Origin of the sequence: Streptomyces sp. NPDC002088 (genome assembly GCF_040296605.1) — a bacterium.
Classification (GTDB): domain Bacteria; phylum Actinomycetota; class Actinomycetes; order Streptomycetales; family Streptomycetaceae; genus Streptomyces.
The window spans coordinates 112,675-228,017 of sequence record NZ_JBEOXO010000010.1; the positions used below are offsets into that span (position 1 = coordinate 112,675).

Genomic DNA, 115,343 nt, shown 5'->3' on the forward strand with positions numbered 1-115,343 from the left:
CGACGCGCGTCTGCGCCGGCACCGCCAGGGAGACGACGGCGCTGCGCCGCCAGCCCTTGCGGTCGAGCCACTTCAGGAAGCCCTTCCAGGGCAGGTCGTCGTACGCCACCGTCAGCGTGCCGCCCTGCTGGGTCACGACCAGGGGCGGCCCCACGACCTCGGAGACCTCCAGGCGGGCGGAACCTTCGTCCGTCCCCACGACGTTCACCGTTCCGTTGACGATGCGCACGTGCAGCTCGCTGACAGGCTCGTCGAAGGTGAGCTTCCTCGGCTCTGCGACGGACCACTCGGACATGATGCGGACCTCCAGGACAGGACACGAACGACACGAACACACGAACGACAGGGCGCAGTCGAGCGACAGGACGCAGTCGAGAAGACACGCCATATCGCGTCTTCCAAGAAACACGATATATCGCGGATATTGAAAGTCAAGACACCCGTTCCGGCGATCATCAATGACTCAACGCTGACGAATTGCCCTAGCGTGTGATCATGCCGACGGAAGAGTTCCGGGCGGGCCCCCGACCAGGCCGCGCCGCCCCGGGCGCCCTGCTGCTCTGCCGGGCGGACCCCGCTTCCGTTGCCCCGGCCGCCCCCCTGCTGCGCGACCGCATGCTGCTCGCCGGGGCCGGCGGGGAGTGGAGCGTCCTCGTCCCCGAGGGCAAGCCGTGGCAGCACGGCGATGAACCGGTCGACCGCGTCGTCACCGGCTGGGCCACCGCCCTCGCCGTCGGCGCCCCCTGGCCCGTACTGGCGCTGTGGTGGGACGCCGACCGGGCCGGCTGCATCCTCGCGTCCGGCTTCCGCCGCCCCGTTGGCTACGTCTGGCTCGCGGGCGGCACCCCGGCAGGAGAGGACGAGGCCATGCGCACCTTCGCCGCCCGCCTGAACCTCGACCCGGTCCTCGACATGCAGTCCCTGGACGCCCTGACCCGACCCGACTCCGCGGCCGACGCCCGGGCCCGGCTGCGCGGCCTGCTGGCGGTCCTCGCGCGCGTGGGAGTCGCCCTGCCGGCCGGTCTCACCCCCGGCGAGCCCGCCGACCGCCTCCGCGAGGCCGCCCGGGGCCTCCCTGACGCCCGGCGGATCGGGTGGCCGGGCTGGCGCGAGACGGCCCGCGCGGAACTCCACACGGTGGAAAGCAGGGTCGAGAGCAGCCCCCTGGGCCCCTGGCTCCCCGGGTCCGCCAGCCCCAAGGCCCGCGTCCTCGCCCTCGCCCAGATAACGGCGGGCCTCCCGCTCACGGCCTGGGGCCTGCGGCGCCGCAGCGGCGGCTGGGTGGTGGCGGGGTTGTTGCTCCTGGGCCACGGTGCGCTGGGGCTGCTGTACGACGTGGGCAGACCACGCGACTGATGGCCATCAAGAACTGACGGCATCAAAAGGAGGGCGCTGAAAAGGCGCCCTCGTGGAACGGCCGCGAACGACCTACGGCCGCGAACGACCTACTCGTCGTCCTCGTCGTCGTCCAGCCGAGCCAGCCACGTCGCCAGCCGCTCCACCGGCACCTCGAAGTCCGGGTTGAGGTCGACGAACGTACGCAGCTGCTCGGCGAGCCACTCGAAAGTGACTTCCTCCTCGCCGCGCCGCTTCTCCAGTTCCTCGATGCCTCGGTCGGTGAAGTACATGGTGCGCTCCTGGCCTGGGGAATCTCCCGTCCAGGGTATGTGCAAGTGCCCACCCCCTCGATTTCGCTTCGCTTCGCTCAAGCCCTGCACGGCACCTGCCTCAGCGGGCACAATGGCAATACGCGGTCCAGCATGCTTTGGGTGCAAGGAAGTTGCCTGCGATACGGCGGTACGGGGGAGCCATGGAGCGCAAGATCCAGGAGATCGAGCTGCCGGGAGGGCAAAAGGTTCTGGCCCGGGTCGGTGTGCTCAAGCCGGACGAGATCCCCGAGGGTCTGGACGACGACTTCGCGTATGAGGACGTTGGGGCGCTCGATCACCTTGGCGCGCGGGTCGACCAGCTGAACGAACTGGTCACCGGTGTCGGCGCGGCCGTGCTCCGCGCGGCGCGCGCCGCCCGCCCCGACGAAGTCAGCGCCACCTTCGGGGTCGAATTGGCGGTCAAGCCGGGTAAGGCGGTGGCCGTACTCGCGGACGGCGAGGCCAAGGCGGCGATCTCGATCACACTCACCTGGCGGCCGGAGGACGGTGCACCCGGGAACGGCAGCCAGGAGGGTGGCGCTGTCAGCGGCACGGACACCGGACAAACATGACTGAGGACAGACTCGACGAGCTGACGCGCGGTGCCACCGTACGGCTTGGTCCTGATGACAAGACCGACACGCTGTGGGGCAGCGGCTTCTTCGTCGCACCTGGCTGGGTACTCAGCTGTGCCCACGTCCTGTGCCTCGGCTCCGACGCCGAGCGCATCGGCACCTTCCGGGTACGCGGCGAACACGGCGACGCCCGAGCATGCCTCGGCTACCGACTCGGCTGGGGTACTGAACCTGAACGGGACCTAGTACTTGTGCGCCTCCTCGACGAGGTGCCCCACCCATGCGTACGGCTCAGTGACCGCTACGATCTGCCACACAACATCACTGTGTACGGCTGGCGTGCACCCGGTGGCGACACGCCCCGTGCATGGAGCGGCCGCTCCGTGGCCAATGGCCCCGACGGGGATTACGGCGTCACCCTGGCCCCGAACCTGCTGATACCGCATGGTGCCTCCGGCGGTCCGGTGCTCGACCGGGATCACGGCGTGGTTGCCGGGGTGGTCAAGGCACGCAGCAAGAACATGGGTGGCGGCCTCGCCATCTCGATCACGGCCCTGCGGGGGTTCGGCCGGGCGGTGCCCGTCGATGACGAGGACGGCCTTGGCCCCGACCCGTACCGGGCGTTGATCCGGCTGCACGACCGGTGGCATTACCGGCGGCACGATGCGCGTGTGACCCGGCGCAGGAGCTGGGTTGCCGCTCAGCAGCAGCTGGCCGACACGAACATACGGAAATGGAGCCCGCTCGATGGGGCCACGGCCTGCGCGCTACTGGCCGAGCTACCGCCGCCCGACGCGCCGGACACACTCAGGGCTGTGATCGAACAGGTCCTGGACGACGAGCCCCACTGGCCAAGCGCACCCTCGCCACGCGACTGGAGGGACGGACACGGCTGGCTCTACGACCGAGGCGAGCGCGCCGACATCGCCTTTCTGCACTATCTGCTGCTCGTGGCCCAGTGGTGCGCCCCGGAACAGCCTGAATCGGTCGGGAGGTTGGAGAACTGGCTGCAGGAGCGACTTGAGGACCTGCCGGGACCCGATCGGGGCTTGCTCAAAGCCAGGCTCGCTGCCGCATCCAGCAGAGCACTCCCGGCAGCTGAACCGGGCACGTCAAGGTGGGCTCGTGAGCGAACGCCGCCCCACGCCACTCAGGAGGGCAACAGCCCCGTTGTGACAGTGGAGGTGGAGCCTGACGCCTTCAGGCCCGCAGACCGCTTCCACTGGCGGATCTGGGCCTGGCCCGGCGGAGCCGAGACCGTACGGGCCTGGGCCGAGGAGGACAGAGCCGAAGGGGTATCGCTGGAAGAACTGCCCTACCGGCTTAGCACGCCGCTCAACGACGCGTTCGGTCAGCTCGACTCGGACGGGCGGCACGCCAGGCTCGAACTCGCCCTTCCCGTCGAACACTTCGACGTGGACGTGGACCTGTGGCGATCCCACCTGAACGCCCGTGCCCGCGGCTTCAGACCGCACCCGGCCGAGCGGCCCTTCGGTGTCCACAGGCAGGTTGTGCTCCGCTGTCTCCACCGTGGCGGCGAGCCGGCCGCGGAAGCCTGGCAGAAGCGTTGGCGCTCTGTCACCGAGGGCGGCCTGGAGGCACTGCCGCTGACTTCACCCGCGTACGCGAAGAGCACGCTGGAGGCGGCGCCCGCAGCCGCCGTGCCCGTACTGTGCCGCACCGCGACGGAGAGTACCGAGGCACTCAAGGAGATCATCAGCGCTGGATTCGGTCTGGCCTTGTGGACCCGCGGAGCCCAGCACACCTACGGCTGCGGGAGGGGCTGCGTCGACCTGGCCCAGCGCACCGCGAAGCTGCTGCGCCGCGCGGATCGCGCCACCGCGCTTCCGGAGGAACTGCGTCGACTGCGCGAACGCATCAGTGAGTACGACGCCGAAGCCGAGTGGGCCGAACCGCTGGCTCTGCTCTACGACGACCCCCACCGCCCGATACCGCTGTGCGACGCCCCGCTGGACTCGCCCTGACCCAGCTGGCCGATGTTTCGCCCGCACTGCCCAAGGAGGGTCCGTGACCACCCCCGACTGGTACGTCTTCCAGGGCTCCGGCGAGCCCCATGAAGGCATCGCGCGGCTGCCCGCCCCACCGCCCTGGCGCGACTTCGACGGAGGCCCCGCCCTCACCGAAACCCCGCCCCTGGGCACTGAGTCGACCCGCCGCCTCGGCATCCGTGGCAGCCGGGCCCTCGCTTGGCGCCCCGAGGAATTGGAGCTGATCAACGCCGCGCTGTACCTGCGCCGTCCGCTCCTCGTCACCGGCGACCCCGGCTCCGGCAAATCCACACTGGCCCACGCCATCGCCCACGAGCTCGGCCTCGGCCGCGTACTGCACTGGCCGATCGTCAGCCGTACGACCCTGCGCGACGGCCTCTACACGTACGACGCGATTGCTCGGCTCCAGGACATCCAGATGGCCAAGGAGCTGGGGGAGCGGCGCAGTACGGACATCGGTGGCTATCTGCGGCTCGGCCCTCTGGGTACAGCCCTGCTTCCGTACGAGCGGCCGCGCGTCCTCCTCGTCGATGAGCTCGACAAGAGCGATATCGACCTGCCGAACGATCTCCTGAACGCCTTGGAGGAAGGCGAGTTCGGCGTTCCGGAGCTGCAGCGGATTGCCCGTACGCAGAGCAGTGCGGAGGTGCTCACGGACGACGGTGACCGAGCCTGGGTCGTCGCGGGCAAAGTGCGTTGCAAGGCATTCCCGGTCGTCGTGATGACCAGCAATGGCGAACGTGACTTCTCGGCCCCGCTGTTGCGCCGCTGCATCCACCTGGATTTGCCCTCGCCCCAGAACGACGAGTGGGGTGCAGGCCGACTCGACGCCATGGTGCGGGCCCACTTCGGCGACGACGACGCAGAGTACAACGAATCGCTCATCCAGTACTTCCTGCAGAGCAGGCCCGGCTCGCTGCGCGCCGCCGACCAGCTGCTCAACGCCATCTACCTGACCCAGGAAGCGGTACGCGACAGCCAGCCCGACCGGCAGCGGCTGGCCGAACTGCTGATGCGTCCGCTCGATCATGGCGAACACGGGCCCCGCTGATGACCGCAGGGCCCCTGTCCGCCGACCCCAGCCTGCTCGGTGAACTGGCCGCACGGTTAGGAAGGCTGGGCGTCGAGTTGTCCGCCCGCGAACTGGCGGAGGCGTTGTGGCTGGCGCGCTACGTGGCTCCGTCCGGGACGGTAGGAACGCGCGAGGAGCCAACCCGAGCCGTCGAAAACTCTGAAGAGTCCACGTCTCCGTTCAAGCGGCGCAGGGACCCTGAGTCGCAAGCGCGGACGGAACCCGTCCCGGCGGCCGACCGGCCGACCCGGCTGTATCCCGAGGCTTCGCGGCCCGAGTCACCGGATGCCGATGCGCCGCGTGACGACGCTCCCAGACGTGTTCACGTCCCCATCGCCACAGCCCTGCCCCGCCCGCTTGAGCTCCAACGGGCCCTGCGCCCCCTCCAGCGTTACCACCCACCGGTCCGCGCCGCGGCGCACGATGTCGACGAACAGGCTACGGCCGAACGCGCCGCCGATACAGGCCTGTTGATGCCCGTTCTGCGCCCGGTCGTACGGCGCGCAGCACGCCTCCGACTCCTCATGGATGTCTCCACCTCAACCTTCTTATGGGACAAAACCCTTGAGGAGCTGAGCCACGTCTGCGCCGGAACGGGAGCTTTCCGCGAAGTTCTCGTGCACTACGTCCACGAGGGCACGGAAGGCCCCGATGGATCACTCCTCATCGGCGCCTCCCGCAAACGAGACCGAACGCTGCGCGCTGTCGAGCAGGTCCGCGATCCTACTGGCCACCAGCTGACGCTCGTGCTCAGCGACTGCGCGGGACCGCAATGGAGCGACGGCCGTATGCAGCGCCTGCTGTGCGACTGGGCGCAGGCCGCGCCCGTCGCCGTCGTACAGCCGCTGCCACAGCGCATGTGGCGGCGTACCCATCTTCCCGCCGTCTCCGGGACCCTGCGGCGGCGCGAAGGGCTGGGAGCCCGGCTGGAGTGCACGTTTCCGGGTGGTGAACTCCCACACAGGGCATTGCCGGTGCCAGTGCTCGGGCTCACCCCGACCGCGTTCGGGGCGTGGGCGCGGCTGGTGTCGGGCAGCACAGGGCTGGCGCTGCCGGCGGCGGTCGGGTGGGTGCGCGCGGACCATCCGGCCGCGGCAGCCCGCTCTTCTTCGGATACCCCAGACCCCGAAGAACTGGTTCGATCATTCCGCGGGACGGCGTCGAACGGCGCCGTACAACTGGCCGTGTCCCTGTCTGCCGTGCCGCTCACGGTCCCTGTGATGCAGCTGGTCCAGCGCGCGATGCTGCCGGAAACCGGTCCGTCCGTACTGGCGGAGGTGCTGCTGAGCGGACTGCTCCGGCGTGGCCCGGAGGAAGGGTGGTACGAATTCCGGACGGGCGTCCGGGAGGTGCTGCTGCGCCTGCTGCCCAAGGGTGACGCGCTGCTCGTGCTGAAGCACTGCGGGGACTACGTGGACAGGCACTTCGGGCGTCGGGCGCGGAACTTCCCGGCCCTGGCGTTGGCGGAGCTGACGGGGGGCAAGGCCCGGAGGGGCTTGGAAGCCGGGGTTCCGCGGGCGTTTGCCGAGGTTTCGAAGCTGGTGGCTCGGCGGTACGGGGCAACAGGGATGCAGCGGACAACGGCGGCCGAGGGCCGCCGCGCGACGGCTCAAGGAGCCGACGTCGTGGCGACCGGCCCGGCCGATCCCCACACGGTCGTCCGTCCGGACTCCACGCATGCCGCTTCAAACATCACGATCGTCTTCCCCGGGTACCACCGGTCCTGGGCGGTGTGGATTGCATACTGCCTGGAGCGTCAGGGTCAGCGGTGCACGCTGCACCGGTGGGACCCGCCGCGGAACGTTTCGCTGGAGGACTCGCTCGGCGACCTGTTGCTGGCCAGCGGTCGTATCCTGTTGGTCCTCAACGACTGGTTCTTCGAACTCGGCCCCCGTCTCGCCGGAGAGTGGAACGACGCACTGCGAGGCTTCATCGCCGCGCACGCGGACCGCTTCGCCGCGGTCAACCTGACCAACCGGACGCTGCTGCCGGCGACCGCGGTGCTGGAACCGGCCAGCCTGTGGGGATTGAACGAGGAGGCAGCTGAGGAACGTCTGCTGAGTCGCCTCGGGCTGGAGCGCCGACGCAGGCCGCGGAGGCTGCCCGCCCGGGTTCGCTACCCCGAGACCCGATGCGAGATCTGGGGCGAGGTGCCGCGCCGCAACCCGCGCTTCACGGGTCGGGACGACCTGCTCTACGAGATCCACCGACGTCTCGCGGACGCCGAGCGCGGAGCCTCCGCCTGCACCCTGCTCGGCATGTCCGGCATCGGCAAGACCCAGCTCGCCACCGAGTACGCACACCGGTTCAGCACCGACTACGACCTCGTGTGGTGGGTCAACTCCGACGACCGCAACATCCAGCGCGACCGGTTGGGTGAACTCACCGGTGAACTCGGCCTGAACACCGGCAGCGAGCCCGGTGAGCGCATCCGCGCCGTGCGGGACGCGCTGCGGCGCGGAGAACCGTACTCCAACTGGTTAGTGGTCTTCGACGGCTGGGACAACTTGGAGGGAGTCCACGCGCTGCTCCCGCAGGGCCCCGGCCACGTACTCGTGACCTCCCGGAACCGGCTCTGGAGCGAGCACACCGACATCCTGGAGGTGCCCGCCTTCCTGCGCTCCGAGTCCATCGGCTACCTGATGCGCCGCGCACCCCACATCACCGCCGAGGAAGCCGACCAGGTCGCCGCCGAGTTCGGCGACGTACCGCTGCCTCTGGTGCAGGCCGCATCCTGGCTGGGCGAATCCGGTATGGATGTGCCCGAGTATCTGGGGATGGTGCACGAGGGCAGGCTCTCCACCATCGAGCAACCGGCCACCGGCGACGGCTTCCCGCAGTCCTCCATGACCTCCTGGTCGATACTGCTCAACCGGCTCCGCCGCGCGCAACCCCAGACCACCGACGTCCTCAGCCTTTGTGTGTCCTTCGCTCCCGGACATATCCCGCTCGGTCTCATCCGCGCCTATCCGCAGGCCGACCTCCCGGAGGAGCTGCGGTGGATGACCAGGGACCTGCCGGCATGGACCCGCGCCCTGGACACACTAGTCAACTATTCGGTGCTCACCCGTGAGAGCCGCGGCTCCGTCGGCGTCGAGACGGGCCTCCATCAGGAGTCGGTGCACATGCACCGGCTCGTCCACGACATCGTCTCCAAGCTGACCAGCGAGGAAAGCCGCGCCAACCACCGCAAGGCCGTCCGTACCCTGCTCGCGGAGGCCGACCCCGGCACCCCGGCGGACAGCAGGAACTGGCCCCGTTACGCCGAGTTGCTCCCTCACCTGGAGCCGTCCGGAGCGCTGGACAGCGCTCGGGGTCTTATCCGGGACCTGGTCCTGAACTGCCTGCGATATTCCTTCCTCAGCGGGGAGTACCGGGCCGGGCGGGAACTGGCCCAACGGGTTCGCGACCACTGGTCGGAGACCATGGACCCGTTGACCCAGCCCATGCTCGACCTGGCCGACATGGAGAGCGCCATCCTCCGTGCGGACGGCAGGTTCCACGAAGCGTACGAACGGGACCGTGGCGTCCTGGAGAGGCTGGAGGCCGCTCCGCAGCGCCACGCGCTCGGCGAGCTGACCGCCAAGGGCGGCACGGCCAGCGGCCTGCGTTACCTCGGGCGGTACGAGGAAGCGTACGAGCTGCAGCGGGAGGTCCTCGACAGCGCCGGCAGCCTGCTCGGCCCGGACGCGATCCCCACGCTGGTCGCCCAGCACGACACCGGTGTCGGCCTGGGACTCCTCGGCAGGTACGCGGAAGCGTACGAACTCGGCCTGGAGACCCTGGGTCGTCGGGAAAGGGTCCTCGGCGCCCGGCACATCCACACGCTCGACTCGGGCAACGCCGTCAGCCACAGCCTGCGACTCCTCGGCCGATACCGTGATGCGCTGGCCCGGCAGGAGCCGGTCGTCCGACTGCACGTCCAAGTGCTCGGCCCGCAACACCCGCAGACTCTTGCCGCACGAGTCCAGCTGGTCATGTCCAGTTGCTCTGAGGGCGGCCAGGCCCCGGACGTCGGGACCGCGATGGCCAGTCTCCTGGAACAGCTGGAGCAACTGCACGGCCGCGAGCACTACCGTACGTTGTCCTTCCTCACGAATTACGGCAACTACCTGCGGGAACACGGCAACCTCGGCCAAGCCCGCGACCTGATCGTCGAGGCCGAAGCCGGCTTGCGTGCCCTCCTCGGCCCCGCCCACCCTGTCGCAACCGGCATGCTGTCCAACACCGGCCTCATCATGCAGTCCGTGGGCGAACGTGCCGAGGCCATGGCGATGTTCGAGGCCGCGTTCGCCGGTCTCACCGCTACAGTCGGGCCTGATCACCCCTGGGCCCTGGGCTGTGCTCTCAACGCGGCGAGCGGTCGAAACGTCAACGGCCGTATCGCCGATGCCGTCGAGTTGAGCCGGGACACGCTGCGCCGAGCCCGGTACTCACTGGGCGACGAGCATCCGCTCACCCTGTCCGCCCAGGTGGCACTCGCCGCCGACCTCCGCGCCGCCCGCGAACGGGAGGAGGCCGGGAAGCTGGAGGAGGACGGTCTGGTCGGCCTGACCCGCACCCTGGGCGCCCAGCACCCGCACACCGTCTCGGCCCGTCAACGCAGCCGCCCCTACTGGGACTTCGAGCCCTACCTGGGATGAGACAGACAACTGAAGGGCCCGGCCCCGAGTCAGTGGAACTCGGGGCCGGGCCCTTGCAGTTGACGTACGTCCGAGACCTACGCCTCGAACACCTCCCGCACCAGCTGCTCCTGCTCCGCCTGGTGCCGCTTCGCCGACCCCACCGCCGGGGACGACGAGTGCGGGCGCGAGATGCGGCGCAGGCGCTCGCCGTGCGGGACGTCCGCGCCGACGGCCAGGTCCAGGTGGTCGATCAGGTTCAGGGCGATGAACGGCCAGGCGCCCTGGTTGGCCGGCTCCTCCTGGGCCCAGAGGTACTTCTCGGCGTTCGGGTACTTGGCGATCTCGGCCTGGAGCTCGGCACCCGGCAGCGGGTACAGACGCTCGAGGCGGATGATCGCCGTCTCGGCGGCCGCCGGGTCCGACGCGCCGCGCTTGCGACGCTCGGCCTCGAGGTCGTAGTAGACCTTGCCGGCGCAGAAGACGACCTTCTTCACGGCGGCCGGGTCGGCCGTCGCGTCGCCGATGACCGGGCGGAACTGCCCGCTCGTGAACTCCTCCGCCTTCGAGGCCGCGGCCTTCAGGCGCAGCATCGACTTCGGGGTGAAGACGACCAGCGGCTTGTGGTGCGGGTTGTGCACCTGCCACCGCAGGAGGTGGAAGTAGTTCGACGGGAGCGTGGGCATCGCGACCGTCATGTTGTTCTGGGCGCAGAGCTGGAGGAACCGCTCGACGCGGGCCGAGGAGTGGTCCGGGCCCTGGCCCTCGTAGCCGTGGGGGAGGAGCAGGGTGACCCCGCTGGTCTGGCCCCACTTCTGCTCCGACGACGAGATGTACTCGTCGACGATCGTCTGGGCGCCGTTGACGAAGTCGCCGAACTGGGCCTCCCACATCACGAGCGCGTCGGGGCGGGCCAGCGAGTAGCCGTACTCGAAGCCCATCGCCGCGTACTCGGAGAGGAGGGAGTTGTAGACGTTCAGGCGGGCCTGGTCCTCGGAGAGGTACAGCAGCGGCGTGAAGTCCTCGCCCGTCGCGCGGTCGATGATCACCGCGTGGCGCTGGCCGAACGTACCGCGCTGCGAGTCCTGGCCGGCCAGACGGACCGGGACGCCCTCCAGGAGGAGGGAGCCGACGGCGAGGGTCTCGCCCATGCCCCAGTCGATCGTGCCGTCCTCGACCATGGTCGCCCGGCGCTGCAGCTGCGGCAGCAGACGCGGGTGGACGGTGACGTGGTCGGGGATGTTGACCTGGGACTCGGCGATCCGCTTGACGACCTCCGTGGACACCGCGGTGTTCACGGCGACCGGGAACTCGGCCTGCGGGTCGGACGGCGCGACGGCGGTCGGCTGGGAGGTGGCCTCGCGGACCTCCGTGAAGACCTTCTCCAGCTGGCCCTGGTAGTCCTGGAGCGCCTGCTCGGCCTCTTCCAGGGTGATGTCGCCGCGACCGATGAGGGACTCGGTGTAGAGCTTGCGCACCGAGCGCTTCTTGTCGATCAGGTCGTACATCAGCGGCTGGGTGAAGGCCGGGTTGTCCGACTCGTTGTGACCGCGGCGGCGGTAGCACAGGAGGTCGATCACGACGTCCTTGTTGAACGCCTGGCGGAACTCGAAGGCCAGCCGCGCGACGCGGACCACGGCCTCCGGGTCGTCGCCGTTCACGTGGAAGATCGGGGCCTCGATCATGCGGGCCACGTCCGTCGCGTACATGGAGGAACGCGAGGACTCGGGGGCCGCGGTGAAGCCGACCTGGTTGTTGATGACGATGTGGACCGTGCCGCCGGTGCGGTAGCCGCGCAGCTGCGACATGTTCAGGGTCTCGGCCACCACGCCCTGGCCCGCGAAGGCCGCGTCGCCGTGGATCGCCACCGGCAGGACGGTGAAGTCCGTGCCGCCCTTGTTGATGATGTCCTGCTTGGCGCGGGCGATGCCCTCGATGACCGGGTCGACCGTCTCCAGGTGGGACGGGTTGGCGGCCAGCGAGACCTTGATCTGCTCGCCGTCCAGGCCCGTGAAGGTGCCGTCGGCGCCCAGGTGGTACTTCACGTCGCCGGAGCCGTGCATCGACTTCGGGTCGAGGTTGCCCTCGAACTCGCGGAAGATCTGCGCGTACGACTTGCCGACGATGTTCGCCAGGACGTTCAGCCGGCCGCGGTGGGCCATGCCGACGACGACCTCGTCGAGGCGGGACTCCGCCGCGCTGTCGAGGACCGCGTCCAGCAGCGGGATGACGGACTCGCCGCCCTCCAGGGAGAAGCGCTTCTGGCCGACGTACTTCGTCTGCAGGAAGGTCTCGAAGGCCTCCGCCGCGTTCAGGCGGCGCAGGATGCGCAGCTGCTCCTCGCGCTCCGGCTTGGAGTGCGGGCGCTCCACGCGGTCCTGGATCCACTTGCGCTGCTTCGGGTCCTGGATGTGCATGAACTCGATGCCGGTGGTGCGGCAGTACGAGTCGCGCAGCACGCCGAGGATGTCGCGCAGCTTCATCAGGGACTTGCCCGAGAAGCCGCCGACCGCGAACTCGCGCTCCAGGTCCCACAGGGTGAGCCCGTGCTCGTTGATGTCCAGGTCGGGGTGCTTGCGCTGCTTGTACTCCAGCGGGTCGGTGTCGGCCATGACGTGGCCGCGGACCCGGTAGGAGTGGATCAGCTCGAAGACGCGGGCGGCCTTGGTGACGTCGTCGTCGTGGCTGGCGTCGATGTCCTTGAGCCAGCGGACCGGCTCGTAGGGGATGCGCAGCGCCTCGAAGATGTCGTCGTAGAAGCCGTTCTCGCCGAGGAGGAAGTTCGCGACGACGCGGAGGAACTCGCCCGAGGCCGCGCCCTGGATCACCCGGTGGTCGTAGGTCGACGTGAGCGTCATGACCTTCGCGATGCCGAGCTTGTTCAGGGTGTCCTGGGAGGTGCCCTGGAACTCCGCCGGGTAGTCCATGGAGCCGACGCCCATGATGACCGACTGGCCGGGCATCAGACGCGGGACCGAGTGGACGGTGCCGAGGCCGCCGGGGTTGGTCAGGGAGACCGTCACGCCGGTGAAGTCGTCCATCGTCAGCTTGCCGTCGCGGGCGCGGCGGACGATGTCCTCGTAGGCCTGCCAGAACTCGAAGAAGTTCAGCGTCTCGGCCTTCTTGATGCCGGCGACGACGAGCTGGCGGTCGCCGTTCGGCTTCACCAGGTCGATGGCCAGGCCGAAGTTGACGTGCGGCGGCTTGACGAGGGTGGGCTTCCCGTCCTTCTCCGCGAAGTGCCAGTTCATCGACGGCATGGCCTTGATGGCCTGCACCATCGCGAAGCCGATCAGGTGCGTGAAGGAGATCTTCCCGCCCCGGGCGCGCTTCAGGTGGTTGTTGATGACGATGCGGTTGTCGAACAGCAGCTTCACCGGGACCGCGCGCACGGACGTGGCCGTGGGCAGCTCCAGGGAGGCGTTCATGTTCTTGGCGACCGCGGCGGCGGGGCCGCGCAGCGTCACGAACTCGGGACCCTCCGCAGTCTGGGCGGCCGGCTCGGCCTTCGCCTTGGCGGCCGGAGCCGCGGCGGCGGGCTTCACGGCAGCCGGAGCCGGAGCTGCGGCCGGAGCCGCGGCAGGCGCCGGAGCGGCGGCAGCGGGCTTCGCGGCAGCAGCCGGGGCCGGGGCCGGGACCGGCGCGGCAGCGGCCGGGGCGGCCTGAGCCGGAGCGGCCGCGGGCTTCGCGGGAGCGGCCGGGGCCGGAGTGGTGGCCCCTGCGGCCCCCGCGGCCGCAGTGCCCGCCGGAGCCGAGGGGGTAGCCGCCCCCGGCTTGTAGTCGGCGAAGAAGTCCCACCAGGCGCGGTCTACCGAATTCGGGTCCTGGAGGTACTGCTGATAGATCTCGTCGACGAGCCACTCATTGGGGCCGAACGCCGCAGCGGGGTTCTTGCCCGCTTGGTCTGCGTCGGTCGAGATGCTCGATGCGTTACTGGGGGACTGTGGCGACACGGCGGCAACCGCCCTCTTCCGCTTCACAAGGTGATGGACAGCGGAAATAAAGGCTACGCCCCCATGACCGTGAAGGTCAGGTCGGGCCGCTTGATCGTCGCGCAAGTCACACTGGAAAGCGTGTTTCGGGGGTGGAAATGGCGGGAAACAAGCGTGGTTCCGCTGTGAAACGGGTGCACGGATAGGGCCCTGCACGTCGATGACGTGGGCCTCGGCCTGGTCACACGTGTCCGTCAGCGCGGACGCTCGTGGATCTTGTGGCTCCGGTTCGAACTTTACGTCAACTTGGCACGGAGGACTCTCCCGGAAGTGTGACGATGATCTTGCATCCACGGTCGGATTCGGCCACACCGATCCGGCCGCCGTGCAGATCCACCGCCCACCGGGCGATCGCCAGGCCCAGCCCCGTACCGCCGTCGCTGCCCGGCCCGTGCGGCCGGTTGACGGCTCCCCGGTTGAACCGCTCGAAGACGCGGTGCCACTCCGACCTGGGAATGCCGGGTCCCTCGTCCAGGACCTCCAGCTCCAGCGACTCCGGCAGCGTCCCGCGCCGCGCCCTGACCGTCACACGGCCGTGCGGCGGGCTGTGCTTGACCGCGTTGTCGATGAGGTTGGCGACGACCTGGTGGATGCGCTCGGGGTCCGCGTGCGCGGTCAGCTCCGGTGGGGACACGTCCAGGTGCAGATGGACGTCCGTACGGGTGTGGCTGCCGGAGCCCGAGGCGATGCCCGCGCGCGCGGAGGCGACCATGTTGGCCTCCTTCAGCACGCCGGACAGGTACGGCCACACCTCGAAACGTCTCAGGCGCAGCGGTACGACACCGTTGTCGAGCCGGGACAGGTCCAGCAGCGTCTCCACCAGCCGCCCGAGCCGCTCCGTCTGCTTCAGAGCGGTGCGCATCGTCTCGGTGTCCGCCACCGCGATCCCGTCCACGACGTTCTCCAGCACCGCGCGCAGGCCCGCGATGGGCGTGCGCAGCTCGTGCGAGACGTTGGCCACCAGCTCCTTGCGCTGGAGATCCTGCGCCTCCAGCTCGTCGGCCATGACGTTGATCGTCTGCGCCAGGTCGCCGAGCTCGTCCCGGCGGTTCTCGCGCACCCGGCGGGTGTAGTCGCCGTGCGAGATGGACCGGGCGACCGTGTTCATCTCGCCCAGCGGCGCGGTGAGCGAGTGCGCCACGAACTGCGTGATGAGCAGTGTGGCGATCATCGAGAAGACCGTGATGAAGCGCAGCTCCGTCTTGGTGTGCACCGCGATCATCGACAGCCCGGTGGTGATCAGCACCGAGATGACGACCAGCGCACCGAGCTTCGTCTTGATCGAGAACGGGCGTACGCCGCCCCAGGGCTCCCCGGGGCTCCTCCGTGCGGCCGACCGCCCGTCGCTCATGGCGTCGGGGTCTCCAGCGCGTAGCCCACACCGTGCACGGTGCGAATCCGCTCGGCGCCGATCTTCCGCCGCAGCGCCTTGATGTGGCTGTCGACGGTACGGGTGCCCGAGGCGTCCGCCCAGTCCCACACCTCCGCCAGCAGCTGCTCACGGGAGAGCACCGCACGCGGGGTGTTCGCCAGGCACACCAGCAGGTCGAACTCGGTGGGCGTCAGGTGGACGTCCTCGCTGCGCACCCGCACCCGGCGCTGCGCGTGGTCGATCTCCAGCTCGCCGAGGCGCAGGATGCCGCTGCGCGGCGTCGAGGCGGCCACGACGGCACGCTCGACCCGGCGCAACAGCACGTGCACGCGCGCGGCCAGCTCACGCATCGAGAACGGCTTGGTCATGTAGTCGTCGGCGCCGACGCCGAGCCCGACCAGCATGTCGGTCTCGTCGTCACGCGCGGTCAGCATCAGCACCGGCACCGGCCGCTGGGCCTGCACGCGTCGGCAGACCTCCAGACCGTCGAAGCCGGGCAGCATGATGTCGAGGATCAGCAGATCGGGCTGCCAAGCCTCGGCGGTGTCGACGGCCGCCGGACCGTCGCCCGCGGTTTGCACGAGGAATCCCTCGGCGCGCAGTCGGGCCGCAATGGCGTCGACGATCGTCGGGTCGTCCTCGACCACCAGGACCCGCCGCTGAGCGCCCGGAGTCGCTGTCGCCGTGCCGTTGTGGGAGGTGTGTGTCTGCTCCATCGCCCGCCCCTGAGTGTGCTTTCCGGAATCAGTGGGGTGATTCCTCGGTCTGCGCATGCTTGCGATTGACGCTTGAATGATCCGCGTCGGGAAGCAGCGTACGGGGAGTCACCACGGCTTTGCTATCCAGGTCGGACGGCGAGGTGGACGACGTCCGGAACGCCCCGGGCAACGGGGATCTCTTCGGTACGCACCCGCTTGAACCCGGCATTCCACAAGGTTCCCTCGAATTCCGGAGACGGTTGCGCCGACCACACCGCGAGCACCCCGCCCGGCCTCAACACCCTTGCACAGCTTGCCAGTCCGGCCGGCGAGTACAGGCCTTCGTTGCCCTCTGTGACGGTCCAGCCCGGCCCGTTGTCGATGTCGAGACACAGCGCGTCGAAAGTGGCGGATGTCTCATTGACGTACTCGATCAGGTCCGCTGCGACGATCTTGGTGCGCGGGTCGGCGAGCGCCTCGCCGGACAACGCGGTCAGGGGGCCTTTCCGGTGCCAGTCGATGACGGCGCGCTCGCGCTCCACGACCGTGATCCGGCCCCAGCGGTCGTTCGCTGCGGCGTGGGCGAGCGAGAAGCCGACGCCCAGGCCGCCGATCAGCACGGCCGGCCCGGAGCGGTCGTCGAGGGCGCCGAGCGCCGCGTCGACGAGCAGCCGCTCCGAGCGGCCGTCCGAGGTGTCCATCAGGAAGCAGCCGTTGGCGATGATCTGCAACAGCTCGCCGTGGCGGCGCAGCACGACCTCGCCGTACGGGCCCTCACGACGGTCCAGGACTTCGGGGATGTCGTATGACGTGGGCATCCGTCCATCCTGGCACTTCGCTGACGGATTGTTGACGGAAATACTCCTGATTACTCCTGCCCCGCCGACCCGGCTCGGTGCAGATCGACGCCGTGGCCGTACGGGAAGACCGGATCCTCCGTGTCGTTGGGCACGTCGGGGCGGGATGCCGCCACCGCCGCCATCGACCGCGGCAGTTCGAACGGCAGCCGCCCCTCGGCCCGGGCCCGGCCGAAGGCGACGTCGAGCAGGGCCGCGTCCGAGGCGCCGTAGTCGGCCACCAGCGCGGCCGCCTGCTCGGCGATCTCGGGGAGCACGGCGGGTCGTTCGAGGTTGACGCAGACCAGTGTGGGCACGGCCTGGAGCAGCCGCAGGATCTCCTTGAGCTCGTCGTCGGGGAAGGCGAGCGAACCGGCGTGGAAGAACGACTCGAAGGTGCCGGACCGCTGTTCGTACGGGGTCCGCAGGCGCAGCACGGCGACGTCCGCGTCGGCCGGGTCGGCGACGACGTTGCCGTACGCGGCGGCCTCCCGCTCACTGACGCCCTGGACGTACAGGTTCGGGCGCCCGGCGAGCGGCAGCAGGTCGTGATTGGTCAGGACCGTGAGCGAGCGGCGCTGGGCGGCCTCGCCGAGCGCGGTGAACTCGGGCGCGCCGACGGTCTCCTCGGCCCGGTCCGGGTCGGCGTAGGGGTTCTCGAACAGCCCGAGCACGAACTTCTCGCGCAGCAGGCGCCGTACGGAGACATCGACGCGTTCCTCGGAGATCCGGCCGGAGCGCACGAGCTCCACGATCACCTCGGGGCACTGCTCGCCGCCGAACTGGTCCGTGCCCGCGTCCAGCGCCTTCGCCGCGCGCTCGGCGACGGTGAGGTGCTCGACGCCCCAGGCGCGGGCCTCGGCGGGCTCGCCCATGATCTCGGCGTCGGTGAGCAGCCCCCAGTCGGTGCAGATGATGCCGTCGAAGCCGAGGCGTTCGCGCAGCAGGCCGGTCAGGACGTCCTTGTTGAAGCCGAAGCCGACCTCCTCCCAGTCGGTGCCGACGGGCTGGCCGTAGTACGGCATGATCTGCGAGCACCCGGCGTCGATGGCCGCCTTGAAGGGCGCCAGGTGGTAGTCGCGCATCCCGCCCGGGTACACCTGCTCCTTGCCGTGCGGGAAGTGCGGGTCCTCGCCGTCCTTCTGCGGGCCGCCGCCGGGGAAGTGCTTGACCATGGCGGCCACCGAGTCCGGGCCGAGGCCGGGGCCCTGCAGGCCGCGTACGTACGCCGCCGCCAGCTCGCCGCCGGCCTGCGCACTGGAGCCGAACGTGCCCGACTGCCGGGACCAGCGCGGCTCCGTGGCCAGGTCGATCTGCGGGTGCAGGGCGACCCGGAAGCCGACCGCCAGGTACTCGCGGCGCACGGTGTCCGCGAACCGCTCCACCAGCTCCGCGTCCCCGATCGCGGCCAGCCCCAGCGGCTCGGGCCAGGCCGAGAAAGCACCGGAGTTGAAGGAGGCGCCCGGGTTGTCGGTGAAGGCGTGGCGCGGGTCGGTGGACAGGGTGACGGGGATGCCCAGGCGGGTGTCCGCCGCCAGCTCCTGCATCCGGTTGGCCCACCGGGCCATGGCGCGGGGGCTGCCCTGGCCGAGCAGGTTGAAATGGGTCAGCTGCCGGTCCCGGACCAGCTCGGTGGTGCCGTACCGGAGGAAGGGGCCCTCCTCGGCGACGGTGCCGTCCGGGTTCATCGTCAGCATCGTGTGAAAGAGCTGGCCCGCCTTCTCCTCCAGCGTCATACGGGAGAGAAGGTCCTCGACGCGTTCGTCGACGGGACGGCTGGGATCGCGGTACGCGGGGGTCGTCATCCTCGAATGCCTTGCGTGCGTAGGGGCTTACTTGACCGAGCGGATGAACTGGACGGCGAGTGCGCCCAGTACGGCGGCGATCGCACCGAAGAGGAACAGCGCGCCGTAGTTGCCGCCGCCGCCGATCGCGAGGAGCGCCGGGGCGACGATGGGGACGAGGGACTGGGGGAGGGCGTTGCCGATGTTCAGCACGCCCATGTCCTTGGCGGACTCCTCCGGGTTGGGCAGCACCGCGGCGGCCAGCGCCATGTCGACGGAGAGGTAGAGGCCCTCGCCGACACCGAAGACGACCAGGGCGGCGACGTATGCCCCGAAAGAGTGCGCGGAGGCGATCATCGCCAGGCTGACCGCCATGACCAGCGAGGAGCCCAGCACGTAGGGCTTGCGGCGGCCGGAGCGGTCGGAGAGCTGGCCGCCCAGGATCGAACCGGCCGCGGTCGCGACGACCATGGCGAGGGTGCCGACGAGGACCTTGCCGGTGACCGTGTCGTCGTCGTAGCCGAGGCGGTCCATCAGGAAGTAGACCTGGTAGCTGGTGACGCAGGAGGCGCCGGTGAAGACCAGGAAGCGGCCGGCGAAGTTCCAGGCGAAGTCGGGGTGCCTGCGCGGGTCGACCCAGAAGCTGCGCAGGAACTCCTTGAAGCTGTACGGCTGGAAGGCGCCGGCGCGGGCCGGGCGGTCCTTGATGACGACGGCGAGGCAGACGACGGCGGCCAGGCCGATCGCGCCGGGCACGAGGAAGGCGAGGGCCATCGAGCCGCTGAACGCCTGGGCCAGCGCCGAGCCCGCGATCATCGACAGCGAGGTCGTGATGCCGATCAGGCCGGAGACGCGGGCCTGCTGCTGTGGCGGGATCAGGTCGGGGATGCAGGAGGTCAGCGCGGCCAGGGCGGCGTTGATGCCGAGCTGGGCGAGGGCCCAGCCGAGCATCAGGACCGGCACGTTGCCGCCGAGGGCGACGACCATCAGGCCGGCGAGACCGGCCGTCATGCCGCCGACCAGCCAGGGGCGACGGCGGCCGAAGCGGCTGGTGGTGCGGTCGGAGAGGGCGCCGAAGACGGGGTTGCCGAGCATCGCCAACAGCGCGCCGACGGACAGCACCTGGCCGAGGGCGGTCCCGCGGTCCGCCTCGGGGACGATCTGGCTGACCCGCAGGGCGAGGGTCACCATGACGGGGGTGAGGACGGCGAGATAGGCGCCGAACTGGGCGAAGGCGAGGGCGAGGACGAGCTTGGCGGGGGCGGCCTGCCGAGGGTGCTCGGGCGACGGAGCGGTCGTCGCGTCGAGCGGGGCGTCGTGGCTCAGAGCCATGCGGCACTCCTGGGGGACGGGGGCGGCTTCCTTGCCGCACCGGCCCGCTCAGGGAAGCAGTAAAACCGAGTGGGTACTAGGTTTTGATCAGGTGGCCAGAATCACGCTGCACATGGCTTGAAGCGGAGGGGCTGGTGGCACGTGTAACCACGGGTCGCAGGTCGGTTATCGTGACCGGCATGGAGAGCAGCAGACCGGCAAAGGGGTCGGGCGGTCCGGGCCGCGGGACGTACGCGGTCGGCGACGAACGGCGCCTGCGCATCCTGGACGCCGCCGTCGAGCACTTCGCCCAGTGGGGCTTCCATGCCTCCTCCCTGGCGCGCATCGCCAAGGACGTCGGCATCACTCAGGGTGGACTGCTGCACCACTTCCGCAGCAAGGAGGACCTGCTCGTGCAGGTCCTGGAGCGCACCGAGCACTACGACAAGGAGAAGTTCCTCCACGAGGAGTTCACCTCGGCCGCCGACTGCTATGCCGGCCTGCTCCGGCTCACCGAGTACAACGCCGCCCGCCTCGGCCGCACCCGGATGTTCAACGTCCTCGCCGCCGAGGCCGGAGACCCCGGGCACCCGGCCCACGCGTACTTCGTCCGGCGCTACCGCGAACTCGTGGAGCACATGTCCGGATCGCTTCAACATGCCGTGGACAGTGGGGAGTTGAAGGCCGGTACGGACGTGGCCGGGGTGGCCGAGGAGACGGCCGCGGTCATGGACGGCCTCCAGATCCAGTGGGTCCTCGATCCCAGGGGCTTCGACATGCCCGCCCGCTTCCGCGTCTACGCCGACCGGCTGCTGCGCTCGATCACGACGGAGGGGACCGGACTGCCCGCGGACGCGTGAGAAGCGCCGGATGCGAGAACAGCCTCGGAGGTTGCTGTGCATCGGCCCTCGCGCGGCGCCGGCCTCGCACCGGTCCAGGACAGGCCCTGAGCCGGCGGCCCTAAGCCTTCCTGGCTGCCGCCAGCTTCTCCGCCAGCCCGGGGACGCCCAGCCGGCGTTCTTCCTCCGCGCTCGCCCCGTACAGCCTGTTGGTGAGCTGGTAGGGGTCGGCGCGCAGGTCGTAGTACTCGCGGAAGAGGACCTCGCCGGTGCCCTTCGGGCGGCCGCCGTCGTCGAGGCGGGTGCGGTAGTACTCGGTGTACTGCTCCGACTTGCCGATGTACGACGCCCAGGTGTGGATCGGTGTCTTGTCCTGCTGGTTCCACCACCACTCGGCGAGCAGGTGGTCGCGGTCGTTGCCGGGGTCGAGGAGGGAGTGGCCGTCGTGCGGGGTGTCGGCGGTGGTGCCGGCGGCGGCCAGGAGGGTGGGGGCGATGTCGATGTGGCCGGTGAGGCGGTCGTCGGTCCGCGCCCGGCTCGCCCCGCCGAGTCCGGCCGCCGGCCAGGACAGGTAGAAAGGGACCTCCAGGCTCGGACGGTACGGCACCGACTTGCGCAGCCAGCCGTGGTCGCCCCAGCACAGGCCGTGGTCGCTGGTGAACAGCACGAGTGTGTTGTCGAGCTGGCCGAGCTCGCGCAGCTTGTCGTGGAAGTCGCGCATCGCGTCGTCCACGGAGAGCAGTGTGCGCAGTTGGCGGGTGCGCAGCGCCTTGCCTTCGGCGAGGGTGTGGCGTGCTCTGCGCACGTACGGCGGCTTGTCGGCCTTGTCTGTTGTGCCGGTCTCCGTGACGGAGGGCCTGCCCTGCCACTCCGGTACGCGGGTGTCGGCGTACTTCTTCTCCGGGATGTTCACCTCGTGCGCGGAACGTGTGGCGACGTAGGCGAACCAGGGCCGGGTGTCGGTGCGGGACCGCTCGATGAAGGCGAGGGCGCGGTCCTTGATGACGGTGGTGTTGTAGCCGGGGATGGTCCGGACCGTGCCGTTGTCGTTGTAGTGGCCGTTGTTGTAGGCGACCGGTTCCTGGAGCAGCCACTCGTCGAAGTGGGGCGGGTTGTCGGCGGGGTGCCAGTAGTTGAGGTACTTGCCGAACAGGCCCGTGCGGTAGCCGGTCTCGTGCAGCCGCCGCTGGACGGTGGTGCGCTGGTCGAGGTGGTTCGGGTGGCGGGTGTCGAGGACGCCGTGGTTGTGGGCGTACCGGCCGGACATGATCGAGGCGCGGGACGGGGCGCACAGCGGGGTGTTGGCGTGCGCCCGAGCGAAGGTGACGCCCTGGCCGCCGAGCCAGTCGACGGTCCGGCGCAGCGCCCACTCCGTCTCTTTGGGCTGGTCGTCGGTGAGGACCAGCAGGATGTTGGGGCGGTGGTCGGAGCGGGCGCGGGGGCTGGGGCTGGTGCTGGGGCTGGTGCTGGGGCTCGCAGTGGCCGCGGGGACGCGGCGGGCGGCCGGTGCCTGCCGGGTCGGGGACGGGCTGTCGGCGGCCGCTGCCGTGCCGCTGTCGTCGGCGTGCGTCGCCCGGACGGCCACGGGAACCGCCACCGCGGCCGCGACCGCCGTGGCCCCGACGACGAGCGCCCGCCGGCTCGGCCCCCTGCGATGCTGCTGGTCGTCGCTCACTTCGTCCCCCATGGCCCCGTTGCGTACCCGTTCGCGTGACATGCCCGCTGTGAATCTGCTGGCATTGTGCGTGAGTTGCCTGTGAATGGCATTGCGGGCGTGTAGCGATGTCCTTGCGGGGGCGTGGAGACGGGCGCGCCACGGAACGGGGGAGGCTGACGTGACGGACGAGGTCCGGCAGATCGAACGGGCCGTCGTGGCCACCGGGCGCCTGGTCGCCGGTGTGACCGACGGCCAGTGGGTGAACGGCACACCGTGCGCGGAGTGGGACGCGAGAGCCGTCCTCAACCACACCGTGGGCGGCATGCGCATCTTCGCCGCCGAACTCGACGGCACCGACCCCGGCGCCGAGCACGAGTCGGACTGGCTGGGCACCGACCCGGCCGGCGCGTACGCCACCGCGGCCGGACTCGATCTCGCGGCCTGGCGGAGACCCGGTGCCCTGGACACCGTCGTCCACATCTCCCTCGGCGCCCTGCCGGGCCCCCTCGCGGCGATGGTTCACCTCACCGAGGTCTGCGTCCACGGCGTCGACCTCGCTGTCGCGACGGGGCAACGGGATCTGGTGGACGAGGAGTTGTGCGAGGAACTGCTGTCGACGATGCGGGGCATGGCCGGCTTCGACGCGTTCCGCGTACCCGGCGTGTTCGGCCCGGCGGTGCCGCCCCCGCCGGGCGCGGCACCGCACGGCCTGCTGCTGGCCTACCTCGGCCGGTCGGTGTCCTGACTCTGCTGGTCCGTGTCCTGACGCTGCCGGTCGCCGGGCGGTGACCACACGTACGGAGTCGTCGTGGTCACCGCCCGGAAGCCCAGCCGCCGCAGGATGGGCGCGCTGTCGTCGGAGGCGTCCACGTGCAGGTAACGGACACCGCGGGCGGCGGCGAGTTCGGCACGGGCGGCCACCAGGGCACGGTAGATGCCCTTGCCGCGCCACTCGGCGAGCGTCGAGCCGCCCATCAGCGCGGCGAACTCGGTGCCGGGGCGGAAGATCAGCCAGGCCGCGGAGACCACCTCGCCCTCCGCCTCGGCGACGAGGACCGCGATCTCGTCCGGGGTGCGCGCGACGCGCCGGATGAGGTCGTCGGCGATCTCGCTCAGGTCCAGGCCCCAGATGGCTGTCTCCAGGGCCGCTGTACGGTGCATGTCGGCATCGGCGGTGACCTGCCGCAACGTGACGCCGTCCGGCGGCGCGGGCGTTTCGACGGCCAGTTCCGCCACGGGACAGACGAGCACCGTCTCCTGCGTCTCGGGCTCGAAGCCCGCCGCGCGCAGGCGGTCCGTGAGGTCGGGCGGGGCGTCATGCCCGCGGACCTTCCACTCCACGGCCTTCCCGCGCGCCGCGAAGAAGTCCCGCTGCCGGATGATCAGTTCGTCGAGCTCCCGGCCATGCAGGCCGCCGAGGTCACGCGGGCCGGTGACGAAGCCGCGGTAGCCGAGGTCCATACGGAGCAGCGGGCCGTCGTACTCGTGCGCGACTCCGGGGGGCGGGGTGCGGCGCATCTGGGCGTCGTAGGCGTCGAGCAGGGTCTGCGTGTCCGTCATGGGGAGACGGTACGGGCAGTACGAGGCGGGGACACGCCCTTTCATGAGCCAGGTCCGGCGCCGACGCCGATGCCGACGCCGCGTCCACGACATCCTCGTCACCGAACCCGACCGTCGTGATCGCTCAGAGCGAACGTCGACCTGGGAACAATCAAGGACTGCCGTGCATTGAGTCGGCATAACTCAACTTGACTGCCTAGGGAGAGATCATGGCTTCGACGTCCACACCGCTCACCCTGCCTGTGCTGCCGCTCGACGACGAGGTCGTGCTGCCCGGAATGGTGGTGCCGCTGGACCTGAACGACGCCGACGTACGCGCCGCGGTGGAGGCCGCCCAGGCCGCCGCGCGGTCGGAGCCCGGGAAGCCCAGGGTTCTGCTGGTGCCGCGCATCGACGGTGCGTACCCGGGGACGGGTGTGCTCGGCACGATCGAGCAGGTCGGCCGGCTGGCCGACGGCGACCCGGGCGCGCTGATCCGCGGCCGCGGGCGGGTGAGGATCGGTGCCGGGACGACCGGGCCGGGCGCCGCCCTGTGGGTCGAGGGGACGCGTATCGACGAGAGCGTGCCGGAGCCGCTGCCCGGTCACGTCGGCGAGCTGGTCAAGGAGTACAAGGCCCTCGCCACCGCCTGGCTGCGCAAGCGCGGCGCCTGGCAGGTCGTGGACCGTGTGCAGGCCATCGACGACGTCTCCGCGCTCGCCGACAACTCCGGCTACTCGCCTTTCCTGACCACCGAGCAGAAGGTGGAGCTCCTCGAGACCACCGACCCGGTGGCGCGCCTCAAGCTCGCCACCCAGCAGCTGCGCGACCACCTCGCCGAGCAGGACGTGGCCGAGACGATCGCCAAGGACGTCCAGGAGGGCGTCGACAAGCAGCAGCGGGAGTTCCTGCTGCGACGCCAGCTGGAGGCCGTGCGCAAGGAGCTGCGCGAGCTGAACGGCGAGAAGGACGGCGAGGAGTCCGACGACTACCGCGCCCGTGTCGAGGCCGCCGGCCTTCCCGAGAAGGTCCGTGAGGCCGCCCTCAAGGAGGTCGACAAGCTGGAGCGGTCGAGCGATCAGTCGCCCGAGGGATCGTGGATCCGCACCTGGCTCGACACCGTCCTCGAACTGCCGTGGAACGAACGGACCGAGGACCAGTACGACATCCAGGGCGCCAAGGCGGTCCTGGACGCCGAGCACGCCGGTCTGGAGGACGTGAAGGAGCGGATCACCGAGTACCTGGCGGTGCGCAAGCGCCGTACCGACCGGGGCCTCGGTGTCATCGGCGGCCGCCGCGGCGGTGCCGTGCTGGCGCTCGTCGGCCCGCCCGGCGTCGGCAAGACCTCGCTCGGCGAGTCCGTCGCGCACGCGATGGGGCGGAAGTTCGTGCGGGTCGCCCTCGGTGGCGTCCGCGACGAGGCCGAGATCCGCGGGCACCGGCGTACGTACGTCGGCGCGCTGCCCGGTCGTATCGTCCGCGCGATCAAGGAGGCCGGGTCCATGAACCCGGTGGTCCTGCTCGACGAGATCGACAAGGTGGGCTCCGACTTCCGCGGCGACCCGGCCGCGGCCCTGCTGGAGGTCCTCGACCCGGCGCAGAACCACACCTTCCGCGACCACTACCTGGAGGTCGAACTCGACCTGTCCGACGTGGTGTTCCTCGCCACCGCCAACGTGCTCGAAGCCATCCCGGAGGCCCTGCTCGACCGTATGGAGCTGGTCCGCCTGGACGGCTACACCGAGGACGAGAAGGTCGTCATCGCCCGTGACCACCTCCTCCCGCGCCAGCTGGAGCGGGCGGGGCTCGGCAAGGACGAGGTGACCCTGGACGAGAGCGCGCTGCGCAAGCTCGCCGGCGAGTACACGCGTGAGGCGGGTGTCCGTACCCTCGAGCGGTCCATCGCGCGGCTGCTGCGCAAGGTCGCGGCCCAGCACGAACTGGGCGAGCGGAAGCTGCCGTTCACGATCACGGACGGCGACCTGCGCGCTCTGATCGGCCGGCCGCACCACGTGCCCGAGTCCGCGCAGGACCCGGCCGAGCGCCGTACGGCCGTCCCTGGTGTCGCCACCGGGCTCGCGGTCACCGGCGCGGGCGGTGACGTCCTGTTCGTCGAGGCGTCGCTGGCCGACCCCGAGACGGGCGCGGCGGGTCTGACCCTCACCGGTCAGCTGGGTGACGTGATGAAGGAGTCGGCGCAGATCGCGCTGAGCTTCCTGCGGTCGCACGGCGCCGAGCTCGAACTGCCGGTCGCCGACCTGAAGGACCGGGGCGTGCACATCCACTTCCCGGCGGGCGCGGTCCCCAAGGACGGCCCGAGCGCCGGCATCACGATGACGACGGCACTCGCGTCGCTCCTGTCCGGCCGCCTGGTCCGTACGGACGTGGCGATGACCGGCGAGGTCTCGCTGACCGGCCGGGTGCTGCCGATCGGTGGCGTGAAGCAGAAGCTGCTCGCCGCGCACCGGGCGGGTGTCACCACGGTGATCATCCCCAAGCGCAACGAGCCCGACCTGGACGACGTCCCGGCGGAGGTGCTGGAGAAGCTGGACGTGCACCCGGTGACGGATGTGCGCCAGGTGCTCGAACTGGCCTTGGCCCCCGCCTCCGCGGACGTGGAGGTTCCGGTCGCGGCGTGACGGACGCGTCCGGATGACGAAGGCCCGGGTCCCCTTGGGGGCCCGGGCCTTCCGCGGCCGCCGGCACCGGGCAGCGGATGCTGTGGCTGGACGGCACGACCGGCTGCACGAACCTCGTGAAGCGGGACAGGCCCGCGGGCAAGTGCTGATCCGATCCGAGGGCTGATCCGAGATCTGGTCCGAGATCTGATCCGACCTTCCGAACGCAACGGCCGGGCTCCCGTGGGAGAGGCCCGGCCGTTGTCCCGTGCGGGCTCAGCCGTTGGCCAGTGCGACCACCCGGTCCAGGGCCCCGTTGAACTTGTCGTGGTCCCCGACCGTCGCTCCTGACGACGTGTACTGCCACATCGTGTAGTACGACCAGCCGGCCGGCAGCGTCCCCACTTCGGATGCGTACCGGGCGATCCACAGCGGGTTGGTGGACGCGAAGCCGCTGTAGTTGCCGGTGCACTGGGTCCACCAGGAGGTGGCCGTGTAGATCACGGCGTCGCGGCCGGTGCGGGACTTGTAGGTGTTCAGGAAGTCCGCGATCCAGGTGACCATCGCGCTGGTCGTCTTGCCGTAGCAGGCGGCGCCGTAGGGGTTCCACTCGATGTCGAGGGCGCCCGGGAGTGTCTTGCCGTCCTTGGACCAGCCGCCGCCGTGGTCGACGAAGTAGTTGGCCTGGGTGGCGCCGCTGGTGGTGTCGGGGGTGGCGAAGTGGTACGCGCCGCGGATCATGCCGACGTTGTACGAGCCGTTGTACTGCTGGGCGAAGTACGGGTTCGTGTAGTACGTGCCTTCCGTGGCCTTGGTGTACGCCCACTTGGCCCCGCTGCTCCACAGGGTCGACCAGGCGACGTTGCCCTGGTAGCTGGCGACGTCCACGCCTTCCGTCTGGGTGGCGTCACCGGAGACGGGCGTGCCGTCCTGGCCGTCGTGGGCGAGGACGCCCATGCCCATGCTGGCGGAGCCGCGGGCGGGGACGTCGGCGGCTTGGGCGGAGCTGGGGATCGTGAGGGACAAGGCGGCGAGGAGGAGCGCGACGGCGGCGGTGGCGGCGCGCGGACGGATGGAGCCGGGTCTGTGTACGGGCATGACGTGCCTCCGAGGCTTGGTGGTGCGAGGAGGGGCCGGATCACCCACAACGGTGGCGTGGGCATGCCATGCGGTGCCTGGTGAAGAAGCTACGCCCGTAGACCGGACGCTGGGAAGGGGGTCCGGAGGCTGCCGTTGGTCTACGCCTGCGAAATACTGGCGGAGCTGGGGGGATGACGGATTTCGGCGAGAACTTTCACGAACGGGAAACCGGATCAGGGGTGCTGACGTGCACGAGGACGGAAACGGCGACGCACATCGAGGCGAAGCGCGGACGTCGTGGAGTAGTGGTGCGGACCAGGAGTTCCTGTCCCTTGAGCGCGAGTTGACGATGCTGCTGCGGCGCGCCCGGGCCAACCAGGGCGAGATGGCCCGCGAGGTCCATCCGGACCTGGAGCCCGCCGCGTACGGGCTCCTCGTACGGCTGGAGGAGTGCGGCCGGCAGCGTGCCACGGAGCTCGCCGGCTACATCGGCGTCGGCAAGGCGACCATGTCCCGCCAGCTGCGCGCCCTGGAGGAGCTCGGCCTGGTCACCCGCGAGCCGGACCCGGCGGACGGCCGCGCCTGGCTGGTGGCCCTCACCCCGGAAGGCCGCAGCCGGGTCGGCAAGGTGCGCGAGGCCCGCCGAGCGCGCTACGTGAACCAGCTCGCCCACTGGGAACGCGGCGAGGTCGCCGAGCTGGCGCGACTGCTGCACCAGCTGAACCGGGGGATGGAGAAGTAGCGGTCCCTTCCCCCGGCCTACGGGCCCCTACAGCTCCACGTACACGGCCGTCGCGTCGTCGTGCGTCTTGCTCCGGCCCAGGAACCGACGGTCGGTGTCCGCCAGTTCCAGCGCGCGGACCTGGTCCACCAGGGCCTGCGGCCCCTCCTTCTGTACGAGGGCGAAGCAGTCCGCCCAGTCGCCCTCCCGGAACTTCTCCACCCAGCGCGCCGCCCCGTCCGTCAGCGCGGCCAGGGCGCGGACCTCGGTGCGGGGCAGGGTGCCGGTCACCGCGCGGGCGGCCGCCGTGGGATCGGCCGCCGCGGTGAAGAAACCGCCCTCCTTGTTGCGGACGGTCGCGTCCACGATCGCGTCGGTGGCGAGGGCGGAGCGGGGCAGGCGGGCGATGCGGTCGTCCAGGACGGGGGTGACCGTGCCGTCGGGGGACTGGAGCAGGAGGGCCGAGTCGGAGAGGACCAGGTACTCGACCGTGTCCTGGGACCAGCGGGCTAGGACGACGGTGGCCTGCGGGGTACGCGGGTGAGAAAGGTCACAGGTGTCCGCGTGGGCCTCGGCGGTGCGGGCGATGGCGCGGGCGAGAGCCTCGGACAGTGGGACATCCGGGAGGGAAACGGTCAGTTCGGTCAGGGCCCCGCCGAGGCGCGCGGTGTACCAGGGGACCGAATGCAGACAGCCCGTCGCGCTCGGCGGTGGCGTCACGCCGTCCAGGGTGACGAGCGAGCCGCCCTGTCCGGAGGCGGGTAGTCCGACGCTCGCGAAGTCCTCGTTGGGGTGCGCCCGGTGGCCGGGCTCCGACACAAGTTCCGTACGCATTCGGCCAGTCTGCACCACCCCTTCACAAGGTGCGCGAAAGGCTGGCATCAGTCGTTGGATTGACGCACCGTTGCAGGTCAGGCGCCTGGTTTGGGGTGGAATGGCGCACTCCGGGAAGGCGTGGCGGCGAATACTGCCAAAGCCTGCCGCCCACGTCCAACCGGCCCGCCGGGCAGGGCCGTCGCACGCGCCATGAAAACTTGCCCGCCAACTCCCCTCCGATGTTCACTCCTTCGGGTGGCGGGTCGGGCGATGCAAGAACACCGCCCACCGGCACTGGGAGGGTCGGGAGCCGTACCGGTTGTACGAGCCGCATGACGGAACGTCATCCGGGCCCATGAGCACACGAGTCAGGAATGCGAGCACCGGTGCAGAAGACGCGGCCTCGGCGCACAGGCAAGAAGTCGGCCTCCGAGGAGGGCGCGCAGAGCACCCCTGTCGGCAAGGGCCGCCCCACCCACGTACGCAACCGGCTCGTCGTCGCCGTAGCCGTCGTGGCCGCCGCCATCGCCGGGGCCGGAGCCCCGTCGGTGCTGGCCGCCTCCGGGCAGCTCAACGACTCCCAGGAGCTGGTGACGCTGGCCGGGCAGACCCAGGATGCGCTGGTGCTGGCCCACTCGCTCGCCGACGAGCGGGACGAGGTCACCGCCTACGTCGCGGCCGGCCGGCCCAGGTCCAAGGCGCCCTCGGAGCGGCGCAGCGCCCGGGTGGACCGGCTGGTGGAGGAGCTGCGCGCCGACACCGACGCGCCCGCCTCGCTGCGTGCGGACCTTGACGACGTCGCGTCCGTGCGCAGAGCGGCGCTCACCGGAAAGAGCAGTGCTCTCGAAACGCACGAGGCCTACTCCACCGCCATCACCGAACTCCACCGGCTCGCCGAGCAGCTGGCCGAGCAGATGCCCGCCCGCGCGGGCTCCGGCGCGTACGCCCTCGCCGAGCTCGACTCCGCCGTCCAGCAGGCCGCGGCCACCCACGGGCTGCTCCTCGCCGCGCTCAACGTGCCGACGACCACCGAGTCGGTCATCAGCCCCACCACCGGCCTGCTGACCACGGTCCGCGTCTCCTCCGACGCCGACACCAAGCAGCGCGACGCCCTCACGGCCGCCGCCCAGCAGGCCCGGCTGCGCTCCGACGCGGCCCTCGCCGACTTCCACGACACCGCTCCGAAGTCGTCCGTCACCTCCTACGACTCCACGGTCACCGGACCCGAGGTCGAAACCGCCGACAAGTACCTCGCCAAGCTCACCGACCAGCCGGAGCTGTCCGACGGCGAACTCGCCACCAGCCTCAAGAAGCTCGACGCGGCCCTCACCGCCCGCGTCGACCTGATGCGCGGCGCGGAGTCCTCGCTCTACGACCACCGCACCAAGGACCTCGCCCAGCTGCGCGACGACGACGTCACCGCGCTGGAGATCCGCGTCGCCGTCCTCGGCGCGCTGCTGCTGCTCGCCGTCGGCATCGCCACGGCCATGGCCCGCTCCCTCACCCAGCCGCTCTCCGTGCTGCGCCGCGGTTCGGCCCGGCTGGCGCAGGCCGAGAACCTGTCGGCCGAGGAGCCGGTGAAGTTCACGGGACGCAACGACGAGTTCGCCCAGGCCGTCCGCTCCGTCAACGCCCTGCACGCGCACGCCGTCGCCTTCCACGAGCGCATCGCCACCCTGGAGGCCGACCGCAAGCACCTCGTCGGCGAGCGCCAGAAGATGGCCGACGCCCGCGAGGAGCTGCGCGCCGAACTTGCCGACTCCGCCGCCCAGCTGGGGCAGCTGCGCACCAGCATCGGCGGCACCTTCGTCAACCTCGCCCTGCGCACCCTCGGCCTCGTCGAGCGGCAACTCGCCGTCATCGAGGGCCTGGAGGAGCGCGAGCAGGACCCCGACCGCCTCGCCACCCTCTTCAAGCTCGACCACTTCGCCACGGTCATGCGCCGGCACAGCGAGAACCTCCTCGTGCTGGCCGGTACCGAGCACATCCAGCAGCACGTCGGGCCCGTCCCGCTCGTCGACGTCGTACGGGCGGCGGTCAGCGAGATCGAACGCTACGAACGCGTCCGCATCGCCGCGCTGCCGCCGCACGCGCACCTCGCCGGCTTCGCCGCCGACGACCTGTCGCACCTGCTGGCCGAACTCATGGAGAACGCCACCTCGTTCTCCCCGCCCGACCTGCCCGTCGAGGTCTCCGCCTGGCTCCTGGAGAACGGCGAGGTCATGCTCTCCGTCCACGACGAGGGCATCGGCATGACCGACGAGCGGATGACCCGCCTCAACTCCCGCCTCGCCGACTTCGACCCGGAATCCCCCTACGACCAGGAGGGCGAGGAGGGTCTCGGGCTCGGCCTGTACGTGGTGGCCCGGCTGGCCCACCGGCACGGCGTGCGCGTGCAGCTGCGGGAGCAGAAGCAGGGCGGCATCGCGGCCGTCGTCGTCCTCCCGCAGTCCCTGCTCGCGGCGGCCACACCGGCCGCCGTCCCGACGGCCACGCCGTCCGCCGACGGCACCCACGCGTACTCCCTGCCGGGCGCCGACGCGGAGGCCAACTCCAACGTGCTGCGCGGCCGCTCGGGCGGCGGGGACCCGCTGGTGACGCTGGCGGAGCAGGCGGTACGGGGCGCGGAGCGGGATGCGGCAGAGGCCGTACGGGAGGTGGCGGAGCCGGAAGCACCGGTCACCGTGCCCGAGACGCCCGCCGAGACCACGATGGAGCTCCTGATCCCGGTGCCCGCCGCCGAAGCGGATCCGCCCCCCGACCAGCCCATGCCCGTCGAGCCCGGAGAGCCCGGAGAGCCCGGAGAGCTCGTAGAGCCCGGACAGCGCGGAGAACTCGTAGAGCCCGGACAGCCCGTAGAGCCCGTAGAGCCCAGCGGCTCCACCGCCGACCCCTACGCCATCGGCCCCGAAGCCCATGAGCGCACCCCGGACGAGACGGCGGAGCCCGTCACCAGCAAGGGGCTGCCCAAGCGCACCCCGAAGATCTCCACGCCCGTTCAGGCGCCGCAGCAGCGCAGCGGATCAGTCGACGCCGAGGCGCTGCGTCGCCGCCTCGGTGGTTTCCGCCGGGGGGCAGAGGCCGGGCATCGTGACGTGGCGGCGGAGGTCGCCGAACAGACGGCCCGGAACCAGGTGCCTGCCCCATCGGCCGCACCGACAGCAGACGCCGAAGAAGCCACGGGGGGCACCGTCGAGGAGGCAAGCAGTTGACCGCGCCCAGTACCTTCGGCCTGAGCAGCGAAGCCCGTAACCTGCACTGGCTGCTGACGAACCTCGTGGAGGAGGTGCCAGGCATCCAGTCGGTCGCGGTGGTCTCGTCCGACGGCCTGCTGCTGCTCTCCTCCGACCCGGGCCGCATCGCCGCGGCCCGCGAGGCACGCGGGGAGAGGCCCACCGGCCCGCGCGGTTCCTCCGCCGACCTCGCCACCATCGTCTCCGGCATCGGCAGCCTCACCGTCGGCGCCGCCAAGCTGATGGAGTTCGGCGGGGTCAGGCACACGATGGTCGCGATGGACGAGGGCAGCCTGTTCGTGATGTCGATCAGCGACGGCTCGCTGCTCGGCGTCCACGGCTCCGCGGACTGCGACATGAGCGTCGTGGCGTACCACATGGCGCTGTTCGTGGGCCGCGCCGGCCATGTCCTGACCCCCGAACTCCGCAACGAGCTACGAAAATCCCTGGAGACCGAGTCGACGAGGAGCGCCCGATGACCACCGCGCCCGGGAACTCCAGGCCGCACCTTCCGGTCCGCGGCGGCGACCGCAAGGCCGCCCGCGTCCGCCCCTACTCGCTCACCGGCGGCCGTACCCGCTTCGGCCATGTCCTCCTCGTCGAGACGTTCGTGGCGAGCACCGCCGCGCTCGAAGCGCCGGAGGAGCGCAAGGAACTGACGAAAGGTTCCCTCAATACCCGGGTCATGCCGGAGATGCGGGCCATCGTCGAACTGTGCCGCCGTATGCGCACGGTGGCCGAGATCGCCGCGCTGCTGAAGATGCCGCTCGGTGTGGTCCGCGTGCTGCTGAGCGACCTCGCGGACCAGGGAAAGATACGCGTGTACGGAACCGGTACCGGCCACGGCGTCGGCCGGCCGGACCGCGCTCTGCTGGAAAGGGTGCTGAGTGGACTCCGTCGTCTCTGACGCCGCCGCCTCTGGCGTCTCCCCGTTCGTCGAGCCGGACGGGCCGTTGCAGCCCTGGCAGACGGACCGCACCCGCGCCCCCGTCGCCACGAAGATCGTGGTCGCGGGCGGCTTCGGCGTCGGCAAGACCACGCTGGTCACGGCCGTCTCGGAGATCACGCCCCTGCAGACGGAGGCGCTGATGACCGAGGCCAGCGAGGAGACCGACGACCTCACCGCCACGCCCGGCAAGCTGACCACCACCGTGGCGATGGACTTCGGCCGCCTCACGCTCGACGAAGACCTGGTGCTCTACCTGTTCGGTACGCCGGGCCAGCAGCGGTTCTGGTTCATGTGGGACGACCTGGTGCGCGGTGCGATCGGCGCGGTCGTGCTGGCCGACACCCGCCGACTGAAGGACTGCTTCCCCGCGTTGGACTACTTCGAGAGCTGCGGGCTGCCGTACGTCGTCGCGGTCAACCACTTCGACGGCAGTGACCGGTTCGAGCCGGAGGACGTGCGGGAGGCGCTCACGATACCCGCGCACATACCTGTAATGATCATGGATGCGCGCCGCCGGATCTCGGTGATCGAGACCCTCCTGGCGCTCGTCGGCCACGCGCTCGACGAGACCCCCGAGTAGCCCCCGAGCCCCCCGAGCAGCTCGCGTAGTCCCCGAGAAGTCGCGATTTAGGAGCCACCACCCGCATGCGGAAGATACTCGTCGTCGGAGCCGGCCAGTCCGGTCTCCAGCTCGCCCTCGGACTCCAGTCGCACGGGTACGAGGTCACCCTGATGTCCAACCGGACGGCGGATGAGATCCGCTCCGGCAGGGTCATGTCGACGCAGTGCATGTTCGACACGGCACTGCAGCACGAGCGCGATCTCCAGCTGAACTTCTGGGAGCCCCAGGCCCCGAAGATCGAAGGACTCGGCGTCTCGGTCGCGGCCCCCGGCTCGCACGACCCGGGGCCGACACAGCGCGCGATCGACTGGGTGGGCAAGCTCGACGGGTACGCGCAGTCGGTGGACCAGCGGGTGAAGATGGCCGGCTGGATGGAGACGTTCGCGCAGCGCGGCGGCCAGCTGGTCATCCACGGCGCGGCGGTCGGCGACCTCGACTACTTCTCCCGTACGTACGACCTGGTCCTCGTCTCGGCGGGCAAGGGGGAACTGGTCTCGATGTTCGGCCGGGACGCCGCCCGCTCCCCGTACAGCGAGCCGCAGCGCGCCCTCGCCGTGGCGTACGTCCATGGTCTGGGCCCGCGCGCGGAGCACCCGGAGTTCGACGCGGTCCGCTGCAACCTGGTCCCGGGCGTCGGCGAGCTGTTCGTCATGCCGACGCTGACGACCTCCGGCCGCGCCGACATCCTGTTCTGGGAGGGCATACCCGGCGGCCCGCTCGACGTCTTCGCCGGCGTGAAGGACCCTGCCGAACACCTCTCCCTGACCCTGGAGCTCATGGAGAAGTTCACGCCCTGGGAGTACGCGCGGGCCACCAAGGTCGAGCTCACGGACGCGGGCGGCACCCTCTCCGGCCGCTACGCCCCCACCGTCCGCAACCCCATCGGCCGCCTCCCCGGCGGCGGCCTGGTCCTGGGCGTCGCCGACGTGGTCGTCGCCAACGACCCGATCACGGGCCAGGGCTCCAACTCGGCGTCCAAGTGCGCGGCCGCGTACCTCGCCTCGATCATCGAGCACGAGGACAAGCCGTTCGACGAGACCTGGATGCAGTCCACCTTCGACCGCTACTGGGACACCGCCCAGCACGTCACCAAGTGGACCAACGCGATGCTCTCCCCGCCGCCGGAGCACATCCTCAACCTCATCGGCGCCGCCGGCCAGCTCCAGCCGGCCGCCGACCGCTTCGCCAACGGCTTCAACGACCCGTCCGACTTCGAGAACTTCTTCTACGAGCCGGAGAAGACGGGCGCCTACCTGGCGGAGGTCGCCGGGGCGACCGCCGGCGCGTAGCCCTCGCGCCCGCGCGGCCGCGCGGCTCCCCGCATCGCGTCGAGTCGGAGACGACCGGGCCTACAAGGCAGTGGCCGCCTCCGGCGCCACCGCGGGCGCGTAACCCTCGTCCGCCCCGTCCATGGCGTGGGCGGGGAGCTTCGGCGGGATGTAGCGCTGTAGGGGCTGCCCGCCGGGGTCGGGGCGTACGGCGCCCAGGACCGGGTTGGCCGCGATCGGGGAGACCTTCACCTTCGCGCCCGGGCGGGGCGCCTGGACCACCAGGCCGCCCCCCAGGTACATCGCGACGTGCGTGGCCTCGGGGAAGTACACGACGAGGTCACCGGGGCGCAGCTCGCCCAGCGGGATCCGGGGGAGCCCCGCCCACTGCTCCTGGCTGGTCCGGGGGATGGCCGTCCCGGCATCCCTCCAGGCCTGTGAGGTCAGCCCCGAGCAGTCGTACGACTGCGGGCCCTCCGCACCCCACTGGTACGGCTTCCCCAGCTGCCGCACCGCATAGAGCACGGCCTCCTCGCCCTCCCGCGTCGGCTTCCGCTCGCTGCTGAGCGCACCGGAGGTCATGAGCGTGTCCTGCGCCTTCGCGATCCCGCTCTTCTCGAACTCGGCCAGCGCGGTCAGCTGGTCGGCGCGGAGCGAGACGAGCAGCTTCTCGATGTCCGCGAGCCGTCGGTGTACGTCGTCGCGTTCCTTCTTCTGCCGTTCGGCGAGAGCGAGCTGTCTGTCGAGGGCGGCGCGCGCCTTGCGGGCCACCTCACGGCTCCGGTGCTCGTTCCCGGTCAGCCGCCCCACCGTTTTTGCCCGCTCCCGCGCCAACTGCCCGATCACATGCCCCTCGTCGAGCGCGTGCTGCGGGTCACGGGCGAGGAGGAGGCGTACGTAGGGGGAGATGTCGGTGCTGCCCTGGTACTGCTGGCGGGCCAGCCGCCCCGCCGCGCCTTGGCTCTCGTGCAGGGACAGCCGCGCCCGGCCCAGCTCGGCGTCCAGCCGGCCGACCTCCGCGCGCTGCTTCTTCAGCTGCTCCTCGGTGGCGTTGTAGGTCTCGGTGGCCTTCTCGGCCTCCCGGTACACCCGCTGAAGGTCCGTCAGCAGATCCGCGACGGACCGCTCCCCGGGCTCCGGGGCAGCCGCCGTGGTGCCGGGCGTGAGGGCGAGCTGCGCCGCCACCGCGGCCGTACACGCCAGACGCAGGACTCTTCCTGACACGACATCACCTCCGATGCGGGGCGGGCGTCCCGTCTGCTCATCCTTTTATCGCGAGCATCAGACGCGCGTGGGCGGCTCGCGCGCAGGTTGTGCGCGGACCGGCGCAACAGGGTCACTCGTGCGTGTCGCCCGACTTGCCATGCGGCGTGGCGTCTGGATCGGGTCCGGCTCGGCGTCTGGATCGGAGTCCGGCCAGGAGTTCGGTGGGCGCGACCAGCCCCCGCAGGCCCGCAGGATCGTCACCGCGCTCCCAGCGGAGCGCTCAGGCGTCCGGCTGGGCGTCCGGTTTGGACCAGGGCCATTTCGGTCGGCCGCTCTTCTTCCCCTCGGGGTCGAACTCGTACTTCCAGCCCTGCTGGAGCCCGAGCCGTTTGCTCTGCCCCCGGGGCACCCGCCGGTAGACCAGTACGGTGGGCGGTCCGCCGGCCGCGTCCGGCACGGGGATGCGATACGTCTTGGGCGGATGCCCGGTCGGCCCGAGCAGAACGGGCAGCACACGCCCGTCCATGGGGCCGCCCTCGAAGGGGGTGTCTTGGCTCTTCACGGCACCAGTGTCAGCCATCCGCCGCTGGGCCTCTCCAGCGGATCATGCCGGAGACGCGGGGCATGGCACGCACATCTGCCGCGTTGTCGTCGGTTGCCGACTCCCCCACTCTCGGCTTCGCTCGAGCGGGGGGACCCCCATCGCGTCGACGCCCTCCTCCGCCTTGCAGCTGCACGCACCATGCCCCGCTCACCCGTGCTCTTGAGGCGCTGCAGCTTTCCTCCGACCTGATCCGCCGGACAGGCCCAGGACACCGTGCACGAGCGCCTCGGTCTGCGGATCCCGCCGGGCCGTGACCGTCAGGACGGCGACGAACTGCTCCACGAGCCAGTCCCGCAGCTCGTCGGCGGGCGGCTCCTTGTCCTCGTCGAGCCAGATGAGCGACGCCGCCTCCACCGCGGTGATCCACATCCGGACGGTCATCCGCAGCCGGGGCCCGGGGTCCGGGACGCCGAGGTGGCTGAGAATGTGCTCGGCGGCCGCCCGGCGGACCCCGTCCACGATGGCGGTGGTCCGGGACGTCTCCACCACGCTCCCGCCCTGGAGCAGCGCGCTGAAACCGGCGTCGTGCCCGTCGACGAAGGCGAGATAGCGGTCCAGGGCACGGGCCAGCCGGGGCAGGAGCGGGCCCTGCCGGGGCTCGTCGAAGCAGAGCCGGAGCTCGTCGGCGGCGGACCTGAGGGCGGCCTCGTAGAGCTGCTGCTTGCCGCCCGGGAAGTACCGGTACACCAGCGGGCGTGAGACCCCGGCCGCCTCCGCCACGTCGTCCAGCGACACCTCCTCGGGCGCCCGGTGCGCGAAGAGGGACAGCGCGGCGGCGAGCAGCTGACGGCGACGCTCCTCGACGCTCAGGCGACGGTAGGCGGGGGTGGGAGCGGAGGGGGTCATGACCGGCAGCGTAATCGCCGTGGCCGCGGGCAGTCGTACCGCCGGGGCGGCCCCTGCGCCGGCGGCCCCTGCGCCGGCGGCCCCAGCGTCCGCGGCCCCTGCGCCGGTGTTCCCTGCGTCGGTGTTCCCTGCGTCGGCGGCCCCTGCGTCGGCGGCCCCAGCGTCCGCGGCCCCTGCGCCGGCGATCCCCGCTCCGGTGATCCCTATGCCAGCAACCCCGACGACCTCCACAACCGCCGCCCGACCCCCCGCAGCACTCCGATGTCGTCCAGGAAGTCCGTCAGCCGCTTCGCCCCCGTCTGCATGACCTCCCGCCGATGCCCACTGGCCTTCACCTGCGCCATCGCCTCTCGCTTGTCCAGCCCCACATTCGTGTAGACCTCGGGATTGACGAACGCGACCGAGAACACCCGCGCGAACTCACCGGAGGTGACCCGCGTGAACTCCTGGGACCACTTCGGCGCGGTCACCATCTGCCGGCGCAGCTCCTCGCGGGCGTACCGCACATGCCGTGCCTCCTCCACCACGTGGATCCGCGTCACGCCCCGGATCAGCGGCTGCACCCGCTCGTCCGGGAAGGTCAGCCGCTGCATCCAGTCGAGGACCTCCTCGCCGAGCAGGGTCGCCGTGAAGGACCCGGGCGTGGTGGAGATCGTCTTGAACAGCCGTCCCAGGTGCTGGTGCGCCCGGCTCACCGGGTACCAGGGCGTCTCGCCCCGCGCGATCAGCCGCGCGAACATCTTCGAGTGCCGGCACTCGTCCTCGATCTCGGTCAGCGCGTACCGCACGTGCGCGCTCGTCGCCGCCTTGTCGTAGATGTGCCGCACCAGCAGCTGCATGAGGATGATCTCGAACCAGATCCCGAGCGAGGCGAGCGCGGCCGCCTCGTGCTGGGAGAGCAGGATCCGCTGCTCCTCGCTCATCCGCTGCCACATCGGCGTGCCGTACAGCGACACCAGCTCCGGCGGCCAGAACCACTTGCCCTCCTCGAAGGGGGCGTCCCAGTCCAGTTCCCGGTCCGGGTCGAAGGAGTGCTTGGCGGAAGAGGCGAGGAGCCGCTCGGCCACCTGCTCGCGGTCCTTGAGCAGCCCGAGCGCGTCGCGCAGCCCGTCGAGCGCGTCGGCTTCCGTCAGGGTCGTCATGGCTGTTCCACCTTGTTACCCGGGGTCACATCTACGGCACTTATGAGACTGCCTGTCAGCAAGCCCGTCAATCCCTTGCACATGACTTGTTGACTCGGCGTCTACGTGTGAGCCTGCGAGGTATGCCGACCTATGAGCTCTATGCCAAGGACCCGGGAGACCCTCTCTGGCAGGTGCCGGCCGGCGGCGCGGCCCGTTTCAGCTGGGAATACGACGACGGCCGTGACCGCCTGCTCGCCCTTTACCAGAAGGGCAAGGACAAGCAGTGGGACGGGCAGCAGCGGATCGACTGGGACCTGGAGGTCGATCCGTACGACCCGCTCGGCACGCCGGACGAGGCGATGACCCTGTACGGGACCCCGTACTGGGCGAAGATGACCGACCGCGACAAGGGTGAGCTGCGCCGGCACTTCGCGTCCTGGCAGTTCAGCCAGTTCCTGCACGGCGAGCAGGGCGCGATGGTCTGTGCCGCGCGCATCGTGGAGTCCGTCCCCGATCTGGACGCGAAGTTCTACTCGGCGACCCAGACCATGGACGAGGCCAGGCACGCCGAGATCTACGGCCGTTTCCTCCACGAGAAGATCGGGATGCTCTACCCGATCAACGACAACCTCCGCTCCCTCCTCGGCGACACCCTCCGCGACAGCCGTTGGGACATGCCCTACCTCGGCATGCAGGTCCTCATCGAGGGCCTCGCCCTCGCCGCCTTCGGCATGATCCGCGACACCACGAACAAGCCGCTGCCGAAGCAGATCCTCGCCTACGTCATGCAGGACGAGGCCCGGCACGTGGCCTTCGGCCGCATGGCGCTCAGGGACTACTACCGGCAACTGAGCGACGCCGAACTGCACGAACGCGAGGAGTTCGTCATCGAGGGCTGCTACCTGATGCGCGACCGGCTGCGCGGCGTCGAGGTCCTGGAGAACTTCGGCATCCCGAAGGCCGAGGCGGAGGAACTGAGCGAGCGGTCCGAATTCCTCCACCTCTTCCGCCAGTTGCTCTTCAGCCGCATAGTCCCCTGCGTCAAGGACATCGGCCTGTGGGGCAAACGCCTCCAGCAGGCCTACGTCGACATGGGCGTCTTCGAGATGGGCGACTCGAACCTGGACCTGCTGATGGCTCAGGACGAGGAGATCGCCGAGCAGCTCGACGCGGAGCGATTCGCGGCGGAGGAGCGGGAGCGGGTGGCGGAGGTGGAGGAGGCGATCGAGGAGGGCCAACGCCTCAGCGATTGATCACTCGATCGAGTCGAGATCGACCTCACCGCGATCAACCGCCGCCGCTAGACCCCGCAGCCCAGCCCCTCCGGCAGCTCGCCGAGCACCGGTGCCGATGCCCCCGCCGGGAACGACGTCCGCAGAGTGAACGCGTACGCCGTCGCCCCGTGCGCCCGCAGATGGCGCAGCCGGTCCTCCGCCTCCGCGACCGTCGGCCGGTGGCCCGCCGGTACCCACCACAGGGCCGCCATCGCTTCCTCGACCCGTTCGAACCACTCGCGGCGGCGGGCCAGCAACTCCCGGTGCTGTCCCCGGTACATGAAGGCGGTCAACGCGTTGGTGTCCCGCCATACCGACATGTTGATGATCAGCCAGTCGTCCCCGAAGACGGCGATGTCCGTCGCGTCCCCCGAGTCGCTCTGCAACCGCCAGACGAACCCGTCCGCCGCGTCGGCGACGGCGTTCACGGGGTCGAGGGCGTCGACGAAGTCCTTCAACTCGGGGGAATCCAGCGGGAACTTGAGGCGGGCGATGTTGACCTGGGCGAGTTCGTACACAGCTGCGGCTGCGGCTTCAGTCATGGGCGAAAGGTAGGACAAACCTGTACGGCTCCGGAACCCCCGTCTCATCCGGCGAGCACCGCCTCCATCACCGCCCGCGCGATCGGCGCCGCGTCCCCGCCCCCGCTGATCTCCCCGCGGTTCGCCGACGCGTCCTCCACCACCACCGCGACCGCGACCTTCGGCTCCATCTCCCGTTCGTCCTGCGCCCAGGACACGAACCAGGCGTACGGAATCCCGGAGTTGCCCACGCCGTGCTGCGCGGTACCCGTCTTGCCGCCGACGATCGCGCCGGGGATCGCGGCGTTCGTGCCGGTGCCACTCTCCACCACGTCGGCCATCAGTTCCCGCATCCGCCACGCCGTCGCCGGGTGCATCACCTGCCGCGCGGGGCGTGAGCCCGCCGTCGCCACCGTGCTGCCGCTCCGGCGGGTGGTGCGCTCCACCAGGTACGGCGGCCGCACCTGCCCCCCGTTCGCCACCGCCGCCGCGACCATCGCCATCTGCAACGGCGTGGCCCGCGTGTTGTACTGGCCGATCGACGACAGCGCGAGCTGCGCCCGGTCCACCGAGGTGTCGAAGGTGCTCGTCGCCACCGAGAACGGGATCCTCAGGTCCGTGTCGTTGAAGCCGAAGGCCTGCGCCGTGGCCGCCATGTCGTGCGCCCCCACGTCCACGCCCAGCTTCGCGAACACGGTGTTGCACGACCACTCGAACGCCTCCCGCAGCGGAGCGTCCTTGCAGCCGTCGCCCTCGTTCGTCAGGCGCGTCCTCGTCCCGGGCAGGGTGTACGGGGCAGGGGAGTCCGTCGGCGCGTCCACGTCCGTGATCACGCCCGCGTCCAGCGCCGCCGCCGCGGTGACCACCTTGAAGGTCGAACCCGGCGGATACGTCTGCCGCACCGCCCGGTTCAGCATCGGCTTGTCCGGGTCGCCGTTCAGCCGCGCCCAGGCCGCCTTCGCCGCCGGCCCGTTCCCCGACAGCTCCGCCGGGTCGTACGACGGCGCCGACACCAGCGCAAGGATCCGCCCGGTCGACGGCTCGATCGCCGCCACGGCACCCTTGCGCCCGGCCAGCCCCTGGTACGCCGCCCGCTGCGCCGCCGGACGGAGGGTGGTGACGACCTTGCCGCCGGGGGGCCGGCCGCGCGTGAGGTCGTTCCACAAGGGGAACGGCGCGAGCAGCGGGTCGGTGCCCGACAGCACCCCGTCCTCGGCGTGCTCCAGCAGCGTCGTGCCGTACTCCTGGGAGGCGAAGCCGGTGACGGGCGCGTACAACGCACCGTCCCTGTACGTGCGTTCGTAGCGGAGTTGCTCGTGCGTGTCCCGGGAGCCGGTGACCGCCTCGCCGCCGACCAGGATGTCGCCGCGCGGCTGGCCGTAACGGGCGATCACGGCACGGCGGTTGGCCGCGTTGTCGTCATAGGGTCCGGCCTGGAAGAGCTGGACGCGGGTGGCGTTGACGAGCAGCGCGATCAGCAGCAGGGCGCAGAAGGCGGCGGCGTGCCGGATGTACTTCGTCACGGTGTCACCTGACCGTCGTACTGACTGCGGGCCGAGTCGCTCACCCGGATCAGCAGCGCCACGATCGCCCAGTTCGTGACCACCGACGAGCCGCCCTGCGCCAGGAACGGCATCGCCATGCCGGTCAGCGGGATCAGGCCCGTCACCCCGCCCGCGATGACGAACACCTGGAGCGCCACGATCGAGGCGAGACCGACCGCGAGCAGCCGGCCGAACGGCTCGCGCAGGGCGAGGCCCGCCCGGTAGCCGCGCTCCACGAGGAGGCCGTAGAGGAGGAAGATCGCGGAGAGGCCCAGCAGGCCCAGCTCCTCGCCCGCCGTGGCCAGGATGAAGTCCGACTTGGCCGCGAAGCCGATGAGGATGGAGTGGCCGAGGCCGAGGCCCGTGCCGAGCATCCCGCCCGCCGCGAAGGCGAAGAGGGACTGCGCCAGCTGGTTCGGGCCCCGCCCCGCCTCGATCGTCGCGAACGGGTCCAGCCAGTCCTCGACCCTGCTGTGCACATGCGGCTCCAGCCAGCCGACGGCGACCGCGCCGAGCGCCGCGAGCAGCAGGCCCACCGCGATCCATCCGGTGCGGCCGGTGGCGACGTAGAGGAGGACGACGAACAGGCCGAAGAACAGGAGCGAGGTGCCGAGGTCGCGCTCCAGGACGAGGACGCCGACGCTCAGCAGCCAGATGCCCACGATCGGGCCGAGTACCCGCCCGGTGGGGAGCTGGATCCGCTTGAACCTCCACACCTGGCGGCCGGAGTAGGCCAGGGCGTTGCGGTTGGCGGCCAGGTACGCGGCGAAGAACACCGCCAGCAGCACCTTCGCGAACTCGCCCGGCTGGATGGAGAATCCGGCGATCCGGATCCAGATACGGGCGCCGTTGACGGCCGGGAAGAAGATCGGGAGCGTGAGCAGGACGAGGGCGGCGACCACGCAGACGTAGGCGTACCGCTGGAGCACGCGCTGGTCGCGCAGGAACAGGGCGACGGCGATGAACAGCGCCACGCCGAGGGTGGACCACACCAGCTGGGTGGGCGCGGCCCGTTCGCCAGGGGTCTCCAGGTCGAGGCGGTAGATCAGCACCAGCCCGAGTCCGTTGAGCAGCACACCGATGGGCAGGAGGAGGGGATCGGCGTACGGGGCGCGCAGCCGCACCGCCACATGCGCGAACAGCGCGAGCACACCGAGCCCGGCGCCGTAACCGGCAGCGCCGGGCGGGACGGTGCCGTGTCGGGCCAGGCCGACGGCACAGTACCCGTACACGGACAGCAGTACGGCGATGACGATGAGGGCAAGTTCGATGCCACGGCGCCGGGGGAGGCGTACCGCGGGAGCGGGTGCCTGGGCTGCTACGGCGGTTCCGGTCCCGGTTCTGCTTCCGCTTCCGGTTCCGGATCCTGTTCCGGCTGGGGTCATGTCCGGAACATACCCAAATACAATTCCTTATCCGTCTTGGCCTGTCTTGCCTGGGGTCAGCACCAGCGCGGCGCGGGGCCGATGTTGTCGATGTAGCGTGCCGGGCCCCACGCCCAGGTGCCGTCCGTCAGGAGGTACCAGAGGGGGTTGCCCCGCACGTTGTCGCCCGCGGTCTTGCAGAAGATCGAGACGATCTCGCCCTCGCGGGCGCGCCGGATCACCTGGCTGCCGCGGTCCGGCCGACTGCGCAGCAGCAGACCGCCGCGGGCGGTGACGACGCCTGTGTACAGGCGGGGGTCGCGCTGGTCGCCCTGCTGGTCGAATGCAACCGGCGGCCGGCTGGAGCCCGGGTCGCCGCCCTCCCTGACGTCGTCGTCGGCGGCGGCAGGCGTGACGGCGGCGGTGACGGCGAGCGCGCCGGCGGCGGTCGCGATGGCGAGACGGGCGAGGGCGGAGCGCGCGGACATCGCTGGATACCTCCGTGAACGGGGCGAAGCTGACTCATCGCCACATATTGCTACGTTAGGAGCAGTGCATCACCGGCGCCCGCCACGTTGCGCCATCGGGGAGCGCCATCGGGGACCGGTATCGGGGAGCGGTCGCAACCCGTTCACCCGAGACCCGCGTCCCCCGCCGTCGCCGCCTGAGGGAGCGTCAGCCGGGCCACCGCCCCGCCGTCCGGGGCGTTGGTGAACTCAAGGCGGGCGCCCAGTACCTCCGACTGGCCCAGGGCGATGGTCAGACCGAGGCCGTGGCCCTTGGCGCCGCCCTCCGTACGGAAGCGCTGGGGGCCGTGCGCCACGAGGTACTCCGGATAGCCGTCGCCCTGATCGCGCACGGTGACGGCCGGCCCGTCCACGGTCAGCACCACCGGCGTCCGCCCGTGCCGGTGCGCGTTCGCGACGAGGTTGCCCAGCACCCGCTCCAGGCGCCGCCGGTCGGTCTCCACGCGCGCGTCCCGTACGACCCTGACCTCCGTGTCCGTGCCGGAGCCCCGTACGACCCGCTCGGCCAGCGCGCCCAGCTCCTCGGTGTCCACCTCCAGCCGCTCCCGCCCGGTGTCCAGCCGGGAAATCTCCAGCAGGTCCTCGGTGAGTGTGCGCAGCGCCGCCACCCGGTCGCGCACCAGCTCCGTCGGCCGCCCGGGCGGCAGCAACTCGGCCGCCGCGTGCAGCCCCGTCAGCGGGGTGCGCAGCTCGTGGGCCACGTCCGCGGTGAACCGCTGCTCGCTCAGCAGCTTGCTCTGCAGTGACGACGCCATGGTGTCCAGCGCGGCGGCGACCGCGGCCACCTCGTCCTGCGGTCGCGTCGGGTCCTTCGTCCGGGGATCGTCCACGCGCGCGTCCAGGTCGCCCGCACTGATCCGCCGGGCCACCCGCGCCGTGGCGTGCAACCGCCGGGCCACCCGCGTCACCGCGAACGCCCCCACCAGCACCGTCGCCCCGATCGCCAGCCCCGACGACCACACGATCGCCCGGTCCAGACCCGCTATGGTCCGCGCCTGCTGCGCGTAGTCGACCTCGACGGCCAGCGCCCGGCCGCCGTCGGCGGGCCCCGCCGCCCACATCGACGGCCGACCGCCGTGGTCGGCGACCATCGTGCCGCGCTTCCCGGCCGCTGCCAGCGCCCGCAGCGGCGCGGGCAGCCCCTCCGGGTCGACACCGGCGCCCGGCAGCAGCCTGTCCCCGGCCTCGTACGCCTCCGTCGCGTCCGTCAGCCGGGACAGTGCGAGGTCACGGGCCTGGCCGACGGTCTGGTCCGTCACCTGGACGTGCACGAGGACGCCGAGCAGCGCGGCGAGCGCGCAGCACATCACGATGATGAACACCGCCGCCTTCACCGCCAGGGTCCCGGCCCACTGAGGGAGCCTCATCGAGCTCATCGCTCTCATCGCGAGCTCGCCGAGGCGGAGGCCGAGGCCGAGGGCTGGGGGGACCGGGACCGTTGGGGGGACTCCTGGGGGAACCGGGTGCCTCCGCCGGTGCGCAGCATCTCGTCGTGCGTCAGCAGCATCGCCTTCTGTTCCGCGTCCCAGGTCCACTGGAGGCGGTACTCGTAGCCCGCGACCTCCGACGGCGAGCGGACGATCACGGACCGCCCCGCCAGCTCGACCGCGCTCAGGGCGTCCTCGTAGGACATGACCTGCACCAGCCGGTGCTTCTCGACGGTGTAGACGCGTACGGCCGTCAGCTCGCCGGGCAGCAGCCGGAAGCCCAGCGCCAGGTCGTCGTGCCCGTCGCCGGTCAGATCCCGGTAGTACGGCTGGAGGACGGGACACCCGTCCGCACCTTCCTGGCAGTCGGTCATCCGGCTCGCCGTCCCCCGGTACCGTGCCTTGTCGCCCTGGTAGTCGCCCGGGTCGGCGGCGATCTCGGCCCGCACGACCGCCACCGGATCCACCGTGCGGATGTCGTCGCCCGGTACGGTCACGCCCTTCACGATCTTCGTCTCCGCCTCGTCGAAGTCGAACGCGGGCGAGGACGCCGGCGGCAGTTCCGGCCAGAGCCGGGCCGGGCTGTTCGCGGTCGGGGCCGCCCCGGCGCCGCGCAGCCCGCCCGTGTCACCGCAGGCCGTCACCGTCACCGACAGCACGGCAGCTGTGACGGCGAGGGCAGTGCGTGTGGGTCGGCTGAGGGGCACGGAACTCCTGCGGCTAGGGACGACTGGACCCCGGAGACGTTATTGACGGGAAAGTTGGGAAAGTTCTCTTTGTGCACTCTGCTCTACTCGGCGAGCTCCTCCAGCAGCCGGGCCGTCGACAGACCGGCCCGCAGGTACTCGACGAACAGTTCGTTGTGCAGCGCCCAGGGGGAGCGCCGGGACCGTATCAGCCGGATCGCCTCGTCGGCCGAGTACCCCCGCCGGACCAGCGCGTGCGCGACGACGAGCCCCGAGCGGTTGTAGCCGTGATAGCAGCGGACGAGGACCCTGCGGCCCTGGTCCAGCGCGTCGCTCGCGGCCTGCGCCAGCCGTATCACGCCCGCGAGCTGCGTCCCGTCCAGCGGTCCGTCGGGGATGGGCCACACATGGTGCTCGACCGCGGAATCGGGCCCGTGCCCCGGCAGCCGCAGCAGGGTCTGCACGAGATCGAACTCGTCCCCTACGACCGCGAACTCCAGTTGCCCGGAACGGCCCCGGAACTCGTGCCCGCCCATCCACAGCCCGGGCACGATCTCGCTCCACGGGCTCTGCGGTGCGGGTACGTCAGGTTGCTTTCTGCGGGTCCGCAACGGCGTCCTCCCCAACCGCCCAGCCAACTCCTTCCAAAGGTAGCCGGGTTCTTGCCCCTGGAGCACCCTGCCTGTTCCATGGTCAGGGGGTGATGGTGCATGAGCGGACTGCGCGTCGTACCGACCTGGCGGCACGGCCGGGAACGGCTCTACGTCTGTTTCCCGGACGGCCGGAACATCGCCTGGTACGACCGTGAGGCGGCCCGGGTCAACCTGCTCAGCGAGGATCGCCGGGAGGACGTACTCGAAGCCCTGGGTCCCTTCCTGACCGGCCCGGTTGCGGTGGGCCCGCCCCCGGTCCCCACCCCCGCCGAGCTGGCCCGGCTCTCCCTCCACCCGGACGACGACCTGGCCCCCAACCGCCCCGGCGAGGCACTGCTGGTGGCCCTCGACCGGGATCCGGCCGCGTCCCACCGGCTGCTGCGCCCCGACCCGCGCCGCCGGGCGCTCGAGGCGGAACAGACGGTCGGCGAGGCACTGGACCGCCTGGACGGCGCGGGCTGGCACACCCTGCACTCCGTCCCGCTGCCCGGCGGCGACCGCGTCCACCACCTGGCCATCGGGCCCGCCGGCCTGTTCGCGATCCACGCGCTGTACGCCCGTAAGCAGCGGGTCGTCGTCGCCGATCCCATGGTCACGCTGGGCCGGCGCGAGCCGCAGCCACTGCTGCGCCGCGTCCGCGCCGACGCCGACCGCGCGTCCTACGCCCTGACCGCTGAGGTTCACCCCGTGCTGGCCCTGGTGGGCCCGACCGGGCTGCGCCTCACCACCCCGCCCCGCGAGGTCCGCGTCCTCACGGACACCGGCCTCGCGGACCTGGCCCGCCCGGGCGGGGTGCTCAAGCCGGCGGACGTGGAGGCACTGCACGCGATGGCGCGGGACCGGCATACGTGGTCGCGGGTGTGAGCGCTGCCGCCCCGGAGCCTCTGGGCGGCGGGCCGGCATGGTTCGGTCAGGGCACCGGGCCGGCAGGCTTCGGTCAGGGCGGCGGGCCTGCGTGGTCTGGTCGGGGCGGCGGACGGGCACGCTTCGGTCAGGGCGGCGGGCCGGTTTGGTCTGGTCGGGGCACCGGGCCCGGCAGGCTTCGGTCAGGGCGGCGGGCCTGCGTGGTCTGGTCGGGGCGGCGGACGGGCGCGGTTCGGTCAGGGAAGCGGACCTGCACGGTCCGGGTCGAGGACCGGGGCGAGCAGATCGCCGTAGTCCTGCACGCGAGGCGCGATGTCCTGCGCCCTGAAGGCCAGCTGCGCGGGCGCCCCGCACTCCTCCACCTCGCCCCATGTCACGGGCGCCGACACCAGCGGCTCCGCCCGCGCCCGCAGCGTGTAGGGAGCCGCTGTCGTCTTCCGTGCGGCGTTCTGGCTCCAGTCGACGAACACCTTCCCGGGCCGCAGGCTCCGCGTCATCCGGTGGACGACCATCCGTGGCATCGCCCGCTCCGCCTCGACGGCGAGCTCCTTGGCGTACTCCGACACCCGCTCGGACGGCGCCCCCCGCACCGCCGCCACCAGATGCAGCCCCTTCGACCCGGAGGTCTTGGCATACGCCTCGATGCCGTCGTCGGCCAGCCGCTCCCGCAGCCACAGCGCGACCTCACAGCACTCGACGACGCTGGCGGGCGCCCCCGGATCGAGATCGAAGACGATCCGGTCGGCAAGCTCAGGCTCCTGGACGACCCACTGAGGGGTGTGGAACTCGGTGACGAGGTTGGCGGCCCACATCAGGCTGGCCAGATCCTGCACGAGCACCATCCGGGCCGGCCCCTCCGACCTGGGCACCTCGGCGGTGGTGACCCACTCGGGCGTACCCGGCGGCACGTTCTTGGTGAAGAAGACCTGCCCGTCGGGCCCGTCCGGGTACCGCAGGAAGGAGACCGGCCGGTCACGCAGATGGGGCAGCAGGACGTCGGCGGTCGTCGCGTAGTAGTGCAGCACCTCGCCCTTGGTGAACCCGGACGCCGGATACAGCACCTTCTCCAGATTGCTGAGCGCGAGCCGTCGCCCCTCCACCTCTGTGATAGGCGTCATACGATGAGAATCCCACGAATATCGCGCATCTCATGACAAACGGTGTCGGAGTGATCGAAAGGGTGCGGCACGTGCGATCCATCTGGAACGGCGCCATCTCGTTCGGCCTGGTCAGCATCCCCATCAAGCTGGTGAACGCCACCGAGAGCCATTCGATCTCCTTCCGCCAGTTCCACACCGAGGACGGCGGCCGCATCCGCTACCGCAAGTTCTGCGAACTGGAGGAGCGCGAGGTCAGCTCGGCGGAGATCGGCAAGGGGTACGAGGACGCGGACGGCACGATCATCCCGATCACCGACGACGACCTGACCCGGCTGCCGATCCCGACGGCGCGGACGATCGAGATCGTGGCCTTCGTCCCGGCCGACCGGATCGACCCGCTCCACATGGACAGCGCGTACTACCTCGCCGCGAGTGGCGCCCCGGCCGCCAAGCCGTACACCCTGCTGCGCGAGGCGCTGAAGCGCAGCAACAAGGTCGCCATCGCCAAGTTCGCCCTCCGTGGCCGCGAGCGCCTGGGCATGCTGCGCGTCGTGGAGGACGCGATCGCCATGCACGGCCTGCTCTGGCCGGACGAGGTGCGCGCTCCCGAAGGCGTCGCCCCCGACACCAAGGTCACCGTCAACGACAAGGAACTCGACCTCGCCGACGCCCTCATGGACACCCTGGGCGAGGTCGACATGGAGGACCTCCACGACGAGTACCGCGAGGCCCTCGAACAGGTCATCGCCGCGAAGGCGGCCGGCGAGGCACCTCCGGAGACCCCGGAACCGGCGACCGGCGGCAAGGTCCTCGATCTGATGGCGGCCCTGGAGAAGAGCGTACGGGCGGCGCAGGAGTCGCGGGGCGGGGAGGCGGCGGAGACGGAGGAGGCGGAGGTCAGGCATCTTCCGGCCGCGCGCAAGTCGGCGCGGGCTCAGCCGAAGGAGACCGGGGGGAAGAAGTCGACCTCCACCGCGAAGAAGACGGCCGCCTCCGGCTCCAGCTCAGCGAGGAAGTCGACGGCGAAGTCGGCGCAGGGGGCGAAGAAGACGGCGGAGACGAAGAGCGCGACGAAGAAGACGGCTGCCAAGACGACGACGGCCAGGAAAACGGCTGCCAAGAAGACGGCGGCACGCAAGCACTCAGCGTGACTTCACCACGCGACGCCACGCGACGCCACGCGACGCCGCCGAATCGGCGCTGCGGAAACCGCTACTGAAGCTGCCGCAGGTTGCGCTCCCGCAGCCCCCACATCTCCTTGCCCCCGGCGCCCTCGAAGCGCACGGCACCCGCACGAACGAGCAGCTGCCGGAGTTCGTCCGCGGGGAACCCGCCTATCCGCCGTTCGATCAGTTCGAAGCTGCGCTGGACCCAGTTCGGATGCAGCAACAACTGGCGGATCGCCTCCTCAGCCATGAACTCGGTCTTCAGCTCCGCGCGCAGCCGCGCCGTCTGCAGCCTCAGTGCGGCGAACGAGCTGATGACGGACACCAGGAGGGCAACCGCCGCTGAAATGAGGGCACTTGTCATGAGGGCAGCGTAGGGCTGACCGGCATGCGCCCGACCGCCAAGACGTCAAGCGGCCTCTTCCGCGACGCTCCCGTATTCCTCTTCCTCGGACCGGGGCGCGGCCCGCACACCGGGGAGCATCACCAGCCCCGTGCCCAACGCGAGCCCCAGCGCGGGCAGTACGGGGAACCGCCCGTCATAAGCGAAGCCGTGCCCGGCGAAGTAGCCGAGTGCCCAGACGCTCGCGACGAGCCCGAGCCCGAGCCGCAGCAAGGAAGACCGCCGAAGAGGACCGGCTTCCTGGGGCCGGGTCCGCTCGTAAAGCACCACCAGCCCCCGCTCCAAGGGCCGCAACGCCCACACGACCCCGATCAGCACCACCCCGAGCACCAGCAGCCAGGGCACCCGCAGCCCCCACCACGCCACCGACCCGAACGCGGGCTGGGGCGCGATCCCGGTCAGATAGAAGGCGGCGGCGGCGACCAGCACCGGCAGCATGTGCCACAGATACAGCGTCATACTGGCGCCCCCCACGGGCCGCACCACCCCCCACACCCGCCCGCGCTCCAGCACGCGCCGCACCAGGGGCGCGGCAAGCAGACACAGCCCGACCTGCGCCACCGCCCACGCGAGCATGGCCGCCGACGGGGGATTGGTGTTGCTGGGCGTCTGCCCGGTCACGAGGATCAGACTGACGGGGAAGGGCCCGACCCGGACCAGCGCGACGAAGGCCACGATGCCGCTGACGGCCATGGCGGCAGGCACCACCCGACGCCCGCCCAACATCCCGTCCCGCCAACAGAATCCGAGCTGATACGCCACACCCCACACGAGCAGGTAGTCGAGCAGCCCGACAACCGGCACATGAAACCCGACCGCCAGCACGTCGGCGAGGAGAGCGACCGCACCCATGCCCACCGGGACGAGTACCCCCCACCGCCGGTGTGCCGCGTGGAGGGCCGGCGTCAGTGCGCTGAGCAACAGATACACCGGCAGAAACCAGAACTGCATGGCCATGGCCCACCCCACGAGCGCCAGGGTCCCCCGGTCCACCCCGACGGCCTCACAGACCCCGAGGGCGAACAGCACCAGTCCGCTGTAGACGGCGGCAGGCAGCAACAGCCGCAACGCCCGCTGCCGCACCCACCCCCCGACCGTTCCGCCGGCCGCCCGCGCCCGTCCCCAGGAGCCACTCGCGGCGTGGCCCCCGGCCAGAAAGAACAGCGGCATGATCTGAAACACCAACGTCAGCCACTGCGTCCAGGGAACGGTGGCGAGCAACTCCGGTGCACGGATCTCTCCACCTGGCCCGCGTACGAGGGCGGTGATCAGCCAATGGCCGCCCACGACAAGGAGAATCGCCCACGCACGCAGGAAGTCGACGTACCGATCTCTGCCACGGCTCATGTCTCGCATGCTGCCCCAGGCCGGAAAGCGGTTACGGCGGGAAGTCCGGGTCGCAACCAATCCGTGGCCGGTACGACACCACGACCGCGCGTCGCCCAACCTCGCAGGTACCTGGCAGGCACCCTGCAAGCCCATCCCGACCAGCACAAATGCATCACGACATCTCCACAACACCCACCGCCACGGGAGATGATTGACCCCTCAACAGCACTATCCCTGGGGGGACCATGAGTCACGACATCACGCCGCCACCGCCGCCCATGCCGGGCTACACGCCACCGTTCGGCTTCCCGCCGCCGCAACCCCCGAAGAAGCCCAGAACGGTCATCGCCGCCACCGCCGCTGCCGTGGTCGCGGCAGCCGTGGCCGCCGCCCTCACCGCCACCGTCACCGGCGACAGCGAGGCCGAGGCGGCCCCCACGGTCACCGTCACCGAAACCGTGCCCGCCGAGGGGACGGACACCGCTGCGGACACGGACTCCGACCCGACGGACGAGGAATCCAGCGGCGACTCCGACGCGTACGCCCTCGACGACACCGTCACCTACGACAACGACGTCGAAGTCAGCATGTCCAAGTTCTCGCGCGCCGTATCGAGCGACTACGCGTCCCCCGAGAACACGCCGTACGCCAAGTTCACCATCAAGATCGTGAACAACTCCGACAAGACGATCGACGCCAGCGGGATGACCGTCAACTGCGCCTACGGCGATGAGGGCAGGGAAGGTGAGTCCATCTTCGACGACGGCCTCGACGGCCTCCCCGACACCCGTATCCTCGCCGGCCGCTCCCTCTCCGTCCCCTGGGGATGCGAACTGCCCAAGGCCGAAACCTTCCTTCAGGTGGAAGCGGCGCCGGACTTCGACTCGGAGACAGCGATCTTCACGGGGAACGTGAAGTAGCGAAAGCGACGAGGCTCCCCGGCCGGGCTACCCGACCAGGCCTCCCCGGCCGAGAGGACCGGCCGGGGACCTCGCATTCTCAGCGGGCCTACCTGGCGAGTTCGGCCGGTTCGTCGAGCCGCGTCAGTTTCCGCGGGTTTGCCATGGCGTGGATCCGGGTGACTTTCCCGTTGTCCACCACGAGGCTCACCGCGGCCAGTCGGCCGTCGAGCTCGATCCGGCCCGCAGGCGCGCCGTTGAGCCACACGGCCGACACCACCCGGTCCGGGCGAGCGAGCAACTTCGCCACGAGCTCGGCCCCGTGGACCGGAGCCGGAGCGGCGGCCGCAAGTCCGCCGCCATCGGCGATGAGAACCACGTCCGGTGCCATGACGTCCAACAGCTCCTGCAACTGGCCGGTGCGCAGCGCGGCCAGGAACCGCTCCACCACGGCCTGCTGCTCCGACCGGCTCACCGGCACCCGCGGCCGCCGGGCCGCCACGTGCTCGCGTGCCCGCCGCGCGATCTGCCGCACCGTGGCCGCGGACTTCCCGACGGCCTCGGCGATCTCGCCGTACGGCATCTCGAAAACCTCGCGCAGCACGAACACCGCGCGCTCCGTCGGCCCGAGCGTTTCGAGGACGGTCAGCATCGCGATCGAGACGCTGTCTGCGAGTTCGACATCCTCGGCGACATCAGGGCTGGTCAGCAGCGGCTCCGGCAGCCACTCGCCGACGTACTCCTCGCGACGGCGCGACAACGTGCGCAGACGGTTGAGCGCTTGCCGCGTGACGACCCGGATGAGGTACGCCCGCGGGTCCCGCACCTGCGCACGGTCGACGTCCGCCCACCGCAGCCAGGACTCCTGCAGCACGTCCTCCGCGTCGGCCGCCGAGCCGAGCATCTCGTAGGCGACCGTGAACAGCAGGCCGCGATGGGCGACGAACGGATCACCGGTCATGCCGTCGACGCCACGCCGGACTTCGCGGGACGCGCGGCCAGTGGAATCTCGCAGGCAGCGGAGTAGCCCTGCGACGTGATCCCGTGCGCCGTGTTGCACCTGCTCGCCATGTTGGCGAAGCCGATGAACACGGTGAGTTCGACCAGCGCCGCGGGGCCGAGCCGGTCGAGCAGCCCCTTCGACAGCTCGTCGGTGACGGTCGGCGGCGTGTTCGTCATGGCCTCGGCGTACTCGAGCACATCCCGCTCCAGCGGCGTGAACACCTCCGACTGCCGCCAACGCGGCACCTGGCTCGCCTTGGCCAGGTCCAGGTTCTGGTTCAGCGCGAGGAAGTAGTTGACGTCGAGGCACCAACTGCAGCCGACCTGTGCCGCGACAGCCATGTGCGCGAACGTCTTGAGGCTCGCGTCGGCCGCATCCCACGTGCCCACCTTGGCCGCGAACTCCTGGCTGGCCTCGGCGAGCCTGGGGTTGTTCCACAGCACCTCGTCGGGCTCGGGCACGGCTCCGAGCTGCTTGATCAAGCTTTCGCGGAGCTCGGCGGCGAGCTCGGCCTTCGGAACGCGTAACGTCATGGTCTTCTCCTCGTACGTGTGCCTGTACCTGCGGCTGTTCGGCTGTTCGGCATGAAGACACCGCCGGACCCGAGCATGTGACAACGGGGCTGAGGAGTAATCCGAGCCCCCGTCACCTTCATCACACAGACGTATGAGTCGGTGATGAAACAGAGTTCTGGAGACGCTTGGATGTCAGGGGATCGTCACCGCGGTCCAGAGCGCGTGTTTCGAGTACGCAGCGGAAGCCGGCGTCGTGCTTGCCGCCTTCAGCGGATGCTGTCGTCCGGTGTCGAGGGAGTGTCCGTGCCCTGTCTGACCAGGACGACGAGTCGCTCTGCTTGAGCGGCGTCGGTGGTGGTCAGGGCGATCCCGTTGGCCAGGGCGAGTAGTTCCGATGCGTTGAGGTCGGCACGGACGGTACCGGCGCTTTGCGCCCGGGTCAGCAGTGCGGACGCGGCTGTGTGCATCGAGTGGTGCCAGCGGTCGAACAGCGCCGATCGCTGACCGGTGCGGTCATCAGCGATTGACAGCGCCAGTTCCCGCTTGGCTGCCACATGTGCGATGAAATCCTGAAGCCAGTCGAAGAGGGCGTCGCTGGGAGGATTCTCGGCCAGTAGGGACTGGCTTCGGGCGCAGAGCTCGGCCACTTCCTCGGAGTAGACGGCGATGATCAGTTCGCGACGCGTCGGGAAGTGCCGATACATCGTGGCGTTGCCGACGCCGGCCCGGCGGGCGATGTCGTCAAGCGGGGCGTCGACGCCGTGGTCGTGGAAGACGTCCCTGGCCGCAGCCACGAGCAGGTCGTAGTTGCGCTGAGCGTCCGCGCGAAGACGACGCTGGGGCTCCGAACTCGGCGCAGGTCCGGCGCTCTGCGATGGCATGACCCTCCTTGTTAATCGGGGACTTCCCCGGTTACGGTAGCCGAACACAGTAAACGGGGAGCTCCCCAGTTGCTGCCTCGCGTATCCCTAGCAGAGGAGATTCCGCATGCCGCAGGGAGCAGAAGACACCGCGCACCCAGGACCGGGAGAGATTCACCGGCGCATCGTCGAGAGCTACGCGGAAATCCTGGAAGGCCGGCTCGAGGACGCCCTGAAACTGATCGATCCTGAGGTCGTCGACCACCGGGGAGGCACCCAAGGCGATCACCGGGGACGCGAAGCCTGGCGACAGAAATGGGAGCGGATGAGCGCGGGCAGCGCGTTCCACGACGTCTCGGTGACGATCGAGCAGAACGTCGTCTCCGGCGACACCTCCGTCAACCGGTACACCAGCCGGGGCACCCACACGGACTCCGGCCGACGCTACGAGGTCCTCAGCATGGACATGGTCCGCGTCCGCAACGGCCGAATCGTCGAGCACTGGGCCCTGCGCGACGCTGACGCGATGCGCGACCAGTTGGGCCTGTGAAAGAACCTCCTGCCTCTGGCGTCCAACTGGCGACCGCCGCGTCCAACGAGAGCCTCGTCCGCTGGCAGGAGGCGTTCGACAACCTCATTCATCGGAGTCATTTGTGACCGGTCGCTGGAGATGGTTCCCCGGTAGAACGGCTGGATAATGGCTGACAGGGCGACACTGACGTCTCTGGGCAGCGGCGACACGGTGCGGCGGCGCACGGGCTACTACCCGCCTTGGCTGGACAACCTTGCCGACGTGACGATGAAGGGCTCGGTTCTGGCCGGGATCGTGCGCGGGCGGTACGCCCGGTACTTCGCTGCCTCCGTTGGCCGATGCTGAGCACGGCTGAAGGAGAGATCTCATGCCCATGCCACAATCCATGAGAGCGCTCGTAGCCGAAAAGGTCGGCGAGCCGAGCGATGTCCTGCGGCTGGAATCCCGGCCTGTTCCCACGCCGGAAGCCAGTCAGGCGCTGATCCGTGTGAAGGCGACTCCGATTCACGCCAGCGATCTGCATGTGCTGCGTGGCCGCTACGGTTTCTCCCCCGAATTTCCCACTGTTGGGGGCCACATGGAATGCGTGGGCCGTATTGAGGCCCTGGGCCCGGATACCGAGGGGCTGAAGATCGGCGAGCGCGTGGTGGTCGCTGCTGTCCCTGCGGTACCAGGGCCGCGTGTGGCCGGCACTTGGCAGGAATACCTTGTTGCCGATACGCATAGGCTTCTGCCGGTCCCCGATCGTCTGAGCCACTCCAGTGCCTGTCAACTCGCTGTCAACCCGTTGACCGCGCTGCTCCTGGTGACTCACGAACTTGACGTACAGCCGGGTGAATGGTTGTTGCAGACGGCCGCGGGCTCCACCGTCGGCCGACTCGTCATTCAGCTGGCCAGGCATCTGGGTATTCGCACGATCAATGTGGTGCGGCGGCGCGATGCCGTTGAGGAGATCAAGGCGCTCGGTGGCGACGAGGTCATCTGCACTGAAGACGAGGATCTGGTGCAGCGTGTGGCTGAGATTGCAGGACCGGCCGGCGTGCGCAAGGCCGTCGACTGTGTCGCGGGCCACGTGGGTGCCCAGGTGTCCCAGGCGTTGGCTCCGGGAGGAGAGGTCGTGGTCTACGGCGCGCTCTCCACCCATCGGCAGACTGACCCGGCAGCGCTGACGATCCCGCTGCAAGCACGCTCGGTCATCTACGAGACCAAAGCGGTCCGTGGCTTCTGGCTGAACCGCTGGTTCGGCACTGCTTCACCTGCGGATGCGCTGCGCGCGCTGTCCGAGGTTCGCAGTCTCGTCGCCGATGAAGTGCTGAGCATCCCGCAAGGCCGGCCGTTTTCGCTCGAACGCTTCACTGAAGCCATTTCGCTCGCCGAAGCACCCGCACATGGCGGCAAACCACTCTTCGTCTTCGGCGGGGCAGCCGGGCGATCAGGGCCTCCGTGGCGGTCGGCGTCTGTTCGGGTTTGCCGAGCTGGGTGACCACGTTGTCCTGGGTGCCGAGCACCGCGATGCCCAACAGGACGGCGGCCACCGCTGTCAGAGCCATGGAGGCTACACGCCCATCACCTCGGCGGTGCCGATACCGAAGGCCGGGACGGAGATGCCGGCCACGGCGTAGACCCGGCAGATCCGGTGCAGCAGCCGGACCGATCCCTTGGCCGACTGCTGCTCGGGTCCGTCGGCCAGTGCTTGGCGCGCACAACGCGGGAACAAGCTCGCCGCAATGGTGACCGGTCCGATGAGCAGGATCGCCGCCAGCACGTGGATGCTGAGCAGGAATTTGGCCATGCCGGTGTCTCCCTTTCGCGCGCACGCTGACGCGGGGCGTCAGGCGCACGGTTTCAGTCTGGCTTGAAGTGGCCCGACGGTTGATCACGGTGTCGCCCGGGGGTCCGGCCGTCCGTTTGACCGGTGCTCGGTTCGCGGGCGGTGCCGGTGTTGATGGTGGTGCTCAGCGATCAACACCGGCTGTTCGGGGGACGTTGTTCGGCCGGAAGTCCTGTGGCCTGGCCGCCTCACACCGTCCCACGTGGGGTGTCCGGACTCGGCCACGAAGACCGGGGCCAGGAGGAGAGCCATGCCGGCGATGACGATGTTGGCGATGTAGACGGCGTGCCAGGAGAAGTGTTCGAGCAGGGCTCCGGCGAGGATCGGGCCGATGGCCAGGCCCACTCCGGAGCACGCGGCCCAGATCCCGATCGCGGCGGTGCGCTCGTGCGGGTCGGTGAAAGTGGCACTGACGATCGCCAGGCTCGTCGGCAACACGGCTGAGCCGCCGAGGCCCGCGATCGCCTGTGCGGTGATGAGCATGCCGGCGCTGTCGGCGAAAACGGCGACCACGCTGCCGGCCAGGAAGACGGCGGCACCCAGGCTGAACACGCGTCGACGCCCCACGAGGTCGCCGAAGGTCCCGGCGGACATCACGAAGCTCACGACAGCGAGGCTGTACGCGCTGGTGATCCATACCAGCGTGCTCGCAGTGACGTGCAGGTCGCTTTGTATGTCGCCCAGGGCCGAGATGGTGGAGGTGACGTCGACGAAGGCCATCATGACGCCGAGACAGACCACCAGAAGGCCGAGCCAGCGGGCCCGCCCGCTGCCGGGGGCCGCGGCGCGCGAAGCCTGGGCCGGAACGGACGCCGTCATCGGACTGCCACCGCCCTTTTCTGCGATACGCCCAGCGACACCACAGCCGCGGCAGCCATGAGGGCCATCGTGACCAACCATGCGTGCCGATAGGTCTCCAGAGAGGCTCCACCGGAGGCGGTGCCGAGCATGGCGACCAGGATGCTGATGCCGACGACCGAGCCGATCTGAGTCGCCATGGTCACGATGGCGCTGCCGGTAGCGGCCTGCTCGGGGCGCAGACCGACCGTCGCGGAAGAGACGACGGTCGGGAGCGCCAAGCCGGCGCCGAACCCGAAGAGCAGCCAGCACGGGAGGATTCCGGAAGCGTAGTTCGGGTCGTTGTGCAGGAGAACGACGAAGAGCAGGATGCCGACAGAGGCGATCGCACTGCCGACCGCCGCGATGACACCGGCCGGGATCCGGAACCGGCGCTGGAGGGTTTCACTGGCAGTAGCAGCCAGCGCGAAGCCGATCGGGCCGGGAAGACTGGCGCATCCGGTTTTGATGGCGGAGTAGTGCCAGTGGTTCTGCAGCCAGAGGATCGTCGACAGCAGGAGGCCGGCGAACGAGGCCAGTTGCAGCATGCCGGCGAGGTTCGCCGAGGCGAAGATCCGGTCACGGAACAGGGAAAGGTCGACTACGGGCACCTGGTGCCGTGACGAGCGGAACAGAAACGCCGTCAACCCGACCACTGCCACCACCAGAGACGTGATGACCCGGGTGTCCGACCAGCCCCAGTCGGGCGCCTTCACCACGCCGAGAGCCAGGGCGCCGACCATGACGATCAGCAGGACGCCGCCGAGCAGGTCGGGAAGGCGGTCGTCCTGTTCGTGCTTGACGTTGGCCACGAGCCGGGCGGCCAGCGCGATGGCGAGCAGCCCGACGGGGATGTTCACCAGGAACAGCCACCGCCAGGAGACCTGGACCAGCAGCCCGCCGAAAATCGGTCCGCACACCCCGGACAGCGAGCCCGCGGTGAACCAGACCTTGACATACCGCTCCACCTTGTCGGCGGGTGCGCTCGTCAGGACCAGGCCGAGGCTGGCGGGGGTCAACAGGGCGGCGCCCACCGCCTGAAGGGCACGGAAGACGACCAGCACCCATACGTTGCCGGACAGAGCCGCCCCGAGGCTCGCCGCTACGAAGACGGCCATGCCGAGAAGGAAGCCGCTCTTGCGTCCGAAGCGGTCGGCGAGCCGCCCTGCGGGGACGAGAAGGGCGGCGAAGACGATCGCGTAGCCATTGAGCACCCAGCTCAGGTCCGACAAAGAGGTCGAACCCAAGCCCTGCCCGATGTTCGGCAGACCGACGTTGGTGATCCATACGTCGAGTTGGCCGAGGAAACTCGCCATGGCCAGCACGGCGAGGATGAGAGCCGGCCGTGCGTTCGACGCGCCCCCGCCTCCCCTCTGCGCTTTCAGCGCTTTTACAGGGGCCATCTGATCTTGCGAAGACATGCGTGTTCTATCCGTTCCGTGGGCTTCGAGGGGTGCCGTGAGTGACTGGCGGCAGAGTTCTGGACCGCCTTGTCAAAAACACTACGAAGTTCTGGAACGACATGTCAAGAATGCTCGCGTGACCTGTAAACTGGCCCCATGGGACGCCCACCAGGTTTCGACAGGACCAAGGTCATGCAGGCCGTCGAGCGACAGTTCCGCCGTACCGGATACGCCGGCACGAGCGTTGACGACATCGCCAAGGCGGGCGGGCTGGGCCGCGGCAGTCTCTACGCCGCCTTCGGCGACAAGAGCAAGCTGTACCTGCAGACGCTGTCGGCCTACTGCGAGCGCAACGAGACCGAGTGGGCGGCCGTACTCGAAGGCCCCGACGACACCGCGCTGGAACGGCTGCGGGCATATCTCGTGAAGTCGGCGCGGTTCGTCCATGACGACCCCGATCGGCTCGGCTGCATGGTGACCGGCTTCGTCGTCGAGGGAGTCGACCATGATCCGCAGGCCGACGAACGTGTCCGACAGGCCCTCAGGAGGATCGAGGGCTCACTGATTGGGTGCGTTCAGGCTGCACAGCGCCATGGCGACCTCGACCCCGAGGCGGACGCCCCCGAAATCAGCCAACTGCTCATGGCGAGCAACCGGGGCATGGAAGTACTGGCCAGGGCCGGGTTCGACACGGTCGCGCTGGAGCGCGTTGCCGATCAAGCATTCGAAGGGCTCCCGCTCACGGCACGGGCTCGCTCCCGGCAGGTGCCCCGCCCGGCCGTCTCCGACGCCTCCTGAGTGCTGCTTGCTTGAGGGTCCGTACTCCGCGGTACCGTCAGCGTTCTGTGGCGAACGACTCGATGTAGGCCAGGGCCCCGTACAGCGCGTCACGCAGGGGTGTGGACTCGCCGGCCGCCTGGTCCAGCAGTGCTCCGCCCTGGAACGCGGCGGCGAGCAGGTGGGCCAGTGCGGCCGGGTCGGCCTCCGGTCGCAGTTCGCCCCGCTCGCGCATCTTGCTCAGGCCGCGCTTGAACAGCTCCTGCCACCGCTCGAAGCCGTCGGCCACCGCGTCCCGGTGGGAGGGCTCGGTCTTGACGACCTCGGCGGCCAGGGAGCCGAACGTGCACCCGCCGCGCAGCATGTCCTGCGAGGCGATGTAGGAGTCGGCCCACCGGCGCAGGGCGGCGAAGCTGTCCAGCTCGCCCAGCTCGGGTGCCTGGTGGCGGGCGACGATGCTGTCGGCCTGCCAGGCGAGCACCGCGCGCACCAGGGACTCCTTGGTGGGGAAGTGGCGCGTCAGTTGTGAGCCGCTGACTCCGGCGGCCGCGCGAATCTGCTCGTTGTTGGTGTTCTGTGCGCCGTGTTCGTAGATCAGCTCGGCGGCCGCCCTGACGATGCGTTCGCGTGTGGCCAGGCCCTTGGCGGTCAGCTTCTGAGCCGGCGCTTCGCTGGTGGTGGTCATGGTGTCCATCGTACCGCAAAAAGGGGCTTGACAACCCATTCTGTGGGGTGTCTCCTGGAGGCAAGTCAAAAAGGGCTGCCAAGCCCATTCCTCTGGGGAGGCGGACAGGATGTCCACACAGGGTGCACCGCAGGCGGTCGCGACGACGCCGCACACCGGCCCGGCTCCGGCCGTCACCGAGGCGGGTCACCCGCGCCGCTGGAGCATCATGGCGGTGCTGGGTGCCGTCGCCTTCATGGCGCAGCTCGACTTCTTCGTCGTCAACGTCGCCCTCGACGGGATCGGGCAGTCGTTCCCGGGCACGGGCGTCGCGAGCGTGTCGTGGGTTCTGTCGGCCTACGCGATCGTCTTCGCCGCCGTGCTGGTGCCCGCGGGCCGGATCGCGGACCACTGGGGACGCAGGAAAATGCTGCTGTCCGGAGTGGCGCTCTTCACCCTCACCTCCGCCGCCGCGGCCGCCGCACCGAGTCTCGGCGTGCTGGTCGGTGCCCGGGCTCTCCAGGCCGTCGGCGCGGCGATGATCGTGCCGACCTCGCTCGGCCTGCTCTACCCGAGCTTCCCCAAGCGCCGGCACACCCTGGTGGTCGGCCTGTGGGCGGGCGTGGGCGCGATCGCGGCCTCGGCGGGCCCGCCCGTCGGCGGTCTGCTCGTCACCCTCGACTGGCGGTGGATCTTCCTGATCAACGTTCCCGTCGGCATCGCCACCCTCGTCGCCGGCGCGCTGCTGCTGCCCGAGGTGCGCTGGCCCAAGGGCGCCGCACTGCCGGACGCGGCTTCCGCCCTCGCACTGTTGCTGGCCGTGAGCCTGCTGGTGCTCGCCACCGTTCAGGGGCAAGAGTGGGGCTGGGCGGACATCCGCACCGTGGCCCTGTTCGCCGCCGCTGCCCTGGCCGGGGCCGCGACCGTCGAGCGGACCCTGCGCGCCAAGGCGCCGGTGATCGAGAAGCAGCTGTTCGCCGGCAGGCCGTTCACCGCCGCCACTGTGGCCCTGTTCCTGTTCTCCGTCGGCTTCGCCATCGTCCTGCTCAGCACCGCCCTGTTCATGCAGGAGGTCTGGCACTTCAGCCCGCTGCGCGCAGGCGTCTCCATCGCCCCGGCCCCCCTGGCCTCGATCGCCTTCGCCATGAACGCCGGACCCATCCAGGCCCGCTTCGGACGCACCGCCCCCGCCGTGACCGGCACGCTGGCCATGGCACTCGCCGCCGGCTACTGGCTCGAGGCCGTGCACACCACCCCCGACTACTGGGGCGGCATGTTCCCGGGCCTGATCCTGGTCGGCCTGGCCGGCGGTCTGGCCCAGGCGCCGCTGTTCGCCGCCGCCGGCACCCTCGCACCCGAACGCGCCACCACCGGCAGCGCCGTGCTCAACATGAGCCGGCAGATCGGCAGCGCCGTGGGCGTGGCCCTGCTCGTCGCCCTCACCCCCCAGGCCACGACCACCGGGTTCGACCATGCCTGGTCCGTCCAGGCCGGCGCCGGAATCGCTGCGGCCACCGCGCTGCTCGCCCTCCGGCCCCGCCACACACCCTGACCACAGGGCCGCGGCCACTCAGGTCGGGCCCGCAACCACAGCCTCCTTCCGGACGGGCATCGCACCGCCTCTCACCCCTCTCGTGCGACACCCGCTCGAAGGACTGACGCTGGAATTCCCGCCAGCTCCCTCTCAAGAAACGGAGATCACCCTCATGGAACGCAACCTCCTCGTGATCGGGGCCACCGGCAAGACCGGCGGCCACACCACCGAACTCCTGCTCCAGCGCGGTCACCGCGTCCGCGCACTCGTCCGCGGCCTCGACGGGCGCGCCGAGCGGCTCGCCGCCCTCGGAGCGGACGTCGTGGAAGGCGACGTCCTCGACCTGGACTCCCTGGCCCAGGCGACCAAGGGGATCGACGCCCTGTACTTCACCTATCCGATCAGCCCCGGCCTGATGGACGCCACCGCGAACGTGGCCCAGGCGGCGGAGGAGAACGGGGTCCAGGCGATCGTGAACATGTCGCAGGTCTCCGCCCGCCGTAACACCGCAAGCAACGCGGCACGCCAGCACTGGGTCGCCGAACGCGTCCTGGACCACGCCCCGGTCCCGGTCACCCACATCCGGCCGACCTTCTTCGCCCAGTGGCTGATCGACACCTGGGCCGACGGAACCGGCGAACTGCGCCTGCCGTTCGCCGACGGACGCCACGCCCCCATCGCGGAAAGCGACCAGGCGAAGGTGATCGCGGCCATCCTGGAAAACCCCGCCCCGCACGCCGGCCAGATCTACCCGCTGTACGGAGCCGAGGAACTCAACCACTACGAGATCGCCGAGAAGATGTCACGGGCGCTGGACCGTGAAGTCACCTACGTCCCCATCGAACTCGACGAATTCGCCGCCATCCTGCACGGGCGCGGCGCGCCTGACCACCTGATCCAGCACCTGCTCGCCGTGGCCGTCGACTACCGCAACGGAGTCTTCGCCGGCACCAACGACCTCGTGAAGACGATCGGCGGCAGCGACCCCCTCGACGTCGAGGGCTTCATCGCCCAAAACCGCGCGGCCTTCGACCTGCCCACTGCCTGAACACTGGAGAAGACAATGAGCGTTTGGTTCATCACTGGATCATCCCGGGGCTTCGGCCTGGAAATCACCCGTGCCGCCCTCGCCGCCGGCCACCAGGTGGTCGCGACCGCGAGGAAGGCCGAAACCGTCCGCGAGCAGCTTCCCGACGCCGGCGACGCGCTGCTCACCGTGGCGCTGGACGTGACCGACCCGCAGAGCATCGAAGCGGCCGCCGACGCGGCGGTCGAACGGTTCGGCCGGATCGACGTCCTGGTCAACAACGCCGGCACCGGCCTGCTCGCCGCCGTCGAAGAGTCCGACGACGCCGCGGTCCGCGCGGTGTACGAGACCAACGTGTTCGGCCCGCTCGCCGTCCAACGTGCCGTACTGCCGGTACTGCGCCGCCAGCGCTCCGGCCACGTGATCAACATCAGCTCCATCGTGGGCTTCGCCACCGCGCCGGGCTGGGGCATCTACGCCTCCACGAAGTTCGCCGTCGAAGGCTTCACCGAGACCCTCCACACCGAACTGGCCCCCCTCGGCATCCACGTCACGCTCGTGGAACCGGGTTTCTTCCGCACCGACTTCCTCGACCCCGCCAGCCTGCACACCGGCCCCGAGACCATCGACGACTACGCGCCCACCGCCGGCGCGATGCGTGCAGCCGCCGCGAGCCTGAACCACGCCCAGCCCGGCGACCCGGTCAAGGCCGCGCGCGCCATAGTCGAGATGGCCGCCGCCCCCGAGCCGCCCCTGCGCCTCCCGCTCGGAGCCGACACCCTGCAAGCCTTCGACGCCAAACTGGACACCTTCCGCAAGGAGATGGACGCCTGGCGGCACGTCGCCCTCGCCACCGATCACGACTAGGACAACATCCCTGAATCCGCCTTCTTCGCTTCAGACCCCTGGAATTGTCCGGGGGTCTTCGCCATTGCCGGGGCTGACCAGGGTGGATGCCTTAAGGATCTTTCCATGAATGCTGCACGGATTCTGCGCGACTCCTACAGATGCGCTTTGTGGGCACTACAGTCATCTGTGTGCGGCTTGTCACATAGTGCTGAGCATCAGGCAGCTGGGGTGGGGGTGCTCTCGCAGCCCAGGCTGCATCGTTTTGGGGGGTTTTATGCGTGAAATGGTCAAGGGATCGAATGTATCTCTCACGGCCTTGAGTGAGAACGTCGGTTCGGTGATCGTCAGTCTGGGCTGGGGGAGCTCGACCGGCGAAGGGGATGCCGATGTGTCCGTCCTCTTGCTGAACGCGAACGGCAAGGTCCGCAGCGACGCCGACTTCTACTTCTACAACAACCCGGTTGCCGCAGACGGGAGCGTGCAGCTTCTGGGCAAGACGCCAACGGCGGACGGCAACGAGGACCGGATCAGCTTCGACTTGACCGCGGTGTCCTCCGATGTCGACCGCATCGTCCTGGCTGCCAGCCGTTACGAGGGCGCTCGCTTCGGAGAACTGGAGGGCGTGAAGCTGGCGTTGGCGGACGGGGGAGGTGAGGAACTCCTCCGCTTCGCCATCGAAGACGCCGACTCGGTGAGCGCGATCATCTTCGGCGAGCTGTACAGACGTGAGGAGGAGTGGAAGTTCCGCGCCGTCGGTCAGGGCTACGATGCGGGCCTCGCCGGTCTGGCCACGGACTTCGGGGTCGACATCGACGACGACGCGGCGGCCGACGAGGCGCTGGATGGGGCCGCCATCGACGAGCAGGCGGAAACGACGGCAACGGCGTCAGGCGACGAACCGAAGCTGCAAGGGACGCTGGGGGCGGTCCCCTCCCCTCGTCAACCTGAAGGCGAGGCTCAGCCGAGGAAGCCGGCCGCACGGCCTCGTACGGCCAAGAAGAAGGTCACCCTGCCCAAGGCGGCCAGGAAGACGCTGGCGGAGAACGAGTCGTGGAAAGACGCAAGACTCTTCCCGGCGTCGGCGCTCAAGAGCGACCGGGAGCGTGAAACGCGTGCGACCTCGGTACTGCTGTCTGTGATGGCCCAGGTGCCTGAATTCGGCAGGAGACTCACCGCCGCGTTCGGAGCGCCGGCCGGTCGCATGGAGACCTTCACCGAGGTCACCCTTCCCCACGGTGACAGCCCGCGGCGCCCCGACGGAGTGATCCGGGTCGAACGGGCCGGCAAGCTGTGGACGGCACTCGTCGAGACGAAGACCAACGGCAGCGCCCTCAAGGCCGATCAAGTACAGGCGTACATGGACATCGCCGCGCGCCGTGGCTACGAGGCCGTGATCACACTGTCGAACGACGTTGCGTTGGAGGGCAGCCCGCTCGTCGAGGTCAAGATCGACGGAAGGCGCAAACACAAGGTAGCCCTCTGGCACTTGTCATGGGCGGAAGTCGCCCATCAAGCACAGATGTTGATCCGACACGAGGGCGTCGGCAATGCGGCGCATGCCTGGCTCCTCCAGGAACTGCTGCATTACTTGCAGCACGAGAACTCCGGCTGCCACGGCTTCCAGAACATGGGCCCGGCCTGGGTGCCGGTACGCAACGGAATCGACGATGAAACCCTGTGCCAGGGAGACCTGCGCGCACTGGAGGTCGTCGAGAGCTGGGAGCGCCTCATCCGCCAGGTCTGCCTACGGCTGGGCGGCGAACTGGGGCAGAAGGTACTGCCCGTCCACCGCACCAAGCGCGGAACCGATCCGAAAGCACTCCGCGGCCGCCTCGCAGATCAGCTCTGTCTCGACGGGAGACTTCAATCGGAGCTGCGCATCGAGGGAACGCCCGGCGTCCTGGCGATCAGCGCAGACCTGCGTACAGGCAAGCTCCGCACCTCCATCGAGATCCCGGCACCCGAGCAGGGCTACCCCCTGTCGTGGGCGAAGCGACTCGTCCGTCGCTTGGCCGAGGCGCCGGCAGATCTCCACATCGAAACCCTCGTCGAAGGGGAAGCAGGCGGCCCACGGGGAACGCTCGAACGTCTCCGCCCCGAGCCGGCCGACATGCTGCCCAAGGAGACCGGCACCCAGATCGTCGGCTTCCGCCTGTCTCTCCTCAAGAGCATGGGAAGCAGCCGCGGGAACGCCGAGTCGGGCTTCATCCGCAGCGTCGACGACGCGGTGCACCGCTTCTACACCAGTGTGGTGGTCCATTTGGACGGCGCGACACCTCGCCGAGCACCTTCTAAGGAAGGGGCGACGACGGGCTGAGACTCAGCGATCAGTTTGGCTGCCTCGGACTGCACGTGGCCGCGGCGATCGACGACGGGTGTCGACGGTCATGCAATTCCCCACCTCGAGTGTTTTCCGCGTCAGAAAATTCCCCACCCCCGCGGTCATGCTTCCCCATGGGGACGGCGGTTCGCGAACGGCAGCTCGAGCCGCCGTGGAGCCGGTCCAGCCGTACATCCAGATCCCCAGCGGACCGACCCGCTCGAAGCCATGGCGCACGGCGGCCGCCAGTTGGTCCGCTGACGGCCTGGCCGGCCCAGTCGTTCAGAACGGCAGGTTTCCCAGGACGCAGAGCACAAAGCCCGTCGCCGGAATCGTGGCCGCCGAGGCGAGGAGTAGCGTGCGGAAGGCGAAGCCGACGGTGAGAGGGCGGCTGGCGCGGGTGGGGTGCTCGGGGTCGTAGCTGAGCTCCACCTGCCCGCTGTATGCCTGGTCGGAGAGGCCCCAGACGGTGACGACCGACGGGATGTCCCGCATCCGCTGCCCGTCGATGGTGGTGAACGTCATCCGGGAGAAGACCCAGAGGTGTCCGCCCTTGTCCCAGATACGCACGTAGCCGGTCACCTTGCCGACCACGCCGATCCCGCGCTTGCGCAGCAGCCACAGCGAACGCACGCGCCGAAACATGCGCCACAGCGGGATGCCGCCTACCAGGCCCATGACGCCGCCCACGATCAGGGTTCCCGAGGCTGTGCCGCGGTCCAGGGGGCTGAACAGGCCCAGCAGGAACAGCAGCAGTGCGTACGGCGGCAGTACGTAGGCGATCCTCACCACCGCTCGAGCTCGCGGACCCAACTGAAGCTGACGCTGCGGCCGCGTCTCCACGCGCACCAGCGCATGTCCGTCCGCCGCGGGCTCGGTCCTCGCCAGAGCGGCCGTCACCTTCTCCAGGAACGCCGCGGCGGCACGCGCGTTGGGAGCTTGCAGTTCCACGGCCAACCCCAGGCCGTGCTGGGCGGCCTGGCCCGGTGCACCGCTGATCGTGATCCGCACTGCCCCCGCCGGGGTCAGCTCTGCCGACCGAAGGGCCCGCACAGGCAGGCTCCATATCGTTCGGCCCCGGACGATCCGCAGTCGTGCCCCGTTGAAACGGGCCGTGGTTCCGCCTGCTGCCAGCATCGTCTCCGGGCCGCCGGATATCGCGTTCGACATGGGCGGATGATACGCAGCGCGCGATCGCCTCTTCAGGAGTTCGCTGAGGCTTCGGCAACCACATGATCCCCGACCGCCTGCACGGCTACTCAGGGCAGCCCAACGTCAGAACAGGTCCTGCCGTCACGCCACGGCCGAGAAGGGCACACCGTACCGATCTCCGCCATGCAATGCCTCTGCCGCCAGCCAGTACCTGGGGAATTACTTGAACACCGCCCTGGGGAATTGCGTGACCGTCGACAGAGCAGGGAAAACGCCCCAAGTTCCAGTCCACGAATAGTCCACAGACTGCGTCATAGAGCCGCTCAGTACTGCATCCGCCCGCACATACGCGAAGACTCCACCCTCAGCGTTTCCGCTGGTGACGGGTGGCGGCTGGGCGCTCACTCACCATCGGCTCGCGTTCTCCTCTGAACGGCCGTGAACCGTGCTGAATGAGACGGGAATTGAGACGGACGACAGAGCCGGGCTCGATAGCATCCGGGCCGTTGAGGACGAGTGATGGCACTGGGCCGCAAGAGGGCACGGCGCATCGTCGTTGACGGCACCGCCTACCTGTGGCGGCCGCGACGTAGACCAACCTACCTTCAGGCGCTGGCCTGGGCGCCGTGCACGTTCGCGGTCGAGCAGGCAGGCGCCCGGGGAAAGACACTCGTGGTCGCTACCAACCAGCCGCACCCGAGTAACTGGTTCGGGCACGAGGCCAATTCCCGTACTGCCATCCCCGCCGCCCACTGGTGGCGTTTCGCTCGCGAGGCGGCCGAGGCAGCCGATCTACTGTCGGCCCGTGAGACAACCCGAGCAATGCGCCGAGGGCGCGGGACCATTCACCACCCGGCTCACCTGGCACCTCCCTGGCGGCGACACAGCCGTGTGGGAGTCACGCCTCGCCCGTCGTCGCGGAATCATCGCCGTCCGCTCGCCAGGCGCACCCACCAGTCGGCACACCAGCGCCGATGAGGATGCGCTCCGCCGCCTGCGCAGGCTCAATGCCACCGCCGCGACCGCCTTCATCATCGGCGGAGCCCTCTTCGCTACCGGCGCCGGCGTCGCCCAGTTCGGCTCCGGAGACGCCACCACCTGCGCCTCGATCTACTTCGCCGGCGGCCTCTTCTTCAACACCGGCGGCTACGTCTCACTGCTCCAGGTCATCAACGCTCCCCGCCACGTGCCCGGTGGCCAAGGCAGACTGGTCACCTACGGCTGGCGCTGGTGGAGTTACGAACCGACGCGGGTGGACTGGCTGAGCACGTTCGTCCTGTTCGTCGGCACCCTGGTGTTCGCCGTCGATCTGCTGGACTCCTTCCTCCGGGGGCTGAGTGTTCAGCAGATCAACCGGCTGATCTGGACCCCGGACGTGATCGGCTGCGTGCTCTTTTTGATCTCCGGACACCTCGCATTCGTCGAGGTCTGCCACGGCCGGCCGTGCATCCGCCGCCGCAGTCTCGGCTGGTGGATCGTCGCCGTGAACCAGCTCGGCTCCGTCCTCTTCATGGTCTCGGCGCTCGCCGCCTTCACCCGTCCCGCCACCGGCAGCCTGATCAACGCCGACATCGCCAACTGGGCCACCGTCCTCGGCGCCTCGTGCTTCTCCCTCGGCGGCCTCCTTCAGCTCTACGAACGCCCATGATTTGATGCGCACGTGTACGCCCCATCCGGCGCATTCCGGCCGCTATCAGGCCCCGGAGGGACGCTACCGGACGCGGGCGATTGCCGGGGTTGCGGTACCTGGCTGCCGTACCGCAGGATCCCCGGCGGGGGTGACCATGGAACGGCATTTGCTGGAGAAGCTGTTGGCCGGTGACGACGAGGCGTCTGCGGCTGCTCTGGTCGCCCTCCGCAGCGGCGCCACCTACCACGTGTGGGATACGACGCATCCTGCAGAGCAGCATGCCGGGGTCATTGCACGCCGACTTCAGCGCATGTGGCTGCACGGAGTAGAACCGCTCGGACTGGAACGAATGGTGCGGCTCCTCGGCGAGCATGGCCGGCCGGTGCGCGGAGGGCTGATCGATTCTGTCGATCAGAAATGGACCTTCCTGATCTACTTCACCGAAGACGGCAGCGCACTGGTGGCCTGCGCCCGCTTGCAGCGGTGCGTCGAGCGATCACCGCTTTAGGAGCGAGGTCGGATGATCCCATGCCTGACCTGCGTCTATCGACTCTTGACGTGAGCAGGCTGCCTTTCCTCTGGCACGCCCCGACTCCCCGTGAGTCCCCGCCCGTTCTGGCACGAGAGTGGCACGGCCGCATGTGGTCTGGCCCGTCTAGAGTGACCGTCGTGACGGGGCATCTTGAGGCACCACTCGACCGCGACTCGGTGATGGCGTTCATCCGTAAGCACGGGGACGGAGTGCTCTCGACGCTCGGCCCCGACGACTCCCCTCAGTCGGCGTATCTCACGCTGGCGGTCACTGACCGCGGGGAGATCGTGCTCGACGCTCGAGAGGCGTCACGCAAGGTGGCCAACCTGCGCCGGGACGGCCGTGTGGCAGTGGTTGTCGGCGGCCGCGACGGCGTGACGCTGCAGGCCGAAGGTCTGGCAGACATCCCTGCCGGGGACGAGCGGCAACGCTGCGCCGACGCATACCGGGATGCCTTCCCCCAGTTCGCATCGTCCCTTCAGGACCCCGCGATCGTCGTCGTCCGGGTCAGAATCTTGTGGGCGCGTCTCGGCGACTTCCGCCCCTCTACCGCGCTCCTGCGGGAGACATCCGGCCCCTGGTGAATTGACCGATCGCAATGTCGGCCTGAGCACTGACGACGGCGTGAGGTCGGCGGAGTCTCAATGACCCAGTCACGGAACACGGCGTTGAACGGGAGCGGTTGACTCCAACCCGCCTCAATTACTGCTGTCCAAGGAGGACTTCTCGATGTGGGCCAGCATTATTGCCGTGGTCGGCACATTGCTTGGGGGGCTCTGACCGGGCTGCTTCAGATCAAGAGTGCGCGGATCGCTCAGAACGCTGCCCGCGCTGACCAGAGGGCAGAGGCGCTGCGCAGGGCGCTGGGCGAATTGGTGGCCGCCCTGGGCGACCATCGGCGGGCCATGTGGCATGGCGAAGTCCTGCGCCTGGACGGCGCGAGCGAGGAAGCCGTCGAGGCAGCCCGCACGGCCTCCCATGCCACGCGCTCGGCCGTAACCGGCCCACTGGTCGCGGTATCTGTCCTTGAACGATCCCTTGCTGAGCCAGCTCGTCAGGCTGCCCTGGCCGCGTTCAACCTGCGCGACGCCACCGACCACACCGCCCTGACCTCCCGCCGCGAGGCCGCCATCGCAGCGACTGACGAACTGGTCGCCGCTGCCGGCCGCGCCATGGCCTGACGTCCTGGACGGCCGGGTAACTCACGCCATCAAGCGATTCAATGACAGGTCTGATGACCAGCCCTCCTCCTCCTCCTCCTCCGCCACCACCCTCCCCAGCTTCCATCCCGTACGCCATGGACCACGCCCGCGCGGCTCTGCCTGGGTCGATGGCGTACGGGATGGGAGCACCCCGCGCACGCCACTACGGACCCGCAGCCGGGAACGGCGTCCCCTCCACCCCGGTGCCGACCGATCCCCCGCCGGAGGCATCGCCTTGACCGTGGCCCGCGCTATGCGGTGATCGACTCACGGCCACCGGCCCTATCCACATGTGGGCGCGTGTCGGCGCAGCGCGGGCGGAGCGGGCCGGCGGCAGGAGCGGCGCCCGGAGCGGAGCCGGGGCTTGAACCAGTAGAGAAGGTTGTAACTCAGGCGTCTGACGTGTGCTGTGTTGCCGATGCGCCATCAGGCTTTTGAGGCTGCTGTCATGCTTCGGGATTCTGCGGCTGCTCGCTGGAGGGCCTGGGCCACCTGCTCGGCGGCGTCCGGGGAGAGCTGCCCGCTCTTGATTCCGAGCGGTTGGACTTCCCAGACCGCGGCCAGGGGAACTGCGTTGTGCTCTACCGTGACGGTAGGCCCGCGCAGATCGGCTACTGGGGGGTCACCTCCGACACAGAGCTGCTTCGGACGGCATCCGCCTGCACAAACACGAAGACCCCGGCCTCAGCGTTTCCGCTGGTGACGGGGTCTTTAGGCACCCCATAAGAGGTGCCCCCGGCAGGATTCGAACCTGCGCACACGGCTCCGGAGGCCGGATAATTCCCGGTTGTCTCCGCAGGTCACGGGCTTACCTGACGGGATGTCAGGTCTGTCGTCCCGCGCATGTCCCGCGAGATTGAAATGCCCTGTTTGGCGCCTCTGGCCTCCTTGTCGGTGACTGCTCGTCGGTCGCCCTCTGTGGCGGAGGTCACGATTCCCTCGGGCAAGCGTAGGGAGTAAAACGTGCCGCCTTCACTCGAACAGGGAGATGTTCCGGAGTGCGTGGGTAAGTGAAATGCGCCGGGTTGCCTCTGGCTCCCGCGGCGGCGCATCCGACGCGATGGCTCGGGCTGATGCTCCAGCTGTAGAACGCGATCTTCGTAGTGCGCGGTCTGTCAGGCGATGGCAGCGGCCGGCTTGGGCTTGGTTGCAGGACGGGCCGAGAGCCCTGGCTTCCATGGGATCGACGTCATTGCCACTTCTCGTGCTGGAGCAGGAGCTGGCCAACAGGCCGGTGGCACACGGCTGGCCGGACCAGACTTGGACCTCGATAGATGGCTCCTTTACCGTTTCACTCGCCCCCGGATGGCAAGCGCCGCGAGACCGAGCAGGACCGGCTCGGAGAAGCGGGATGCCATCTCGATGTAGCCGCCGGCTGTCGTCAGGTCCTGGCCGCTGGAGCGAAACACTACGGAGTTGAGCGTGACGCTGAGCGCCTTGTCGAAGCGCTTGGTCGTGAACCGGTCGTGGGTCGGGTTCTTCGGATCGTCCTTGTCGATCTCGAAGATGACCTTCCCGCCGCCGGGCGGCACCGTACCGCTGGCTTCCTGCCTGGGTGAGTCCTGCGGGAGGCCGAAGCCCATCATCAGCAGGATGGTCGTCAGCATTGCCAGGGCCAGCCAGCCGAGTGCCCGGGAGGCACGCAGGCCGTAGCCGGACAGCAGCCAGTAGAGCTGGAGCAACCATCGTTCCGCCGTGCCCCATCCCTTGCTGTGGCGGCGCATTTCCATCTCGCCGTAGTAGAAGTCGGCGGCGCCGGGCTCATCTTTTGCGTCCTCGCGGGATTTGCGGAGTTGCCGGTAGATGATGGCAAGGGCGGCAAGGCTGGGGACTTCGTGCAATTGCTCCGGTGGGGCGCCCCACCCTCGCCGGAGAGCGGGACTTCTTTCGGGTAGCGCGCGCCACTGGCGTTCTTCTTCGATAACTTGGCGTTGCGTCCACTTGTAGGAAAGTCGCCAGAATTCCATACGGACTTGGGGTGGGAAGTTGAAGCCGTAGTGAGCTTCGAGGCGAATTTGGTCCAGGTGAATAGCGCCAGAGAAATGGCACCGTGCCAGTTCGACGTCGGCTAGAGTGAGCATACTGCAATCGGTGCCGGATAAATCGGTTATGATGCATGTTCCGAAGAGATTCGAGAACCCTTCTTCTTCAAGGATGGTTCCATCCCACTCGAATTGAGTGAGGGCGGATCTGACAGATACTGGCGCTTCGAGAGCGCAGTCTGCGAGGCCGACAGCGGCGTGACGTAGTTCAATTTGCCCACATGACGACCAGCGGCTTCCGCGGAGGCTTACTTCTCGTGCTGTCGTTAGCAGGGACATAGGTGAGTTGAAGATTACCTCCTCCATCTCTAGCGACTTTTCGGCAATGAACGGTCCGAGTTGGACATTATCTTGGAACCGTGCCTTATGGAAGTCGACCTTCTCTTTGAAAGTCGTCCTGTCGAGGATGACGTCTTCCTGGAAAGTAGTCCAGGTGAAGTAAACGTCGTCATAAAATGTTGCTCTACTGAACCAAGGTGTCTCGGTGAAAGTGACCTCAAAAAAGGAAATTGTACTTAATGCCACGACATCCTTGAATGATGACTGGTTGGCGAATGTGGCGTTATCGAAGTGGGCTGCTTCAGTGAATTTGGCGCGATCGAATGAAGTGTGGTCGGAGAATGCAACTCTAGAGAAGTCGGCTTCGTCGGTGAAGTGGGCGTCATTGAAAGAGCAACGCCCTATCAGGGGTGCTTCTCCCTCGGATTGTTTCAGTCGGGATAGCACCTCTTGTAGTCTTGGACTGGGAATATTGGTGTGGCGAAAATCGATCCTTGCACCCGGCCCGATGGATGATAGGAATGAATGCAATTCGCTATCACTTGCGTGCTCAAGGCAAAATCTTTGACCTGGCAGCTTTGCGCCGTGACAGTCAGGAAAAGTGCGCCCGGAGTCAGTTCCGTAGTTGCAGCTGGCCAGGCGAGGGAAAGGCATAGTCGGCAACGAATCGCTCATGCATCTACCAATACCGCATTCACCTTCGAAGATCAGGTGGTTGGAGGATTCGGTTGAACCTCATGGTCTACGCGATCAACGCACCCCAGCAGGCCTCACTGTCTTCCCCTGCAACCTGGCCGGAACGCGGTGCCCGCAGTCCGGGGCGGTCGTCGACAAGCAGCCGTACCTACTGACTTTGAAAACGTGATGTCGTCGTGGTGGGGCGGGGATGAGTCCGGTTCCGGTGAGGCAGCCGTCGACTTCGACGACCCACTTGAGGCGGCAGAGATCATCCAGTTTGCCGACCTGCTGCTGCGCCAGGTCGAGCGGGCCAAGCGCCGTCAGGCGACGCCTGCGCCGTAGGGCGAGTCCAGCGTCCGAACGCCTGAGCGCAATACCGACGACGGCCGTGGGCCATGCGGGTGCGGGCTGGCGCACCGCCTACCGCGTCACAACCGTCCCGCGCTACTGCCTGTCCGCCCAGAGTGTGGCCACCCGCTACGCCTACTACACGTGCAGGCACCGACGAGCAACTGCGGGTGCGAGCGGAAGCGTCAGCAGCGACAGACAGCCCGTGGACGTATCAGATCTTGATGACGGTGGCGCCTCCGCCGCACAGCGCAGTGAGGTCCTCCGGGTCGGAGGTGAGGATTGTGACGGGGCGGGGTGCGGCGAGGGCGGTGGCGCTGAGCATGGCGTCGATGGCGTACTTGTGGCCGTGCAGGCCGGCGTCGGCGAGGAGGGCGGCGGCGTGACGGGCGATGGGCTCGGTGACCGGTTCGATGACGAGGCGGGACAGGGTCCATTCCAGGGCTGGGCGATTGATCCGTGGATGAATCACTTCCACGAGGGTGGCTGCGGAAGTAATCACCCGCAGGTCGTCGGCGCGGGCGAGGGCGAGCCAGCCGGTGACCGTGCGGTCGCGCAGGACGGCTTTGGCCAGCCCTTCGCTGTCGAGGATCAGGGTGCCGCCGGGGGCGGCGGAGGAGGGGGTCACGCGGCGTTCGCCCCACCTTGGATCTGTTGCTCCCGGGCTTGGTGGAGTTGGTCGCGCAGGGCCTGAACCTCTGCGTCGGTGATTGGGCCGTGTTCGGCTTCCGCGACCGTGATGAGTTCGTTGAGGTTGTCCCGCTCGATCTGGCGGGCGACGGCTGCGGCGACGTAGGCGGACAGTCCGGAGGGGCCACTGCGGGCCTTGGCGGCTTCGGCGATATCGCGCGGCATGGTGATCGAGTACTTGCCGGTAGGCTCACTCATGCTACCTATCCTACTGTGCATCCTCCCTTGTCGGATGGGGCTGGTAGAGACAGTCGCCGTGGGTTCAGTCCGACGCGGGCTCGAAGCTGGGTTTGGGCGTACGACGGGACTCCAGGAGGCGTTGTTGCTGCCGGGCTTGATATGGGCATCCAAGACGTTCACGTGTCAGGGAGGTGGTGGACGTCATGTGGAACTCGAAATCTCAGGCGCGCGGCGTCCCCGGCCGTAGACGTGAAGGAAGGGCCGTGGATGGCCGGCGCACGATGGGTGCGACGGATGTCAGGGCGCTGGCCGATGACTTGGGCGCTGTGCTTCTCCGTGCCGCTCGACAAGGCGTTGCGGATGAGTCCCCTGCGGGGATCAGTCGTGGCTTGCCGCAGGGCCGCGCGGCCGGGATCAGCTGGTACGCCTTTGCTCTGGAGTACATGGAGATGAGGTGGCCGCTGATTGCGGCGAAGACCCGGGACGAGACCAACGACGCGCTGTGCGCGATCACCCGGGCGATGCTCCGGGATGTGCGGGGCCGTCCGAGCGATGAACTGCTGCGGCGGGCGATGCGGGGTTGGGCGTTCGTTGTCCCGCGCCCGGAGCCGCGTCAGATGCCAGCTGATGTCCGGCTGGCTCTGCGCTGGGTGGCGGGAGCCTCATGTCCGCTGGCCGATCTGATGGATCCGGTCGTGATGCGGTCTCTGCTGACCGCACTGCGGCTCAATCGGGATGGCGCGGTGGCTGCGGCCGAGACGCAGCGGCACAAGCACAAGGTTCTGATCAACGCCGTGCGGTACGCCCTCGAGCAGCGCAAGTTGCCCGCCGATCCGCTCGCTCCCATCAAGTGGAGCGTGGCTGAGACCGTCGACCAGGTCGACCCGCGAGTGGTCGCCAACCCTAGCCAGGCGCGTTCCCTGTGTGCGCGGTCTCCTACGTCGGCGGTTACCGGCGGGCACGTGCGGCGGTTGGTCGGGCTGTTCGCCGGGATGTACTACGCCGGGCTGCGCCCCGCCGAAGCGGCCGGGGTGTCTTTGCCTAACTGCGTGCTCCCCGCTGAGGGCTGGGGTCAGGTGACCGTGCACCGCACACTGCCGCAGGCGGGCAAGCGATGGACCGACACCGGAAGAGCCCACGATGAACGCGGTCTCAAGGGCCGTCCAGCCGACGACGCCCGGTCCGTACCCCTGCCGCCCGAACTGGTAGCGCTCTGGCGGGCGAGCATCGATGCCTTTGGCACCGCGGACGACGGGCGGCTGTTCTTCAACGAGCGTGGCGGCATCGTTGGATCCAGTACCTACGACCGTGCCTGGCACGAGGCCCGTGAACTCGGCCTTCCTCCGGATCTGGTGTGTTCTCTGCTCGCGGCCCGCCCTTACGATCTGCGCCACTCGGCACTGTCCACCTGGCTCAACGCCGGCGTCGACCCGACGGTGGCCGAGCGCGCCGGTAACAGCGTCGAGGTGCTCATGACCACCTACGCCAAGTGTCTGTATGGGCGGCAGGAGATCGCCAACCAGCGCATCGACAAACTCCTGCGCGAATACGAGTAGCGCTCGCAGGCACCTGATTCCGGCGAGGCGGTTGACGGTGCACACGACGCATACGCGTCCGGGCATGCACCCCCGACTCGTCCGTCGGAATCTGGTGTCGAAGAACTGAACGGGTGTGTGGTGCGGGTCGGTCGATGCCTTCCCGATGACGCACCACGTGGAGTGCGTGGCGGCGCTGGAACCTACCGAAAAGGGCGTCTGAGCTGCAGTTTTCCTCGGCTGTCCAAGTGTGGCACGGGGGTATCGACCTGTTTCCCGGAGTGCATGACGTGGAGCCTGTCACGGGACGGACACGCGTCTCTGCCCTGCGTTTCTGTGGCGAGCATGCTGGATGGAGGGTTCGCTGGCGCGATCATCGCCGGGGCGGCGAGGAGTCATTTCGACGCCGCTTCTGACGATGCGTCGTGCCTATCGGCCTGCTGCTCATGCTCTGTGGAGTCCTCGTTCTCGACTCATTGCGCGTCCCCGGGACTGAGGATACGACCGCCTTGCCTTCGATCTTCGGTGAATAAACGGACGTCTTCCTCCGCGTAGGGGACCCGAACCCTGTGTCACAGCTGGCGCTGAGGTCTCACCTCAGGTCAACCATGCGACTTTGCCATGGCGCACGATCACCCGGGCGGGGCGACTCGGCAGGCGCCATCAAGTGACGGACCGGGCGGTGTGTGGAGAGACAAGGCCGTGCAGCCCCTTGGCATCAGCCACAGGGCCGCACGGTGGTGGGGACGCGAGGCCCAACTCCTTGTCAGAAGTCGGTGCTCGGGCCGTTCGTGTCCAGTTTCAGGTCCACGCTGTACAGCGGACGGTCCTCGATCCCCAGGGCACGCATCAGCTCGTTGGTCGGAATCCTGTACCTGCGTCCGACACGGCGGATGGAGCAGGGGAACTCGCCCTCGCGGATCAGCCGGTACGCGGTTGTCGAACCGATCCCGAACGCTCGGCACGCCGTCCGCAGGTCCACTGTCACGGGCAGGTCGAACATCTCGGAGAAGCTGAGTCGGCCCTCTGCCGGGTCCTTCATGCTCGCCTCCCCGCAGGGCGGACCGGCCGGGTGTCCGCGCGGCGCTCGGATCGTCGGTTCTTCCGGGGGGCGTGGTGCGTCGAACGGTCCCTCGTCCAGTCGTCGGTGTCGGCGAGGGCAGCCTTGCGCAGATGCTCCGGGCGCACCCGGAAGCGCAGCGGGGCGCGCAGCCCGTCCGGGCCGTCCGGACGGTCGACCCGCACGTCCAGGCATTCCTCGGCCGGAGCGTCCGCCTCCCCGTCGGACGCGCTGAGCGCGCGATCCTGGGCGATGCGCTCGACATGGGTGGAGGGGAGCTCCCGCAGGCCGTCGCGGGCGAAGCACCACGCCCTGGTGCGCGCGGCGTGGATCAGGGACGAGTCGGAGAGGCGGCTCGAGGCGTCCGGAGCCGCTAGTTCCTCCAAGAGGGCCAGGATCATCTCGGCCTCCACGTCCGACCGATCGGCGTGCAGGCGCGTGCAGACGCGGTGGACAGTCCCGGTCAACTGGGGCAGGGCCAGCCAGATCGCTAGGAGCTTCCCGGTGCCGTGTGGAGCGAGGTCACTCAGCGCGGTGCTGAGTACCTCCTTCCAGACCGCGGCGGCGAACTGGGGGTCGGAGCCCGGCCCGTACAAGGCTTCGTACGTCTCGACAGCGGTCAGCCGGACCGGCTCCGCCCCCTCGATGTCTGAGGGAACGGTCACGAGGATCGAGTCGCCGACCCGGGGGTCGTCGAAGTGCCGCCCCACCGAGGCGAACATACTACTGGATAGTGGATACATCAGTAAATGTCCTTTCTCTAAGCTGAAGGTGCCGAAGATACTGAAGGCGCTGGAGATGTCGATGTACTGGACGGGCTGAGAGCCGCCGGTGTCGGTCTTGTCGACCGGGATTCGCCGCCTTCGACCACGAGCGTGTGACAGTGCGGAAAGGCCGCGAGCTCGCGGGTCGGAGTAGTTCAGAGGGGTGGGGCCGCAGTGGGTGGGTGCCCGCCCGGGACGGGCACCCACCCATGAGCTGTGGAGCTCAGGCGGTCTCGGAGGGAGAGGCGTCCGGCGCTTCGGCGTGCGGGGTCGCCGGTGTGGTGCCCTCGGTCCGGTCGGCCGCCCGCCGGCGCCGGGTCGGCGGCCAGTCGGGGGACTGGCGCAGACGGCTCGCCCGGCGGTTTCGCTGACGGTTGTTCATAGGGCCTGCGGTTCCTTCCTGATGGGTCGATGGATGACTACGCTGCCGTCTCGCGTTTCTGCGAGCGGCTGGTGCCATCGTGCCCGGGGACGGGAGGAGGCCGCGGAGCGGAAACTGAGGGAAAACTGAGGCCTGGGGGCGTGAAGGAGCAAGTGCGTGTGAAGCGGCACATCGCAACGTACAGATGAAGGGGGCGCCGTCGAGGGGCCCGGACCACTGCTTCCGGTGCGGAGAGGGGAAGGGCGATGGAGGGGTACGTGCTGGGCCCAGTAAGAGTCGAACGGGACGGCGGCGGAAGGGTCTGCGCAGGTTCGAAGGCAGCCGGGCTGTTCGCGCTTTTGGTGACATCAGCGGGCTGCCGATGCACCCGGAAGGAGATCGCCGAAGTCCTCTGGGAGGGCGAGGAGAACACCCGCAGCCTGGTGGACCGTGCTGTCTCCGACCTGCGGAAGCGACTCGGCCCGGAGGCCGTGCCCCATGGTGGCAAGTCGGGTTACTGCACGCTCCGCGCGCCGGAGGGCGGCGTCGACCTGCTCCGCTTCCGCGACCGTGTGGCGAGGGCCGCAGGGCTGAACCATCCGGAGCGGTTCGAGTTACTTGGCGCGGCCCTGGAGGAGTGGGACGGCGACGAACCGCTGCGCGGGCTGACCGAGAGCGGCTTTCAACTGCGCCGGGAGGCGCTGCGGGCCGAGTTGATGGCCGCCGTACACGCTCGGATGGACGCCGCCTACAGATCCAGGGAGGAGAAGTGGCTCCGTGAGGAGACGGAGAAGTGGTTCGAGCGCGCACCGGAACTGCCCCAGGTCTTCCGGTTCTACCTGCTCGCCCACGACGACCTGCCGGAGCGCCGACGCGAACGGCTCATCAATGAGTGGACGAAGCGCAACGCAAAGCCGGACGCCGAGTTGCGGAGCGCCATCGACCAGGTCCGGGGAGTTGCCCACCGGCCCGGCGGGACGCTTCTGCCGCCCGTCCCCGACCAGTTGCCCGGCAGCAGTCGCAGGCCGGTCGGTCAGGACGAACTTATCCGCGGCCTCGTGGCGGCCGTGTGCGACGAACAGGACGCCGGCAACCTGGCCTTGGTCCTCATCAGCGGCATGGCGGGTGTCGGGAAGAGCACGGTGGCCAACCACCTCGCCCGTCGGCTTCGGGAGCGGTTCCCTGACGGGGCGCTCCACGCCGGACTGAATGGGTTCGCCGACATAGACGCGCGGCCCGCCGAACCGGACGAGGTCCTGGACGGGTTCCTGGCCGCGCTGCCGCCGTACACCACGGTGACCGGACCGGAGAGCAAGAGCAACGCGCTGCGGTCGGCACTGGCTCACCGCTCGGTACTCATCGTCCTCGACGACGTGCTCAACGCCCAGCAGGTGCTGCCGCTGCTCCCCGGAGACGGCACCTGCGCCGTGATCATCACCAGCCGCAACGACCTGTTGCGCCTGCAGTCCGAGAGAAAGGTGCTGTTTCGCAAGATGGAGCCGCTGCAAGAGGCGGACGCCCTGGAGGTGCTCCAGGAGAAGGTGTCGGTCGAGGACCGGGCGAAGCACGCCCAGGCTTTCAGTGAGCTGGTCAGCCTCTGCGGACGGCTGCCGTTGGCGCTCACCGTGGTGGCTCGACTCCTGGAAGGCGGTGCGCGTCCGTTGCGTACCCTCCCCGCCCTGGTGCGGGACATGAAGGAGGAGCGGGAGCGGGCGAGGCTGGACACCCTGCACCTGCCGGAGCATGAACTGTCGGTCCGCGCAGCGCTGAACTGCTCCGTACGCGTGCTCGGCGCGGAGGCCCGGCTGCTGCTGTGGCAGCTCGCCGTGCACCCCGGGCCCACCGCCTCCTGGGAGGCGGTGATGGACCTGGGAAGGGCGGCGGGCGAAGGGGCGCGCACCGACCGGGCCTTGACGGAGCTCGTGGCGGCGAACCTGGTGGAGCGCCAGGGCGACCGGTACGGGCTGCACGACCTTGTGCGGGCCTTCGCCCGTCGGCATGTGCACCCAGGGACGGACGGAGAGTCGGCGGACATCGAGCAGGCGACCGTACGGCAGGTGCTGGAACACCAGCTGCACAACGTCCGCGCCTGCGACCGGGTGCTCGACCGCGAGCGCACCCTGCCCATCGGCGAGCCCGACGGGGTCACGGTCACCGACCCCGCGGAACCGGGGCAGGCGATGGCGTACCTGGACGAGGAGTACGCCGCCGTCCAGCGAGGCATCCGATTAGCCATCGGCGAGGGCATCGAACGGTACACATGGCTGCTTTCGATGGCCCTGGTCACCTATCAGTGGCGCCGGCACCTCCTCGGGGACGCGCGGAGGAACCTCCTGCACGCCGTCGAGGCCGCCGAATCCGCCGCTGCCCCGGTCGATTGCGCCATGGTCCACCGGATGCTGGCGGGGACACAGTGGCGGTTCGGCGAGTACGACGCGGCTGTGGGCCGCCTACGCCGTGCCGTCCTGCTCAGCAAGGAGGACGACAGCGAGGCAGGCCGGCTGAGTCTTGCCCGTTCGCTGCACCGGCTCGGGATCACCCTGCGCAAGCAGGGCGACCGGACGGGGGCGGAGGAAGCGCTGTGCCAGGCACTGGAGTTGTGCCGGGACGTGTCCGACCCGGTCGGGGAGGCCGCCGCCCTGAACGCCCTCGGCGCGCTTCACCACGACCGGGGTGAACACGTGCAGGCGCTTCGTCGGTGCGCCGACGCCCTGGGCGTGGTGGAGCGCACGGTGGAGCGCAGCGGCCTGGCCGACGTGTTGTTCACCCTGGCCAAGGTGCACCTGGCCCGCGCCGAACGGGACGAGGCCATCTCCCTGTACCGGCAGGCGTGCGACATCTACCGGGAACAGGAGAACTGGCCCAACGAGGACAAGACGCGGATGCTCTTCGCGGACGTCCTGGTGTCCGCCGGTGAAACCGACGTAGCGGTACGGGAGTTGGAGAGAGTCATCGTGCTGCGTGAGCTGATGGGCGGCGAAGGCGTACGTGAGGTCCGGGAGTTGCTGGAAGGGTTGAGGTGACCCGCCCGGTCGGTGACCTCCGGATCGCCGTCACAGCCGAGGCGGATGCGTGCGGTAGTACTCGGTTGGGTCGGGGCGCAGCCGCCTCGACGGACGCCGCGAGCCCAGCCGGGGCAGGTGCGGGCGGAGTCGGTCGAACACCTCACGGACATCCGCCGGGCGCTCCTCCGCCTCCCACCGGACCATCCACAGTGCGAGGGAGGCGAACTCCGGGGGGAGGTCGGCGAGCCGGTCGGCCGGCAGCACCGGGCCGCCCGGCTCTGCCCGCTCCTCCAGTCCGCCGTAGGGCAGCCGCATGACGGTCATCTCCAGCAGGATGCAGCCGAGCCCGAAGATGTCCGCCCGCCGTGTCAGACCCGAGGGGCACTCGTCGGACTGCTCGGGGGAGGCCCAGCCACGCGTGCCGCGCTCGAAGGTCGGCACGCCCGCCGTGATCGCGTGGCCCATGTCGATGAGACGGAGACGGCCGTTCGGTTGCACGATGACGTTCTCGGGTTTGAGATCGCAGTGCACAAGATTCCGTTTGTGCACTTCCCACAGAATTTCGCACAGCTGGCCGATGACGGACGCGACGGTCGCGGGATGTCTGACGGGCCGGGCCGCCAACAGGACGTTCTGCAGTTGGTGTCCCTCGATGAATTCCATGACCAGGCACCGGCGTCCTCGGTGCGTCCCGGTGGCGAAAACTTCGGGAATCTCCTGAATTTCCGTCAGCATCATCATGCGGGAGCCCTCTTCGAGAAGGTTTCTGCCGGCCGAGCGGAAGTAACTCTCGGGGCCGAGATCCCGGGCCTTCTGGAGCTTCAGCGCCACCCTCTGCCCGCTCCTGCGGTCGCGGCCGAGGAAGAGGTCGCCCTGACCGCCGTCACCGACCATGTCCAGCACTTCGTAGCGCTTCTCCACATCGCCGATCTCCTCGATCTCCCTCATGGCCACCCTTCTTTCCTCTCTTTCCTCCGTGCAGAAATGGAGCAGAAAATGTCACAGCCGTGGCTGCCCCCCGACGGGGTGACCCGCACCTCCGAAGTCATCACGGTATCCGCCGGAATGTTCAAAGGAGGCGAATTCCGGTGCCCTGCCGCTGACGCTCTCAAGGCCCGCGGCTACCACACCGCCGACCCCGTACCGCGCCGCCGCGAGCGGTTGGAGAACTTCACTCTGGGCCCCTTCATGGCCGCCTGCGACGCCCGCTTCCGGCCCTCCGGCAGCCTGCCCCGGACGCGTACCGCGCCCTTGCACGACGGCCTGAGGACATGGTCGGACCATGGTGTGAAGGCGTACGAGGCGGCCTTCCCCGCGGACCCGGAACGCCCCCTGAACGAGGTCCCGGAGCCGTGGACGTACCGCTACCGGCCGTCCGGCCCCGACTCGCGGAACGCCCAGGAGTACCGCTTCACCGTGTGGGGCCGCTGCCTGGCCTCCGCCGACGGTGCCTACCGTGAACTCCGTCTGCCCGTGCACCGCCTGAACCGGGAGCTGCCGCCCGACGGGTTCGTCGCTGCCGTCGCCCTGGTGCTGGCCGAGGGCACCCCCGGGCCGCCGCCGGAGCATGTACGGATCCTGGAGTTCGCGCTGTTCGACGGCCGTACACGGGAGCTCTTTGCTGGCAGCCGGGAGCAGGCGCTCGCCCGGTACCGCGAGCACGGCCCCGACGCCCTGGCCAGCGTACTGGACGGACGGGAATACCGCCCCGGCTCCGCCTGTGGCGGATGTCCCTACCTGTCGGTCTGCCCGGCGCTGCGCGCGGCGCCCGGACTGCTGGGCATCGAGTCGCCGAACCGGCCCCGACGCACCTGGTCGGTGACCAACGGGCGCAACTACCGGGCCTGCCCGGCCCGAGACCACATGCGCCGGCTGCACCTGCCCACGGCGGACTCCGTCGAGCGCGAGGTGACGGCCGAGCGCGGCCGGGCCCTGCACGCCTACCTCGCCGACCGGCACGGCCACGGATCGCCTCGACCGTGCACGGTCGAGGTTCCCGAGGAGTGGGTGCCGGACGGATTCGACCTGCCCGACCGCGAACGCACCCTCGGCGCCTTCCTGTTGCGGCGGCACGCCGCGGTCTGCCCGCTGCGGTGCGTCGGGGACGGGACGGACGTGCGGACCGAACCCAGGGTGGTGCGGCACGACACCGTCGCCGACGTGGTGGTGATCGCCGCACCCGACCTGCTCTACCGGGACGCCGGCTCATGGGTGTGGCGCGAGACCAAGACCTCCGCCACCGACCGGCGGTCCAACCGTCGCCTGCTGGAGCTCTACCCTCAACTAGCCCTGGCGGTCGTGCTGATCGGCCGCGGTGACCTGGGCGGCGCTCCGTCCCGTGCCCGGGTCGAGCTTGAGGTGCTCCGCCCCGGCGGTGCCGACCTGGAGATCATCGACCCCTTCGCCTCCGCCAACCGGACCGCGGCTGAGGGAGTCCTGCGGACGATGGTGGCCGACTGGCACGGGGACGACCGCTACACGGCCGTGCCCGGACGCTCCTGCCAGCGGTGCGAAGTGGCCCGCTGGTGCTCGGTGTCGGCCGCCACCGAGGCCGCGGCATGAGGGCGGGGGCGGCCCGCCGGGCCGACCGGCCAGACACCGGGGAGGAATCTGAGGGCGCGGGCAGCGAACTCTTCCGCGAGCTTGCCCGCATGGTGGCTGCCCTCGCCGAGGTTCAGGGCCTGCGCTCGTTCGCCCTGCCCTATCCCGGCCTCGCCCAGCGTGCGCTGGACCGCACGGTGATGCACTGCCTCGACGTCGGGGAGACACCGCCGAGGAGCCTTCCGGAGCTGTGGGAGTGGTGCCGGACCAAGCCGGCGGGCGATCCGCTCTTCGCGGTTCCCGCCTCCCTGGTCACCCCGGGCGCGACGCTCGTACACCCGGTCGGCCGGATGCCGACGCGGTCGTGCCTCGAAGTCGCCTCGCACGGGCCGGACGGGGGCGTGGCGGCGCATGCTCGCGCGCTTCTGGGCGACCTGGAAGCGCGGTGCGGAACGGGCGAGCGCTACCGGCAGTGCCGGAGCTTCCTGGCCCGCCACCCGGTGGTCCACCGGCAGGACCGCTTCGGGCCCGGCTGGAGCAAGGCCGTCTGGAGCCGCGTCAAGGACCTCTACGGGCCGCTGCCCGAATCCCTGCTCGTCGACGGCGACTTCCTGCGCTGCCCCTCGTGCGGGCTCCCCGCGCTGCCCAGGGACCGGGCCGTGCCCGTACCCGTGTCGTCCGCCACCGACGCGGACATCTGGTGCGAGGGGGAGGAATGCCCGCGCGACGACCCTCCGGAACTGATCCGCGATCCGGAACAGACGTGGATCCTGCGGCGTCCACTGCGGACGTTCCTCGCACTGCCGCATCGGACCGAAGAGGCCGCCCTGGACGCGCTGGATCGCGCCGGGATCGACCACGAGCCCCTGCTGGGGCCTCTGTCCGCCTACCGGTTGAGGGACACCGGTCCCGGAATCGTCGACATCCGGGTGTACGACCGGCTGCAGTCGGCCCTCCTCGCCGCACATCTCACCGACAGCGCGCCCCTCGCGGACCGCACCCTCGTTGTGGTCCCGGACGCGCTCGCCGGACGGGACGGCTACCGGGGGGCCTTCACCGACGCCCTTCCCGCGCTTCTGCGGGACCGGCTGGTGCTCACCACACCCGTGGACCTCGTGCCCGACCTGGGTCGGGCACGGAGAGAGGAGAAGCACGATGCGTAGCATCACCCCGCCGCTGACCGACGTACTCAGCGCAATCAAGGCGTTCCTTGGGCCGGACGTCCGCAAGACCGCCCTGGAAGACCACTGCCAGGTGGAACTCGGCCTGTACCTCCAGCAGAAACTGATGCCGGGCAGTCCCGCGGGCAGTGCCTGGGTACTGTTCAGCGGATACGGGTTCGCCGAGGCACACGGAGCGCAGCTGCCGCCGGACACCGCGCGGACGTTGCGTGTCGCTCGGTACTCGCTGTGGACACTGCGCAGGGGCCGTACCTGGCGCGAGGCGCTGGAGACCTACCAGCTGTTCGACCCCAGGGTGCGTGGCTACGACGTACCGGACATCGAGTCGCCCGCCACCCGCCGCGAACTCTCCGTCGGCGGAGACCGCTTCCCCGTCTACGAGCAACTGCTGCGTGTCGCACCGCCGCTGGCGGGCAAACGCATGCCGGTCGCGGGCCAGGGCCCGCACGCCTTCCCCGTCAGCCGCACCCTGGCCGTCGTCGACCTGCCGTCCGTCCCCCACACCCCCCTCGTCGCCCACGACATGGACCTGGAACCGGCCGGCGGCGGAGAGCCTCTGGTCTTCACCAGGAAGGGCCTGGAGCGCACCGCGGCGGACATGGATGCCACGCACGCCCGCGCCGGCGAGGGAAGGCCGCCGCGCTGGCTGGAGCGGCTGCGGGCCTTCGACCTGTCCGCCAAGGAGAACGGCACGTTCCACAAGGCCGGCCAGGACGAGGACTTCTCGTTCACGGTCGACGGGATCCAGCACCTGCTCGGTATCGTCGGCGCGGGCAAGAGCACGCTGCGCGACATCATCGCCGTCCATCTCGCCAAGCTCGGCAAGCGCACCACCATCGTGGTCACCGACGTCGCAGAGGTGCTGAAGCTCGTTCGGCTCTACGGTCTCTACACCGACGGCGCCGCCGCACCCGTGCTTGGGTCCTCCGGCCGGGAGCGGCACGCGCAGCGGCTGCACCGTCGGCTGGCGGGCCGGGGCGAGCACCGTCTGCTCGCCCACGACGACCCCGCCTTCGCCTACCTCGGGACCTCCTGCGTGCTCAACGTCAGGCGGCAGGGCGCCACTTCGTCCACCGAGCCGCTCGCCTTCGGCGAGGCACCCTGCTCCCGGCTCCGGCCACCGTCGGACCCGCGGCGCGACAAAGGTGGCGGCCGGGCCTCCGAATGGCAGAAGAGCGCGACGAGCTGCCCATACTGGTCCGCCTGCCCCCGGCACCACGGAGCCCGCACCCTGGTCGGCGCCCTGATCTGGGTGGCCACGCCGGCCGGACTGATCGACGCCGAGCCGCCCAGCCCCCAGAACGGCGAGCGCATCCGCTACCTCGAACTCGCCTGCCGCCGCAGCGACCTCGTCATCATCGACGAGGCCGACCGTGTGCAGATGCAGTTCGACCAGACCTTCGCACCCGCCGTCGTCCTCGCCAGCGACGAGGACAAGGGCCTCATCGACCAGCTGAGCCGGCACAAGATCCGGGAGCTCGCGGCCAGCGGGCGCACCCAGCTCTCCGAACGGGACGTGGAGACCTTCGCCGCCGCCCTCAACACCGCCGGATCGGCCACCGACAGGCTGTACGCGATGCTCGTCGCCAGGTACGACCTGCGCAGGTGGGTGCGGACGGGCTACTTCAGCGCCTGGACGCTACAGCTCGGACTGCTCGACGAACGCTACGAACTCCCCGACGGCAGCGGGCCGGAACACGGGAACCACGCCCCCAGGCGGGCTCTCGGCAAGCTTCTCGACGCTTTTCGCGACAACCCCTTCGGCGACCGCCGCCGTAGGACGGAGGAGGACTTCAGCCGGCTGACCGCCCTCCTCAACGAACTGCTCCACACCGGCAACCCGGAGAACACCCGGCGCCACCTGGCCGAGGTCATGGACGAGGTCTTCCGCATCGACCCGCAGTACATGGCCGCCCGGCAGCAGAAGTACAAAGAGGAGTACGACGAGTGGCAGCGCGAGGAGGAGGAACGGCAGAAGGGGCGAGGCCGCCGCCGGAAGCCCAAGCCAGCGCCCCAGACACCTGAGCAGTGGCACCAGGAGCTCGCCGAACGCTTCGAGTTCACGCTGCTGCTCAGCGCCCTGGAACCCCGGCTTGCCATGATCAACGCCATGTGGCCCCGCGTCGAGGCCGCCCTCAGCCTGGGCTACAACACGATGTACCGTCGGCCGCTCGACTACGGCCCGATGGTGCCCGAGGCACCGATGGGCAACGTACTCGGCTTCCAGTTCCGGGTCCCGGGCGAGGACAAGGGCGGGGTTCGCAGTGGCGAGCTGACCTTCTTCCGCTGCAGCGGCGTCGGACGTGAGCTGCTGCGCGCCATGCCCCACCTGGCCTCCGTCGACGGCAGGCCCGGCGCCCATCTGCTGCTCATGTCCGGCAGCAGCTGGGCGGGCGCGTCCAGCCGTTACCACGTCTGCGTCCCGGTCGGTGTGATCATCGAGCCGCCGGCCGAGGTGACCGAACGCATCGCGAACGAGAGCCTGATGCGCTTCGAGTTCATCGACGACGGCGACGAGAAGCTGCGCCTGTCGGGAACCCACCCGGACGACCGCCCCGAGAAGCTGCGCCGCATTGCCACCTACCTCGGCGCGGGGGAGTACGACGCTCCCGAAGGAGGCCCGTTGGAGCGCGAGTTGCTCTCCCTTCGCCCGGGCAAGCGCGACCAGATCCTCCTGCTGGTCGGCAGCTATGCCGAGGCGCGCATCGTGGCCGACACCCTGCACAACCTCAACTCCCGCTGGCGCGACAGCGTGCTGTGCCTGGTCTCGGACGACGAGGAGATCGCCCCGGAGGACGAGGCGCCGTCCGCCTACCGCGCCCGGTCACTGCGCCGGGGCGACGTCGAGCACTTGAAGGACCTCGACGCGAACATCCTCGTGGCGCCCCTGCTGGCCGTGGAGCGGGGCCACAACATCCTCAACGACGACGACGAGGCGGCCATCGGCACGGTCTACTTCCTGGCACGGCCCAATCCGCACCCCGAGGACCTGTCCCTGGCCGTCCACGCCGTCAACGACTGGATCGTCCGCGCCGTCACCGGCGGTGACTTCGACACCTGGGTACGGGGACAGGCCACCGTCGAGGAAGGCGCCGACGAGGTCCGCCGCCTCGCCCGTTCGCGCTGGTACCAGGTGCTCGCCCGCTCGATGGCGTGGAGCCGCCTCGACGACGAGGTGAGGGAGCAGGTCACCTGGGACATGCTGGTCCTGATGTGGCAGGTGATCGGGCGGCTGGTGCGCGGCGGCGTACCGGCCCGGGTGGTCTTCGTCGACGCCGCCTTCGCCCCGAACCGCGGGGCCGTACCACAGCAGGCCGACACTCTCAAGTCCAGCCTGCTGCACAGCGTCCTCGACGTGCTGGACCCGTACTTCGGCGGCGACACGAAGAGCGCGGAGGAGCAGTTCATCGCCCGCGCCCTGTACGAACCCCTCTGGCGCATGCTCACCCGCCTGCTCGCCTCTGCTCCCGACCCGGCCCACCCGTAAGCGCCGAACTCCGGCTTCCAGGAGGAAATTTCGTGTATCACACCATTCGCAACGCGGCCTACGAACCCGACCCGCTCCATGGACCGTGGCGGGAGGAGATGAGTGTGCTGCGGCTCGGCGAGGAGTTGCACACCGAGCTCACCAGGATGCACGCCGAGGCCGACCAGGGCTCCGTCCGCCCTGATCGGCTCCCCGTACGCAGGCTCAACTCGCTGCTCCAGGCGATGGCCCCCGGTGTCATCGCGACCGGCCGCAATGCCGGAACGGACGGCCGCCTGCCGTGGCTCTACGCACGGGAAGCCGTCCCGCCGGAGGTGCTGGCCCCGGTGATCGGCACCTGGGCGGCGGGCATGTACCGGGAGGAGGACGACACCGAGGGCGCCGATCTGGAGGAGAGGCTCCGCTCCGACGACCCGGCCGAGGCCGTCCAACTGCCACATTGGGAGACCGAATCGGTCGACCTCACCGAGACCGTGACCTCGGCGGGCGGAACAGCCGAACCCACCGCACGGCTCTACGGCCTGCTGCCCGAGTGGGTCGCCTTCCGGCTGGCCGCCCGGACGTTCCGCACCGGGGGCACCACACTCCACTTCCGCGTCGAGAGCTCGGGCAACAGCGCGCGACTTGTCTCCTGGCCGCCGCAGCGGTACGAGCGCCGCGGGCAGACCTGGTACTACTCGGCCTGCCTCAACATCACCGTCCACACCGTGCCGTTCGCCCCACGGTTCCGTGTCCATGTGTCCACGCAGGTACGCCGCTGGGCCACTCAGCTGGACGTGCGCCCCCACCAGCTCGGCGGCACGACCGTTCTGCTCGATGCTCCGCTGCCATGGCCGGGAGGGCCGGACCGGGGCCACCGGCTGATGGTGAACACCCTCGGCTACGATCGGCGGCTGAAGGAACTGGCCTGGCGCCACCACAGCCCCGCACCGCTCTTGCCCGAGCTGGACATCTTACGCAACTACCCGCAGCCGGAAGCGCTTTTCTCCTACCCGGAACGCTGGATCAACGGGTCCGGGGACGTGGCCGCCGGCATCGTCTACCACCCGTCGATCGGCCCGCATGAGGTTGGACCGGGGCTGATGGCACGGGAGCGGGCGGATCTGGACGCCTGGGTCGAGGAAGGGCTGCGCCCCATGCTGACCCGGGTCCCCGACCTCACACGGGTCACCCGGAGCAACACCCCCTCATTGCTGCCTCGTTCGGGAGCCGGACGTGGTCCGGGCGTCCGGGACACGCAGCTGGCCCTGCAGCGGCGGGCGGCGCTGGCACGCGCACTCAACGGCCGTCCCCTGGAGATCGACGTCTTCTGGCAGTCCCCGGAAACCCGTGCCGCCCTGCTCGCGGAACTGCCCAAGCTCATCGGCTTCCCTCCCGGGGAGAGCGAGGGGCCGGCCGACGACGACACCTGGCGGTGGCGGGGCGAGGGGGTCGAGATCCGCGTACGGGCCCGGCCCGCGGGACCCCTGGCCGACGCCCTGCCGGTCTCCCGGGAGCGCAGTCGCCCCAGGGCCGTCCGGTTGGCCGAAGCCGTCGAAGGGCGCTGCCGACTTGTGGCGGACCGAGTGGTTCCGCGTCCCGACGCGGCCGGAGTCGTGATCACGGAGATCGCCGGCAAGGAGCGATTCGCCGCCGTCCCCGACTCCGATCCCAAGCATGCGCTGCGCATCGCCTGGGCGCGGCAGGGCCGGCTGAGCCAGTTCGTCAACCTGCCCGACGACACCGACAGTGGCCTGGAGCACCGGGCCAAGTGGACCTGGCTGGACGCCTTTCGGCAGCTCGGCGCGATCAGTCCGCCCGCCCATCGAGTGGGGGCCGGAGTTCCCGGCGAACTCCAGTACGTGGCGCTCTGGCTCGTACGCCACACCAGGAAGGGGCCCACGCGGCGCCCTGTCCATCGGCTTGTCGCGGTGCGGGTCCGCCCCGGGGACGAAGGACCGGGCGTCATCGAGGGGTGGGACGCCGAGCGCGCCGAATGGGTGCCGTACCCGAAGCTGTTGCTGCTGCTCTCCCAGGCAGTGGAACCGGTGGCGGAGACGGGGAAGGAGACTGATACGGGTGGCCCTGGCGACGGCGTGACCGCCAGGGGCGGGCTCAGGCCCGGTGCCCGCCCGGGTGTGGAGCAGCACAGGCAGCGGGAGGCCGAGCGGCAGATCCGCGCGCTGCTCTTCCAGCTCCGCGGTCGCCCGACCCTCGTGCTGGCGGACGCAGGCAATCTGCGCCAGTGCTGGCCTCGCCTGCGCAACGGCGAGCTGGACCGCGACATGCTCGGCTTCGGCACCGAACCAGCCCAGCGCCACACGCTCTACGGTGACGACCTGCGGGTGGTGCTCGTACGGGACGCCAACGCGCGGGAGGAAGTGGCGGAGTGGTACGCCCACGACGCCAAGGGCAGGGTCGGCTTCGCCGAGGGCGTGTGGGGGACGGCGGAGACGGAGAGCCGTGTCTTCGCGAGTACGGCCTCGAAGCCGCACACAGTGGCGAAACTACCGAAGGGCCTCATGAAGCTGGCGCCCACGGCACAGGGCCGGACAGCACCCGGGAAGACGGCCTGGAACCCCGGGCAGCTGGAGATCACCGTGCTCGGCTGCCTGTCGGAGAAGGCGCTGGCGGACTCGGGGCGTGAAGGGGACCTGCCTGACCGGCCGGCGGAGTGGGCGACGCTCACGCACCAGCTGCGCTACCAAGACGACTACCCGCCGCTCGCCCGGCCCCTCCCGTTGCACTTGGCGCGTCTCGCTGGTGAGTACGTGCTTCCGGTGGCCGGAACGAAGGAGGAGGGGAGCATGTCATCCGCTCCATGAGCGAGGCGCCGCCTGCATGGGGCGTCCCAACGATCGACGCTGATAGGAATCATTGTTCCCTCGTGTGAGTCGGACATGGGGGCATACCGCTGTCGGGCGGGCGCGAACGCCTTCGCGAGACTGTGTCGAATCTGGTCCGGGAAAGTGCAACGGCCTGTTTCTCCGTGTCCCTTTTGACTGTCCCGCTTGGTAAACATGCAGGTCAAAGGGGCCTCCTGGGGATGACGGATCCATCATGCGGCTTTCTGACCCACGTATGTCCCACAGGAATTAATTTCGCGGGATCGGACAATTGGGATTTCATCCGATCGGCCATGGAAAACCCCTGATCAGGGCCATGGGGGGTCGAGTGGTTACGGCCAACTAGGCCGTGTGCGTTTTGGCATGCACAAGAAAGGCCCTGACCGGCGTTTCCGCTGGTCAGGGCCTAAATTTCCGGTGCCCCCGGCAGGATTCGAACCTGCGCACACGGCTCCGGAGGCCGATTCCCTCTCCTTCGTATCGGCAGGTCACTAGGGGTACAACCCCGCTACGTAGGTCTCTCGGTCCACGACTAGTCCACGTTTTGGAGCAGGTAGCCTGAGCCAACCTCTCCCGCTCACGGATGCAACCGTGGCCCTACCTCGACGGCTGCTATGTCTGCTGAGCTGCGAAGTCAGCGATAGTTGTGGTGCAGGGAGAAGGGATCAGAGACCAACTCATCGGAGCAGCTTGGCTGCGCGCTTCACGCGGCCGTGTCGTGATCCCCACCGCGTACCCAAGCTCTACACGTCAGCGTCCCGGGATGACCAAGCAGCACCCCAACCCTCCGACGGGCCGGCACACCTGTCAACGGAGAGACGAGCTGCGAACTACAAGGTCATCAACTAGACCTGCACGTCTCACCGTTCTGGCCTGACGTGCTCGTGACGTGACAGGCAGTCATCTGATTCAATCTGCGTACATGTAGGTGCAACTAGACAGGCGGGGGGCCGCGTTGAACGAAAATGGAACGGGGTTCGCCTCGATGGAGCGTGCGATGGTTCACCCACCGGTGTCCAATGCGACTGAAGATAGAGCGCAGGGTGGAGACCCGTTGGGAGCAGCTCGGGAGGCCCCGGTGAGGCTAGCCGCTCAAGCTGAGGAAGAGCTGGCATCCAAGCTCCGGGAGCGGGCCACCTCAACACCGGAGTTCTGGTCGTTCTCGGGGCGTTCCCGCCGTGAGGCGGGCCACGGCATCTTTGCCTACCCGGCAATGATGGTCCCTCAGCTGCAGGGTGCTCTGCTGGAGGACGTGCAGGCTGTAGATCCAGCCGTTGCTTCAGTTATAGACCCTTTCATGGGGTCCGGCACTGTGATGCTGGAATCAGCAAGTCGAGGACTTTCATTTTCTGGGACCGATATCAATCCGTTAGCCGTTCTGCTGGCGACGGTTAAATCACAGGTGCATGACTTGGAACAGTTGACCAGAGTACGTCAGAGAATTGCGCTGCGCGTCACTGAGGACTCGAGCGAAGAGATCGAGGTCGAGTTTCATAATAGAGACAAATGGTTCCGCGCCGATGTCACCCGTGACTTGTCGAGACTGAAAAGGGCAATCTCGGCCGAGCGTAGCAAGGCTACGCGTCAGGCGTTTTGGGTAGCTATGGCTGAGACTATTCGGCTTGTGAGTAACAGCCGAACCTCTACGGTGAAACTGCATTCTTATAGTGCTGATGATATCGATGCGCGGCAAATTGACACGATCGGGACCTTCCTTCGAATTTCTGCGTCTCAAATGGAGCAGCTTAAGGACCAAGCGGAGACTTTGTCTCGAGGATTCCGCAAAAACCCTAATCTCAAAATCTCGTGTAGCGTTGGCGATGCTAGGAGCATGCCTGTAAAGAGGAACCGAGCAGCAGTCGACGTCCTCATGACGTCGCCACCCTATGGGGACAACGTCACTACCGTTACCTACGGTCAACATAGCTATCTGCCTCTGCAGTGGATTGATTGCTCTGATGTGCCTGGTATGCGGCAAGAACTCCTTGAGAACACTCGCTCCATCGATTCAATCAGCCTTGGGGGAAAGCTCAAAGGTGCTCTCGCTTGGGCTGATGAGCTGAGAGAAAAGTCTCCCGCCTTCACGCATTGCCTGGACCAGCTACAAGCTCACCCGAGAAATGCACAGTCAAGGTTCGTCGGCTTCGTCCACGACCTCGATCAATCATTGGACGCCATCACGGCTCAATTGCGTAGTAACGCCTGGATGTTCTGGACGCTCGGCGAACGCAAGATCAGCGGCGTCCCTGTGCCCACGGTGGCTATCGTCCGAGACCTACTAGCATTTCGCGGCTCTCGTCACATCGAAACGCTAGAGAGGAAAATCCCTGGCGGGTCGAAGCGCATGGCGTTCAGAAATGCCAGCGGCGAGACAATGAATACGGAAAGCATCCTGGTCATGCGGGGCCCTAGTTACACCGACCTCGACTCTCGCTCGTAGGAAGGGGATAGAATAGTGTCTCAGCCTTACGACGGACTTGGGTCGGCAGACATTCTGCACCTTGAAGTGCACCCGTCTGTTGTGTTCAAGCTTGGCGAAGACCTCATTACTGATTCAATGCAGGCACTGATCGAGCTTGTAAAGAATTGCTATGACGCGGATGCGACTTGGGCAGAGATCGTTATCCGTACTGGGCTCGCTGACACAGAGACTTCGGATGCTCCGGCGATTGTCATTAAAGACAATGGCACGGGAATGACTGTCGAGCAAATCAGGCGTGGCTGGCTCACAATCAGCAATTCCGTGAAGCGTGAGATGAAAGCTCGGGGCCTTTCTACGCATCTCGGGAGGACGCCCCTGGGAGATAAAGGACTTGGCCGTCTGGGGGCGCAGCGACTCGGCGAAGTTGTATCCATTGTGACTAGACCAGCGGGTGCCGTGGTCGAGCACGAACTCACTATTGACTGGCGTGCATTCCAGAGTAAGTCATCGCTCAACGAAGTCGATCTGTCACTAGTGACTCGACCGAGTAAGGAGCCGGCTGGGACAACTTTGACCATCACGCACCTGAGAGAACCCAAGCAGTGGCGCGACGCTGCTAAAGGTGGGTCGGAGGACGGCACGTCTGTTCTGCAGAAAGATCTATCTGTTTTGATCTCGCCGTATGGCGATGAGCGGGGTCTCAGGATCCTCCTAAAGGTTGACGAAGAGCGTATTGACCTTTACGACCTGCCGTCGCGCGTTAGGAACGCTGCTGAAGTCCGGTATCTGCTGAACTACGAAAATGGCAAGCTTGACGTCGCTGGGGAAGCCTCGCTGAGCTACTGGGCTCCCCAAGAGAGGTCGAGGGCAGAAGATCGAGTCGCTTTTGATTCTCTCCTTGAGGCTGACTCAGGCGCAGCCTTCTTGGACTGGCTAAGTACGCACCGAGCCAGGCAGATGGAGGCCTTCAACTGTCGCCCTGCTGAGGCGCCTTACTTCTTAAGTACACACAGAACGATCGCTCTGAGTGATCTAGACAATGTGGCACTACATCGGTCAGAAGAGGGTGATATGACGCCCGCTGACCCCGGTCCTTTCCGCGGCGAGGTGGATTACGTAACCATCGGACAAGGGCATCCCGAGGCATTCAATAATCGCAGTGAATTCCGAAACTATTTGCGAAGCCTTGCAGGGGTTCGAGTTTACCGTGACGGCTTCGGTGTTCGGATGGATGAAGACTGGCTTGGGTTTCGAAAAGGGCAGACGAGCGGCTCTTCCTACTACACCTTGCGCCCTGAAAATACTTTGGGATTTCTCGATATCTCAGCGCGCCATAACGCGCAGCTTGTCGAAACCACAGACCGTGAAGGTTTTGCAGACACGCCTCACTATCGCAACCTGATGGCCCTATTGCAGGGATGGCGCTCTTTCACGGAACAGTTCCAAACTTTCATCCGGCGTGCATATAACGAGTATCGCCAGGAGGTCGAGGTTTCGAGGGCCGGTATCGACCCTGCGGCGAGTTCAGAGATCTTGATTCAACACGTCGAAGACACTCGATCGCGCACGATTGTGACCGCCAAACAGCGACTTAGGGCCCTGCGGGACGACGTCGAGGAAACGGCCAAGAGTCATGAGCGTGTCGCCAATGAACTCGACGCGAGTCAGCGCTCACTCTTCGCCGGCTCAGTGGATCCTGCTATCGCGCAGGAGTTGTCAAGTTTGCAAGCTGCTGATAAACGCAGAGGGCAGTCCGTCGTTGAAATTGAGGAGATTGTTGAGTCCCTAGAGTCCGAGCGTGCCGTGTTGCAGATTTTGCGGGCACAATCAGACCGACTCCGCGAGCAACTAGCTCAAACCTGGGAGACCGTCTCACTAGGTCTCACCGCTGAGGCCGTATCGCACGAGGTGGCCCATGTAGCCGAGGGCATCGCAGTTAGAAGTGCTCAAATTCGGCGACACCTTGCTGAAGCGGAAATCGCCGATAGGCGACTCTCTAGCTATATCCAGTACGTGCAGTCGGCGGCGAGTGCCTTGAAGCGTCAACTAGCTCACCTAAATCCATCTCTGCGATATATGCGTGAACGTCGGGAAAGGATCATGATTAGCGACTTCTGTCGAGACGTCGCAGAATATCATCGTGACAGGTGGGCCAAGGGGCCGATCTCTATCACCCTTGAGGTCGGTCAAGATTTCATGGTCGAGGTGAATAGGGGGAAACTGACTCAGATTCTTGATAATTTGCTGCTGAACAGCGAGTATTGGCTTCTTCAGGATCACAGGTTGGGCGTCCAGAGCTCTCCCGAGGTATCCCTTGTAGTCAATGCGCCTTATTTGGTCGTCAGTGATAACGGCCGGGGGATCGATCGAAGCGTAGAGTCGACACTCTTCGAACCGTTTGTATCATTCAAAAAACGGGGAGAAGGGAGGGGGTTGGGTCTCTACGTAGTGACACAGCTGCTTGATTCTGAGGGATGCGGGATCGAGTTGGCCCAGGACCGAAATAACAACGGTCGCTTCTATAAGTTCCAGCTGAACCTGGGGGGGATGTGTGTTGATGCATGAAGAGAGTGTCGCGAAGGATGATGTAGCGGCACGTGGGGGCCTGTCTCGGATTCCAGCTCAAGCCGATATGGATGCTGGCTTTACCTTCGATGCAAAGGTTGCGTCTCATCAACTGCTTGAACTGGCTGCGGTCGAGCGCGTCATCTGTGTTGATGACTGGTATGCCGAGAAGGAGGACGATGGGGAAGGCGTCCTAGCAGCTCTGGCCGAAGGTGCATTGTTGGCCGCAGACCGGGAAAAGATCGCTGACATCATTCCCGAGGTAACGCTTTTACGGGATGCGTCAGCCCCACTAGAGCTAGTCCTCGATGAAATGAGGGACGCGTGGACGTCTCTAGATTCCAGCAAGCGTAAGGCGATACGCCAAATCGCAGACGACCGCCTGGGGTCAGAAGGCGTTGGGCTTCCGGGGGAAGAAGATGAGCCGGCCGCCGCTTGCCTTCGAGGGTTGCTCGCCGACTCCAGAGAGTTTCTTACTCTCTCACTCTCCGACTGGCGCAAGCAGCGAACTACGTTGCTTGCAGACGGTAAGAGCACGCTTATCCTGTTCGATCGCGACTTCAGTAGAGAAGGGGCATCGCAGAACGCCGGAGAAGAGCAGATATCTGCGCTGCTTCACGATGCTCCCGACAGTTGGCGAATTGGCCTATTGACGCATACGGTGTCTCCGGATGACGCCGAGGTCGAGGCGTGGAAGACTCTTTCCCAGCAGTTTGATGCAGATTCCTCTAGGTTCCTCGTCATTGCAAAAGGCCGTCTTTCGCTGACCGCGGATGGGTTCCCGCGCATGCTGAAACTGACGTTGCTGGCACCAGCGCTGGAGCGCTTGCAAGGGGGCCTCGCCGAGGCAGTAAGCGGGACGTGGGCTGAGGCGATCGAAAAGGTGGGACTAATCAATCCCTACACGCTTGAGGCTGCGCTTAATGGTGACAGGCTCACGGATGGAACCTGGGGACCTGAGACGCTGTTGCGGATTGCTACGGCATTCACACAGGATTCTGTACGGGCCAAGCTTCGCGCTGATCGCACGGTTCACGCGTCTAGCGAACTAGTGACGAGCCTGAGCAGGGTGAAGATGCCGAGCACATCAAATTCCGATCGTGTTCGTCAGGAACTGGCCAATATTGAACGGCTTGAATATTTTGAGTCGGCTGATCATCTGACTGAGCTTCATTTCCCGCTGGAAGTGGGGGACGTTTTTGCGTTCCAGAAGTTCGTTGAGAAGCCGCATCAGTTTGAGAAGCGTCACTATGAACGCGGCAGCGCTGCTGGAAACGTCGCCTCGGAGTTGCGACGCTCGGGAGCAGTGCATCACATGATCCTGCTTGCTCAGCCTTGCGACTTGGCTGTTCGCGCTGACGGAAAGCGGGGAAATGGTCTGGAGTTTGTGAGGCTCGCACCTCTGAAAAGTCCTGCCATAGGACGTGTAATCACGCACCCAGGGGGAGGCGTGGCGACTTCATTTGACCTTCCGTTTTTCTTTGAGGAATCGGGTGGTGGCGTCGAGGTCAAGCTGAGCCAGCAACATTATGTGCCGCTGACAGCCCTAGACATGTGTGTCCTTAGCGCCAGCGGCGATGCCTTTATGGCCACTGAGCAGGAGATGCCCGACCACGTTCTGCCAAATTGGCAGGAGCGTTTCAAGTTCTTGCGCACATGGGTGGCGAAGCAAGTAGAGGCTTACAAGGTTATGGAACCACATGGGATGCCAGGCAGGGCGGCTGATCAAATCACAGCTGCGTTGACTGGAACAGTGGCCTCGCCCAAGCTGGAAGCGCTAATTTCTCTATCGCAGTCAGCAATCACCTACGGGGTCAAACGAGTCGGACGCCTCCGGGAACCGTATCGCTCGGCTTTGCTCTCTCGAATGGCGCAGCGCGACTCCCGGGATGCCTTTGATCCGAGCCTAATCGATAAGACCAACGCCTAATTACCGCGGTGCCAGGAAGGTAAGGAATTACCGCGGAGGCGGCGGAGCGGGTTTGGCCGGTGGCCTGCCCGGTCTGGGGTCGAGCATGATCAGGGGGCCGTACGCTGGTTGGCAACTCGGGCAGGCTTTGGGCCTGACCGCAATGTGCACGAGTGGCCCCCTGGTCTTGCTCGACGCGGGACCCGGATCGGGGAGGTGGCTAAAGCCGTGGAGCCGACCGGCCCCAGCCACGATGCACCTCTTCTCTGGCATGGGGTGGCTGATTGCTGTGCGCGCGGCACGGGCGCCGGCTGGGCTGGAGCGGGGCGGAGACAGGAGCGCAGGCCCGGCCGGGGGCCGGGCCGCGCGCGGTGAGCGGAGCGAGCCGCCTTGAACCCGTGAAGAAGGTTGTTACTCACGTGGCCTCTGGCGCGTGTAGGCGGCTCCTGATCAAGTAGGCGTTGCTGCAGAGGACTTGCCGTCGTTACGACTGGACCACGAGATTTGTGCATTTGCTCGCCGTGCCAACGCTTCAGAGCTACATTCACCTGGTGCTTCTCAGGTTCAAGGAGCGGGCTGTGGCCCGCGCGCAACGCAGACTCGCACCGTTCATGGAGCCCGGCGAGATCGTTCTGGAGGTCGACATCTGCCAAGGCGGCTCCGATCTATTCCAGATCCTGAGCGGCCGTGGCCCGCGAGTTCATGTCGCTCTCTCTGACAGGGCGCTGTACCTCATCCGGCGCGGTGGCGGCACTGATCGGCTCCCGGTCAGAGAGATATCAGACGTGGACTTCAAGGAACGTCCTGACCCTGCTGATCTCGTCGCCAGCGCGGTGTATGCCGCTGACCGACTGGCGCGGCTGGTCAAGATCCGTCTCTGGGACGGTACGACAGTTGCCCTTATGCCGGTGGGGCGAAACGCGGTGGCGCTGTTCGGGCCTGCGCTTAAAGTACGTGTGCCAGACCGAACCGTGGCGGAGCACCGAATCGAGTTCGGAGACGGGCGTGGCGTTAGGGTGCTCCAGCAACGAGGCAGACCTGGCAGCGTCGGTTATGACTGGGACTTTGTCCCGGATGACGATGTGGACGTAGACAAGGAGCCGCTAAGCGCCTTGTTCAACCAAAGGATGCGCGAGCTGATGCGCAAGGCTGGCGATCCCAATGCAGACACGCCTCAGCCGTAACCAGCCGTGTGAGCGTGCCGTCTCAGCGACTTAGGTGGCGGCTGCGATGTGCCACAGTGGGGCTGTGTATCGCTCCGGCCTGCTGTTGATGAGCAGTTGGCGCAGGTCATCGCGTTGTGAGCCGTCGAGGTTCAAGACCTCGGTGAGGTGGCGGAACGTCGTGTGAGTGACTTCGCGGCTTCGGGCCTCTGCCTCGAACCGGGAGAGTTGGCGGAAGACCGATTCGGGGTCGAGCCTCGTCGGCTGTTGCTCCTTGAGCCAAAGGGCCTTGTTGCGCTCGTAGTCGATCTCTGAGGAGCCGCAGACCTCGCGGCTCAGATCCTCCACCTGATCCAGGGCGGTGGTTGCCACGACCGCGCGGGCCAATTCATTGCGGCTCAGGGCGTCGTCCAGGTCGACTTCGTGGACCGTCGGGCTCTCGTTCGTGAGGGGGATGGGGAGGCCGGCGTCGCGGACCTCGCAGATGCCTCGGATTCCTCGTGCTGTTGCGGCGAGCATCCCGGTTGCCTCAGAGGGATGCCATTCCAGGACCGAGCTGATCGGGTCCGTGTTCTCCGCGGTGAACTTGTGGACGAGCGGGCCGAACAGGCTGCGTATGTCGTCGACGGGGACTTCGCCGTCCAGGCCGGGGCCGGCGACCAGTAGCCGGATGGGAGCGTCTACCTGGCAGCACGCTGCCAGCGTCAGAGCGTCGGCAAGAGGGCTCTTGAGCGTCGGCTCGTCGCCTCGCGCGAGGATGTCGCCGCCCACGTCCAGAAGGTCGATCGTGGTCGGCTTGAAGTGGCCGATCAGTTCTTCCAGTTGGCGGGTGATGCCCTCGGCGCCGTGGCGGGGGTCGATCAGAGCGAAGGTGTGCGGGAGTTCTGCCGCGAGGCGGGGGAGGGTGGATCCCGCTGGAGCGATCGGGCGGGCGCTGGCCGGTACCGACCAGACTGCGTGGGTCACGGGTTCGAGGCCCGTGAAGTTGTCGGGGCCTCGTGGACCCGGTACTGGATCGATCAGCAAGCGGTCCCACGCGTACGTGAGGATCACTGCATGGTCGGGCTCGGCGCCGTACAGAGCGGCGTCAAGCATTGCGGCGGCGACGGCGTCGCCCCCTCCTCCTGCTGCGACGATCAACCGCGTCATGGGCCCAACATTACGGGTTCGCCCCCTGGCCACTCACCCTATAGTGGCTAGAGGCCATAGCCACTTGGACGAGGAGGGGACATGCCTCAGATCGAGGAGGCGCAGCCGAAGTATCTCCAGATCGCTCACTTCATCCGCGATCAGATCCTTCGGGGCGACCTGCGGCCGGGGGATGAGGTCCCCTCGGAACGGCAACTGGCGGCCACCTGGAAGGTGTCCCGGCCGACGGCCGCGCGGTCTCTGGAAGCGTTGAGCCATCAGGGGCTCGTCGAGAAGCGGCAGGGGTCGGGGACGTACGTGCGCAGCCTCGAAGTCAACCGCAGGGCCCGGGAGTTGTACGGCCGGGCGCGGCAGACCGGGAAGATTTACACCTCTGGCGAGTATGCGGTGATCACCTCGGCGGGTTGGCTGGAGGCTCCGGATCACGTCGCTGAGGCGCTGGGGCTGGTGAAGGATCGTCGGGCCGTGCATCGCCGGCGCGTGACCAACAACCAGGACGGGCCTATCACTCTGTCCACTTCGTGGTTCGCGCCGGACGTCGGGCAGCGGGCGCCCAAGCTCCTGGAGCCCGAGCGGATCCAGGAGGGCACCTTGATGTACGTCGAGAACATGACGGGACGGCAGGGGAGTTACGCCGAGGACCGCATGTGTGCTCGGCAGGCGACGGACGAGGAGGCTCAAGACCTGCAACTGGAGTCAGGCTCGGCGGTCTTGATCGTGAACCATGTCGTGTTCGACCTCCAGGATCGGCCGTTGGAGTTCGCCGAAGCCACCTACCCGCCGCATCGCTGGGCGTTCGAGCAGGGGTATCCCCTCACCTGATAGCTGACGGCTCGTCATTTCGACAGAACCGCTTGCGCGTCGCAGGTGGCTAATGCCACTATCCAGTAAGTGGCTAAGGCCACTTACTGAAGGGGGCACGGTGTGACGAGTCGGCAGCCGGATCAGGGCGCGCACTTACCTTGCCGGGGATGTCGTGGGCGCGGCTGGAAGCGAGTCGGCTCCCGTACGGCCCTGGCGCTCTCCACCGTCAATGACCGTGTCCGTCCCACATCGAAACGGCGCTGCCTCGACTGCGACGGCAGCGGCAGGGAGTGAACGCGGATGGGCTACACGATCGACCGCTATCCCTCTGCGGACTCACCGCGACTCGGTGCGATGACCTTGCACCCCGTCGCGGAGTCCGTACCCCGGGCCCGGCGCTGGTTCCGGAAGTTCATCGCTCCGTACAACCCGGCCTGCTCGGTCGACGACTGCGTACTGATGCTCTCCGAGCTGGTGACCAACGCCGTCGTCTACGGCCGGTCGGACGACCCGTGGATCGTCCAGGTCGAGTGGTTCCGTGAGGGAATCTCGCTCCGGGTCGACGTGCACAATCCGGGGTATCCGGCGAACGTGCGACTGCGGCGCCCCGAGGCCAATGACGCGCACGGGCGTGGGTTGCTGCTCGTCGACTCCATCGCGGACTCCTGGCAGTCCGGGCCCAGCCGCTTCGGCGGTACGGTCGTCTCCTTCGTGATGGCCGATGCCTGGCCCGACGACTGACTCGGGTGCCGCGCAGCAGTACTGCGCAACGGGTTTTCTCGCTAGTCTGGTTGACCAGTTGACTTGGCCAATCTCGACAGGCGGCGTTCATGGCGTATGAAGTGGAGGCACCCAAGTACGTCCGCCTCGCCCAGACGATCCAGCGCCGCATCGAGGATGGCACGTACGCGCCGGGCACTCGGGTGCCCAGTGAGAATCAGCTGGTCCAGGCGTTCGGGATGTCCCGGCCTACCGTGGTTCGCGCTCTGGAGCTGCTGAAGCGGGACGGCTGGCTGGAGTCCCGGCAGGGCTTCGGCACCATCGTGCGTGGTCGGCCGGCCGTCGTCGAGCAGAAGAACCGGCGAGGGCGGGAAGCGCTGGAGCGCGATGAGTCGCAGACTCCGGGGCGCCTGGTCGCGGTGGATCGCGTGCCCGTTCCGGCGCGCGTCGCCTCGGTGCTCGGGCTGCCGAAGCGAGCCGAAGTCCTGATGCGCCGCTTCCTGGTCGAGGAGGAGGGGGAGGCGGTCGAGCTCGTCTCGTCGTACTTCCCCGCCGGCCTGGTCGACGGCACCGAGCTCGGGAGCTCCGAGCCGTTGAGTGCCGGGGTCCGGGAGCACCTGGAGGGGCGGAAGAAGGTCCGCTATGACCATGTGACGGAGCGGGTCTCTGCCCGGTTGCCTGATACCGGTGAAGCTGAGCTTCTCGGCCTGCCCGACGGGGTTCCCGTGCTCAGCGTTCTGGTCATCGCCTTCGATGCGTCGGGCCAGGCGCTACAGGTCTCCGACGTGCTGCTTCCTGCCGATGGGCAGGAGCTCGAAGACACATACCGCTTGAACTAAGCCCAGAACAGGGGCCGTTGGCCTCCATCCCCACTTGACAAGTCAACCTGGCAACTCTAACTTCGAACTTGCTAAGTCAACCTGTCAGGTGACAGGTTGACCGATCTCAGAAGGAGAACTCTCTGTGCGTGTGATCCGTATCGACGCCTCGTCCGCCACGATCCTGCTCACCGAAGCGCCGGCACCGAAGGTGCGTGACCGGCAGACTGGTGAGATCGCCAAGGACGCCGTGAGTGGCGAGGCCCTGATGACCGTGGGCGTCGTCTACATCGACGAGGGCGAATCGGCCCTGATCCAGGTCACCGTCCCCGAAAGCGGCGTCACGGAAGGGCTGACCGTCGGCGCCCCGGTCGCGCTGCCGGGACTGGTGGCCCGCCCCTGGCAGAGCGTGTTCAACGGCCAGCAGCGCCACGGCATCGCCTACCGGGCCACCGCCGTCATGCCGGGCGCCTTCCCGATGGCTCAGGCGGGCTGATCGCGTGACGGACCTGGTGACGGTGGCCGAGCTGGGCGGGTCGCTCGCTGCGATAGGCGGCGCGGCCTACCTCCGGCACGCTCACCCCGCTGCGTACTGGTCCACGGTCGGGCTGCCGGTCTCCGTGGCGCGGCTGCTGGCCTCGTACTCCTCGACCATGGACGCCTGCGGCCTGACCGTCGAGCCTCCCCGCTGGCGGGCCCTGGCCATCAGGGCGACGACTCGACGGGAGGTCCGGCCGGTACCGCCCCGCCGGGGCATCATCCGGCCCACCTCGACCGGTCTGCGTATGCGGCTCAGGCTCGCGCCGGGCCAGGAACCGGCGGACGTGGCGGCCTCGGCCGAACGCCTCCGGCACGTCTGGGGCGTCCACGCCGTGTACGTACGGGACATCAAGCCCGGAGTCGTCGAACTGCGGCTCGTCGGCTTCGACGTCCTGCGCAAGGTGCGCATGCCGCGCCGGACCGGGACCGAGGGCGATCTCTTGCGGGTGCCGGTGGCGCTGCGGGAGGACGCGACCGCGTTCGTCCGTGACTACCAGGCCGTACCGCACGAACTCGTCCTCGGCGCCACGCTGTCCGGTAAGTCCATGTACCTGCGGAACCTGATCACCGGCCTGGCCGCGCAGCCCGTCGTCCTGGTCGGCATCGACTGCAAGCGCGGTGTCGAGCTCTCGCCGTTCGCCGCCCGGCTCTCCGCCCTGGCGACCGATCCCGAGCAGGCGGCCGAACTGCTGCCGGTGCTCGTGAAGGAAATGGAGGACCGATACGACCTGATCAAGGCCCGACAGGGCATCGCCCCTGGCACCCCCGATGAACTGATCACCTCCGACATCTGGGGTCTGCCGGAAGACGAACGCCCCTCGCCCATCGTGCTGTTCGTCGACGAGGTGGCGGAACTCTTCCTCGTCGCGACGCGCAAGGAAGAGGAACGGCGGGACGAGATGGTCACCCAGCTCATCCGGCTCGCCCAGCTCGGCCGCGCGGCTGGCATCTATCTGGAGGTCTGCGGGCAGCGCTTCGGCGCCGAGCTGGGCAAGGGCGCCACCATGCTCCGCGCGCAGCTCACCGGCCGTGTCTCCCACCGCGTCAACGACGAAGCCTCCGCGAAGATGGCACTCGGCGACATCGCCCCGGAAGCCGTGTACGCCGCCTGTTCCATCCCTGCGGAACGCCCGGGTCTCGCCGTCGCCGGTGACACCTCCGGCGGCTGGTCCCGCATCCGTACGCCGTACATCTCGCTCGCCGACGCTGCGGCCACCTGCCGCGACACGGCTCACCTCGCCCCCGACGTACCGGCGCTCTCCCCCTTCCGGCCCTACGTCCCGCCCGCGCCGACCGTGAAGCCTGCCGAGCCGGTAAGCCACCCCCGGCCGGTCACCGAGTAACCCCACCCCCCCTGACTCGACGCGCCATCGCGCCAAGTCCCTACCCCGCCATGCCCGAAAGGAGAGAGCCCCCACCATGTGCCCCGACTGCGAGGACTTCGCCCGAACCGTCGTCCTGCTGGGACAGCTCGCCCTGTACGCCGACACGTCGGACGCCGACATGACCTTCATCGACGCCGTGGGCGTGTCGCTGGCCGCGTCCCTCCCGGAGCCGCCGCCCGGCATCTTCCCGCCCGGCTACGACCCCGATGACGGCCCGGACTACCCCGGCGAGCCGCACTGATGTCCCGCCCAGCCTTCCGCGCGGACGCGGTCCTGGTCCAGGCCGTCATCGCCGGGGCCCTGTCCTTCGCCCACCTGCACGACCTCGCCGCCGCTGCCGGGCAGAGCGGATGGAAGGCCTGGGCCTATCCGGTCTCGGTCGACCTGCTTCTCGCCGCTGCCTGGCACCGGCTCCGCACCGGGGGACCGAAAGCTGCCGCGTGGTGCTGGTTCCTCGTCGCCCTGACGGCCTCGCTCGGAGCCAACGTCGCGACCGCCGGCCTCCTCGACCTGGGCGACGTCCCCGCCTGGCTGCGGATCCTCGTCGCCGGATGGCCCGCGGTCGCCTTCCTCGGCGGAACCCTGCTCGCCCACCGCGGTCCGACCACAACACCGGAACCGGAACCAGGACGGGAAAGGGCACCGGCCCGGCTCGACGAGGACGAACCGACCGCCCCGGCTCCTGAACTACCCGCCGCCCCCTCTCTCCCTGTCGCCGTGCCGCCCGCCCTCGTCGCCCTGGCCCGCAAGGTCGCCGACGAACACCACGCCCGGACCGGGACGGCCATCGACACCTCGACCCTTCGCGCCCGTCTCGGCGTCCCGCTGCCGCTCGCCGAAGCCATCGCCGCCCAACTCGCTTGACCCGGAGGACATCCCACCGTGCGCCCGTCCACGCTCCGCGCGCTGAACCGCGCCGCCGAGCTGACCCGACAGAACCGCCTCACCGAAGCCATGTTGATCGCCGAGCCGGTCATCCTCGCCGCCGACAGCTACGAGGGCGACGAGATCTTGCGCTGGCTCGCCGACCACGTCGCCGACTTCACCGGAGAGAACGACACCGCAGAGAACGAGAAGGGAACCGGCTGATGCCCGCCAACCCGCGCTTCCGCCGAGTCGTCCGTATCGGCCCCGTCCAGGTCGCCACGTACTACGACGGCCGCGGCCGCGAGAAGCACACCGCCGCCTGCACCGCCCCGCGCTGCGGCTTCTCCGCCGACTACGACAGCCGCGCCGCCGCCGAACTCGCCGCCCGCACCCACCGCTGCGCCGCCCGCTGAGGGAGCTCCTATGACCGTCTCACTGCCGCTCGTCCTCGTCCTGGGGCTCATCGCCTGGGCCGCGATCAAGTTCCTCGGCGTCCGCGTCTGGATCGTCGTCGTGATCGCGCTCTTCGGCTTCCTGCTCTCGCGCACCTTCCTCGCCCCGGTCATCGACTCCGGCACCCGTTCCGGGGTCGACGTCGTCAACGGCACCCACGACTGAAAAGGAGGCAACTCGTGTTCCGCCCCAAGCTGCCCGACGTCCCGACTCTGCCCAGCTCGAACGCCCTCAGCACCCACCACACCCACACCCCGGCGCCATCCGCCGGCCACCAATCCCTCAGCCCGTACGTGGGCGCGGTCGCCGCGATGGTCGTCGTCGGAATCGTCCTGACCGCACTCCTCGCGGCCGTCGCCGTCACGGCCATCTCCGTGGCCATCGCCGCCGTGGTCCTGCGCTCCCTCGTCACCGGCGCCAACAAGCGCTGACCGGCCGCCGGGGGGGCAACAAGCCGCCAAGCATCCCGCCGCCCCGGGGCCGCCGCTCCCGCCGCCGAAACAGCCGAAAGGAACCCCCATCATCACCCGGCAGACTCCGCCCCCACTGGCGGAACTCTCCACGCTGGCCTCCCTCGGCACCCTGCCCGAGCTGGCCCGCCAACTCTCCACCCTGGGCGGCTGCACCCGCCCCGTCCGCCTCGACGGCCACCGCACCGAATACGCGGTCGACACCGCGACCGGCGAGATCGGCCGCGCCCTGCACCACCTCGACTCCACCGCCCTCCCGGCCGGCAACCTCCTGGTCCGCTGCAACAACCGACGCGCAACCCGCTGCCCGGCCTGCGCCGAGACCTACCGCCGCGACACCTTCCACCTGATCACCGCCGGACTCCGCGGCGGCAAAGGAACCTCGGACCAGGTCGCCACACACCCGCGCGTCTTCGCCACCTTCACCGCCCCCGGCTTCGGCCCCGTCCACAACCGCCCTTCAGCCGGCCGCGCCTGCCGCTGCGGCACCCACCACGACGACCAGGACCCGGCCCTGGGAACACCCCTCACCCCCGACTCGTACGACTACGAAGCCGCCGTCCTCTGGAACGCCCACGCAGGAGCCCTCTGGCGCCGCTTCTCGATCTATCTCCGCCGGGAAGTCGCCAAGCGCGCCGGCCTTGCCCAGCGGGCCTTCCGCGACCACGCTCGCGTCTCGTTCGCCAAGGTCGCCGAGTACCAGAAGCGCGGCGCGGTCCACTTCCACGCGGTGATCCGCCTCGACGGACCGGAAGGCGGCGACACCCCGCCCCCGCCGTGGGCGTCCACAGAGCTGCTGACGGACGCGATCCGTGCCGCAGCGGCCGCCGCCCGCGTCGACGGCCCGGAAGTCGACGGCCGTCGGCACTCCTTCGTCCTCGGTCGGCAACTCGACGTCCGCCCGATCCGCTCCGCCGACTTCGACGGCGGCCAGGAGCTGACCGAGCGGGCCGTTGCGTCGTACATCGCGAAGTACGCGACCAAGGGCGCCGAGACCACGACCGGCACCCTCGACCGCCCGCTCAGATTCCTCGCCGAGCTGGCCCAGGCCCGGCTCACCGAACACGCCCGTCGGCTGATCCGCACCGCATGGGCCCTCGGCGCCCGTAAGGACCTGGAGCATCTCCGCTTACGCGCCTGGGCTCACATGCTCGGCTTCCGCGGCCACTTCTCCACCAAATCCCGCCGCTACTCCACCACCCTCGGCGCCCTTCGCACCGCCCGCGCTGACTGGCGCTGTGCTCAAGCGGCCGCCGCGCTGCCCGAACGCGAGTCCGAGACGACGTATGTCCTCGCGCACTGGGCCTTCGCCGGGACCGGCCTCTCGGCCGCCGAAGCCTGGCTCTCCGCATCCCTCGAACCCGCCCTCGGAACGGAAGGGGAACCGACGTGAATCCGCAGCGTGACGAGCTGATGACCGTTCCCCAGATCCTGGAAGAGCTGGGTGGGGTCTCTCGCCGGACGTTCTACCGCTGGCGTGAGTTGGGGTACGGGCCGGCCGCATTCAAGCTGCCCAACGGGGAGCTCCGGGTGTGGCGGAGCGACTTCACCACGTGGCTGCGGCAGCTGGAGGCCGCTGCGTGAAGTCTCTCGATGTGAAGGTCTGGGCCGTACGAAAGCGCGATACGAAAACGCCCTCGTACGGCGTTCGGTGGTCCGTGGCGGGCAACGTCTTTTCCGACTCCTTCCGCACGAAGGCACTGGCCGATCACTACCGCGCGAAGCTGATGCGGGCGATGCGCGACGGCGAGGAGTTCGACCAGGCGTCCGGGCTTCCGGACTCGATGGAACCGAAGAAGTCGGCTGTGTCCTGGTACGACTTCGCCCTCAGGTACCTAGCCATGAAGTGGCCACATGCCGCCCCCAATACGCGCGACGGCATCAACGAATCGCTCACCAGCGTGACCGTGGAGCTCCTCGACGAGCGGGCGGGACGGCCGTCCGACCAAGCCATCCGCAAGGCGCTCCGCAACTGGGCCTTCGTCTTGCCGGGGCCCGATGACCGAGACGTTCCGGACGAGGTGCGGAACGTCCTTCACTGGGTGTCGAAGGCCTCGCGGCCGCTTGCCGATCTTGCTGAACCGGCTACGGCGCGTGCGGTGCTGGACTCACTGAAACTCAAACTCGACGGCACGGCCGCGGCCGCCGAGACCGTGCGGCGTAAGCGGCGGACTCTCGTCAACGCTGCCAACTACGCGGTCGACTTGGGGGAGCTGCGCGAAAACCCGATCACGGCCGTCCGCTGGCAGAAACCGAAGGTTTCCAACCAGGTCGACCCTCGCGTTGTCGCGAACCCTGAGCAGGCTCGCAATCTCCTGGCGGCCGTCTCCTACGTGGGCGGCTACCGGCGGGCCCGCGGTCGGCGCCTGGTGGGTCTCTTCGCCGCCATGTACTTCGGCGGTCTCCGGCCGGCTGAAGCAGTCGGCCTCGTCGAGACGGACCTGAACCTCCCCGAGCACGGCTGGGGGTCGGCGCTTCTCCATCGGACTCGTCCGTCGGTCGGCAAGCAGTGGACCGACTCGGGGGAGACCCACGACGATCGCGGTCTGAAGAACCGGCCCGTCGAGGACGTCAGGCGGGTGCCGATCCCGCCCCACCTCGTCGCCGCACTCCGCGAGCACCTGGCCACCTTCGGCGCGGCGGACGACGGGCGGCTCTTCTTTAGTGAGAAGGGCTCGGTCGTCCCGTCCTCGACGTACTACCGGGTGTGGCAAGAGGCCCGGCTCCTCGCGCTCCCGCCGTCTGTGGCCTCCTCGCCGCTCGCGAGCCGGCCGTACGACCTTCGGCACTCGGCGCTGTCGACGTGGCTCAACGCGGGTGTCGACCCCACCGAGGTGGCCGAGCGCGCTGGCAACAGCGTCGAGGTCCTGCTGACCCGCTACGCGAAGTGCCTCGACGGACGGCAGGACGTGGCCAACCGGCGGATTGAGGACCTGCTTCGCGAGTACGAGTGAGACACGCTGCACCCCACTGAGGCCCCGGGCAACTTGTCCGGGGCCTCTCTCGTTTTGTGCCCTACCTGCTGCGACGCTTCGAGACGAGAGCGGACGAGGGGGACTCGTGGAGCTGAAGGTCACGCGCTGGAAGCGGTACGGACATGATCGCCTGTACGCCAACCTGCCTGACGGCACGGCGGTCGGCTGGGCGGATGCGAAGACGGGGGACATCACGGTCCTGGTCGCCGAGTACCGCCACGACGTGATCGCCGTACTGACAGACCACTTACAGAACAACTCCGAACCGGTTCCGCCACAGAAGACGCCCAGGACGCCCGAGGCTGAGGGGCTCCCGCTGCTGCCGCCTCTGACGGCGGCCGACGACCTGTCCGCCAACCGTCCCGGCGAGTCTCTCCGTGACCTGCTCGACAAGTCCGGGCCAAGCTTGATCAAGCGAGTGGTCTCACAGCTCCTGCGGCGCCCCACAGAGTGGGATTCCTGGCGGAAGGGTCTGGCGGGGGAGCGGAGGGTAGGAGCCGAGCTGAACCGCTTGGCGCGTCACGGCTGGCGGGTCCTGCACTCCATCCCCCTGGCCGACAAGGTGGATGTCGATCACTTGCTGATCGGGCCCGGTGGCGTGTTCAGCATCAATACAAAGCACCACCACAAAAGGGTCGTGTGGGTCGGCGACGACTCCGTGAAGGTCGACCGCGGAAAGCCGGCGCCCTACGCGCGCAAGAGCCGGGCGGAAGTCAAGCGGGTGGCCCGAGTGCTTGAGCGGTATTGCGGCTTTCCTGTGCCGGTGGAACCGGTGCTCGTCTTCGTCGGCGTGACCGACTTGAAGGTGGTCGCTACGCAGCTCAGCGTGCGCGTGTACCAGGAGCGTCAGGTGGCGGCAATGGCGCCGCTCTCAGGAGTGCTGACGGCCGAGCAGGTCGAGCAGGTGTACAGCGTTGCTCGCCATCGTCAGGCTTGGAGCCAGGTCCCGCCGACGGCGACTCGAAAGATCTGAACACTCAGGGGCGCCCAGGCAGGATTCAAACCTGCGCACACAGCTCCGACAACACCCAAGCAAGTTCGTAGGATAGAAAGGGCAATCCGCCTATTTCGGGCGTCCTTTGATGTCGTCTTGCTCAGCCATTAGTTGTAAAGCAGCAGGCTAGGGCCACTGGATTGACGCAATCAAAAAATCCGACCACCATGAGGCGTCAACTGCTCGCTCTGGGTGAGCGTGCCCCGTGAAAGGAAATACCGTGGCGAAGGGTCACAAGTGTCCGAGCTGTGGCAAGAGCACGCTGCAGCCGTACACCACTAACCAGTTGAGGTGCTCCAACTGCGACACGATCGTGAAGAAGGGTTAAGTCTCCTGAACTGCGAACACCTGTCAGCTAGTTGGTGAAGCAGGCCGGATCTACAGTCTTGTGGGCTCACCCTCGAGCTGCTGCCGTGTCGGCAACGTCACTGCGGCAGCGTAGGGAGCCTTGTGGAACTGCACGGAACCCGCTGGAAGCGGTATGGGCATGATCGTTTGTGCGTTAATCTGCCCGATGGTGCTGCGGTTGGCTGGGTGGACGTCGAAACCGGGAACATCGTGGTCTTGCGGGCTGACTATCGCGACGACGTGATTGCCGCGCTGACCCGACACTTACAGAGCCTCACCGAGCCCGTCCCGCCCGCCCGGGCATCTGAGGGCTGCCGCCGCTGACGTCGGCTGACGCCCCGGCGGACAACCCTCCGGGGATGCCTCTGCGTGATCTGCTCGACAAGTTGTGCCCGGGTCTCGTGGAGCGAGCCGTCTCACGCCTTCTGCGGCGACCGGTCGAGTGGGACTCGTGGCGAAAGGGACTGGCGGGGGAGCGGCGCGTGAGAGCCGAGTTGAACCCGCTTGTCGCGCCGCGGCTGGCGCGTCCTGCACCCCATACTCCTGGCCGACAAAGTCGACGTTGATCACTCGCTGGTCGGGCCGGGTGGGGTGCTCAATATAAGGCACCACCGCAAGCGGCCGTGTGGGTCGGCGACGACGCCGTGAGAGTCGATCACGGCAAACCGGTGCCCTATGCCCGCAGGAGCCCGGGCGGAAGCCAAGTGGTGCCAGCCGTCCTAGAGGAGCCGCGGATGGTGTCCACGGCGTGACGGTCGACCGGGCCGCCAGACGCCAGTACGGGACTTCGGTATTTCCCCGGGCACACCTGCAGCGATGCCCCAAGATCCCGTCCACACCTCGTCCACAGACCCCGACATAGAGCTGCTTCGGACGGCATCCGCCTGCACAAACACGAAGACCCCGGCCTCAGCGTTTCCGCTGGTGACGGGGTCTTTAGGCACCTCATAAGGGGTGCCCCCGGCAGGATTCGAACCTGCGCACACGGCTCCGGAGGCCGTTGCTCTATCCCCTGAGCTACGGGGGCGTGTCCGTTGCGAGGCGTGTTGCTCGCGGCGACGGGTAGAACACTACCAGCTCCTCCTGGGTGGTCATGAACGGGTTTTGCCGGGTGCCGTCGGGTGCGTCGGGAGGCGGCGAGTCCCCCGCGCGGGTGGAAGTGCGGAAAAGCCGGACGCGGTGGCTGGTCCCGACCTACTCTCGAGTTGTGCCAGGGGCTTCGGGCCGGGTGCTTGTTGTGGACGACAACAAGGTCATCCGGCAGCTGATCAGGGTCAATCTCGAGCTGGAGGGTCTCGAGGTCGTGACCGCGGCCGATGGTGCCGAGTGTCTGGATGTCGTTCATCAGGTGCGGCCGGACGTGGTCACCCTCGATGTCGTCATGCCCCGGCTTGACGGGCTCAGGACCGCCTCCCGGCTGCGGGCCGACCCGCGGACACGCGATCTGCCCCTCGCCATCGTCAGCGCCTGTACGCAGTACGAGGTTGACGCCGGGCTCGACGTCGGCGTCGATGCCTTCCTCGCCAAGCCATTCGAACCCTCCGAACTCGTGCGGCTGGTACGGGAGTTGATCGAGCGGGAAGGCAGTGGTGCGGCCGAGCTCAATGGCCGGGGTCCCCTCCGGAGTGTTCTCAGTGCCGGCGACGCCGCCGAGAGGGCTGGTCGCGCCGGCGGCTAGGGGCTTGACGGGGAGGTCGTAGGCGCTTTCCCCGCTGCCGTTCGACCCGCCCGTCCACATCCCGGACCCTTGCCGAAACCGGCTCGCCTACCCACCCCCCTCCTCCCCTACGCTTGTCCCGTGACCCCCGTCGAGCTCTCCCGCACCGTGCTGCGCGCGGTGCGTAGCGCTGTCGACGAGGGCGAGCTGAGTGTGACCGTGCCGGAACGGGCCGTGGTGACCACGCCTGGTCCCGGCGGGTGTGGGGACTACGCCACCAACATCGCCCTCCAGCTGGCCCGACCCGCGGGGCAGCCACCCCGCCGCGTCGCCGAGGTGCTCCGGCCCTACCTCACCCGTTCCGCCGGCGTCACCGGCGTCGACATCACCGGGCCCGGCTTTCTCAACATCAGCCTCGACCAGGGCGCGGCCTCCGTCACGCTCGTACGGCGGATCCTCCGCGAAGGGCTGCGTTACGGGCATTCCGATGCGCTCGCAGGGCAGGTCGTCACCCTCCGCATCCCCTACGACGTCCGTGCCGAGGTCGTCGCCGACGCCCTCGTGCGGATCATCGGCTCCCAGGGCGGGCGCGTCGAGGTGGAGCATGGCGACCCCGTCAATCTGCGGCCCGTCCCTGCTCCCGAGGACCCCGTCCCGCTCGGCCTCGACGCCGCCCGTTGGGCGCTGCTCCACCCCGCCCCGCACGACCGGCCCCGCATCACCGCCGACCACCTGGTCCAGCGCGAGAGCAACCCCCTCTTCCGCGTCCGCTACGCCCACGCCCGCACCCGGGCCGCCGTACGCAACGCCGCCGACCTCGGCTTCACCCCCGAGCCCGGCCCCGTCGGTGATGCGGACGCGCTCCTCGTCGTCCTCGCCGATCACCCCCGCATCCTCGGGGCGGCCACCATCGCCCCACGAGGCAGCGTCCTCGGTGACGCGGCAACGGCCCCGGTCTCACGAGGCAGCGCCCTGACCGACGTGGCCCCCGCCCCTCAGACCGACACCGCCGACGTGCCCGCCACCCTCCAAGCCGGCACCCCCGACGCAACCCCCACCTCCCACGCCACACCCCCCACACCCTCCGACGCCCCCTCCCGCCTGACCCGTCACCTCCTCACCCTCGCCGACGCCACCCTCCCCTTCCTCCCCACCGTCCTGCCACGCGGTGACGAGAAACCCTCGGCCGCCCACCGTGCCCGGCTCGCCCTCGCCGAAGCCGCCGGGACGGTGCTGGCCGGCGGCCTGTCCCTGCTCGGCATCGACGCACCCGACCACCTCTGAGAGCGCCTGAGCGCGCCAGAGAGAGCCAGAGAGAGCCCCTCCAGCCATGAGCCGTTCCGCACACCCCGCCGGGCCCCGTCACGCCGACGTTCTCCCCGAGGGCCACTACGCCGCACCGCCCGCCGACCTCAACACCCTCGACCCGAAGGTGTGGGCTCAGACCGTCACCCGGGACTCCCACGGTGTCGCGACCGTCGGCGGTGTCGATGTGAAGCAGCTTGCCGAGGAGTTCGGCACCCCCGCCTACATCCTCGACGAGGCCGACTTCCGCGCCCGGGCGCGCGCCTGGCGGAGCGCGTTCGGCCATGACGCCGACGTTTTCTACGCCGGCAAGGCCTTCCTCTCCCGCGCCGTCGTGCGGTGGCTGCACGAGGAAG

Annotated in this window: 101 protein-coding genes and 2 tRNA genes (2 of these 103 only partly in view); 59 read left to right on the plus strand and 44 right to left on the minus strand. The window is 68.7% G+C overall.

Annotated features, from left to right (window positions below; all coding sequences use genetic code 11):
• Nucleotides 1–295: the start of a DUF4097 family beta strand repeat-containing protein gene (locus ABT114_RS22690; RefSeq protein ID WP_351144640.1), read on the minus strand. It extends 653 nt beyond the left edge of the window; the window shows 295 of its 948 coding nt (coding positions 1–295); its start codon is at nt 293–295; its stop codon lies off the left edge, out of view.
• Between the two features lie 200 nt (nt 296–495).
• Here ABT114_RS22690 and ABT114_RS22695 point away from each other — a divergent pair, with 200 nt between their 5' ends.
• Nucleotides 496–1,356, plus strand: coding sequence for a hypothetical protein (locus tag ABT114_RS22695; RefSeq protein ID WP_351144641.1), 861 nt, complete (start codon nt 496–498; stop codon nt 1,354–1,356).
• Nucleotides 1,357–1,445: 89 nt separating this feature from the next.
• Here the strand turns inward: ABT114_RS22695 and ABT114_RS22700 are convergent, their stop codons facing one another.
• A complete protein-coding gene (locus ABT114_RS22700; protein WP_019058231.1) occupies nt 1,446–1,628 on the minus strand; it encodes a DUF6104 family protein in 183 nt (60 codons plus the stop codon).
• 182 nt (nt 1,629–1,810) lie between these two features.
• On the opposite strand from ABT114_RS22700, the gene ABT114_RS22705 reads away from it, so the two are divergent.
• Genes ABT114_RS22705 through fxsT form a run of 4 tightly spaced genes read left to right on the plus strand, consistent with a single transcriptional unit; the run spans nt 1,811 to nt 9,948 of the window.
• Nucleotides 1,811–2,221, plus strand: coding sequence for a CU044_2847 family protein (locus tag ABT114_RS22705; protein WP_351144642.1), 411 nt, complete (start codon nt 1,811–1,813; stop codon nt 2,219–2,221).
• Nucleotides 2,218–4,209 (plus strand): VMAP-C domain-containing protein, encoded by a 1,992-nt coding sequence (locus ABT114_RS22710; protein ID WP_351144643.1) that lies wholly within the window; start codon nt 2,218–2,220, stop codon nt 4,207–4,209. Before ABT114_RS22705 ends, ABT114_RS22710 begins: the two co-directional genes overlap by 4 nt.
• Nucleotides 4,210–4,252: 43 nt before the next feature.
• The gene (locus ABT114_RS22715) at nt 4,253–5,284 is read left to right on the plus strand and encodes an AAA family ATPase (RefSeq protein ID WP_351144644.1); all 1,032 of its coding nucleotides are present in this window, start codon (nt 4,253–4,255) and stop codon (nt 5,282–5,284) included.
• Nucleotides 5,284–9,948, plus strand: coding sequence for an FxSxx-COOH system tetratricopeptide repeat protein (fxsT, locus tag ABT114_RS22720; protein WP_351144645.1), 4,665 nt, complete (start codon nt 5,284–5,286; stop codon nt 9,946–9,948). The genes ABT114_RS22715 and fxsT overlap by 1 nt, the downstream gene beginning before the upstream one ends.
• A 77-nt stretch (nt 9,949–10,025) precedes the next feature.
• On the opposite strand, the gene ABT114_RS22725 is transcribed toward fxsT, so the two are convergent.
• The 6 genes from ABT114_RS22725 to ABT114_RS22750 all read right to left on the minus strand — a co-directional run bounded on the left by ABT114_RS22725 (nt 10,026) and on the right by ABT114_RS22750 (nt 19,941).
• On the minus strand, nt 10,026–13,880 hold the full coding sequence (locus tag ABT114_RS22725; RefSeq protein WP_351144646.1) for a multifunctional oxoglutarate decarboxylase/oxoglutarate dehydrogenase thiamine pyrophosphate-binding subunit/dihydrolipoyllysine-residue succinyltransferase subunit: 3,855 nt from the start codon (nt 13,878–13,880) through the stop codon (nt 10,026–10,028).
• Nucleotides 13,881–14,160: 280 nt separating this feature from the next.
• Entirely contained in the window at nt 14,161–15,270 is a 1,110-nt protein-coding gene (locus ABT114_RS22730; protein WP_351144647.1) for a HAMP domain-containing sensor histidine kinase, read from the minus strand.
• Nucleotides 15,267–16,007 (minus strand): response regulator transcription factor, encoded by a 741-nt coding sequence (locus ABT114_RS22735; protein ID WP_351144648.1) that lies wholly within the window; start codon nt 16,005–16,007, stop codon nt 15,267–15,269. Before ABT114_RS22735 ends, ABT114_RS22730 begins: the two co-directional genes overlap by 4 nt.
• Before the next feature lie 122 nt (nt 16,008–16,129).
• Nucleotides 16,130–16,807 (minus strand): spermine/spermidine synthase domain-containing protein, encoded by a 678-nt coding sequence (locus ABT114_RS22740; RefSeq protein ID WP_351144649.1) that lies wholly within the window; start codon nt 16,805–16,807, stop codon nt 16,130–16,132.
• A 50-nt stretch (nt 16,808–16,857) separates the two neighbouring features.
• Nucleotides 16,858–18,630 carry a glycoside hydrolase family 3 protein gene (locus ABT114_RS22745; protein ID WP_351144650.1) on the minus strand — a complete coding sequence of 591 codons (1,773 nt, stop codon included), beginning with the start codon at nt 18,628–18,630 and terminating at the stop codon, nt 16,858–16,860.
• A gap of 27 nt (nt 18,631–18,657) precedes the next feature.
• Complete coding sequence (locus tag ABT114_RS22750; RefSeq protein ID WP_351144651.1) at nt 18,658–19,941, minus strand: MFS transporter; 1,284 nt, start codon at nt 19,939–19,941, stop codon at nt 18,658–18,660.
• A gap of 179 nt (nt 19,942–20,120) precedes the next feature.
• Here ABT114_RS22750 and ABT114_RS22755 point away from each other — a divergent pair, with 179 nt between their 5' ends.
• Nucleotides 20,121–20,780, plus strand: coding sequence for a TetR/AcrR family transcriptional regulator (locus ABT114_RS22755; protein ID WP_351144652.1), 660 nt, complete (start codon nt 20,121–20,123; stop codon nt 20,778–20,780).
• A gap of 100 nt (nt 20,781–20,880) precedes the next feature.
• Here the strand turns inward: ABT114_RS22755 and ABT114_RS22760 are convergent, their stop codons facing one another.
• Nucleotides 20,881–22,446: a sulfatase family protein gene (locus ABT114_RS22760; RefSeq protein ID WP_351144653.1), complete on the minus strand. Its 1,566-nt coding sequence runs from the start codon at nt 22,444–22,446 to the stop codon at nt 20,881–20,883.
• Between the two features lie 148 nt (nt 22,447–22,594).
• On the opposite strand from ABT114_RS22760, the gene ABT114_RS22765 reads away from it, so the two are divergent.
• Nucleotides 22,595–23,161: a TIGR03086 family metal-binding protein gene (locus ABT114_RS22765; RefSeq protein ID WP_351144654.1), complete on the plus strand. Its 567-nt coding sequence runs from the start codon at nt 22,595–22,597 to the stop codon at nt 23,159–23,161.
• Here ABT114_RS22765 and ABT114_RS22770 read toward each other — a convergent pair.
• Nucleotides 23,137–23,976 (minus strand): GNAT family N-acetyltransferase, encoded by an 840-nt coding sequence (locus ABT114_RS22770; protein WP_351144655.1) that lies wholly within the window; start codon nt 23,974–23,976, stop codon nt 23,137–23,139. The two genes, ABT114_RS22765 and ABT114_RS22770, sit on opposite strands and share 25 nt — an antisense overlap.
• A gap of 209 nt (nt 23,977–24,185) precedes the next feature.
• Here ABT114_RS22770 and lon point away from each other — a divergent pair, with 209 nt between their 5' ends.
• The gene (gene lon, locus ABT114_RS22775) at nt 24,186–26,594 is read left to right on the plus strand and encodes an endopeptidase La (protein WP_351144656.1); all 2,409 of its coding nucleotides are present in this window, start codon (nt 24,186–24,188) and stop codon (nt 26,592–26,594) included.
• A 255-nt stretch (nt 26,595–26,849) separates the two neighbouring features.
• Here the strand turns inward: lon and ABT114_RS22780 are convergent, their stop codons facing one another.
• Nucleotides 26,850–27,671: a lysozyme gene (locus ABT114_RS22780; protein ID WP_351144657.1), complete on the minus strand. Its 822-nt coding sequence runs from the start codon at nt 27,669–27,671 to the stop codon at nt 26,850–26,852.
• Between the two features lie 229 nt (nt 27,672–27,900).
• On the opposite strand from ABT114_RS22780, the gene ABT114_RS22785 reads away from it, so the two are divergent.
• Entirely contained in the window at nt 27,901–28,395 is a 495-nt protein-coding gene (locus tag ABT114_RS22785) for a MarR family winged helix-turn-helix transcriptional regulator (protein ID WP_351144658.1), read from the plus strand.
• A 27-nt stretch (nt 28,396–28,422) separates the two neighbouring features.
• On the opposite strand, the gene ABT114_RS22790 is transcribed toward ABT114_RS22785, so the two are convergent.
• Entirely contained in the window at nt 28,423–29,208 is a 786-nt protein-coding gene (locus ABT114_RS22790; RefSeq protein ID WP_351144659.1) for a protein phosphatase 2C domain-containing protein, read from the minus strand.
• A gap of 368 nt (nt 29,209–29,576) precedes the next feature.
• Here ABT114_RS22790 and ABT114_RS22795 point away from each other — a divergent pair, with 368 nt between their 5' ends.
• The 5 genes from ABT114_RS22795 (at nt 29,577) to ABT114_RS22815 (ending at nt 35,283) form a co-directional block, all read left to right on the plus strand.
• Nucleotides 29,577–32,402 (plus strand): sensor histidine kinase, encoded by a 2,826-nt coding sequence (locus ABT114_RS22795; protein WP_351144660.1) that lies wholly within the window; start codon nt 29,577–29,579, stop codon nt 32,400–32,402.
• Nucleotides 32,399–32,902, plus strand: coding sequence for a roadblock/LC7 domain-containing protein (locus ABT114_RS22800; protein WP_351144661.1), 504 nt, complete (start codon nt 32,399–32,401; stop codon nt 32,900–32,902). The genes ABT114_RS22795 and ABT114_RS22800 overlap by 4 nt, the downstream gene beginning before the upstream one ends.
• Nucleotides 32,899–33,330: a DUF742 domain-containing protein gene (locus ABT114_RS22805; protein WP_351144662.1), complete on the plus strand. Its 432-nt coding sequence runs from the start codon at nt 32,899–32,901 to the stop codon at nt 33,328–33,330. Before ABT114_RS22800 ends, ABT114_RS22805 begins: the two co-directional genes overlap by 4 nt.
• Nucleotides 33,311–33,952: a GTP-binding protein gene (locus ABT114_RS22810; protein ID WP_351144663.1), complete on the plus strand. Its 642-nt coding sequence runs from the start codon at nt 33,311–33,313 to the stop codon at nt 33,950–33,952. The genes ABT114_RS22805 and ABT114_RS22810 overlap by 20 nt, the downstream gene beginning before the upstream one ends.
• Nucleotides 33,953–34,017: 65 nt before the next feature.
• Nucleotides 34,018–35,283 (plus strand): styrene monooxygenase/indole monooxygenase family protein, encoded by a 1,266-nt coding sequence (locus tag ABT114_RS22815; RefSeq protein ID WP_351144664.1) that lies wholly within the window; start codon nt 34,018–34,020, stop codon nt 35,281–35,283.
• Nucleotides 35,284–35,343: 60 nt separating this feature from the next.
• On the opposite strand, the gene ABT114_RS22820 is transcribed toward ABT114_RS22815, so the two are convergent.
• From ABT114_RS22820 to ABT114_RS22835, 4 genes are all read right to left on the minus strand, one after another.
• The gene (locus tag ABT114_RS22820; protein ID WP_351144665.1) at nt 35,344–36,486 is read right to left on the minus strand and encodes a C40 family peptidase; all 1,143 of its coding nucleotides are present in this window, start codon (nt 36,484–36,486) and stop codon (nt 35,344–35,346) included.
• A gap of 262 nt (nt 36,487–36,748) precedes the next feature.
• Nucleotides 36,749–37,030, minus strand: coding sequence for a DUF8847 domain-containing protein (locus ABT114_RS22825; RefSeq protein ID WP_502988366.1), 282 nt, complete (start codon nt 37,028–37,030; stop codon nt 36,749–36,751).
• Between the two features lie 189 nt (nt 37,031–37,219).
• Nucleotides 37,220–37,918: a TetR/AcrR family transcriptional regulator gene (locus ABT114_RS22830; protein WP_351144667.1), complete on the minus strand. Its 699-nt coding sequence runs from the start codon at nt 37,916–37,918 to the stop codon at nt 37,220–37,222.
• A 203-nt stretch (nt 37,919–38,121) separates the two neighbouring features.
• Complete coding sequence (locus tag ABT114_RS22835; protein ID WP_351144668.1) at nt 38,122–39,060, minus strand: AurF N-oxygenase family protein; 939 nt, start codon at nt 39,058–39,060, stop codon at nt 38,122–38,124.
• A 122-nt stretch (nt 39,061–39,182) separates the two neighbouring features.
• Here ABT114_RS22835 and ABT114_RS22840 point away from each other — a divergent pair, with 122 nt between their 5' ends.
• Nucleotides 39,183–40,295, plus strand: coding sequence for a ferritin-like domain-containing protein (locus tag ABT114_RS22840; protein WP_351144669.1), 1,113 nt, complete (start codon nt 39,183–39,185; stop codon nt 40,293–40,295).
• Nucleotides 40,296–40,342: 47 nt separating this feature from the next.
• Here ABT114_RS22840 and ABT114_RS22845 read toward each other — a convergent pair whose 3' ends face one another.
• The 7 genes from ABT114_RS22845 to ABT114_RS22875 form a co-directional block, all read right to left on the minus strand.
• A complete protein-coding gene (locus ABT114_RS22845) occupies nt 40,343–40,858 on the minus strand; it encodes a DUF3291 domain-containing protein (RefSeq protein WP_351144670.1) in 516 nt (171 codons plus the stop codon).
• Nucleotides 40,859–40,902: 44 nt separating this feature from the next.
• Nucleotides 40,903–42,360, minus strand: coding sequence for a penicillin-binding transpeptidase domain-containing protein (locus ABT114_RS22850; protein ID WP_351144671.1), 1,458 nt, complete (start codon nt 42,358–42,360; stop codon nt 40,903–40,905).
• On the minus strand, nt 42,357–43,766 hold the full coding sequence (locus ABT114_RS22855; protein ID WP_351144672.1) for an FtsW/RodA/SpoVE family cell cycle protein: 1,410 nt from the start codon (nt 43,764–43,766) through the stop codon (nt 42,357–42,359). Before ABT114_RS22855 ends, ABT114_RS22850 begins: the two co-directional genes overlap by 4 nt.
• 56 nt (nt 43,767–43,822) lie before the next feature.
• A complete protein-coding gene (locus ABT114_RS22860; RefSeq protein ID WP_351144673.1) occupies nt 43,823–44,233 on the minus strand; it encodes an SH3 domain-containing protein in 411 nt (136 codons plus the stop codon).
• Nucleotides 44,234–44,376: 143 nt separating this feature from the next.
• The gene (locus tag ABT114_RS22865) at nt 44,377–45,639 is read right to left on the minus strand and encodes an ATP-binding protein (RefSeq protein WP_351144674.1); all 1,263 of its coding nucleotides are present in this window, start codon (nt 45,637–45,639) and stop codon (nt 44,377–44,379) included.
• Nucleotides 45,640–45,653: 14 nt separating this feature from the next.
• Nucleotides 45,654–46,406, minus strand: coding sequence for a hypothetical protein (locus tag ABT114_RS22870; protein WP_351144675.1), 753 nt, complete (start codon nt 46,404–46,406; stop codon nt 45,654–45,656).
• 83 nt (nt 46,407–46,489) lie between these two features.
• Nucleotides 46,490–46,996: a protein-tyrosine phosphatase family protein gene (locus ABT114_RS22875; protein ID WP_351144676.1), complete on the minus strand. Its 507-nt coding sequence runs from the start codon at nt 46,994–46,996 to the stop codon at nt 46,490–46,492.
• Between the two features lie 99 nt (nt 46,997–47,095).
• Between ABT114_RS22875 and ABT114_RS22880 the strand changes: the two genes are divergently transcribed.
• Nucleotides 47,096–47,902, plus strand: a complete 807-nt coding sequence (locus tag ABT114_RS22880; protein WP_351144677.1) for a nuclease-related domain-containing protein — start codon at nt 47,096–47,098, stop codon at nt 47,900–47,902.
• 236 nt (nt 47,903–48,138) lie between these two features.
• Here the strand turns inward: ABT114_RS22880 and ligD are convergent, their stop codons facing one another.
• Nucleotides 48,139–49,020: a non-homologous end-joining DNA ligase gene (gene ligD, locus ABT114_RS22885; RefSeq protein WP_351144678.1), complete on the minus strand. Its 882-nt coding sequence runs from the start codon at nt 49,018–49,020 to the stop codon at nt 48,139–48,141.
• A 71-nt stretch (nt 49,021–49,091) separates the two neighbouring features.
• Here ligD and ku point away from each other — a divergent pair, with 71 nt between their 5' ends.
• The gene (ku, locus tag ABT114_RS22890) at nt 49,092–50,153 is read left to right on the plus strand and encodes a non-homologous end joining protein Ku (RefSeq protein WP_502988367.1); all 1,062 of its coding nucleotides are present in this window, start codon (nt 49,092–49,094) and stop codon (nt 50,151–50,153) included.
• 61 nt (nt 50,154–50,214) lie between these two features.
• Here the strand turns inward: ku and ABT114_RS22895 are convergent, their stop codons facing one another.
• Nucleotides 50,215–50,532, minus strand: a complete 318-nt coding sequence (locus tag ABT114_RS22895; RefSeq protein ID WP_351144679.1) for a hypothetical protein — start codon at nt 50,530–50,532, stop codon at nt 50,215–50,217.
• 45 nt (nt 50,533–50,577) lie between these two features.
• Complete coding sequence (locus ABT114_RS22900) at nt 50,578–51,927, minus strand: acyltransferase family protein (protein ID WP_502988368.1); 1,350 nt, start codon at nt 51,925–51,927, stop codon at nt 50,578–50,580.
• Nucleotides 51,928–52,145: 218 nt separating this feature from the next.
• On the opposite strand from ABT114_RS22900, the gene ABT114_RS22905 reads away from it, so the two are divergent.
• A complete protein-coding gene (locus tag ABT114_RS22905; protein ID WP_351144681.1) occupies nt 52,146–52,820 on the plus strand; it encodes a hypothetical protein in 675 nt (224 codons plus the stop codon).
• An 88-nt stretch (nt 52,821–52,908) separates the two neighbouring features.
• Here ABT114_RS22905 and ABT114_RS22910 read toward each other — a convergent pair whose 3' ends face one another.
• From ABT114_RS22910 to ABT114_RS22920, 3 genes are all read right to left on the minus strand, one after another.
• On the minus strand, nt 52,909–53,760 hold the full coding sequence (locus tag ABT114_RS22910; RefSeq protein WP_351144682.1) for an RNA polymerase sigma-70 factor: 852 nt from the start codon (nt 53,758–53,760) through the stop codon (nt 52,909–52,911).
• Nucleotides 53,757–54,335, minus strand: a complete 579-nt coding sequence (locus tag ABT114_RS22915; protein WP_351144683.1) for a carboxymuconolactone decarboxylase family protein — start codon at nt 54,333–54,335, stop codon at nt 53,757–53,759. The genes ABT114_RS22910 and ABT114_RS22915 overlap by 4 nt, the downstream gene beginning before the upstream one ends.
• A gap of 248 nt (nt 54,336–54,583) precedes the next feature.
• A complete protein-coding gene (locus ABT114_RS22920; RefSeq protein WP_351144684.1) occupies nt 54,584–55,198 on the minus strand; it encodes a TetR/AcrR family transcriptional regulator in 615 nt (204 codons plus the stop codon).
• 106 nt (nt 55,199–55,304) lie between these two features.
• On the opposite strand from ABT114_RS22920, the gene ABT114_RS22925 reads away from it, so the two are divergent.
• From ABT114_RS22925 to ABT114_RS22935, 3 genes are all read left to right on the plus strand, one after another.
• The gene (locus ABT114_RS22925; RefSeq protein WP_351144685.1) at nt 55,305–55,727 is read left to right on the plus strand and encodes an ester cyclase; all 423 of its coding nucleotides are present in this window, start codon (nt 55,305–55,307) and stop codon (nt 55,725–55,727) included.
• 147 nt (nt 55,728–55,874) lie between these two features.
• Nucleotides 55,875–56,054, plus strand: a complete 180-nt coding sequence (locus tag ABT114_RS22930; RefSeq protein WP_351144686.1) for a hypothetical protein — start codon at nt 55,875–55,877, stop codon at nt 56,052–56,054.
• Between the two features lie 22 nt (nt 56,055–56,076).
• Nucleotides 56,077–57,192, plus strand: a complete 1,116-nt coding sequence (locus ABT114_RS22935) for a zinc-dependent alcohol dehydrogenase family protein (protein WP_351144687.1) — start codon at nt 56,077–56,079, stop codon at nt 57,190–57,192.
• 72 nt (nt 57,193–57,264) lie between these two features.
• On the opposite strand, the gene ABT114_RS22940 is transcribed toward ABT114_RS22935, so the two are convergent.
• The 3 genes from ABT114_RS22940 to ABT114_RS22950 form a co-directional block, all read right to left on the minus strand.
• Nucleotides 57,265–57,501, minus strand: coding sequence for a hypothetical protein (locus tag ABT114_RS22940; protein WP_351144688.1), 237 nt, complete (start codon nt 57,499–57,501; stop codon nt 57,265–57,267).
• An 84-nt stretch (nt 57,502–57,585) separates the two neighbouring features.
• Complete coding sequence (locus ABT114_RS22945) at nt 57,586–58,359, minus strand: MFS transporter (RefSeq protein WP_351144689.1); 774 nt, start codon at nt 58,357–58,359, stop codon at nt 57,586–57,588.
• Nucleotides 58,356–59,693 carry an MFS transporter gene (locus tag ABT114_RS22950; RefSeq protein WP_351144690.1) on the minus strand — a complete coding sequence of 446 codons (1,338 nt, stop codon included), beginning with the start codon at nt 59,691–59,693 and terminating at the stop codon, nt 58,356–58,358. Before ABT114_RS22950 ends, ABT114_RS22945 begins: the two co-directional genes overlap by 4 nt.
• A gap of 243 nt (nt 59,694–59,936) precedes the next feature.
• On the opposite strand from ABT114_RS22950, the gene ABT114_RS22955 reads away from it, so the two are divergent.
• A complete protein-coding gene (locus ABT114_RS22955) occupies nt 59,937–60,578 on the plus strand; it encodes a TetR/AcrR family transcriptional regulator (protein ID WP_351144691.1) in 642 nt (213 codons plus the stop codon).
• Nucleotides 60,579–60,615: 37 nt separating this feature from the next.
• On the opposite strand, the gene ABT114_RS22960 is transcribed toward ABT114_RS22955, so the two are convergent.
• Nucleotides 60,616–61,242 carry a TetR/AcrR family transcriptional regulator gene (locus tag ABT114_RS22960; protein WP_351144692.1) on the minus strand — a complete coding sequence of 209 codons (627 nt, stop codon included), beginning with the start codon at nt 61,240–61,242 and terminating at the stop codon, nt 60,616–60,618.
• Nucleotides 61,243–61,351: 109 nt separating this feature from the next.
• Between ABT114_RS22960 and ABT114_RS22965 the strand changes: the two genes are divergently transcribed.
• The 4 genes from ABT114_RS22965 (at nt 61,352) to ABT114_RS22980 (ending at nt 66,948) form a co-directional block, all read left to right on the plus strand.
• A complete protein-coding gene (locus ABT114_RS22965) occupies nt 61,352–62,773 on the plus strand; it encodes an MFS transporter (protein ID WP_351144693.1) in 1,422 nt (473 codons plus the stop codon).
• A 154-nt stretch (nt 62,774–62,927) separates the two neighbouring features.
• A complete protein-coding gene (locus ABT114_RS22970; RefSeq protein WP_351144694.1) occupies nt 62,928–63,803 on the plus strand; it encodes an NmrA family NAD(P)-binding protein in 876 nt (291 codons plus the stop codon).
• Nucleotides 63,804–63,818: 15 nt separating this feature from the next.
• Entirely contained in the window at nt 63,819–64,649 is an 831-nt protein-coding gene (locus tag ABT114_RS22975) for an oxidoreductase (RefSeq protein WP_351144695.1), read from the plus strand.
• A 256-nt stretch (nt 64,650–64,905) separates the two neighbouring features.
• Entirely contained in the window at nt 64,906–66,948 is a 2,043-nt protein-coding gene (locus ABT114_RS22980; protein WP_351144696.1) for a TerD family protein, read from the plus strand.
• A 285-nt stretch (nt 66,949–67,233) separates the two neighbouring features.
• On the opposite strand, the gene ABT114_RS22985 is transcribed toward ABT114_RS22980, so the two are convergent.
• Nucleotides 67,234–68,121: a hypothetical protein gene (locus tag ABT114_RS22985; RefSeq protein ID WP_351144697.1), complete on the minus strand. Its 888-nt coding sequence runs from the start codon at nt 68,119–68,121 to the stop codon at nt 67,234–67,236.
• A 787-nt stretch (nt 68,122–68,908) separates the two neighbouring features.
• Between ABT114_RS22985 and ABT114_RS22990 the strand changes: the two genes are divergently transcribed.
• From ABT114_RS22990 to kilB, 4 genes are all read left to right on the plus strand, one after another.
• Nucleotides 68,909–69,751 carry a hypothetical protein gene (locus ABT114_RS22990; protein WP_351144698.1) on the plus strand — a complete coding sequence of 281 codons (843 nt, stop codon included), beginning with the start codon at nt 68,909–68,911 and terminating at the stop codon, nt 69,749–69,751.
• Between the two features lie 136 nt (nt 69,752–69,887).
• The gene (locus ABT114_RS22995; RefSeq protein ID WP_351144818.1) at nt 69,888–70,241 is read left to right on the plus strand and encodes a hypothetical protein; all 354 of its coding nucleotides are present in this window, start codon (nt 69,888–69,890) and stop codon (nt 70,239–70,241) included.
• A 161-nt stretch (nt 70,242–70,402) separates the two neighbouring features.
• The gene (locus ABT114_RS23000) at nt 70,403–70,849 is read left to right on the plus strand and encodes a pyridoxamine 5'-phosphate oxidase family protein (RefSeq protein WP_351144699.1); all 447 of its coding nucleotides are present in this window, start codon (nt 70,403–70,405) and stop codon (nt 70,847–70,849) included.
• 147 nt (nt 70,850–70,996) lie between these two features.
• The gene (gene kilB, locus ABT114_RS23005; RefSeq protein WP_351144700.1) at nt 70,997–71,446 is read left to right on the plus strand and encodes a plasmid transfer protein KilB; all 450 of its coding nucleotides are present in this window, start codon (nt 70,997–70,999) and stop codon (nt 71,444–71,446) included.
• 751 nt (nt 71,447–72,197) lie between these two features.
• Here kilB and ABT114_RS23010 read toward each other — a convergent pair.
• Nucleotides 72,198–72,275, minus strand: a tRNA-Ser gene (locus ABT114_RS23010).
• Between the two features lie 475 nt (nt 72,276–72,750).
• Nucleotides 72,751–74,235, minus strand: coding sequence for a pentapeptide repeat-containing protein (locus ABT114_RS23015; RefSeq protein ID WP_351144701.1), 1,485 nt, complete (start codon nt 74,233–74,235; stop codon nt 72,751–72,753).
• A gap of 414 nt (nt 74,236–74,649) precedes the next feature.
• On the opposite strand from ABT114_RS23015, the gene ABT114_RS23020 reads away from it, so the two are divergent.
• Nucleotides 74,650–74,808 (plus strand): hypothetical protein, encoded by a 159-nt coding sequence (locus ABT114_RS23020; protein ID WP_351144702.1) that lies wholly within the window; start codon nt 74,650–74,652, stop codon nt 74,806–74,808.
• Between the two features lie 220 nt (nt 74,809–75,028).
• On the opposite strand, the gene ABT114_RS23025 is transcribed toward ABT114_RS23020, so the two are convergent.
• Both ABT114_RS23025 and ABT114_RS23030 read right to left on the minus strand, forming a co-directional pair.
• Nucleotides 75,029–75,442, minus strand: coding sequence for a PIN domain-containing protein (locus ABT114_RS23025; protein WP_351144703.1), 414 nt, complete (start codon nt 75,440–75,442; stop codon nt 75,029–75,031).
• A complete protein-coding gene (locus ABT114_RS23030) occupies nt 75,439–75,702 on the minus strand; it encodes a CopG family transcriptional regulator (RefSeq protein ID WP_351144704.1) in 264 nt (87 codons plus the stop codon). The genes ABT114_RS23025 and ABT114_RS23030 overlap by 4 nt, the downstream gene beginning before the upstream one ends.
• A 245-nt stretch (nt 75,703–75,947) precedes the next feature.
• Between ABT114_RS23030 and ABT114_RS23035 the strand changes: the two genes are divergently transcribed.
• Entirely contained in the window at nt 75,948–77,240 is a 1,293-nt protein-coding gene (locus tag ABT114_RS23035; RefSeq protein WP_351144705.1) for a tyrosine-type recombinase/integrase, read from the plus strand.
• A gap of 745 nt (nt 77,241–77,985) precedes the next feature.
• Here the strand turns inward: ABT114_RS23035 and ABT114_RS23040 are convergent.
• From ABT114_RS23040 to ABT114_RS23050, 3 genes are all read right to left on the minus strand, one after another.
• Complete coding sequence (locus ABT114_RS23040) at nt 77,986–78,261, minus strand: helix-turn-helix domain-containing protein (protein WP_351144706.1); 276 nt, start codon at nt 78,259–78,261, stop codon at nt 77,986–77,988.
• On the minus strand, nt 78,258–79,001 hold the full coding sequence (locus tag ABT114_RS23045; RefSeq protein WP_351144707.1) for a hypothetical protein: 744 nt from the start codon (nt 78,999–79,001) through the stop codon (nt 78,258–78,260). Before ABT114_RS23045 ends, ABT114_RS23040 begins: the two co-directional genes overlap by 4 nt.
• Nucleotides 79,002–79,266: 265 nt before the next feature.
• Nucleotides 79,267–79,425 carry a hypothetical protein gene (locus ABT114_RS23050; RefSeq protein WP_319180141.1) on the minus strand — a complete coding sequence of 53 codons (159 nt, stop codon included), beginning with the start codon at nt 79,423–79,425 and terminating at the stop codon, nt 79,267–79,269.
• A gap of 341 nt (nt 79,426–79,766) precedes the next feature.
• Here ABT114_RS23050 and ABT114_RS23055 point away from each other — a divergent pair, with 341 nt between their 5' ends.
• Complete coding sequence (locus ABT114_RS23055) at nt 79,767–82,427, plus strand: AfsR/SARP family transcriptional regulator (protein WP_351144708.1); 2,661 nt, start codon at nt 79,767–79,769, stop codon at nt 82,425–82,427.
• A 30-nt stretch (nt 82,428–82,457) separates the two neighbouring features.
• Here ABT114_RS23055 and ABT114_RS23060 read toward each other — a convergent pair whose 3' ends face one another.
• Nucleotides 82,458–83,357: a serine/threonine protein kinase gene (locus tag ABT114_RS23060; protein ID WP_351144709.1), complete on the minus strand. Its 900-nt coding sequence runs from the start codon at nt 83,355–83,357 to the stop codon at nt 82,458–82,460.
• 48 nt (nt 83,358–83,405) lie between these two features.
• Between ABT114_RS23060 and ABT114_RS23065 the strand changes: the two genes are divergently transcribed.
• The 8 genes from ABT114_RS23065 (at nt 83,406) to ABT114_RS23100 (ending at nt 100,523) form a co-directional block, all read left to right on the plus strand.
• Nucleotides 83,406–84,971, plus strand: coding sequence for a PD-(D/E)XK nuclease family protein (locus tag ABT114_RS23065; RefSeq protein WP_351144710.1), 1,566 nt, complete (start codon nt 83,406–83,408; stop codon nt 84,969–84,971).
• Nucleotides 84,968–86,113, plus strand: a complete 1,146-nt coding sequence (locus ABT114_RS23070; RefSeq protein ID WP_351144819.1) for a pPIWI_RE_Y domain-containing protein — start codon at nt 84,968–84,970, stop codon at nt 86,111–86,113. The genes ABT114_RS23065 and ABT114_RS23070 overlap by 4 nt, the downstream gene beginning before the upstream one ends.
• The gene (locus ABT114_RS23075) at nt 86,106–89,618 is read left to right on the plus strand and encodes a pPIWI_RE_Z domain-containing protein (RefSeq protein ID WP_351144711.1); all 3,513 of its coding nucleotides are present in this window, start codon (nt 86,106–86,108) and stop codon (nt 89,616–89,618) included. The genes ABT114_RS23070 and ABT114_RS23075 overlap by 8 nt, the downstream gene beginning before the upstream one ends.
• Before the next feature lie 32 nt (nt 89,619–89,650).
• The gene (locus ABT114_RS23080) at nt 89,651–92,422 is read left to right on the plus strand and encodes a pPIWI_RE module domain-containing protein (RefSeq protein WP_351144712.1); all 2,772 of its coding nucleotides are present in this window, start codon (nt 89,651–89,653) and stop codon (nt 92,420–92,422) included.
• A 1,099-nt stretch (nt 92,423–93,521) separates the two neighbouring features.
• Nucleotides 93,522–94,883, plus strand: coding sequence for a TRM11 family methyltransferase (locus ABT114_RS23085; RefSeq protein ID WP_351144713.1), 1,362 nt, complete (start codon nt 93,522–93,524; stop codon nt 94,881–94,883).
• 15 nt (nt 94,884–94,898) lie between these two features.
• A complete protein-coding gene (locus ABT114_RS23090; protein WP_351144714.1) occupies nt 94,899–97,430 on the plus strand; it encodes an ATP-binding protein in 2,532 nt (843 codons plus the stop codon).
• On the plus strand, nt 97,423–99,360 hold the full coding sequence (locus ABT114_RS23095) for a hypothetical protein (RefSeq protein ID WP_351144715.1): 1,938 nt from the start codon (nt 97,423–97,425) through the stop codon (nt 99,358–99,360). Before ABT114_RS23090 ends, ABT114_RS23095 begins: the two co-directional genes overlap by 8 nt.
• 485 nt (nt 99,361–99,845) lie before the next feature.
• Complete coding sequence (locus ABT114_RS23100) at nt 99,846–100,523, plus strand: hypothetical protein (protein WP_351144716.1); 678 nt, start codon at nt 99,846–99,848, stop codon at nt 100,521–100,523.
• A 30-nt stretch (nt 100,524–100,553) separates the two neighbouring features.
• Here ABT114_RS23100 and ABT114_RS23105 read toward each other — a convergent pair whose 3' ends face one another.
• Nucleotides 100,554–101,651: a DUF1152 domain-containing protein gene (locus tag ABT114_RS23105; protein ID WP_351144717.1), complete on the minus strand. Its 1,098-nt coding sequence runs from the start codon at nt 101,649–101,651 to the stop codon at nt 100,554–100,556.
• Nucleotides 101,652–101,732: 81 nt separating this feature from the next.
• Here ABT114_RS23105 and ABT114_RS23110 point away from each other — a divergent pair, with 81 nt between their 5' ends.
• The 15 genes from ABT114_RS23110 to ABT114_RS23180 all read left to right on the plus strand — a co-directional run bounded on the left by ABT114_RS23110 (nt 101,733) and on the right by ABT114_RS23180 (nt 111,656).
• Nucleotides 101,733–102,473: a GntR family transcriptional regulator gene (locus tag ABT114_RS23110; protein WP_351144718.1), complete on the plus strand. Its 741-nt coding sequence runs from the start codon at nt 101,733–101,735 to the stop codon at nt 102,471–102,473.
• A gap of 282 nt (nt 102,474–102,755) precedes the next feature.
• Nucleotides 102,756–103,196: an ATP-binding protein gene (locus ABT114_RS23115; protein WP_351144719.1), complete on the plus strand. Its 441-nt coding sequence runs from the start codon at nt 102,756–102,758 to the stop codon at nt 103,194–103,196.
• Nucleotides 103,197–103,285: 89 nt separating this feature from the next.
• Complete coding sequence (locus ABT114_RS23120; protein ID WP_351144720.1) at nt 103,286–104,014, plus strand: GntR family transcriptional regulator; 729 nt, start codon at nt 103,286–103,288, stop codon at nt 104,012–104,014.
• A gap of 124 nt (nt 104,015–104,138) precedes the next feature.
• On the plus strand, nt 104,139–104,489 hold the full coding sequence (locus ABT114_RS23125) for an SCO3933 family regulatory protein (protein ID WP_351144721.1): 351 nt from the start codon (nt 104,139–104,141) through the stop codon (nt 104,487–104,489).
• Nucleotides 104,490–104,493: 4 nt separating this feature from the next.
• Nucleotides 104,494–105,876, plus strand: coding sequence for an FtsK/SpoIIIE domain-containing protein (locus ABT114_RS23130; RefSeq protein WP_351144722.1), 1,383 nt, complete (start codon nt 104,494–104,496; stop codon nt 105,874–105,876).
• A 76-nt stretch (nt 105,877–105,952) separates the two neighbouring features.
• Nucleotides 105,953–106,159 carry a hypothetical protein gene (locus tag ABT114_RS23135; RefSeq protein WP_351144723.1) on the plus strand — a complete coding sequence of 69 codons (207 nt, stop codon included), beginning with the start codon at nt 105,953–105,955 and terminating at the stop codon, nt 106,157–106,159.
• Nucleotides 106,159–106,782: a DUF2637 domain-containing protein gene (locus ABT114_RS23140; protein ID WP_351144724.1), complete on the plus strand. Its 624-nt coding sequence runs from the start codon at nt 106,159–106,161 to the stop codon at nt 106,780–106,782. The genes ABT114_RS23135 and ABT114_RS23140 overlap by 1 nt, the downstream gene beginning before the upstream one ends.
• Nucleotides 106,783–106,800: 18 nt before the next feature.
• A complete protein-coding gene (locus tag ABT114_RS23145; protein ID WP_351144725.1) occupies nt 106,801–107,007 on the plus strand; it encodes a hypothetical protein in 207 nt (68 codons plus the stop codon).
• Complete coding sequence (locus ABT114_RS23150) at nt 107,007–107,198, plus strand: mobile element transfer protein (protein WP_351144726.1); 192 nt, start codon at nt 107,007–107,009, stop codon at nt 107,196–107,198. Before ABT114_RS23145 ends, ABT114_RS23150 begins: the two co-directional genes overlap by 1 nt.
• Nucleotides 107,199–107,208: 10 nt before the next feature.
• Nucleotides 107,209–107,403, plus strand: coding sequence for a hypothetical protein (locus tag ABT114_RS23155; protein ID WP_153288610.1), 195 nt, complete (start codon nt 107,209–107,211; stop codon nt 107,401–107,403).
• Nucleotides 107,404–107,417: 14 nt separating this feature from the next.
• Entirely contained in the window at nt 107,418–107,669 is a 252-nt protein-coding gene (locus ABT114_RS23160) for a SpdD protein (protein WP_351144727.1), read from the plus strand.
• 115 nt (nt 107,670–107,784) lie between these two features.
• Nucleotides 107,785–109,101: a replication initiator gene (locus ABT114_RS23165; RefSeq protein WP_351144820.1), complete on the plus strand. Its 1,317-nt coding sequence runs from the start codon at nt 107,785–107,787 to the stop codon at nt 109,099–109,101.
• A 20-nt stretch (nt 109,102–109,121) separates the two neighbouring features.
• Complete coding sequence (locus tag ABT114_RS23170) at nt 109,122–109,292, plus strand: helix-turn-helix transcriptional regulator (RefSeq protein ID WP_351144821.1); 171 nt, start codon at nt 109,122–109,124, stop codon at nt 109,290–109,292.
• Nucleotides 109,289–110,662 (plus strand): tyrosine-type recombinase/integrase, encoded by a 1,374-nt coding sequence (locus tag ABT114_RS23175; protein ID WP_351144728.1) that lies wholly within the window; start codon nt 109,289–109,291, stop codon nt 110,660–110,662. The genes ABT114_RS23170 and ABT114_RS23175 overlap by 4 nt, the downstream gene beginning before the upstream one ends.
• Nucleotides 110,663–110,768: 106 nt before the next feature.
• Nucleotides 110,769–111,656: a nuclease-related domain-containing protein gene (locus ABT114_RS23180; RefSeq protein ID WP_351144729.1), complete on the plus strand. Its 888-nt coding sequence runs from the start codon at nt 110,769–110,771 to the stop codon at nt 111,654–111,656.
• Between the two features lie 1,324 nt (nt 111,657–112,980).
• Here the strand turns inward: ABT114_RS23180 and ABT114_RS23185 are convergent.
• Nucleotides 112,981–113,052, minus strand: a tRNA-Arg gene (locus ABT114_RS23185).
• Nucleotides 113,053–113,118: 66 nt separating this feature from the next.
• Here ABT114_RS23185 and ABT114_RS23190 point away from each other — a divergent pair.
• The 3 genes from ABT114_RS23190 to lysA all read left to right on the plus strand — a co-directional run.
• Entirely contained in the window at nt 113,119–113,703 is a 585-nt protein-coding gene (locus ABT114_RS23190) for a response regulator (protein ID WP_502988370.1), read from the plus strand.
• Between the two features lie 120 nt (nt 113,704–113,823).
• Nucleotides 113,824–114,966 carry an ArgS-related anticodon-binding protein NrtL gene (gene nrtL / locus ABT114_RS23195; RefSeq protein ID WP_351144730.1) on the plus strand — a complete coding sequence of 381 codons (1,143 nt, stop codon included), beginning with the start codon at nt 113,824–113,826 and terminating at the stop codon, nt 114,964–114,966.
• Between the two features lie 46 nt (nt 114,967–115,012).
• Nucleotides 115,013–115,343: the 5' end (the start) of a diaminopimelate decarboxylase gene (gene lysA / locus ABT114_RS23200; RefSeq protein WP_351144731.1), read on the plus strand. It continues 1,061 nt past the right edge of the window; the window shows 331 of its 1,392 coding nt (coding positions 1–331); it begins with the start codon at nt 115,013–115,015; the stop codon falls past the right edge of the window.

Excerpts from the sequence above, each read along its gene's own strand:
- ABT114_RS22695 (WP_351144641.1), top strand. The coding sequence starts at position 496 with ATGCCGACGGAAGAGTTCCGGGCGGGCCCCCGACCAGGCCGCGCCGCC.
- ABT114_RS22700 (WP_019058231.1), bottom strand. The coding sequence starts at position 1,628 with ATGTACTTCACCGACCGAGGCATCGAGGAACTGGAGAAGCGGCGCGGC.
- ABT114_RS22705 (WP_351144642.1), top strand. The coding sequence starts at position 1,811 with ATGGAGCGCAAGATCCAGGAGATCGAGCTGCCGGGAGGGCAAAAGGTT.
- ABT114_RS22710 (WP_351144643.1), top strand. The coding sequence starts at position 2,218 with ATGACTGAGGACAGACTCGACGAGCTGACGCGCGGTGCCACCGTACGG.
- fxsT (WP_351144645.1), top strand. The coding sequence starts at position 5,284 with ATGACCGCAGGGCCCCTGTCCGCCGACCCCAGCCTGCTCGGTGAACTG.
- ABT114_RS22730 (WP_351144647.1), bottom strand. The coding sequence starts at position 15,270 with ATGAGCGACGGGCGGTCGGCCGCACGGAGGAGCCCCGGGGAGCCCTGG.
- ABT114_RS22735 (WP_351144648.1), bottom strand. The coding sequence starts at position 16,007 with ATGGAGCAGACACACACCTCCCACAACGGCACGGCGACAGCGACTCCG.
- ABT114_RS22740 (WP_351144649.1), bottom strand. The coding sequence starts at position 16,807 with ATGCCCACGTCATACGACATCCCCGAAGTCCTGGACCGTCGTGAGGGC.
- ABT114_RS22745 (WP_351144650.1), bottom strand. The coding sequence starts at position 18,630 with ATGACGACCCCCGCGTACCGCGATCCCAGCCGTCCCGTCGACGAACGC.
- ABT114_RS22750 (WP_351144651.1), bottom strand. The coding sequence starts at position 19,941 with ATGGCTCTGAGCCACGACGCCCCGCTCGACGCGACGACCGCTCCGTCG.
- ABT114_RS22755 (WP_351144652.1), top strand. The coding sequence starts at position 20,121 with ATGGAGAGCAGCAGACCGGCAAAGGGGTCGGGCGGTCCGGGCCGCGGG.
- ABT114_RS22760 (WP_351144653.1), bottom strand. The coding sequence starts at position 22,446 with ATGGGGGACGAAGTGAGCGACGACCAGCAGCATCGCAGGGGGCCGAGC.
- ABT114_RS22770 (WP_351144655.1), bottom strand. The coding sequence starts at position 23,976 with ATGACGGACACGCAGACCCTGCTCGACGCCTACGACGCCCAGATGCGC.
- lon (WP_351144656.1), top strand. The coding sequence starts at position 24,186 with ATGGCTTCGACGTCCACACCGCTCACCCTGCCTGTGCTGCCGCTCGAC.
- ABT114_RS22780 (WP_351144657.1), bottom strand. The coding sequence starts at position 27,671 with ATGCCCGTACACAGACCCGGCTCCATCCGTCCGCGCGCCGCCACCGCC.
- ABT114_RS22790 (WP_351144659.1), bottom strand. The coding sequence starts at position 29,208 with ATGCGTACGGAACTTGTGTCGGAGCCCGGCCACCGGGCGCACCCCAAC.
- ABT114_RS22805 (WP_351144662.1), top strand. The coding sequence starts at position 32,899 with ATGACCACCGCGCCCGGGAACTCCAGGCCGCACCTTCCGGTCCGCGGC.
- ABT114_RS22815 (WP_351144664.1), top strand. The coding sequence starts at position 34,018 with ATGCGGAAGATACTCGTCGTCGGAGCCGGCCAGTCCGGTCTCCAGCTC.
- ABT114_RS22830 (WP_351144667.1), bottom strand. The coding sequence starts at position 37,918 with ATGACCCCCTCCGCTCCCACCCCCGCCTACCGTCGCCTGAGCGTCGAG.
- ABT114_RS22835 (WP_351144668.1), bottom strand. The coding sequence starts at position 39,060 with ATGACGACCCTGACGGAAGCCGACGCGCTCGACGGGCTGCGCGACGCG.
- ABT114_RS22840 (WP_351144669.1), top strand. The coding sequence starts at position 39,183 with ATGCCGACCTATGAGCTCTATGCCAAGGACCCGGGAGACCCTCTCTGG.
- ABT114_RS22845 (WP_351144670.1), bottom strand. The coding sequence starts at position 40,858 with ATGACTGAAGCCGCAGCCGCAGCTGTGTACGAACTCGCCCAGGTCAAC.
- ABT114_RS22855 (WP_351144672.1), bottom strand. The coding sequence starts at position 43,766 with ATGACCCCAGCCGGAACAGGATCCGGAACCGGAAGCGGAAGCAGAACC.
- ABT114_RS22860 (WP_351144673.1), bottom strand. The coding sequence starts at position 44,233 with ATGTCCGCGCGCTCCGCCCTCGCCCGTCTCGCCATCGCGACCGCCGCC.
- ABT114_RS22865 (WP_351144674.1), bottom strand. The coding sequence starts at position 45,639 with ATGAGGCTCCCTCAGTGGGCCGGGACCCTGGCGGTGAAGGCGGCGGTG.
- ABT114_RS22880 (WP_351144677.1), top strand. The coding sequence starts at position 47,096 with ATGAGCGGACTGCGCGTCGTACCGACCTGGCGGCACGGCCGGGAACGG.
- ligD (WP_351144678.1), bottom strand. The coding sequence starts at position 49,020 with ATGACGCCTATCACAGAGGTGGAGGGGCGACGGCTCGCGCTCAGCAAT.
- ABT114_RS22895 (WP_351144679.1), bottom strand. The coding sequence starts at position 50,532 with ATGACAAGTGCCCTCATTTCAGCGGCGGTTGCCCTCCTGGTGTCCGTC.
- ABT114_RS22900 (WP_502988368.1), bottom strand. The coding sequence starts at position 51,927 with ATGCGAGACATGAGCCGTGGCAGAGATCGGTACGTCGACTTCCTGCGT.
- ABT114_RS22905 (WP_351144681.1), top strand. The coding sequence starts at position 52,146 with ATGAGTCACGACATCACGCCGCCACCGCCGCCCATGCCGGGCTACACG.
- ABT114_RS22910 (WP_351144682.1), bottom strand. The coding sequence starts at position 53,760 with ATGACCGGTGATCCGTTCGTCGCCCATCGCGGCCTGCTGTTCACGGTC.
- ABT114_RS22915 (WP_351144683.1), bottom strand. The coding sequence starts at position 54,335 with ATGACGTTACGCGTTCCGAAGGCCGAGCTCGCCGCCGAGCTCCGCGAA.
- ABT114_RS22920 (WP_351144684.1), bottom strand. The coding sequence starts at position 55,198 with ATGCCATCGCAGAGCGCCGGACCTGCGCCGAGTTCGGAGCCCCAGCGT.
- ABT114_RS22925 (WP_351144685.1), top strand. The coding sequence starts at position 55,305 with ATGCCGCAGGGAGCAGAAGACACCGCGCACCCAGGACCGGGAGAGATT.
- ABT114_RS22930 (WP_351144686.1), top strand. The coding sequence starts at position 55,875 with ATGGCTGACAGGGCGACACTGACGTCTCTGGGCAGCGGCGACACGGTG.
- ABT114_RS22935 (WP_351144687.1), top strand. The coding sequence starts at position 56,077 with ATGCCCATGCCACAATCCATGAGAGCGCTCGTAGCCGAAAAGGTCGGC.
- ABT114_RS22940 (WP_351144688.1), bottom strand. The coding sequence starts at position 57,501 with ATGGCCAAATTCCTGCTCAGCATCCACGTGCTGGCGGCGATCCTGCTC.
- ABT114_RS22945 (WP_351144689.1), bottom strand. The coding sequence starts at position 58,359 with ATGACGGCGTCCGTTCCGGCCCAGGCTTCGCGCGCCGCGGCCCCCGGC.
- ABT114_RS22950 (WP_351144690.1), bottom strand. The coding sequence starts at position 59,693 with ATGGCGAGTTTCCTCGGCCAACTCGACGTATGGATCACCAACGTCGGT.
- ABT114_RS22955 (WP_351144691.1), top strand. The coding sequence starts at position 59,937 with ATGGGACGCCCACCAGGTTTCGACAGGACCAAGGTCATGCAGGCCGTC.
- ABT114_RS22960 (WP_351144692.1), bottom strand. The coding sequence starts at position 61,242 with ATGACCACCACCAGCGAAGCGCCGGCTCAGAAGCTGACCGCCAAGGGC.
- ABT114_RS22965 (WP_351144693.1), top strand. The coding sequence starts at position 61,352 with ATGTCCACACAGGGTGCACCGCAGGCGGTCGCGACGACGCCGCACACC.
- ABT114_RS22970 (WP_351144694.1), top strand. The coding sequence starts at position 62,928 with ATGGAACGCAACCTCCTCGTGATCGGGGCCACCGGCAAGACCGGCGGC.
- ABT114_RS22975 (WP_351144695.1), top strand. The coding sequence starts at position 63,819 with ATGAGCGTTTGGTTCATCACTGGATCATCCCGGGGCTTCGGCCTGGAA.
- ABT114_RS22980 (WP_351144696.1), top strand. The coding sequence starts at position 64,906 with ATGCGTGAAATGGTCAAGGGATCGAATGTATCTCTCACGGCCTTGAGT.
- ABT114_RS22985 (WP_351144697.1), bottom strand. The coding sequence starts at position 68,121 with ATGTCGAACGCGATATCCGGCGGCCCGGAGACGATGCTGGCAGCAGGC.
- ABT114_RS22995 (WP_351144818.1), top strand. The coding sequence starts at position 69,888 with ATGGAACGGCATTTGCTGGAGAAGCTGTTGGCCGGTGACGACGAGGCG.
- ABT114_RS23030 (WP_351144704.1), bottom strand. The coding sequence starts at position 75,702 with ATGAGTGAGCCTACCGGCAAGTACTCGATCACCATGCCGCGCGATATC.
- ABT114_RS23040 (WP_351144706.1), bottom strand. The coding sequence starts at position 78,261 with ATGAAGGACCCGGCAGAGGGCCGACTCAGCTTCTCCGAGATGTTCGAC.
- ABT114_RS23045 (WP_351144707.1), bottom strand. The coding sequence starts at position 79,001 with ATGTTCGCCTCGGTGGGGCGGCACTTCGACGACCCCCGGGTCGGCGAC.
- ABT114_RS23050 (WP_319180141.1), bottom strand. The coding sequence starts at position 79,425 with ATGAACAACCGTCAGCGAAACCGCCGGGCGAGCCGTCTGCGCCAGTCC.
- ABT114_RS23060 (WP_351144709.1), bottom strand. The coding sequence starts at position 83,357 with ATGAGGGAGATCGAGGAGATCGGCGATGTGGAGAAGCGCTACGAAGTG.
- ABT114_RS23065 (WP_351144710.1), top strand. The coding sequence starts at position 83,406 with ATGTCACAGCCGTGGCTGCCCCCCGACGGGGTGACCCGCACCTCCGAA.
- ABT114_RS23070 (WP_351144819.1), top strand. The coding sequence starts at position 84,968 with ATGAGGGCGGGGGCGGCCCGCCGGGCCGACCGGCCAGACACCGGGGAG.
- ABT114_RS23075 (WP_351144711.1), top strand. The coding sequence starts at position 86,106 with ATGCGTAGCATCACCCCGCCGCTGACCGACGTACTCAGCGCAATCAAG.
- ABT114_RS23095 (WP_351144715.1), top strand. The coding sequence starts at position 97,423 with ATGCATGAAGAGAGTGTCGCGAAGGATGATGTAGCGGCACGTGGGGGC.
- ABT114_RS23105 (WP_351144717.1), bottom strand. The coding sequence starts at position 101,651 with ATGACGCGGTTGATCGTCGCAGCAGGAGGAGGGGGCGACGCCGTCGCC.
- ABT114_RS23110 (WP_351144718.1), top strand. The coding sequence starts at position 101,733 with ATGCCTCAGATCGAGGAGGCGCAGCCGAAGTATCTCCAGATCGCTCAC.
- ABT114_RS23115 (WP_351144719.1), top strand. The coding sequence starts at position 102,756 with ATGGGCTACACGATCGACCGCTATCCCTCTGCGGACTCACCGCGACTC.
- ABT114_RS23120 (WP_351144720.1), top strand. The coding sequence starts at position 103,286 with ATGGCGTATGAAGTGGAGGCACCCAAGTACGTCCGCCTCGCCCAGACG.
- ABT114_RS23135 (WP_351144723.1), top strand. The coding sequence starts at position 105,953 with ATGTGCCCCGACTGCGAGGACTTCGCCCGAACCGTCGTCCTGCTGGGA.
- ABT114_RS23140 (WP_351144724.1), top strand. The coding sequence starts at position 106,159 with ATGTCCCGCCCAGCCTTCCGCGCGGACGCGGTCCTGGTCCAGGCCGTC.
- ABT114_RS23150 (WP_351144726.1), top strand. The coding sequence starts at position 107,007 with ATGCCCGCCAACCCGCGCTTCCGCCGAGTCGTCCGTATCGGCCCCGTC.
- ABT114_RS23155 (WP_153288610.1), top strand. The coding sequence starts at position 107,209 with ATGACCGTCTCACTGCCGCTCGTCCTCGTCCTGGGGCTCATCGCCTGG.
- ABT114_RS23170 (WP_351144821.1), top strand. The coding sequence starts at position 109,122 with ATGACCGTTCCCCAGATCCTGGAAGAGCTGGGTGGGGTCTCTCGCCGG.
- ABT114_RS23190 (WP_502988370.1), top strand. The coding sequence starts at position 113,119 with ATGAACGGGTTTTGCCGGGTGCCGTCGGGTGCGTCGGGAGGCGGCGAG.